This is a genomic window from Candidatus Chloroploca sp. Khr17 (assembly GCF_004138165.1).
GTDB lineage: Bacteria > Chloroflexota > Chloroflexia > Chloroflexales > Chloroflexaceae > Chloroploca.
This window is the reverse complement of record NZ_RYFF01000014.1, coordinates 1-112,002: the sequence shown is the minus strand read 5'-3', so window position 1 is coordinate 112,002 and position 112,002 is coordinate 1. Positions and strand designations below refer to the sequence as shown.

Annotated in this window: 122 protein-coding genes and 1 pseudogene (1 of these 123 only partly in view); 37 read left to right on the top strand and 86 right to left on the bottom strand. The window is 56.5% G+C overall.

The window, feature by feature from the left end; translation table 11 throughout:
- On the top strand, positions 1-287 hold the 3' portion of the coding sequence (locus EKD05_RS10915) for a type II toxin-antitoxin system RelE/ParE family toxin (RefSeq protein ID WP_129672551.1). 7 nt of this gene lie to the left of the window's left edge; only the last 287 of its 294 coding nucleotides appear in the window; its start codon lies off the left edge, out of view; its stop codon occupies positions 285-287.
- On the top strand, positions 284-604 hold the full coding sequence (locus tag EKD05_RS10910) for a hypothetical protein (RefSeq protein WP_129672549.1): 321 nt from the start codon (positions 284-286) through the stop codon (positions 602-604). The genes EKD05_RS10915 and EKD05_RS10910 overlap by 4 nt, the downstream gene beginning before the upstream one ends.
- A gap of 448 nt (positions 605-1,052) precedes the next feature.
- Here the strand turns inward: EKD05_RS10910 and EKD05_RS10905 are convergent, their stop codons facing one another.
- Together EKD05_RS10905 and EKD05_RS10900 are read right to left on the bottom strand one after the other, a co-directional pair.
- Positions 1,053-1,274: a type II toxin-antitoxin system Phd/YefM family antitoxin gene (locus tag EKD05_RS10905; protein ID WP_129672547.1), complete on the bottom strand. Its 222-nt coding sequence runs from the start codon at positions 1,272-1,274 to the stop codon at positions 1,053-1,055.
- A complete protein-coding gene (locus tag EKD05_RS10900) occupies positions 1,271-1,600 on the bottom strand; it encodes a type II toxin-antitoxin system VapC family toxin (RefSeq protein WP_129672545.1) in 330 nt (109 codons plus the stop codon). The genes EKD05_RS10905 and EKD05_RS10900 overlap by 4 nt, the downstream gene beginning before the upstream one ends.
- A 255-nt stretch (positions 1,601-1,855) precedes the next feature.
- Between EKD05_RS10900 and EKD05_RS10895 the strand changes: the two genes are divergently transcribed.
- Complete coding sequence (locus EKD05_RS10895; protein ID WP_165360686.1) at positions 1,856-3,700, top strand: beta-L-arabinofuranosidase domain-containing protein; 1,845 nt, start codon at positions 1,856-1,858, stop codon at positions 3,698-3,700.
- A gap of 594 nt (positions 3,701-4,294) precedes the next feature.
- Here EKD05_RS10895 and EKD05_RS10890 read toward each other — a convergent pair.
- The 8 genes from EKD05_RS10890 to EKD05_RS10855 all read right to left on the bottom strand — a co-directional run bounded on the left by EKD05_RS10890 (position 4,295) and on the right by EKD05_RS10855 (position 14,108).
- Positions 4,295-4,699: a hypothetical protein gene (locus EKD05_RS10890; protein ID WP_129672541.1), complete on the bottom strand. Its 405-nt coding sequence runs from the start codon at positions 4,697-4,699 to the stop codon at positions 4,295-4,297.
- A gap of 352 nt (positions 4,700-5,051) precedes the next feature.
- Entirely contained in the window at positions 5,052-6,017 is a 966-nt protein-coding gene (locus EKD05_RS10885) for an ABC transporter permease (protein WP_129672539.1), read from the bottom strand.
- Between the two features lie 10 nt (positions 6,018-6,027).
- Positions 6,028-6,987, bottom strand: a complete 960-nt coding sequence (locus EKD05_RS10880; RefSeq protein ID WP_129672537.1) for an ABC transporter permease — start codon at positions 6,985-6,987, stop codon at positions 6,028-6,030.
- A gap of 63 nt (positions 6,988-7,050) precedes the next feature.
- Positions 7,051-8,901, bottom strand: coding sequence for an ABC transporter substrate-binding protein (locus EKD05_RS10875; RefSeq protein WP_370374897.1), 1,851 nt, complete (start codon positions 8,899-8,901; stop codon positions 7,051-7,053).
- 581 nt (positions 8,902-9,482) lie between these two features.
- Positions 9,483-10,976, bottom strand: coding sequence for a dihydroorotase (locus tag EKD05_RS10870; protein ID WP_129672535.1), 1,494 nt, complete (start codon positions 10,974-10,976; stop codon positions 9,483-9,485).
- 12 nt (positions 10,977-10,988) lie between these two features.
- Positions 10,989-11,915: an aspartate carbamoyltransferase catalytic subunit gene (locus EKD05_RS10865; protein WP_129672579.1), complete on the bottom strand. Its 927-nt coding sequence runs from the start codon at positions 11,913-11,915 to the stop codon at positions 10,989-10,991.
- A 71-nt stretch (positions 11,916-11,986) separates the two neighbouring features.
- Entirely contained in the window at positions 11,987-12,523 is a 537-nt protein-coding gene (gene pyrR, locus EKD05_RS10860) for a bifunctional pyr operon transcriptional regulator/uracil phosphoribosyltransferase PyrR (RefSeq protein WP_129672577.1), read from the bottom strand.
- Positions 12,524-12,866: 343 nt separating this feature from the next.
- Positions 12,867-14,108 (bottom strand): glycosyltransferase, encoded by a 1,242-nt coding sequence (locus EKD05_RS10855; protein WP_129672533.1) that lies wholly within the window; start codon positions 14,106-14,108, stop codon positions 12,867-12,869.
- 280 nt (positions 14,109-14,388) lie between these two features.
- Between EKD05_RS10855 and EKD05_RS10850 the strand changes: the two genes are divergently transcribed.
- The 5 genes from EKD05_RS10850 (at position 14,389) to EKD05_RS10830 (ending at position 20,719) form a co-directional block, all read left to right on the top strand.
- Positions 14,389-15,528, top strand: a complete 1,140-nt coding sequence (locus EKD05_RS10850; RefSeq protein WP_129672530.1) for a glycosyltransferase — start codon at positions 14,389-14,391, stop codon at positions 15,526-15,528.
- Between the two features lie 12 nt (positions 15,529-15,540).
- On the top strand, positions 15,541-16,770 hold the full coding sequence (locus tag EKD05_RS10845) for a glycosyltransferase (RefSeq protein ID WP_129672528.1): 1,230 nt from the start codon (positions 15,541-15,543) through the stop codon (positions 16,768-16,770).
- Positions 16,771-16,781: 11 nt separating this feature from the next.
- Positions 16,782-17,231 (top strand): RpiB/LacA/LacB family sugar-phosphate isomerase, encoded by a 450-nt coding sequence (locus EKD05_RS10840; protein WP_129672526.1) that lies wholly within the window; start codon positions 16,782-16,784, stop codon positions 17,229-17,231.
- Between the two features lie 65 nt (positions 17,232-17,296).
- Complete coding sequence (locus tag EKD05_RS10835) at positions 17,297-19,534, top strand: 6-phosphofructokinase (protein ID WP_129672524.1); 2,238 nt, start codon at positions 17,297-17,299, stop codon at positions 19,532-19,534.
- A 309-nt stretch (positions 19,535-19,843) separates the two neighbouring features.
- Positions 19,844-20,719: a sulfurtransferase gene (locus EKD05_RS10830; RefSeq protein WP_129672522.1), complete on the top strand. Its 876-nt coding sequence runs from the start codon at positions 19,844-19,846 to the stop codon at positions 20,717-20,719.
- Positions 20,720-20,815: 96 nt separating this feature from the next.
- On the opposite strand, the gene EKD05_RS10825 is transcribed toward EKD05_RS10830, so the two are convergent.
- From EKD05_RS10825 to hrcA, 10 genes are all read right to left on the bottom strand, one after another.
- Positions 20,816-21,502 carry an HAD family hydrolase gene (locus EKD05_RS10825; RefSeq protein WP_129672512.1) on the bottom strand — a complete coding sequence of 229 codons (687 nt, stop codon included), beginning with the start codon at positions 21,500-21,502 and terminating at the stop codon, positions 20,816-20,818.
- 6 nt (positions 21,503-21,508) lie between these two features.
- On the bottom strand, positions 21,509-21,907 hold the full coding sequence (locus tag EKD05_RS10820; protein ID WP_129672510.1) for a response regulator: 399 nt from the start codon (positions 21,905-21,907) through the stop codon (positions 21,509-21,511).
- Between the two features lie 83 nt (positions 21,908-21,990).
- Entirely contained in the window at positions 21,991-23,253 is a 1,263-nt protein-coding gene (locus tag EKD05_RS10815) for a Glu/Leu/Phe/Val dehydrogenase (protein ID WP_129672508.1), read from the bottom strand.
- 33 nt (positions 23,254-23,286) lie between these two features.
- Positions 23,287-23,967, bottom strand: coding sequence for a GNAT family N-acetyltransferase (locus tag EKD05_RS10810; protein WP_240695730.1), 681 nt, complete (start codon positions 23,965-23,967; stop codon positions 23,287-23,289).
- Positions 23,964-24,125: a hypothetical protein gene (locus EKD05_RS25720; RefSeq protein ID WP_165360684.1), complete on the bottom strand. Its 162-nt coding sequence runs from the start codon at positions 24,123-24,125 to the stop codon at positions 23,964-23,966. Before EKD05_RS25720 ends, EKD05_RS10810 begins: the two co-directional genes overlap by 4 nt.
- Positions 24,126-24,309: 184 nt before the next feature.
- A complete protein-coding gene (rlmB, locus tag EKD05_RS10805) occupies positions 24,310-25,056 on the bottom strand; it encodes a 23S rRNA (guanosine(2251)-2'-O)-methyltransferase RlmB (RefSeq protein WP_129672506.1) in 747 nt (248 codons plus the stop codon).
- A gap of 6 nt (positions 25,057-25,062) precedes the next feature.
- Positions 25,063-26,190: a molecular chaperone DnaJ gene (dnaJ, locus tag EKD05_RS10800; protein WP_129672504.1), complete on the bottom strand. Its 1,128-nt coding sequence runs from the start codon at positions 26,188-26,190 to the stop codon at positions 25,063-25,065.
- Positions 26,191-26,221: 31 nt separating this feature from the next.
- Positions 26,222-28,093 (bottom strand): molecular chaperone DnaK, encoded by a 1,872-nt coding sequence (gene dnaK / locus EKD05_RS10795; protein WP_129672502.1) that lies wholly within the window; start codon positions 28,091-28,093, stop codon positions 26,222-26,224.
- Positions 28,094-28,138: 45 nt separating this feature from the next.
- Positions 28,139-28,666 carry a nucleotide exchange factor GrpE gene (grpE, locus tag EKD05_RS10790; RefSeq protein ID WP_240695729.1) on the bottom strand — a complete coding sequence of 176 codons (528 nt, stop codon included), beginning with the start codon at positions 28,664-28,666 and terminating at the stop codon, positions 28,139-28,141.
- An 84-nt stretch (positions 28,667-28,750) separates the two neighbouring features.
- Positions 28,751-29,857, bottom strand: a complete 1,107-nt coding sequence (hrcA, locus tag EKD05_RS10785) for a heat-inducible transcriptional repressor HrcA (RefSeq protein WP_129672498.1) — start codon at positions 29,855-29,857, stop codon at positions 28,751-28,753.
- A 267-nt stretch (positions 29,858-30,124) separates the two neighbouring features.
- On the opposite strand from hrcA, the gene EKD05_RS10780 reads away from it, so the two are divergent.
- The 5 genes from EKD05_RS10780 (at position 30,125) to EKD05_RS10760 (ending at position 36,095) form a co-directional block, all read left to right on the top strand.
- The gene (locus tag EKD05_RS10780; protein ID WP_165360683.1) at positions 30,125-32,287 is read left to right on the top strand and encodes a hypothetical protein; all 2,163 of its coding nucleotides are present in this window, start codon (positions 30,125-30,127) and stop codon (positions 32,285-32,287) included.
- A gap of 328 nt (positions 32,288-32,615) precedes the next feature.
- Complete coding sequence (gene rpsF / locus EKD05_RS10775) at positions 32,616-33,035, top strand: 30S ribosomal protein S6 (RefSeq protein ID WP_129672494.1); 420 nt, start codon at positions 32,616-32,618, stop codon at positions 33,033-33,035.
- 42 nt (positions 33,036-33,077) lie between these two features.
- Complete coding sequence (locus EKD05_RS10770; RefSeq protein ID WP_129672492.1) at positions 33,078-33,539, top strand: single-stranded DNA-binding protein; 462 nt, start codon at positions 33,078-33,080, stop codon at positions 33,537-33,539.
- Between the two features lie 274 nt (positions 33,540-33,813).
- Positions 33,814-35,181 (top strand): peptidylprolyl isomerase, encoded by a 1,368-nt coding sequence (locus tag EKD05_RS10765; protein ID WP_240695728.1) that lies wholly within the window; start codon positions 33,814-33,816, stop codon positions 35,179-35,181.
- Positions 35,181-36,095: a PH domain-containing protein gene (locus EKD05_RS10760; protein ID WP_129672490.1), complete on the top strand. Its 915-nt coding sequence runs from the start codon at positions 35,181-35,183 to the stop codon at positions 36,093-36,095. The genes EKD05_RS10765 and EKD05_RS10760 overlap by 1 nt, the downstream gene beginning before the upstream one ends.
- Before the next feature lie 265 nt (positions 36,096-36,360).
- On the opposite strand, the gene EKD05_RS10755 is transcribed toward EKD05_RS10760, so the two are convergent.
- Positions 36,361-37,110, bottom strand: a complete 750-nt coding sequence (locus EKD05_RS10755) for a hypothetical protein (protein WP_129672488.1) — start codon at positions 37,108-37,110, stop codon at positions 36,361-36,363.
- Between the two features lie 448 nt (positions 37,111-37,558).
- On the opposite strand from EKD05_RS10755, the gene EKD05_RS10750 reads away from it, so the two are divergent.
- Entirely contained in the window at positions 37,559-38,509 is a 951-nt protein-coding gene (locus EKD05_RS10750) for a threonine/serine dehydratase (RefSeq protein ID WP_129672486.1), read from the top strand.
- Here EKD05_RS10750 and EKD05_RS10745 read toward each other — a convergent pair.
- The 7 genes from EKD05_RS10745 to EKD05_RS10715 form a co-directional block, all read right to left on the bottom strand.
- The gene (locus EKD05_RS10745; protein WP_205703915.1) at positions 38,506-39,549 is read right to left on the bottom strand and encodes an ATP-binding protein; all 1,044 of its coding nucleotides are present in this window, start codon (positions 39,547-39,549) and stop codon (positions 38,506-38,508) included. The genes EKD05_RS10750 and EKD05_RS10745 overlap by 4 nt on opposite strands.
- Complete coding sequence (locus tag EKD05_RS10740; protein WP_129672482.1) at positions 39,549-39,833, bottom strand: DUF503 domain-containing protein; 285 nt, start codon at positions 39,831-39,833, stop codon at positions 39,549-39,551. The genes EKD05_RS10745 and EKD05_RS10740 overlap by 1 nt, the downstream gene beginning before the upstream one ends.
- Before the next feature lie 3 nt (positions 39,834-39,836).
- The gene (locus EKD05_RS10735) at positions 39,837-40,499 is read right to left on the bottom strand and encodes an LON peptidase substrate-binding domain-containing protein (protein WP_129672480.1); all 663 of its coding nucleotides are present in this window, start codon (positions 40,497-40,499) and stop codon (positions 39,837-39,839) included.
- A 66-nt stretch (positions 40,500-40,565) separates the two neighbouring features.
- Complete coding sequence (argJ, locus tag EKD05_RS10730) at positions 40,566-41,762, bottom strand: bifunctional ornithine acetyltransferase/N-acetylglutamate synthase (RefSeq protein ID WP_129672478.1); 1,197 nt, start codon at positions 41,760-41,762, stop codon at positions 40,566-40,568.
- A 14-nt stretch (positions 41,763-41,776) separates the two neighbouring features.
- Positions 41,777-42,982 (bottom strand): class I SAM-dependent rRNA methyltransferase, encoded by a 1,206-nt coding sequence (locus EKD05_RS10725; protein ID WP_129672476.1) that lies wholly within the window; start codon positions 42,980-42,982, stop codon positions 41,777-41,779.
- 113 nt (positions 42,983-43,095) lie between these two features.
- Complete coding sequence (locus tag EKD05_RS10720) at positions 43,096-44,040, bottom strand: A/G-specific adenine glycosylase (RefSeq protein ID WP_129672474.1); 945 nt, start codon at positions 44,038-44,040, stop codon at positions 43,096-43,098.
- Positions 44,041-44,049: 9 nt separating this feature from the next.
- Positions 44,050-46,473, bottom strand: coding sequence for a bifunctional (p)ppGpp synthetase/guanosine-3',5'-bis(diphosphate) 3'-pyrophosphohydrolase (locus EKD05_RS10715; protein WP_129672472.1), 2,424 nt, complete (start codon positions 46,471-46,473; stop codon positions 44,050-44,052).
- Positions 46,474-46,838: 365 nt separating this feature from the next.
- Between EKD05_RS10715 and rpsB the strand changes: the two genes are divergently transcribed.
- The 11 genes from rpsB (at position 46,839) to EKD05_RS10660 (ending at position 53,944) form a co-directional block, all read left to right on the top strand.
- Positions 46,839-47,558 (top strand): 30S ribosomal protein S2, encoded by a 720-nt coding sequence (gene rpsB, locus EKD05_RS10710; protein ID WP_097650831.1) that lies wholly within the window; start codon positions 46,839-46,841, stop codon positions 47,556-47,558.
- Positions 47,559-47,640: 82 nt separating this feature from the next.
- Positions 47,641-48,168 carry a translation elongation factor Ts gene (gene tsf / locus EKD05_RS10705; RefSeq protein WP_129672470.1) on the top strand — a complete coding sequence of 176 codons (528 nt, stop codon included), beginning with the start codon at positions 47,641-47,643 and terminating at the stop codon, positions 48,166-48,168.
- Between the two features lie 81 nt (positions 48,169-48,249).
- On the top strand, positions 48,250-48,981 hold the full coding sequence (gene pyrH / locus EKD05_RS10700) for a UMP kinase (protein ID WP_129672468.1): 732 nt from the start codon (positions 48,250-48,252) through the stop codon (positions 48,979-48,981).
- A 51-nt stretch (positions 48,982-49,032) separates the two neighbouring features.
- Positions 49,033-49,590 carry a ribosome recycling factor gene (gene frr, locus EKD05_RS10695; RefSeq protein ID WP_129672466.1) on the top strand — a complete coding sequence of 186 codons (558 nt, stop codon included), beginning with the start codon at positions 49,033-49,035 and terminating at the stop codon, positions 49,588-49,590.
- Between the two features lie 71 nt (positions 49,591-49,661).
- Complete coding sequence (locus EKD05_RS10690; protein ID WP_129672464.1) at positions 49,662-50,372, top strand: isoprenyl transferase; 711 nt, start codon at positions 49,662-49,664, stop codon at positions 50,370-50,372.
- 31 nt (positions 50,373-50,403) lie between these two features.
- Positions 50,404-51,234 carry a phosphatidate cytidylyltransferase gene (locus EKD05_RS10685; protein WP_240695727.1) on the top strand — a complete coding sequence of 277 codons (831 nt, stop codon included), beginning with the start codon at positions 50,404-50,406 and terminating at the stop codon, positions 51,232-51,234.
- A gap of 80 nt (positions 51,235-51,314) precedes the next feature.
- A complete protein-coding gene (locus tag EKD05_RS10680; RefSeq protein ID WP_129672462.1) occupies positions 51,315-52,499 on the top strand; it encodes an RIP metalloprotease in 1,185 nt (394 codons plus the stop codon).
- 19 nt (positions 52,500-52,518) lie between these two features.
- Positions 52,519-52,746, top strand: a complete 228-nt coding sequence (locus tag EKD05_RS10675) for a hypothetical protein (RefSeq protein ID WP_129672460.1) — start codon at positions 52,519-52,521, stop codon at positions 52,744-52,746.
- Entirely contained in the window at positions 52,737-53,255 is a 519-nt protein-coding gene (gene cas4 / locus EKD05_RS10670) for a CRISPR-associated protein Cas4 (protein ID WP_240695726.1), read from the top strand. Before EKD05_RS10675 ends, cas4 begins: the two co-directional genes overlap by 10 nt.
- Positions 53,256-53,366: 111 nt before the next feature.
- Positions 53,367-53,618 (top strand): hypothetical protein, encoded by a 252-nt coding sequence (locus tag EKD05_RS10665; protein ID WP_129672456.1) that lies wholly within the window; start codon positions 53,367-53,369, stop codon positions 53,616-53,618.
- On the top strand, positions 53,615-53,944 hold the full coding sequence (locus EKD05_RS10660; protein WP_129672454.1) for a hypothetical protein: 330 nt from the start codon (positions 53,615-53,617) through the stop codon (positions 53,942-53,944). Before EKD05_RS10665 ends, EKD05_RS10660 begins: the two co-directional genes overlap by 4 nt.
- A 16-nt stretch (positions 53,945-53,960) precedes the next feature.
- On the opposite strand, the gene EKD05_RS10655 is transcribed toward EKD05_RS10660, so the two are convergent.
- From EKD05_RS10655 to EKD05_RS10625, 7 genes are all read right to left on the bottom strand, one after another.
- The gene (locus EKD05_RS10655) at positions 53,961-55,589 is read right to left on the bottom strand and encodes a response regulator (RefSeq protein WP_129672452.1); all 1,629 of its coding nucleotides are present in this window, start codon (positions 55,587-55,589) and stop codon (positions 53,961-53,963) included.
- Positions 55,586-57,664 carry an ATP-binding protein gene (locus EKD05_RS10650; protein WP_129672450.1) on the bottom strand — a complete coding sequence of 693 codons (2,079 nt, stop codon included), beginning with the start codon at positions 57,662-57,664 and terminating at the stop codon, positions 55,586-55,588. The genes EKD05_RS10655 and EKD05_RS10650 overlap by 4 nt, the downstream gene beginning before the upstream one ends.
- A 9-nt stretch (positions 57,665-57,673) precedes the next feature.
- A complete protein-coding gene (locus EKD05_RS10645; RefSeq protein ID WP_129672448.1) occupies positions 57,674-58,045 on the bottom strand; it encodes a response regulator in 372 nt (123 codons plus the stop codon).
- A gap of 45 nt (positions 58,046-58,090) precedes the next feature.
- The gene (locus EKD05_RS10640) at positions 58,091-60,013 is read right to left on the bottom strand and encodes a histidine kinase N-terminal 7TM domain-containing protein (RefSeq protein WP_129672446.1); all 1,923 of its coding nucleotides are present in this window, start codon (positions 60,011-60,013) and stop codon (positions 58,091-58,093) included.
- A 135-nt stretch (positions 60,014-60,148) separates the two neighbouring features.
- Positions 60,149-61,327: a phospholipase D-like domain-containing protein gene (locus tag EKD05_RS10635; RefSeq protein WP_129672444.1), complete on the bottom strand. Its 1,179-nt coding sequence runs from the start codon at positions 61,325-61,327 to the stop codon at positions 60,149-60,151.
- A gap of 55 nt (positions 61,328-61,382) precedes the next feature.
- Positions 61,383-62,747 (bottom strand): alpha-amylase family glycosyl hydrolase, encoded by a 1,365-nt coding sequence (locus tag EKD05_RS10630; protein ID WP_129672442.1) that lies wholly within the window; start codon positions 62,745-62,747, stop codon positions 61,383-61,385.
- Positions 62,748-62,763: 16 nt separating this feature from the next.
- Positions 62,764-63,330, bottom strand: a complete 567-nt coding sequence (locus tag EKD05_RS10625; RefSeq protein WP_129672440.1) for a TetR/AcrR family transcriptional regulator — start codon at positions 63,328-63,330, stop codon at positions 62,764-62,766.
- 184 nt (positions 63,331-63,514) lie between these two features.
- On the opposite strand from EKD05_RS10625, the gene EKD05_RS10620 reads away from it, so the two are divergent.
- Genes EKD05_RS10620 through EKD05_RS10610 form a run of 3 tightly spaced genes read left to right on the top strand, consistent with a single transcriptional unit; the run spans position 63,515 to position 65,343 of the window.
- Positions 63,515-64,096, top strand: coding sequence for a thymidine kinase (locus EKD05_RS10620; RefSeq protein WP_129672438.1), 582 nt, complete (start codon positions 63,515-63,517; stop codon positions 64,094-64,096).
- A 56-nt stretch (positions 64,097-64,152) separates the two neighbouring features.
- On the top strand, positions 64,153-64,878 hold the full coding sequence (locus EKD05_RS10615) for a glycosyltransferase (protein ID WP_129672436.1): 726 nt from the start codon (positions 64,153-64,155) through the stop codon (positions 64,876-64,878).
- Positions 64,879-64,905: 27 nt separating this feature from the next.
- A complete protein-coding gene (locus EKD05_RS10610) occupies positions 64,906-65,343 on the top strand; it encodes a hypothetical protein (protein ID WP_129672434.1) in 438 nt (145 codons plus the stop codon).
- A 73-nt stretch (positions 65,344-65,416) separates the two neighbouring features.
- Here the strand turns inward: EKD05_RS10610 and EKD05_RS10605 are convergent, their stop codons facing one another.
- Positions 65,417-66,457 (bottom strand): hypothetical protein, encoded by a 1,041-nt coding sequence (locus tag EKD05_RS10605; protein ID WP_129672432.1) that lies wholly within the window; start codon positions 66,455-66,457, stop codon positions 65,417-65,419.
- A gap of 559 nt (positions 66,458-67,016) precedes the next feature.
- Here EKD05_RS10605 and EKD05_RS10600 point away from each other — a divergent pair.
- Positions 67,017-67,601 carry an ANTAR domain-containing response regulator gene (locus EKD05_RS10600; protein WP_129672430.1) on the top strand — a complete coding sequence of 195 codons (585 nt, stop codon included), beginning with the start codon at positions 67,017-67,019 and terminating at the stop codon, positions 67,599-67,601.
- 74 nt (positions 67,602-67,675) lie between these two features.
- Here the strand turns inward: EKD05_RS10600 and EKD05_RS10595 are convergent, their stop codons facing one another.
- From EKD05_RS10595 to EKD05_RS10570, 6 genes are all read right to left on the bottom strand, one after another.
- Positions 67,676-68,713: a glycosyltransferase family 4 protein gene (locus EKD05_RS10595; RefSeq protein WP_129672428.1), complete on the bottom strand. Its 1,038-nt coding sequence runs from the start codon at positions 68,711-68,713 to the stop codon at positions 67,676-67,678.
- A 128-nt stretch (positions 68,714-68,841) separates the two neighbouring features.
- The gene (eis, locus tag EKD05_RS10590; protein WP_129672426.1) at positions 68,842-70,023 is read right to left on the bottom strand and encodes an enhanced intracellular survival protein Eis; all 1,182 of its coding nucleotides are present in this window, start codon (positions 70,021-70,023) and stop codon (positions 68,842-68,844) included.
- Positions 70,020-71,132, bottom strand: coding sequence for a class I SAM-dependent methyltransferase (locus EKD05_RS10585; RefSeq protein WP_129672424.1), 1,113 nt, complete (start codon positions 71,130-71,132; stop codon positions 70,020-70,022). The genes eis and EKD05_RS10585 overlap by 4 nt, the downstream gene beginning before the upstream one ends.
- Positions 71,119-71,577 carry a hypothetical protein gene (locus tag EKD05_RS10580; protein ID WP_129672422.1) on the bottom strand — a complete coding sequence of 153 codons (459 nt, stop codon included), beginning with the start codon at positions 71,575-71,577 and terminating at the stop codon, positions 71,119-71,121. Before EKD05_RS10580 ends, EKD05_RS10585 begins: the two co-directional genes overlap by 14 nt.
- 7 nt (positions 71,578-71,584) lie before the next feature.
- Entirely contained in the window at positions 71,585-73,084 is a 1,500-nt protein-coding gene (locus EKD05_RS10575; protein WP_129672420.1) for a tetratricopeptide repeat protein, read from the bottom strand.
- Entirely contained in the window at positions 73,074-74,930 is a 1,857-nt protein-coding gene (locus EKD05_RS10570; RefSeq protein ID WP_129672418.1) for an AarF/ABC1/UbiB kinase family protein, read from the bottom strand. The genes EKD05_RS10575 and EKD05_RS10570 overlap by 11 nt, the downstream gene beginning before the upstream one ends.
- Positions 74,931-75,095: 165 nt before the next feature.
- On the opposite strand from EKD05_RS10570, the gene EKD05_RS10565 reads away from it, so the two are divergent.
- Both EKD05_RS10565 and ffh read left to right on the top strand, forming a co-directional pair.
- Complete coding sequence (locus EKD05_RS10565; RefSeq protein WP_129672416.1) at positions 75,096-75,374, top strand: hypothetical protein; 279 nt, start codon at positions 75,096-75,098, stop codon at positions 75,372-75,374.
- 71 nt (positions 75,375-75,445) lie between these two features.
- Positions 75,446-76,843 (top strand): signal recognition particle protein, encoded by a 1,398-nt coding sequence (ffh, locus tag EKD05_RS10560; RefSeq protein ID WP_129672414.1) that lies wholly within the window; start codon positions 75,446-75,448, stop codon positions 76,841-76,843.
- A gap of 79 nt (positions 76,844-76,922) precedes the next feature.
- Here ffh and EKD05_RS10555 read toward each other — a convergent pair whose 3' ends face one another.
- From EKD05_RS10555 to EKD05_RS10545, 3 genes are all read right to left on the bottom strand, one after another.
- Positions 76,923-78,290: a S41 family peptidase gene (locus tag EKD05_RS10555; protein WP_165360682.1), complete on the bottom strand. Its 1,368-nt coding sequence runs from the start codon at positions 78,288-78,290 to the stop codon at positions 76,923-76,925.
- Positions 78,291-78,439: 149 nt separating this feature from the next.
- The gene (locus EKD05_RS10550) at positions 78,440-80,161 is read right to left on the bottom strand and encodes a penicillin-binding transpeptidase domain-containing protein (RefSeq protein ID WP_240695725.1); all 1,722 of its coding nucleotides are present in this window, start codon (positions 80,159-80,161) and stop codon (positions 78,440-78,442) included.
- A gap of 57 nt (positions 80,162-80,218) precedes the next feature.
- Positions 80,219-81,394, bottom strand: coding sequence for a sensor histidine kinase (locus EKD05_RS10545; RefSeq protein ID WP_129672408.1), 1,176 nt, complete (start codon positions 81,392-81,394; stop codon positions 80,219-80,221).
- Positions 81,395-81,601: 207 nt separating this feature from the next.
- Between EKD05_RS10545 and EKD05_RS10540 the strand changes: the two genes are divergently transcribed.
- The 6 genes from EKD05_RS10540 (at position 81,602) to EKD05_RS10515 (ending at position 89,029) form a co-directional block, all read left to right on the top strand.
- On the top strand, positions 81,602-82,228 hold the full coding sequence (locus EKD05_RS10540) for a hypothetical protein (protein WP_129672406.1): 627 nt from the start codon (positions 81,602-81,604) through the stop codon (positions 82,226-82,228).
- 3 nt (positions 82,229-82,231) lie between these two features.
- Complete coding sequence (gene miaB / locus EKD05_RS10535) at positions 82,232-83,590, top strand: tRNA (N6-isopentenyl adenosine(37)-C2)-methylthiotransferase MiaB (RefSeq protein WP_129672404.1); 1,359 nt, start codon at positions 82,232-82,234, stop codon at positions 83,588-83,590.
- A 48-nt stretch (positions 83,591-83,638) separates the two neighbouring features.
- Positions 83,639-84,481, top strand: coding sequence for a tetratricopeptide repeat protein (locus EKD05_RS10530; RefSeq protein ID WP_240695724.1), 843 nt, complete (start codon positions 83,639-83,641; stop codon positions 84,479-84,481).
- 49 nt (positions 84,482-84,530) lie between these two features.
- Entirely contained in the window at positions 84,531-85,919 is a 1,389-nt protein-coding gene (locus EKD05_RS10525) for an ATP-binding protein (RefSeq protein WP_129672402.1), read from the top strand.
- Between the two features lie 126 nt (positions 85,920-86,045).
- A complete protein-coding gene (locus EKD05_RS10520) occupies positions 86,046-87,530 on the top strand; it encodes a CpaF family protein (protein WP_129672400.1) in 1,485 nt (494 codons plus the stop codon).
- 5 nt (positions 87,531-87,535) lie between these two features.
- Complete coding sequence (locus EKD05_RS10515; protein ID WP_129672398.1) at positions 87,536-89,029, top strand: NAD(P)/FAD-dependent oxidoreductase; 1,494 nt, start codon at positions 87,536-87,538, stop codon at positions 89,027-89,029.
- An 834-nt stretch (positions 89,030-89,863) separates the two neighbouring features.
- Here EKD05_RS10515 and fabD read toward each other — a convergent pair.
- The 41 genes and pseudogenes from fabD to EKD05_RS10310 form a co-directional block, all read right to left on the bottom strand.
- Entirely contained in the window at positions 89,864-90,826 is a 963-nt protein-coding gene (fabD, locus tag EKD05_RS10510) for an ACP S-malonyltransferase (RefSeq protein WP_129672396.1), read from the bottom strand.
- 145 nt (positions 90,827-90,971) lie between these two features.
- Positions 90,972-91,976, bottom strand: a complete 1,005-nt coding sequence (locus tag EKD05_RS10505; protein ID WP_129672394.1) for a beta-ketoacyl-ACP synthase III — start codon at positions 91,974-91,976, stop codon at positions 90,972-90,974.
- A 20-nt stretch (positions 91,977-91,996) separates the two neighbouring features.
- Complete coding sequence (gene rpmF, locus EKD05_RS10500) at positions 91,997-92,185, bottom strand: 50S ribosomal protein L32 (protein ID WP_129672392.1); 189 nt, start codon at positions 92,183-92,185, stop codon at positions 91,997-91,999.
- Between the two features lie 12 nt (positions 92,186-92,197).
- Complete coding sequence (locus tag EKD05_RS10495; protein WP_129672390.1) at positions 92,198-92,755, bottom strand: DUF177 domain-containing protein; 558 nt, start codon at positions 92,753-92,755, stop codon at positions 92,198-92,200.
- Positions 92,756-92,825: 70 nt separating this feature from the next.
- The gene (locus EKD05_RS10490; protein ID WP_129672388.1) at positions 92,826-93,269 is read right to left on the bottom strand and encodes a hypothetical protein; all 444 of its coding nucleotides are present in this window, start codon (positions 93,267-93,269) and stop codon (positions 92,826-92,828) included.
- Positions 93,266-93,751: a pantetheine-phosphate adenylyltransferase gene (coaD, locus tag EKD05_RS10485; protein WP_097650789.1), complete on the bottom strand. Its 486-nt coding sequence runs from the start codon at positions 93,749-93,751 to the stop codon at positions 93,266-93,268. Before coaD ends, EKD05_RS10490 begins: the two co-directional genes overlap by 4 nt.
- A 47-nt stretch (positions 93,752-93,798) precedes the next feature.
- Positions 93,799-94,410 (bottom strand): 16S rRNA (guanine(966)-N(2))-methyltransferase RsmD, encoded by a 612-nt coding sequence (gene rsmD / locus EKD05_RS10480; RefSeq protein ID WP_129672386.1) that lies wholly within the window; start codon positions 94,408-94,410, stop codon positions 93,799-93,801.
- 68 nt (positions 94,411-94,478) lie between these two features.
- The gene (gene rpsI / locus EKD05_RS10475) at positions 94,479-94,877 is read right to left on the bottom strand and encodes a 30S ribosomal protein S9 (RefSeq protein ID WP_097650787.1); all 399 of its coding nucleotides are present in this window, start codon (positions 94,875-94,877) and stop codon (positions 94,479-94,481) included.
- 14 nt (positions 94,878-94,891) lie between these two features.
- The gene (rplM, locus tag EKD05_RS10470; protein ID WP_129672384.1) at positions 94,892-95,329 is read right to left on the bottom strand and encodes a 50S ribosomal protein L13; all 438 of its coding nucleotides are present in this window, start codon (positions 95,327-95,329) and stop codon (positions 94,892-94,894) included.
- Positions 95,330-95,359: 30 nt separating this feature from the next.
- Positions 95,360-96,142 carry a tRNA pseudouridine(38-40) synthase TruA gene (gene truA / locus EKD05_RS10465; protein WP_129672382.1) on the bottom strand — a complete coding sequence of 261 codons (783 nt, stop codon included), beginning with the start codon at positions 96,140-96,142 and terminating at the stop codon, positions 95,360-95,362.
- On the bottom strand, positions 96,142-96,492 hold the full coding sequence (rplQ, locus tag EKD05_RS10460; RefSeq protein ID WP_129672380.1) for a 50S ribosomal protein L17: 351 nt from the start codon (positions 96,490-96,492) through the stop codon (positions 96,142-96,144). Before rplQ ends, truA begins: the two co-directional genes overlap by 1 nt.
- Positions 96,493-96,547: 55 nt before the next feature.
- On the bottom strand, positions 96,548-97,501 hold the full coding sequence (locus tag EKD05_RS10455; protein WP_129672378.1) for a DNA-directed RNA polymerase subunit alpha: 954 nt from the start codon (positions 97,499-97,501) through the stop codon (positions 96,548-96,550).
- Positions 97,502-97,682: 181 nt separating this feature from the next.
- On the bottom strand, positions 97,683-98,303 hold the full coding sequence (rpsD, locus tag EKD05_RS10450) for a 30S ribosomal protein S4 (protein ID WP_129672376.1): 621 nt from the start codon (positions 98,301-98,303) through the stop codon (positions 97,683-97,685).
- Positions 98,304-98,477: 174 nt separating this feature from the next.
- Positions 98,478-98,891 carry a 30S ribosomal protein S11 gene (rpsK, locus tag EKD05_RS10445; RefSeq protein ID WP_097650781.1) on the bottom strand — a complete coding sequence of 138 codons (414 nt, stop codon included), beginning with the start codon at positions 98,889-98,891 and terminating at the stop codon, positions 98,478-98,480.
- A gap of 110 nt (positions 98,892-99,001) precedes the next feature.
- Entirely contained in the window at positions 99,002-99,382 is a 381-nt protein-coding gene (rpsM, locus tag EKD05_RS10440; RefSeq protein ID WP_129672374.1) for a 30S ribosomal protein S13, read from the bottom strand.
- A 132-nt stretch (positions 99,383-99,514) separates the two neighbouring features.
- Entirely contained in the window at positions 99,515-99,631 is a 117-nt protein-coding gene (gene rpmJ, locus EKD05_RS10435; protein ID WP_012258254.1) for a 50S ribosomal protein L36, read from the bottom strand.
- Between the two features lie 98 nt (positions 99,632-99,729).
- Positions 99,730-99,951 carry a translation initiation factor IF-1 gene (gene infA, locus EKD05_RS10430; RefSeq protein WP_044199231.1) on the bottom strand — a complete coding sequence of 74 codons (222 nt, stop codon included), beginning with the start codon at positions 99,949-99,951 and terminating at the stop codon, positions 99,730-99,732.
- Between the two features lies 1 nt (position 99,952).
- Positions 99,953-100,633, bottom strand: coding sequence for an adenylate kinase (locus EKD05_RS10425; RefSeq protein WP_129672373.1), 681 nt, complete (start codon positions 100,631-100,633; stop codon positions 99,953-99,955).
- Between the two features lie 204 nt (positions 100,634-100,837).
- Entirely contained in the window at positions 100,838-102,190 is a 1,353-nt protein-coding gene (secY, locus tag EKD05_RS10420) for a preprotein translocase subunit SecY (RefSeq protein ID WP_129672372.1), read from the bottom strand.
- Positions 102,191-102,217: 27 nt separating this feature from the next.
- A complete protein-coding gene (gene rplO, locus EKD05_RS10415) occupies positions 102,218-102,757 on the bottom strand; it encodes a 50S ribosomal protein L15 (protein WP_129672371.1) in 540 nt (179 codons plus the stop codon).
- Complete coding sequence (gene rpmD / locus EKD05_RS10410; protein ID WP_129672370.1) at positions 102,754-102,951, bottom strand: 50S ribosomal protein L30; 198 nt, start codon at positions 102,949-102,951, stop codon at positions 102,754-102,756. The genes rplO and rpmD overlap by 4 nt, the downstream gene beginning before the upstream one ends.
- Positions 102,948-103,502 carry a 30S ribosomal protein S5 gene (gene rpsE, locus EKD05_RS10405; RefSeq protein ID WP_129672369.1) on the bottom strand — a complete coding sequence of 185 codons (555 nt, stop codon included), beginning with the start codon at positions 103,500-103,502 and terminating at the stop codon, positions 102,948-102,950. The genes rpmD and rpsE overlap by 4 nt, the downstream gene beginning before the upstream one ends.
- A gap of 32 nt (positions 103,503-103,534) precedes the next feature.
- A complete protein-coding gene (gene rplR / locus EKD05_RS10400; RefSeq protein WP_129672368.1) occupies positions 103,535-103,894 on the bottom strand; it encodes a 50S ribosomal protein L18 in 360 nt (119 codons plus the stop codon).
- Positions 103,895-103,912: 18 nt separating this feature from the next.
- Positions 103,913-104,476 carry a 50S ribosomal protein L6 gene (gene rplF, locus EKD05_RS10395; protein WP_129672367.1) on the bottom strand — a complete coding sequence of 188 codons (564 nt, stop codon included), beginning with the start codon at positions 104,474-104,476 and terminating at the stop codon, positions 103,913-103,915.
- Positions 104,477-104,495: 19 nt separating this feature from the next.
- Entirely contained in the window at positions 104,496-104,894 is a 399-nt protein-coding gene (rpsH, locus tag EKD05_RS10390) for a 30S ribosomal protein S8 (RefSeq protein ID WP_129672366.1), read from the bottom strand.
- A 23-nt stretch (positions 104,895-104,917) separates the two neighbouring features.
- Positions 104,918-105,103, bottom strand: a complete 186-nt coding sequence (locus EKD05_RS10385) for a type Z 30S ribosomal protein S14 (protein WP_097650772.1) — start codon at positions 105,101-105,103, stop codon at positions 104,918-104,920.
- 51 nt (positions 105,104-105,154) lie between these two features.
- Positions 105,155-105,697, bottom strand: a complete 543-nt coding sequence (gene rplE / locus EKD05_RS10380; protein ID WP_129672365.1) for a 50S ribosomal protein L5 — start codon at positions 105,695-105,697, stop codon at positions 105,155-105,157.
- 62 nt (positions 105,698-105,759) lie between these two features.
- Complete coding sequence (rplX, locus tag EKD05_RS10375) at positions 105,760-106,089, bottom strand: 50S ribosomal protein L24 (protein ID WP_129672364.1); 330 nt, start codon at positions 106,087-106,089, stop codon at positions 105,760-105,762.
- A 93-nt stretch (positions 106,090-106,182) separates the two neighbouring features.
- Positions 106,183-106,551 (bottom strand): 50S ribosomal protein L14, encoded by a 369-nt coding sequence (rplN, locus tag EKD05_RS10370; RefSeq protein ID WP_129672363.1) that lies wholly within the window; start codon positions 106,549-106,551, stop codon positions 106,183-106,185.
- A 5-nt stretch (positions 106,552-106,556) separates the two neighbouring features.
- Positions 106,557-106,829 (bottom strand): 30S ribosomal protein S17, encoded by a 273-nt coding sequence (gene rpsQ, locus EKD05_RS10365; protein ID WP_129672362.1) that lies wholly within the window; start codon positions 106,827-106,829, stop codon positions 106,557-106,559.
- Between the two features lie 3 nt (positions 106,830-106,832).
- Positions 106,833-107,033: a 50S ribosomal protein L29 gene (rpmC, locus tag EKD05_RS10360; protein ID WP_129672361.1), complete on the bottom strand. Its 201-nt coding sequence runs from the start codon at positions 107,031-107,033 to the stop codon at positions 106,833-106,835.
- A complete protein-coding gene (rplP, locus tag EKD05_RS10355) occupies positions 107,017-107,460 on the bottom strand; it encodes a 50S ribosomal protein L16 (RefSeq protein WP_129672360.1) in 444 nt (147 codons plus the stop codon). Before rplP ends, rpmC begins: the two co-directional genes overlap by 17 nt.
- A complete protein-coding gene (rpsC, locus tag EKD05_RS10350; RefSeq protein ID WP_129672359.1) occupies positions 107,447-108,193 on the bottom strand; it encodes a 30S ribosomal protein S3 in 747 nt (248 codons plus the stop codon). Before rpsC ends, rplP begins: the two co-directional genes overlap by 14 nt.
- A gap of 96 nt (positions 108,194-108,289) precedes the next feature.
- Entirely contained in the window at positions 108,290-108,631 is a 342-nt protein-coding gene (gene rplV / locus EKD05_RS10345) for a 50S ribosomal protein L22 (protein ID WP_129672568.1), read from the bottom strand.
- A 93-nt stretch (positions 108,632-108,724) separates the two neighbouring features.
- Positions 108,725-109,012: a 30S ribosomal protein S19 gene (gene rpsS / locus EKD05_RS10340; protein ID WP_097650763.1), complete on the bottom strand. Its 288-nt coding sequence runs from the start codon at positions 109,010-109,012 to the stop codon at positions 108,725-108,727.
- Between the two features lie 20 nt (positions 109,013-109,032).
- Positions 109,033-109,869 (bottom strand): 50S ribosomal protein L2, encoded by an 837-nt coding sequence (gene rplB, locus EKD05_RS10335; protein ID WP_129672358.1) that lies wholly within the window; start codon positions 109,867-109,869, stop codon positions 109,033-109,035.
- Positions 109,870-109,881: 12 nt separating this feature from the next.
- On the bottom strand, positions 109,882-110,166 hold the full coding sequence (gene rplW / locus EKD05_RS10330) for a 50S ribosomal protein L23 (protein WP_129672357.1): 285 nt from the start codon (positions 110,164-110,166) through the stop codon (positions 109,882-109,884).
- Between the two features lie 2 nt (positions 110,167-110,168).
- A complete protein-coding gene (rplD, locus tag EKD05_RS10325) occupies positions 110,169-110,837 on the bottom strand; it encodes a 50S ribosomal protein L4 (protein WP_129672356.1) in 669 nt (222 codons plus the stop codon).
- A gap of 11 nt (positions 110,838-110,848) precedes the next feature.
- Positions 110,849-111,478, bottom strand: coding sequence for a 50S ribosomal protein L3 (gene rplC / locus EKD05_RS10320; protein ID WP_097650759.1), 630 nt, complete (start codon positions 111,476-111,478; stop codon positions 110,849-110,851).
- A gap of 58 nt (positions 111,479-111,536) precedes the next feature.
- On the bottom strand, positions 111,537-111,845 hold the full coding sequence (gene rpsJ / locus EKD05_RS10315; protein WP_097650758.1) for a 30S ribosomal protein S10: 309 nt from the start codon (positions 111,843-111,845) through the stop codon (positions 111,537-111,539).
- Positions 111,846-111,903: 58 nt separating this feature from the next.
- Positions 111,904-112,002, bottom strand: a pseudogene (locus EKD05_RS10310) (elongation factor Tu); the annotation flags it as partial.

Here is a 112,002-nt window from a genome sequence, read left to right as displayed (position 1 = left end):
ATATTGAGCTTACACCGCAAGCTATTGATGACTTGCGTTGGTTCCGTAAGCATGAGCAACAAGAAATCGCTGAGACAATTAATCAGCAATTACGCTACGAACCGGTGACACAAGCACGGAACCGTAAGCCAATGCGCCCAAACGACATCGCTGAGTGGGAGTTACGCGTTCGGCACTTTCGTATTCTGTATTCTGTTGATACGGTTGTGCGCATTGTGGAAATTCAACGGATTGGTGAGAAGCGTGGTAACCGCTTCTTCTTTCGTGGCCGAGAGGAGGATGTATGATCACCTGGAATTATCGCGTCTTTCGCGAAGATGATGGCGACTATATCGTCCGTGAAGTCTTTTATGATGAGAAGGGCGCAATTATTGGCTGTACGGCGCATGCGGTTGAGCCAATTGGGCGCTCCATCGAAGATCTCGCAGAGGATATTCGCTCCTTTCAGGATGCTCTCAATCTTCCTATTCTCGCGCTTGCGGATATGCCACCCACACCGAAAGAACGTGCTCCGCGCGACCGGAGCCAAAATCGCTCGCTTGAAGCAGTGCTTCAAGAACTCCAGCAAGGTGTCATACCGCCCAAAAAGCGGAATAGTGCGTAGACATCGAGAGGCATAAACATATACAGATATGTATGGAGCCCTTTCTTCATGCAAGTATCTGCTTATAAATTTGTTGTGTCGTACCTCTGCGCCGATAACTTCGGTATCGGTCATCAAGGCCCGTTGTCCTCCCTGCAAACGCGTCCGTCGGCCCGTCGCTTCGTCAATCCCCGGCCCAACCGCGCCCTGCAGGTGACGCCGCTGGCGCGTCCCGGAACCTGGCGTTTTTACACCGTCGTCGCGTGCCGACGCTTGCCTCGCTTCACACGCCTGCCAGCGGCGCAACTGACGCTGTGCGTTGGGCCGTCCTCAGTCCGTATCGCCCATGCCGGACATACCAGACATTCCGCACAGCCGGACATTCCGCACAGCCGGACATTCCGCACCGTTGGACAGTCGAATATATCGAGTAGAAAAGCAGTCGTCAATCCTCAACCCGTAAAGCCGTCTATGTGAATCGCCGTCCTTCACGAATGACATCAATAATCTCATCACGCGTCATCCGTAAATCAACCGCTGGTACATCTAATGGTGAGGCCGTCGTCACAACCTGCGAGATCAGAAATACACTTCCATCACGGCGACGGATGCGTACTCCACCGTCTCGTTGCGCAAGATCCAAAAGATCTGCAAGCCGTTGGCGGGCCTCAGAGTAGGTATATTCTTTCATGCGGTGACCTCCACGATCTTCACGCCTGCTTGGATTGCTGCCTGGCGTAATCCACCATCGAGTGTGAGGAGCGCACTCTTTTGCTGGAGCGCACAGACGATAAAATAGGCATCATAGGCATATATATCGTACTGAGAAGCGATACGGAGCACCTGTTCCGTCTCTACCTCTACCAGACGAAGCGGTATTTGCTCATAGGCATTCCATGCCTGGCGCACCTGCGCAAGCGTGGCACGTTTTCGTTTCAGCATCGCCGAAAAGGCATTGACCATTTCCCAAGGAACTGACCCAGGCGCATAAGCGCATAAAGTTGCTTTACCGCTCACCTATGCCATAAACCCAGTACCCAAACATCAAAGCTCGTCCTGCTGCCGCTGACACACCCGCGCCCGTCGCTGCGGCAATCCCCGGCCCAACATCGGCTCGCAGCGGACGCCGCTGGCGCGGCTCCAAACCTGGCGTTTTTTAGGATGCCGTCGCGTGCCTCCAGCCGTGCCATCAATGGAACCTGCCAGCGGCACACCTGACGCCAGGCGTTGGGCGGCATGCGCCGATAAAGAAACAGCAAGTAGGAACTCATCGTGACCACCTTTAGTTTTCTTCCCCTCAAAGTTATCCGCCCTGCTGGTTGGCTCCGTGTCCAACTGCACCATGACCTTGCTGAAGGCTTCGCCAGTTGCCTTGATTCCCTCACTGAACGTGCTGCCACCAATCTCTTTCAGAACCGCATTGAGTCTTCATCCCAACAATTTGCGTGGTGGGATAGCGAAACGCGCGGCAACTGGCTCTGGGGCTACACGCTCATGGCGTTCCTCGCGGATGTGCCTGAACACAAAACTCGCGTGACCACTCTGTTAGAAGCCCTGAAAAATACGCAAGATTCAGATGGGTATATCGGTATTTACTCGTCCGCTTCGCGTTATCAGCACGGCGACGACGAAAATGGCGAACTATGGGGTCAGAGTCGCGCATTGTTGCCGCTGTTGACGTATTACGAATTTACGGGCAATGAAAGCTATCTTGCCGCTGTGCGCCGTGCAGTGGATTTGACTCTGAAACACTATGGCCCGCAACGTCCGCATTTTCGCCGTCCTGCCACACCCAACGACTTGACCGGTATGACACATGGCCTGTGCTATGTGGATGTGGTGGAATGGCTCTATGCGCTCACCGGCGATACGCGTTACGCTGATTTTGGCGTGTGGTTGTTTGACGATTTCAGCCGCTTCCCCACACCTTACCCGAACGACGACTTCGCGCCCGTCAATTTGTCCAACCCGCAGCTGCCGCTGCGCGGTCACGCTGTTCACACCGTCGAGCATTGGCGCGCTTTACTCTTTGCTGCGTCTGCGGACCGTCCGCTGATGGAGGCCGCCCTCCGCAAATTGCGCCTCTACGCCACGCCTAGCGGCGCGGTGATTGGTGATGAAAGCTTGCACGGTCTCCCCACGCCCGACGTCGGCTACGAGTATTGCACACTGACCGAACTGCTTTTCAGCTTGACCAGCGCCGCACAAAAATTACGCAACCCTGCGCTGGGCGATTGGATTGAGACGTTGGCTTTCAACGCCGCCCAAGGCGCTCGGTTGCCCGATGGGCGTGGTGTCAGTTACCTCACGCCCGACACGCGTCTGGCCGCAACCAATGCCCGGCCCGATAGTTATTCGTTGTTATGCGACAAACATGGGCGTTTCAAATTCTCGCCCACGCATGAAGATGTGGCGTGCTGTTGCAACCCCAACGCCACACGCTTACTCCCGCATTACATCAGCCGTATGTGGTTGAAAGCCAATGCGCACGACCTCGCCGCGCTATTGTATGGCGCGTGTGTACTCACGACTGAAATCAAAGGCGTGCGCGTGACCATAACCGAAGACACGCACTATCCATTTGAAGATAGCGTGCGCTTCACGCTAGCGCTAGAGCAACCGGTGAATTTTGCGCTGTATCTGCGCTGCCCCGGGTGGGCGCGGGCTGCAACTATCAACGGTACGCCAGCACGTGCAGAAAATGGTTTCATCGTTATTGAGAAAACCTGGGCGGCGACGGAAACCTTCACGCTTGCCTTCACCGTTCCCGTCCGCGTGCAGCCGTATCCCACTGGCGAATACGCTGTATTGCGCGGTCCGTTGCAGTTTGTCTTGCCGGTTGACCATGTTACACGACCGATCAAAACCTATCCTCGCGCCGACTTTCGGGATGCAGAACTGCTCCCCCGCGACCTCGCGCAAGCCAGCGCGTCGGTGCTGCTAGATGAAGCGCAATCGGCGTATGGCCTGAGACTTGAACGCGATGCGGATATCAGCGATGCGCCCTGGTCACATGCGCCGCTGCGTCTGCACGCCGCCACCCAGACGCTGATTCCGTTTGGGTGCGCGCTGTTGCGGCGGGCGGCGTTTCCACTGAAAACAGGAGAATCTGCATGAACAACTCTATTCGCTGGACGATCGAAAAAAGTCCAACGTTTGGCGCTCATCAAGTTGCTGGTTTATCGCCGCACACACCGCTGATGCCTTAGAGCAGCGTGGTTTGTCTGAGAAAGGCCGTCCAACGCACCCGACTCGCGCTGCGCGCTCTTGGTACGGGCGGGGTTGGTTCGCCGTATTAGAAACGTATACACCAAACACTCCACCCGAGCACCGCGAGAATGATGAAGGCGAATGGACTGAGACAAAGCATTGGTTCCATCACCTACCTCCTTGCATTATGATCTGGACAGGTATTCTTTCGTAGCATAAATAAAGCTATATTACACCGAAGTTCCACCGTCATGCCAGGGGGCGAAGCAGCATACGGGGGCGGATGCCACCCACGGTGGCCCGTGGGTGGCATCCGCCCCTACACCGGACGGGCACGGCTTGCCCGTGTGCCCCCGCCGCGCCCGTGCCCCCGCCACGCCCGTAGGGGCACGGGCAAGCCGTGCCCCTACGCCGTGCCCCTACGCCGTGCCCGTGCCATGCCGCCGCCGTGTAGGGGCACGGCTTGCCCATGCCCCCCGCGCCCGTGCCCCCGCCGTGCCATCATCGCCGCCCCGCGCCCCCCGCCCGGCGCTGCCCCCGTCGTACAGGCACGGCTTGCCCGTGCCCCCTCGGCGCACGAAAACGCGACGGGGTCCCGCGCACCCGTCGCACCCGCCGCGCAGGGCGCAACGCCGCCAACGCCGCCTCGGCTAGCGCAACCAGCCGCACAGGGTCACGTTCATCACCCGCACTCTGTGCCACCTGACGCACCGCCTGGACAATCGCCCGCAACCTGGCCTCCTCTTCCTCCTCCGAAGCCTCGGGTGCCGCCACCTTCACCGCTGCCTCTGTCGCCCATCGGATCAACGGTGCCGCCTGCTCATCAAGCAAATCACCCGTCAATCCCTCATCCTCCATCAACCGCTCAGCCGCCATCTCCTGACGCAAGGTCAATTTCTCGCCCATACAAACTCCCCTCGGCTCAATCCCTTGCCCCTAAGTAGTCTCGGAACTACATTTCCCGGGAGCGCCGCCGACCACACAGAACACGCACGAAGAGACGAAGCCAGGCTTTGTGATGCAATTCTTCGTTTCTTCGTGGCCCCAATTCGTGGACGGCTGAGGACGCCAGAAAACGTAATTCACCGACTACTAAGCTCACGCCAAACCGCCCAGGGTTAGCACACCTACCCCAAAACCTCTGCGCCTCTGCGCGTTTGCGTCAAAAAAACCACCTTATCTACAAGGTATTGAATGAGAAAAACGCCAGCATCGCTGGCGTTTCTCGCGCAAAGTTCCTCGCGGCACAAACCCCCACTCACAACCGCGAACGCGGATCAAGCGCGTCGCGCAAGCCATCCCCCACATAGTTAATGCACAGCACCGCCAGAAAGATCAAAAAGCCGGGAAATAAGACCATCCACGCCGCAAAATCAAGAAAGTTCTGCCCGTCATAGAGCAGCCGCCCCCACGTTGGTACGTCAGGCGGAAACCCGAGCCCCAGGAACGAAAGCACCGACTCGGTGATGATCGCCGCCCCAACGCCAATCGTCGCCGCGACGATGATCGGCCCCAGCGCGTTCGGCAAAATATGCTTGAACATGATCTTGGGCTCGGTGACGCCCAAGGCCCGCGCCGCTTCAACAAATTCCTTCTCTTTCAACGAAAGAAAGGAGCTCCGTACCAGCCGCGCAACTGTCATCCAGTTCAAGATGCCGATCACAAAGACGATCAAAACAAAAATGCCCGTCTCTGGGCCAAGCGCACGCCGCAAGGTGTCACGAAAGAGGAAGATCAAAAGCAAGAGCAAGGGTACCACAGGCAAGGCCAAAAAAAGATCGGTGATACGCATCAAGATGCTATCCATACGTCCACCGAAAAAGCCAGCTATAGCCCCGATCAATGTGCCAACCGTAATCGAGATCAGCATCGCCGCAACGCCAACCGAGAGCGACACCCGCCCTCCAAGCATGACGCGGGCCAGCATATCGCGCCCCAGATCATCGGTGCCCATTGGATGCTCAAGACTCGGCGGCAGCATGCTCTTGCCAAAATCAATTTTGCGTGGGTCACCCCCATAAATGAGCGGCCCAACGGCAACCATGATCACAAGCAAGCAAAAGATCACCGCACCGGCAACGGCCATTCGGTGCCGCCGGAAACGCCGCCACGCATCCCCCCACAGCGTCCGTGGTGCCTTCGTTGGTTGTAGACGTGACAGTTGCTGAAGGGTCAGACTCGACGCTGCTGGCGTTGTTTCGAGTGGTGGATTGGCTTCTGACATGCCGCTTCCTTTACTCATACCGGATTCTCGGATCGAGAACCCCATATAACACATCAACAATCAAGTTAAAACTGACGACCAGCACCGCAAAAATAAAGGTGATCGCCATCACCACCGGGGTGTCTGAGTTCTGGATCGAGCGGATCAGCAACTCCCCAATGCCGTTGATCCGAAAGATCTGTTCGGTGACAATCGCCCCCGTAAAGATCGTCGGTACGCCAAGCGCGATCAGCGTTGCCACCGGAATCATGCTGTTGCGCAAGACGTGCCACAAAATCACATTTCGTTCGTTCAACCCTTTGGCCCGCGCCGTCCGCGTATAATCCATTGGCAGATTCTCCATCATCGAGGCCCGCACAAACCGGGTCAGCGTGCCTGTCTGATAGAGGGCCAGCACCGTCACTGGCATGATCATCTGCTTCACCTGCTGCCAGAAGCTGTTCCAGTCGGTAACTTCCAGCGTCGAGTTGTAGATAAAGGGCAGCCAGCGGAGGTTGACCGAGAAGATCAGGATAAGCAAAAGCCCGGTAAAAAAGGTGGGTACAGAAAAACCAATAAAGGCAAAGGTTGTTGCAATATTATCAAAGGCTGAATAGGGTTTCACTGCCGAAATAATCCCAATTGGGATCGCCAAACAAATCGAAATGATATACGCTAGACCAATCACTTGCAAGGTCTGCGGCAGCCGCTGCCCAATCAGCTCAATCACCGGCACGCGCGCCGCAAACGAAAAACCCCAGTCGCCGCGCATCAAGGCCCCGAGCCATTTGAAATAGCGGATATACCAGGGATCATTCAACCCGAGCGACACGCGAATCTGCTCGCGTACCTCGGGTGGTACCGATGGATCGGCGGCAAACTGCGCGAGTGGATCACCAGGTGCCAGCGCCAAGACAGCAAAGATCACCAGGCTGATGCCCAGCAGCGTCGGGATGGCAAACAAAATCCGCCGAATGATGTAACGACCCATATGCACCACTTGCTTTGGCCCCAAGCGGTCAGTGATCCTGACCGCTTGGGGCCAACAAAAGCTTTACTCTTTATACCAGTTCGCTACGTCCCACAACTCCGAGTCCCAACCCGATGGGTTGTAACCGCGGAGGGCGTTGCTCGCACCGGCCACACGCGGACGTGCCACCAATGGAATCATAGAAACATCTGAACTGATCAGCGCATCCATCGCGAGTGCAATTTCGACTTGCCGATCAGGGTCGGTCTCGGCCCGCAACTCTGCACAGAGTGCATCATACTCGGCGTTCTGCCAACGCATGTTGTTCTGTCCACGCCACTCGTTTTCGCTCTGCGAGGCTTGCTCCGAGACCCACTGGCAGAGGTGCGATGTGGGATCTGGCTCGCTTGCCCCGGTGGTGTACATCTGGATGTCGGCAAAGAAGTGCCCGATGTTGTCAGGGTTGCCAACATCGCTGCCAAAGAAGACACCGGCGTCAACACTCTTCAGTTCGGTCTCTACGCCAATCGCTTCCCAGTTCGCCTTGATTAGCTCCTGGGTCTTCTGGCGCAGTGAGTTCACACTCGTCTGGAAGATGACGCTCAGGCGAATGCCATCTTTGACGCGAACGCCATCCGCGCCAAGTTCCCAACCAGCTTCGTCGAGTAACGCATTAGCAGCGTCAATATCCTGCTCACAATCACCAAAGAAGTCGTCTGGCCCTGAAGCAAATGGCTCGTACCAGAGCAACGAACAGGTCGGGAAGCCGGTCGGCCCATAGAGCTGTTCCGAGATAGCCCGACGATCAATCGATAACGCGAGGGCTTGGCGCACCGCCAAATCGGTCAGGAAGGGGTGCGGCTGGCTCAGTTGGCCTCGCTCTTCACCAAGCTCCGGATCAACGTTAGTGAAGTTGATCAAGATGCGCTCGACATTGGCGGTGTTGTAAGGTACCAGTACGCCCTGACCACCCTGGTTGATCAGCTGCTGCAAGACCGCAGCCTCAACCTGCAAGTTCCAGGCCCAGTCGGTTTCGCCTGTCTGGAAGACTGCACGCGCTGCCGAAGGTGCATCACCACCACCCTTGATTTCGACCCGCTGGAAGAAGGGCTTGTCAGGGTCGCGGTAGAATTCGTTGATGTCATAGAGCACCGTATCGCCGACACGGAAGTCAACAAGCTTGTACGGGCCAGTGCCAATCGGCGCTAGATTGGCCGCCTGGCAGGCAGCGTCAGTCGAAGCAGCCGCACCAATGCAGCTCTCAAACTGTGCCTTCTGAATGATGCGCCCACTGTTGCTCGTGAAGGTCTTGTATGAGTTCGCGTTGGGGGCCTCCCAGGTGATCTTCACGGTGTAGTCATCCACCGCTTCTACCGAGGCAATGCCGTCAAACGCACTGGCTGTCGTGCAGGCCGTTGTTTCATCAGCACAGTACTCATACGTGAAGACGACGTCCGCCGCTGTGAGGTCACTGCCATCTGACCACTTGATGTCGTCACGCAGCTTCCACGTGATCGAGGTCAGATCCTCAGCGATCCCTCCATTCTCAACCGTGGGAATCTCGGTCACCAGCTCGGCTACGAGCTTTCCGTCAGGGCCAATCGAGGCCAGTGGCTCAAGAATCAGACGCGATGCGTCCCAGTCTTTGGTGCCAACCGCAAGGTGCGTGTTCAGAATCGTGGGTGCCTGCCAGTAAAGAATGCGCAGCACATCACCTGCACCACGCCCAGTCGCAGCGGGCGCTTCGGTCGGCGCTTCGGTCGGAGTCTCCGCCGGTGGGGCCATAGTGGCCTCGGTCGAAGGTGGCGTGGTTGCCTGAGCAGCGGGTGGCTCAGACGTGGGAGCCTGTGCGGGCGGGGCACTGCCACACGCCGCGAGCACCATCGTGAGCACGAGCGTGGCGAGTAGCCAGGTCAAGAGCCGTTTGCGATACACGAGTACCTCCTGTAGACAAGACAGCGATCAGCCATATAGATGTCTACCAGCTATGCTGGAAGAGGTGAAGGAGGCTGTGAAGACCGCCCCCATCCTCATCATCCCAAAGTAGTAGAGTGAGTCTGTCTCACTCCATGCATACAAAGCCCTGGTCTCCACCAGAGTTGTTGCAGCGTTGCCTACACGTTCTTTCTTTTGTTGGCATGCAGGGCCAATCAATTAATCTTAGTTTAAGGGTTGGTTAAAGGTAACACACAAGTCATTCTGCTGTCAAGTCTCTGCCCCGATTATCTTCACCCGTCAGGGCGCTGAATTGTACCTGTTTAGCCCATCAAGAAGCCATGTCACCACCATTCCTTGCGCTCCCTTTCTCCTCGCCCTCTGGCTCGCCCAGGCTCTTTGCCAGCACCCTACGTGTAAGCCATTTATTGGACTTAACAACTAAATACAGCCGACCCAATCCCATCCAAAGAAGCTCACGCCAAGCCGTTAAGTTGCGAAGGGTGAGCGCACCTCCGCTAAAACCTTTGCGCCTTTGCGCCTTTGCGTCAAAAAACCGCCGTATGTGCAAGGTATTCGGCCTAGTCCAGAAACCCGTCCAGACGTGATGTTGCCCGCCGAGGCTCCCCGCTCCGCCCAAAATGATCCCGCCGAAAGACAATCTCGCCCGCCGCCATCGTCAGCATCACCTGGCCCTTCAGGTGCTGTCCATGCAGCGGTGTGTTGCGCCCCCGCGAGGCAAATTGGCTTGCGTCAACCCTCCAGGCTTGATCAGGCTGAAAAATGACGATGTCCGCCCGCGCTCCAGGATGCAGGGTCGCCGGCGAGCGCCCAAGTACCTGCGCCGGGCCTTCCGTCAGTTTCGCGACCAGGTTGACCAGATCCATTTCGCCACGATGGACCAGCGTGAGTACCAGCGCCAGCGCTGTTTCGAGCCCGCTGATCCCCGGCGCGGCAAGCCCATATTCGCACTCTTTATCCACCCGCGCCTGCGGCGCATGCCCAGTGGCAATCGCGTCAATCGTGCCGTCCCGTAACCCCGCGACCAGCGCATCAACGTCAGTCTGCGTACGCAAGGGTGGGCTCACCCGTGTGCTTGTGTCATACGGTTCCAGCAAAGCTGGATCAAGCCACGAGGGGATGAGTTGCTCTGGAGGCGCACTTCGCCGCCCTTTGCGCGATGATGAGGGCGCTGGTGGTGGACCATCAGGCACCGCCACCGTCTCGTGCGGGACAAGTTTGCCCAGAACCCAGCGATCCGTGAGGGTCAGATGATGTGGCGTGACTTCAGCCGTGATCCGTACCCCTCGTGCCCGTGCCGTACGCAGCAGCGCAACCGCACCCGCTGTGCTCACATTGCAGACATGCAAATGCACCCCAGTCAATTCCGCCAGCGCGATGTCACGCGCGAGCATCGCCTCTTCCGCTGCCGCAGGAAAGCCTGCCAAACCCAGCCGGGTGCTGACAATCCCTTCGTGCATCGCCCATCCTCGGGTCAGACCAGGTTCTTCACAATGGGTCATCACCGGAATGCCAAGCGCTGCGGCATAGGTCATTGCCTGGCGCATCAAACCAGCATCAGCCACCGGGTGCCCTCCATCACTAAAGGCAATGCACCCCGCTTCGCTTAGTTCGATCATATCGGCCAGCGCTTTGCCCGCGCATCCCTGGGTCAACGCACCAATCACATCAACCCGTACATGCCCCTCGCGTCGCGCCAGGGCCTGCACATGGCGCACGACCGCTGCCGTATCGGGTGTTGGTCGCGTCGTCGGCATCGCACAGACGGTCGTGAAGCCTCCACGCGCCGCCGCGAGCGTGCCCGTCGCGATCGTCTCTTTCTGCTCTTCGCCAGGCTCCCGCAAATGCGTGTGCAAGTCGGTAAAACCTGGGGCGATGACCGCTCCGCGTGCGTTGATGATTTCGATGTCATCCCCGATGCTTTCGGTCTCTGCATGCAAATCGGCCAACTCGCTCACTTGCTCGACGACACCATCGCAGATAACGATGTCGCCCACCGTGGCGACCCGACGGGCAGGATCAATAATTGATCCGTGTTTGATAATATAGCGCATTGCTTACCTCATCTATCCCGCCAGCCAGTAGAGTAACGCCATCCGTACCGCGACACCGTTGGTTACCTGGGCTTCAATCACCGAGTTGGGGGCCGTCGCCGCCTCAGGCCAGATTTCGACTCCTTCGTTCATCGGCCCTGGATGCATGATCAATGTCTCGGCCCCAAGTCGCTCGAGCCGCTCAGGGGTCAGTGCATAGGCTCGACTATACTCGCGCAATGAAGGCAATAAGCCCGCATGCATCCGCTCTTTTTGCAGACGCAACACCATCACGACGTCGGCCCCTTCAAGCGCTTCGTCAAGTCGATGGCTGATGCTAATCTGCGGCCACGTCGCTGTCCAAAAGTGGGCCGGCCCCAGCAAGGTTGGCGGCGCACAAAGCGTGACATGCGCCCCCAGTCGGGTCAACCCCCACAGATCCGAACGGGCGACACGACTGTGCAGGATGTCGCCAACAATCACGACCTTCAACCCGCGGATGCGATCCAGTCGCTCCCGAATCGTAAAGAGGTCAAGCAAGGCTTGCGTCGGGTGCGCATGCCGTCCGTCGCCTGCATTGATGACCGCCCCCGCAAAATGCTGGGCCACCAGATACGGTGCCCCCGCTTGGCTGTGCCGTATGACCACCATATCAGCCCCAAGCGCCTGCAAGGTGCGCACGGTGTCAATCAGTGACTCACCCTTTTCAACACTGCTTCCCCGCGCACTAAACGAGACGACATTCGCCGACAACGCTTTCGCCGCCAACTCGAAGCTGATCCGCGTCCGCGTACTATCCTCAAAAAACATATTGACGACCGTTCGCCCACGCAAGGTCGGTACTTGCTTGATCTCACGCGCAAGCACTTCTTTCATGCTCTCGGTAAGCTCAAGGATTTCTTCGATCTCCGCCGCCGTCATCTCATCAAGATCAATGACATGCCGCCGCCGCCTACTCACCATCTCCATCTTCGCCCCCTCCGCGCCTCTGCGCCTCCGCGCCTCTGCGTTAGACTCCTCCGCGCCTCCAACTACGCACGCGAAATAACCACTTCATCCTGCCCATCAATCTCACGCACATGCACCGCGACCCGTTCACTCCGCGAAGTTGGCACATTCTTGCCAACAAAATCGGCCCGAATTGGCAGTTCACGATGCCCTCGGTCAATCAGAACAGCCAGTTGAATGCACGCCGGTCGCCCAAGATCCGCAATCGCGTCAAGTGCCGCCCGTACCGTCCGCCCGGTATAGAGCACATCGTCAACCAGTACGACCACTTTGTCGGTCAGATCATGCTGAATCTCGGTCTTGCGTACCAGGGGAGTAGGCCCGCGCATCCGCAAATCATCACGATAGAGGGTAATGTCAAGTTGACCAACCGGGATACGAATACCCTCAAAATCAGCAATGGATGTCGCAATCCGCTCGGCGAGCGGCACCCCGCGTTGCCGAATCCCCACCAGGATGACCTCCTGCAACCCTCCATTGCGCTCATCAATCTCGTGCGCAATGCGTACCAGCGCCCGCCGAATGTCGTCAGGGGTCAGGATCTGCTTGTGCTCGCTCATCATTCGCCTCACTCTCACTCATAGCGCTGGAAACACAAAAAAACCTGACCCCACCCTGGCATCAGGGTACACGGGTCAGGCTCGCTTCGCGCCATACTGACGCGCAATACTTGCTCATAAGCACTCCTTTACAGCCTCACAGGGCTGCGTTAAAGGCTAGCTAAAGGTAGCACACGGGCCGTCGCTTGTCAATCTATGCAGAAAGCTACGCATACCGCTCCATCCAAACCTTTGCGCCTTCGCGCCTTTGCGTCAAAAAACTTGCCCTCTGTGCGCCGCTCCATCCAAACCTTTGCGCCTTCGCGCCTTTGCGTCAAAAAACTTGCCCTCTGTGCGTGGTGCATCACAGCATTGTACGCATAAACTCAATCGCCCTGGCAACCCCGTCTTCAGCCCGGATCTTCGCCCCCAGCGCCTCGGCTCGCTGCCGCATCGCCTGGTCGCTCACCGCGACCTCAATCGCCCGGGCCAGTCGTTCCACCGTCAATTTCTTCTGCGGCACCGGCCACGGCCCCACCCCAAGCGCAAAGACCCGTTGCCCCCAGAAGGGCTGATCGCCAAAAAACGGACAGATCACCGTCGGCTTGCCCGCCCGTAACCCGGCCCCCGTCGTTCCGGCCCCCCCATGATGCACCACCGCCGCGCAGCGCGGAAAAAGCCACGCATGCGGGGCGGCTTCCAACGCAAACGCGGTCGCCGGTAGATCCGCCGTGCTCAACCCACCCCATCCGCTCGCCAGGATCACCCGTTGCCCCGCCTGCGCTGCCGCCGCGAGCACAAGCTTCGTTGTGCGCGCCGCATCCTGTGAGGCCATACTCCCAAACCCAACATAGACCGGCGGTGGCCCCTGCGCCAGAAAGGCCTCCAATGCCGCCGAAGGCTGCCACGAGGCTGAAGTCGGAAGAAACCAGTAGCCCGACACAAAGGTGGAGGCGTCCCAATCAGGTGGCTTTGGCACCACATGCTGGCTATAGGCATACATTTTGGGCACGGGTTTGCCCCGCAAGATCGTATCATCACGAAAAGGCGGCAACCCCAACCGCTCTTTGCGCCAGGCATTAATCAGGCTGCGGTACGGCAAAGTTGCGCCTCGCAAAAAGAGCGTATAGGTAAACCAGTTGACCCAGTCACCATAATTTTGCCCACCCAGCGCAGGATTAGAAAAGATCCGTGTGGGCGAGTATGCCGGAAGCATCATCGTCAAAAATCCGGGCACCTGCAATTTTTCGGCCAGATGGTACCCCGCCAGCGCCTTGGGATGGTAGATAATTGCCTCAGCCGCCTGACTTGCCGCCCATGCATCATCAAGGATGTTGCGCAGCATTGGCTTAATCCGTTGCATCAACCCAAAAGGATTCTTGCCCGCCAGCGCCGCCTTGCCTTCGCTACTCTGCGCCAGATGAATAAATTCGGCCCGCAACGGCGCAAAAGCAAGCCCGTGCTCGCGCACCAGACCCTCAAAACCAGCCTCGGTCGCCAGCGTCACCGCATAGCCCGCCTGCTGCAACCCCACCCCCAGCGCCACATACGGCTCCACATCCCCCCGCGAACCCACCGTAAGTATATTGATCTTGCGTTGTCTCATCTCATGTCCTGCCCATCCCAACCACGTTATTCCCTCAGCGTAGTGTAAAAGAAAAGCGCTGATCCATCCACCCACCCCCATCTTCACATACGTGGCGATGGATTCGGGAAACCTGCCCGGTGTGCGCCGCCGCGATCTGATCTATGGGAGTCCGCAGCAAGCTCCCGGCGCACACCGGGCAGGTTTGATGGCCCCCCAGGAACCTACGTTTGTGGTAGGATACCCCATAACAGGCAGATCTTGCGCCTGCCACATGATCATTTTCATCTCGGGAGCACCCATGCCGCGAGTGTTGCTGCTCTATGCCTCGGTTGGGGCTGGCCATAAACGTGCAGCTGAGGCCCTTGCCACCGCTTTTCTCCAACGCCAACCTGGTGAGGTTCGGATCGAAGATGTTCTCGATCATACGACCCGCCTCTTTCGGGTTGCCTATGCACGCTCCTATCTCGAATTAACCGACCGCGCCCCGATGGTCTGGGGCTATTTCTATACTCAGACAAATGCCGATCCGACCCTCTCTGAGTTTACCAATAATCTCCGCAAGCTTGTCGAAAGCATCGGCACAACCGGGCTCAAGGATCTGCTGCGGGCCTTTCAGCCTGAACTGATTATTTGTACCCATTTCCTCCCCATGGAGTTGCTCGTTCGTTACAAGCGCAATGCGATGCTCAGTCAGCCCGTCTATTGTGTGGTGACTGACTATGTCGCCCATACCTTCTGGACCTATACCGAAATTGATGGTTATTTTGTCGGCGATGAACAGACCCGCGAGCAGTTGATCGCCCGCGGTGTCGCCGCCAAGCAGATTAGTGTCAGCGGCATTCCGGTTGATCCCATAGTGAACGAGCCCAAAGAAGTTGAGGCGATCCGCCTCCGTCATGGCCTCTCAACAACGTACCCGCTCATAACGCTCTTTGGTGGCGGGGTAGACGATGACCATATCCGTGTGATTGCCGAACATTTCTTGTCGAGCACCCTTGATATGACGCTCGTCGTCGTCGCCGGACGCAATCCGACCCTCGTCGAGAGCCTCAGTGATCTCACAGCTTCAGCCCATGTGCAGTTGCGCATCCTCGGGTTCGTTGACTATGTTGACGATCTGATCGCTGCCACTGATCTGGTCATCACCAAAGCCGGCGGCTTGATCGTCAGTGAGGTGCTCGCTCGCGCGGTACCCCTCATTGTGATTGAACCAATTCCTGGTCACGAAGAGTGGAATGCCGATTATGTGGTGAGTTGCGGCGCTGGGGTGCAACTTCGCATTCCCGCTTCAGTCGCTCGCACGGCCGTCCACATGTTGCAGCATCCCGACACCCTCGCCCTTATGCGCTCGGCAGCCACATCAGCCGGACGACCGCGCGCTGCGCTCGATATTGCGGAACGGGTGCTTGCTGATTTTTTGAACCGACGCCATAAATGAAGGGTAGCATCTATGACTTCAGGGCCAGTTGATGTCCTCTTTGCGATCTCTGATACTGGCGGCGGCCATCGCAGTGCGGCCGTCGCCATTAGCGCTGCCCTCGATCAGATCAGCGGTACGTCGCTTACCTGGGCCATCGAAGATATTCTCCGCCTCACCGATTTGCCCGGCGTGCGTGGTGCCCCCGAACACTACGATAAGCTCTCGACCCGCTGGCTGCGCCTCTATGATCTAACGTTTCAATTGACCAATGCAACCCGTACCGTTGATATGCTCTCTCGCCTGGTCTTTCTGAGTGCGCGCCGCAATCTGATCCAGGCCATTGAAGCACGCCAACCCCGCCTCGTCGTCTCGACCCATCCCCTCGTCAATCGCCTCGTGGTCTGGTCACGCCGCGCCCGTCGCATGCCTTTTCGCGTGATTACCTGTGTCACTGACCTCGTCAGTTTGCACGCCTCGTGGACCTATCCAGGGGTTGACCTCGCGGTCGTGCCTACCGACGAAGCCTTCCAGATTATGTATCGCCGGGGGATGTATCCCTCGCAACTCAAACGCACCGGCTTTCCTGTGCATCCCAAGTTTGTGGCCTATACCCTCGCGCAACGCGAGACACGCCAGGCCCTTGGCCTCGATCCCGAGGCCTTTACCCTGCTCGTCACCGCCGGTGGCGTCGGCTCCGGACGCCTCGCTGAACTCGTGCTCGCGCTCGAACAGGCCTTTCCCTCAACCCAACTGCTCGTCATTACCGGCAAAAATCGCGCCGTCTATCAGGAATTGCACGCCCGCCAACGCCCTCCCTTGAGCCATATCTATGGCTTTGTTGATAACATGGAGGCGCTGATGGCCGCGAGCGATCTGGTGGTGACGAAAGCCGGTCCCGGTACGCTCATGGAGGCTCTGGTCATGCGGAAGCCGGTCATCGTCACCGAAGCCGTTGGTATGCAAGAGCAGGGCAATATTGATTTTGTCCTCAACTACGAGCTCGGCCTCTTCTGCCCTACCACCGAACGCATCGTCAACGCCGTCAGCGAGCTCCGCGATCCACCGCGCCACGCGGCAACCGTCGCACGCCTCGCTGGGGCCGTCCCGCGCGATGGCTCAGCCCAGATCGCTCGCATCATGATGGAACAACTTACGCTCGTGAATGCAACCTCGGGGATGCCAATTACCCGCCGCCGCACGGGCTTGCTCGGCTTTCCTCGCGCCGGTCGCTCCCTACTGCGCGGGCGACGTTCCCGCTAAGGAGATCACCAATGAACCTTGTGCTCGGAAGCGATGAACAAACCTACCTCACGGATGTCCTGCGCGAAGAATTGACCCGGCGTGGTCACGACCTGATGCTCGTCGGCCCCCTCGCCGGAATCCAGGCAATCTGGCCTGATGTCGGTCGGGCCGTCGGTGAAACCGTCGCCAACGGCCACGCCGACCAAGGCATCGTCTGCTGTTACACCGGAACCGGCGTCAGCATTGCGGCCAATAAAGTCCCTGGTATTCGTGCGGCCCTCTGCCACGATGCCCAGACCGCCGCCGGCGCCCGCACATGGAATGATGCCAATGTGCTCGCCTTGAGCCTGCGTACGACGACCCCCGAACTCGCCCGCGAAATCTTAGATGCCTGGTTTGCGACCGCCTGCCCTCCCTCTGAACACGATGCCATTGCCGCTCTCCACGCCATCGATAGAGACTATCGCACCTCAACCTAAGGCAGCCATCCCAACGTAGCGTGCTATACTATACTCACAGAGGGCTGCACTAAAAGGAGAACACCATGTCTGCCGCCAAAAAGATCAAGATTGGCGTCTTGACAAGCGGCGGTGATGCCCAGGGCATGAATGCTGCTGTGCGCGCCGTCGTTCGTACCGGGATCACGGAAGGCTGTGAAGTCTACGCCATCTATGAAGGCTATGAGGGGCTGATCAGGGGTGGCGATTTCATTCGTAAGATGGATTGGGATAGCGTCGGAGGCATTCTTCATCGCGGTGGCACGGCCATCGGCACTGCCCGTAGCCCCGGCTTTCGTACCCGCGAGGGTCTCCGCCAGGGCGTCGCTAATTTGGTCGCCCAAGGCATTGATCGCCTCGTCGTGATTGGTGGCGATGGCAGCCTCCGTGGCGCGCAAGAGTTTCGTGAGGAGTGGCCCGGACTCCTAAAGGAGCTCGTTGAGGCTGGTCAGTTGAGCAAGGCCGTCGCTGCACGCCATCCCCACCTCGGCATCGTGGGCCTCGTCGGTTCGATTGATAATGACTTCTCGGGCACCGATATGACCATTGGGGCCGACTCGGCGCTTCATCGCATTACCGAGGCGCTGGATGCGATTACCTCAACCGCTGCCAGCCATCAGCGAACCTTTGTCATCGAGGTCATGGGCCGTCATTGTGGCTACCTCGCGTTGATGGGGGCCATTGCCGGGAGTGCCGACTGGGTCTTTATTCCCGAGAATCCGCCCGAGGACGATGATTGGCCCACCCGTATGTGTGAGGCCATGCGCGCTGGGCGCGCCAGTGGCCGCCGCGATAGCCTTATCATTCTCGCCGAAGGCTCCCGTGACCGCGCTGGCAATGCGATTACGGCTGATTTTATCAAGCAGTTGATCGAAGAACGCCTCGGCGAAGATACGCGTGTAACCATCCTTGGTCATGTGCAACGTGGCGGTGCCCCCAGTGCTTTCGATCGCTGGATGAGTACGTTGATGGGCTATACCGCAGCACGCGAGCTGATCCAGGCCAAGCCTGAACGCGAGTCGCAGGTGATCGGGATTCGTGAGAACCGCGTGACCATTACCCCGCTCATGCAGGGTGTCGCTGAAACCCGCACCGTTGCCGAGGCAATTAAGGCCCAAGAGTATGAGCGTGCCATGGCTCTCCGTGGCGGGAGTTTCACCGAGGCCTTCCGTACCCTCCGTACCCTCGTCCAGTCGCGCCCACCCCAGGCCGGCAGTGCCCCTCGCCCCCTGCGCCTTGCGATCCTTCACGCCGGTGGCCCCGCCCCCGGGATGAATACCGCTGTTCGGGTGGCCGTCCGCCTCGGGATTGACCACGGCCATACAATGCTCGGTGTGCGCCACGGGTTCCAAGGGCTCATCGATGGCGATGTCCACGAAATGGATTGGATGAGCGTCAGTGGCTGGGCCACCACCGGTGGCGCTGAACTCGGTACCAATCGCAAGATCCCCCGTGGCCCCGAGATCTATCAACTCGCCCGCCGCCTCGAAGAGTTTAAGATCGATGGTCTCTTGATGATCGGTGGCTGGACGGGCTACGATATTTGCTATAAACTCCATAGCGAACGCTATAATTATCCGGCTTTTAATATTCCGATGATCTGCTTGCCCGCGACGATTAATAATAATCTCCCTGGCTCAGAGTTGAGCATTGGTTCTGATACGGCGCTCAATAATATTGTTGACGCCATCGATCGCATCAAGCAGTCAGCCGTCGCCTCGCGCCGCTGTTTTGTCGTCGAGGTTATGGGCCGGGGCTGTGGCTACCTCGCCTTGATGAGTGGCCTCGCCTCTGGTGCGGAACGAGTCTATTTGCCCGAAGAAGGCATTACCCTCAGCGATATGCAAAAAGATATCGATGAGATGATCTACTGGTTCCAACACGGCAAGCGCCTGAGCCTCGTTATTCGCAATGAGAAGTCTAATCCGATCTATACCACGAGCTTTATGTGCTCGCTCTTTGAAGAAGAAGGCGGCGATATTTTTGAGGTGCGTCAGTCCATCCTTGGACACCTGCAACAGGGTGGTTCACCTTCACCCTTTGACCGCATTCAGGCCACGCGCTTGGCCGTTAGATGTGTCGATTTCCTGATCGACCGTGCCCTGCAAGGCTCCGCTGATAGTGCCTTTATTGGCTATCAGGATGGCCGTGTCCAGATCATCGACCTCGAAGAGTTTCCCCGTCGTGTTGATGCTGAGCACGCCCGCCCCAAACAACAGTGGTGGATGGAACTCCGCGATCTGACGCGGGTGTTAAATCAACCCCCCCGTGAACTCTCCGATTGATGCGTGTGTCAACAAAGCTTGCTGCTCTGGTGCCGAAGGGAGTGCCGGCTTCAGCCGGCTGAAGCCGGCACTCCCTTCGGCACCATGTCAGAAAACTTCGTGAGCCTGGGTGCGCGGGCGTCCCGCCCGCTTCGGGAGCAAAAGCAAGCGATCCACCCGCGCTCCCAGGCATGCCAGAACATATAGACGAAGACAGGCTTTGTGACGCAAGTATTCGTTTCTTCGTGGCCCCAATTCGTGGACGGCTAAGGACGCCAGAAAACTTCATTCACACACTACTGATTCTGTTAGCAAGAAGTGAGTAATCCCATGCTTGAGTTGCCCACTGGTCCGCTTGTTACGACTGCCTGGCTCGCCGATCATCTGGGCGAGCCGAACCTGCGCATTGTTGATGCGCGAGGCAAGGTGTTGCCCCCCACCGAGCCTAAACCACACTATTTTGCCCGCCACGACGATTATGCCGCCGGACATATCCCCGGCGCACTCTATCTCAACTGGCTCGAAGATATTGTCGATCTCGATGATCCGGTGCCTACCCAGATTGCCCCGCCCGATAAGCTTGCTCGTGTGCTCGGCGAACGCGGTATCGGCGACGATAGCATCGTCGTTATCTACGATGATTGGTTTTCGATGTTTGCCGGGCGCGTGCTCTGGGTGCTGCGCTACTATGGCTTTGAACAGGCGCGCATTCTCAACGGCGGGTTGCTCAAGTGGCAGGCTGAAGGCCGCCCGCTGACCACGGTCGTACCGCACTATCCACCCGCAACCTTTACCCCGCAGCCCCAGCCATCCCTGCGTAAAACCGCTGACCAGATCCTCGCAAGCCTTGACTCCGCTGCGACGTTGCTCATTGATGCCCGTAACCTCGCTGAGTATCAGGGCCACGAGTCACGCGCTGTGCGCGGTGGGCATATCCCCAATGCCGCGCATGTCTTTTATCAGAGCCTGCTCAGTGCCGAGGATCATACCTTCAGCCCCCCTGAAGTGCTCCGCGAGCGTTTTACCGCCGCTGGGATCGACCTCGATACACTCGAGGATCGCGAGGTTGTTGCCTATTGCAACGGCGGTGTCTCCGCGACACCTACCGCCCTCGCCTATGAACTGATCACCGGACGCCGCGCCGCGATCTACGATGGCTCCTGGAACGAATGGGGCAACGATCTGACCAAACCCCTCGCCCAGTAAGCTGTCGCCCTCAAAATCCATGCTCGTATGAAAACGACCAGCTTTGCTGGTCGTTTTCATACGAGCGCCATTTTTGAAGGCCACAGGCCGCCCCTATCACCCAAACACCGCCCTTATGACAGCTTCAGTATCACGCAGGTCGGTGAGCACTACATCCGGGTTGCACCGCACAAGTTCATCAAAGGGGTACGGGCCAGTGGCAACCCCGACCGTGCGCGTGCCATTGGCCTTGCCACAGGCAATGTCATGCGGCGTATCACCAACAATAACAATCTCATGACCGGCAAAGGGTCGTCCGTACCGTGCCGCCGCCCGCGCCGCCGCAATCGGGACAAGCTCAGGCCGATGATGATGATCATCACCATACGCCCCCGCTGCCAGATCAAGGTGCGCCACCAGGCCAACCGCAGCCAGCTTGATGCGTGCCACCGCAGCAATATTGCCCGTCAACGGTGCCTGACGCACCCTGCCCGCCAACGCTTCCAGGGCCGCCTGCACCCCCGGAAAGAGCTGCGAACGTCGCGCCAATTCGTCACGCTGCGCTTCGAGCCGACGCGCATAGCTCACGGTAAAGGCATGCAACTGCGCGGCAATCGCCTCGGGCGCAAGCGTTGGGAAACTCTCCCGTATGATCTGCCAGTCGGTTTTGCCTGCATAAGCGGTGCGCGCCATTGGTGCCGTTGGCCCGACGACCTCACGCATGGTGGCCCGCATCGCCTCGGCCGCAAGGCCATCGGTGCTCAACAAGGTTCCGTCAACATCCCACAAAACCAGACGATCCATTGCCTCTTACCGTATGCAATCCTGCGTCCCATTCGTATGGCTCGCCTGCTGGTCTACATAGCGTTGCACCGTCGCAAGCAGTTCATCAAGATCAATGGGTTTGGCCAGAAACATATCAAACCCTGCAGCCACCGTCCGTTCGCGATCCTCTTCGCCCAGGCCACTCACCGCAATCGCTGGACACTCAGCCATGCCTGGCAACTGGCGCAAGATGACCAGCAGATCTGGCCCATCCTGGTCAGGCAGACGCATGTCGATCATCAAGAGACGACACACTTCATCACTGACCACAGCAAGCGCATCCTGACCGGTCGCGGCAACCGCCACACTGTATCCGTGACTGACGAGAAAACTGTTGATCACCTGCTGCATCAGCGGGTTATCATCTACCAGCAAGATCTGCATCCGGGACCCTTTCTCGCTGTCTCAACGCAACAGGCCCTCTTTAACTTGGATTATACCTTATGCTGGCATCTTTGCCTACTCACCTATGGATACACGCCACGGGTCGCGTTTGCTTCGGCAACCCGCTGGACGGCGAGCAGATAGGCCGCTGTGCGTAACGGTAAGGCGCGGCTCGCCGCCAGTTGCCATACCTCTTCAAAAGCGTTCACTAGGATGCGCTCGAGTTTGCTGTTGATATCGTGCTCATCCCAGAAAAATTCCTGCAGACCCTGCACCCACTCGAAATAGCTGACAATCACCCCGCCCGCATTGGCGAGAATATCAGGCACCACTGGAATGCCCCGTGCCGTCAGGATCGCATCGGCAGCGGGCGTTGTCGGGCCATTCGCCCCTTCGACCACCATGCCCGCCCGTACCCGTGCGGCATTCGCGCCCGTCAACTGATTTTCCAGTGCCGCCGGGATCAAGACGTCACACTCCAGTTCAAGCAACTCGGTTCCGGTGATCGGCACCATATGCGGCGCCTCATACCCTTGCAGCAACCGAAACGTATGCCGGTCGCTGTAGGTACGCATCGCGGGAATATCAAGCCCGCTGGCACAGTAATAGGCCCCGGCAGCATCAGCCACACCAATCACCTGACAGCCCATTTCGTGCAACAGCAGCGCCGCTGTGCTCCCCACATTGCCAAAACCCTGCACGACCACTCTCAGCCCTTCCAGCGCTCGCCCCTGTTTATGCACCGCCTCACGAACCATCAGGCTCACCCCGCGCCCGGTTGCCTCGATCCGCCCCAGTGACCCCCCAACCTGGATCGGTTTGCCCGTAATAACCGCCGGTACCGTATACCCGCGGTGCATCGAAATCGTATCCATAATCCACGCCATGATCTGCGCGTTCGTGTTCACATCCGGGGCCGGAATATCCTTCTCGGGGCCAAGTAAAATGCTCACATCCGAGGCAAACCGACGCGTCAGACGTTCCAGTTCAGCCAGCGAAAGTTGACGCGGATCAACAATCACCCCACCTTTAGCCCCACCGTACGGAATATTGACCAGGGCACACTTCCACGTCATCCACATCGCCAGCGCCCGGACTTCATCCAGATCAACGCTGGGATGATAACGAATGCCACCTTTGACTGGCCCACGGCCCAGGTTGTGTTGCACACGGTAGCCCGTAAACATCTGCACGCTACCATCATCAAGCCGCACTGGAAAATTGACCGTCAGTTCACGTTGGGGTACGCGCAAGACAGCCCGAATATCGGGATGGAGGTTGAGCAATTCGGCGGCAGTGTCGAATTGCTGCTGGGCGATCCGAAAGGGATTAGCCTGATCAGACATCGTTGTCTTTTACCTTCTCAATTTCAAAGGGGCTTACACAAGATTTTTGCGTAAATAGAGCCAGTGCCCCTGCCCAAAGAAGAACCAGGTGAGCAGTGAGCGCCGCGAACGGTACTGATAAAAACCGAGCCGCTCGTAGAGGGCTCGGGCGGCTTCGTTGCGCTGGCTGACATAGAGACCAAGGTGATGCTTGCCCCGCAGCAAGGCCTCTTGCTCGGCACGTGCGAGCAGCATCTGCGCAATCCCGCTCCGCCGATATCCGGGCAAGACGGCCACATCGGTAATAAAGCCTTCACGACGGCCAATTTGATGATCGAGCAGCGATAAAACAAACAGCGACCGAATGGTTCGCCAGAAGCCAAGTTCCTCGTGGAACACAACTTCAACCGAAGCACTCTGATCGCTGATCATCTCCCAGGTACGGATCGTGGTGGTTCCCACAATCTGGCCCTGGTACTCCGCAACAAACATCCCCCGCATTGCCACTGCGCCCTGGTGCTCCCAGGTGGCCGCCAGCGCGGCTGCACCCCGTTCCGTTGCATCAACCCCGAAGGCACCGCCAAACTTGTCCGCGAAAGCCTCACGATGCAGCCCAAGAATGGCACCAACATCAGGCATCCGGGCAGGCCGCACAGTGACACCATCAAGCGCAGGCATAACCCGTGTCGGGGCCTGCAGACGTGATGAACTAAGTGCGTGCGAAGAAGCCGTCATGCTTTCGTTGTCAACTCCGCAACGCGACGATCAAGCCGTGCCGAAATATCACGGTACATGTCGCCACGCATCTGCGCAGCTTGCAGTTGACGCCGCAAGGTGAAAATATATGCTGCCGCACCCGCAATAGCGATCAAAAGAATGGCGTTCAGTTTCATGCGTACCTCTTTGAGCCTATACTACGAACCGATTTGCTCGTCCTACCCTATTTTAGCGCAGCAAGGCATACTCTTCAAGTGTCGGCTCCCAGGGCGAAAGCTCCTGGGCTTTCCAAGCTATTTCCGTAAGAGGCAGAGGGCTTTGCCCTCTGCCTCTTACTTGCATGGTACGATCTGGTGCCTTTCAGCGTTCAACCCGTTGACGCCAGGCACTATACAAGGCGATGCTCCCCGCGACCGCTGCATTCAGCGAGGCGATCTGGCCGCGCATGGGCAGCCGTACCAGAAAGTCACACCGCTCACGAGTCAGCCGTGCGAGCCCTGCACCTTCGGCCCCGACAACTAGGCCGAGCGGCATGTTCAGATCAGCACGGTCGAGATCCTGTGCGTTCGCGTCATCTTCCAACCCAACAATCCACACCCCACCCTTCTGCAGTTCAACGATCGTCTGAGCCAGATTGCCAATCATGGCAATGTTCAGATGCTCGGTGGCCCCGCTTGACGCATTCACGACCGCCGGTGTGATCTCGACCGCTCTTCGCCCGGGCAAGCAGACCCCATGCACCCCGACAACCTCGGCTGTCCGCAGCAATGTACCCACGTTTTGCGGATCTTGCAGATGATCGAGCAGCAACAGCATCACCGGCTCCTGACGTTGCCCAGCAAGCTCCAGACATGCCTCAAGTTCAACATACGGGTAGGCTTCAGCCTGGAGCATAACGCCCTGGTGGTTGACCTCACGCAGTTGACGATCCAACACCTGGCGTTCGACCCGTTCGACGTTGACCTTCGCCTCGCTGGCCAGCCGAATGATCTCGGCCATCACACCGGTCTCTTGCACACCACTCGAAACATAGAGCCGGTGCAATGTTCGTCGGCGAGCACGCAAGGCTTCTCGTACCGCATTCCGCCCATAAAGCTGTTCTGTCATACTGTTTTAGCGACGAAACGCATCTTTAATGCGCCCGAAGAAGCCCTCATCATGATCACTCTGGTCTTCCGGATCAAAAGTCCGGGCCAGTTCCTGAAAGAGACGCCGTTGCTGGTCATTCAGTTTCTGGGGGACGACCACACGAGTCACGACGATCTGATCTCCGCGTCCCTGCTGACGCAAGAAGGGAACACCTTTGCCCCGCATCCGAAAGGTCTGACCAGTCTGCGTCCCCGCCGGAATGCGCAGGCGTTCGGTGCCGTCAATCGTTGGCACGTTGAGTTCTTCACCCAGGGCGGCCTGCGCAACATTGAGCTTCAATTCCAGGATGATATCGTTGCCTTCGCGCAAGAAGAGGGGGTGCGGCTGCACATCCAGGGCTACATAGAGATTGCCAAACGAACCGCCCCGCGGCCCGGCTTCACCTTCGCCACTGATGCGAATTTGTTGGTTCCCATCAACCCCAGCAGGCACTTTGACGGTGAGGCGCCGCGTCTGACGCATCCGGCCTTCGCCACGACACTCCCGACAGGGAATTGGAATCACCGTGCCCGTGCCATTGCAGTTGTCACATGTACTCACCGTGACCATGTTGATGAACGGGGCACGCTGACGCATCTCACCTGTGCCATTGCATTTCGGACAACGCACAGGATCAGTTCCCGGTTCGGCTCCATTGCCTTTGCAACTCGGACACGTCTCGAGACGGCGATATTCAATCTCTTTCTCCACCCCAAAGATGGCTTCTTCAAACGTCAACCGCAAGCTGTACCGCAGATCGGCCCCACGTTGTGGCCCGCGCTGCGTGCGTTGCCCTGCGGCTGCACCACCAAAAAAGGCGTCAAAAATAGTACTGAATGGATCGCCATTCGCAAAAGGGTCACCATACCCACCACCAGGCCCGCCCGGAGAATTATGCCCAAAGCGATCATACATGGCCCGTTTCTGCTCATCCGAGAGCACCTCATAGGCTTCGTTGATCTCTTTGAATTTCGCCTCGGCATCTGGTTCTTTGCTAACATCAGGGTGATACTGGCGTGCCAGACGGCGAAAGGCTTTTTTTATTTCGTCTGGTTCAGCGGTGCGGCTAATCCCGAGGACTTCGTAGTAGTCACGCTTTGCACCCGTCGTCATACGCTTCCTCTCGACTCTTTACACGGACTACTCAATCAACTTTATATTCGCCATCAACAACGTCGTCACGTGCAGGTTTGCCCTCTGCCCCTGTCGCATCACCAGCATACATCGCCTGACCAACGCGCTGAATGATGACGCTAAGTTCAGCAGTTCGGTTGCGAATAGCCTGTTCGTCTTCCGCCGCCAGCGTCTCACGCAACACGCGGATCTTGTCCTCGACCTCAGTACGCGTCGGGCCATCGACCTTGTCACCCGCCTCGCGGAGCGTACGCTCAGCAGTGTAGATCATGCTGTCACCCGCATTGCGTGCCTCAATTAACAGCAGGCGCAGACGATCTTCTTCAGCGTGCAATTCCGCTTCTTGCACCATCTGATCAATCTCGCTGTCGCTCAACCCCGACGACGCCGTAATGGTGATGCGTTGTTCGGTGCCTGTCATTTTATCACGGGCGGTCACATTGACAATGCCGTTGGCATCAATGTCAAACGTGACTTCGATCTGCGGTACCCCACGCGGTGCCGGTGGGATGCCAGCCAGTTCAAATTTGCCGAGACTCTTGTTGTACCGCGCCTCGGCTCGCTCACCCTGCAACACATGAATTTCGACGCTATTTTGATGATCACTGGCCGTCGAGAAGATCTGACTCTTGCGCGTCGGGATGGTGGTATTGCGTGCGATCAGCGGCGTCATGACCTTCCCTACGGTCTCGATCCCCAGCGTCAATGGCGTGACGTCAAGCAGCAATACATCTTTGACTTCACCACCAAGCACACCCGCCTGAATGGCCGCACCGATGGCAACGACTTCATCAGGATTGACCGTCTTGTTCGGTTCTTTGCCAAAAAATTTGCGCACTGCTTCTTGAATCGCCGGCATCCGCGTCTGCCCACCAACCAGAATGACCTCGTCAATCTGCGCCGGCTTCAACCCGGCATCATTCAGCGACTGCCGTACCGGCGCCATGCTGCGGTCAATGAGATCGCTCGTCAATTGCTCGAGGCGCGCCCGTGTCATTGTCTGACTCAGATGCTTGGGCCCATTCGCATCAGCCGTAATGAACGGCAGATTGATCTCGGACTGTCCTACGCTCGATAGTTCCATCTTGGCCTTCTCGGCCGCCTCTTTGAGCCGTTGCAACGCCATCCGATCCTGACGCAGATCAACACCCTGGTCTTTCTGGAACTCGCTGGCAAGCCAGTCAATAATGCGCTGGTCAAAGTCATCGCCCCCCAGGTGCGTATCACCACTGGTCGCTTTGACCTCAACCACCCCATCACTCAATTCAAGGATCGAAACGTCGAAGGTTCCACCACCCATATCATAAACCACCACGACCTCGTCCTGGCCCTTTTTATCAAGGCCATAGGCCAACGCCGAGGCCGTCGGCTCATTGACGATACGCAGCACTTCCAGCCCGGCAATCTTGCCCGCATCTTTCGTCGCCTGGCGTTGACTGTCGTTGAAGTAGGCTGGCACAGTAATGACCGCCTGGGTCACCGACTCGCCAAGGTAGGCTTCCGCATCAGCCTTCAGTTTCTGTAAAACCATGGCCGAAACTTCGGGGGGCGCATACTCTTTGCCATTCATCGTCACCCGTACATCACCATTGGATGCACCACTCAATTTATAAGGCACGAGCACCGTGTCCTTCTGGACGACGGGTTCGCTGAATTTACGCCCGATGAACCGCTTGACCGAGAAGATCGTATTCTCAGGATTCGTGACAGCCTGACGTCGCGCAACCTGGCCGACGAGACGCTCGCCAACTTTATTCATCGAAACTACTGAAGGGGTCAGACGAGCACCTTCAGCGTTAGGGATCACGACTGCTTCGCCTGCTTCCACGACGGCGATCACCGAGTTGGTTGTTCCAAGATCAATGCCGATGACTTTGGGCATATGCTTGTCTGTTGCTCCTTACAAAGATCGTAGCTCGTGCCTCGCCTAGCCACGGCCTACTTTGACCATACTAGCACGAAGGACACGGTCACCTAATTTATATCCTTTTTGCAACTCGCCCGTCACTTTGCCATCTTGCCCTTCGGCATCTTCATAAATGACGGCTTCATGCAGGTTCGGGTCAAAATCCTCACCAACGGCTTCGATCACTTTGACCCCTTCACTCTCAAGCACCGTACGCAGTTTGTGGGCAATCAACTGCGTCCCACCCCACCACGACGTCTCGGCAATCTCAGGCGGAATATTCTCAATCGCTCGCTCAAAATCATCCATTATCGGCAACAATTTGAGCAACAACGCCGAACTGGCGCTCCGAATCAATTCGGAACGCTCAATTTCAGTTCGTCGCTTGAAATTTTTATAATCAGCTGCCGCTCGCAACCACTGATCACGAAATTCGGTAGCCTGCTCTTGCATATCAGCCAGACGGGCTTCCAGATCCTCTTGCGGTTTCTGCGTCTGCTCTTCGCTCGCTTCAGCCGCTGGTTCCACAATGTGCTGATTCTCGCTCATGATCCTCCTCAATTCTTGCATCTCCACTACTTGTATGCAAGCATATAAACATGTAGCTACTACCTGATTCATCCCGAAAAACTATTAGCTTTCAGGTGAACGTTGATCGGCATGATATAACTCGGCCAGGAGATCACTCATCAGTGATGAAATATACCGCACGCTCGAAATTGAACGTGGATAGGCCATGCGGGTAGGCCCAATGACCCCCAGCACGCCTGTCACGGCTCGTTCAACTCCATAACGTGCTAAAATAACACTGTATTCTCGCATCTCGTCGGCACTGTTTTCACCACCAATAATCACTTGTACTCCATCCGAGGCCAGTGCCTGCGGTATCAATAACCCGAGGCCTCGACCGCTCTTCAAAATGTCAAGCGCTCGACGCATCCGCTCAACCGCTCGTTCGGCATCCTCACGCGCCAGCGCAGGGATGAATTCGGGTTGGCTGAGCATCTCGATCAAGCCATCGCTATAGATCTGCTCCTGAGCCTGCGCTTCAAATGCATCCATCGCCCTGGCAACGAGATCAAGCACCTGACGCTCAAACTCACCAAATTCTGAACCTTCTTGCTGCTGATCTCGTGTCAACAGATCTTCAACATCACTCAATTCAAGATCGGCAAGCACACTGCTGATCCGCGCCGCACAACGACGCAGATCGTCGGGTGAACGCACCACATCAAGCGCCATGGTCTGCTGCTTCACAACCCCGCCATGAAAGACGAGCACCGCAAGGGCCATCGTATCATGAATCGCTACCAGTTCAACCTGGCGAAAGCGCAGCCGATCCGCTGAACGCGGCGGCGTCACCACCGAGGCGTTCTGGGCCGTGCGCGCTAGCACTGAACCAGCAAGCTGAATCCATTGATCTAGCTCACCGCGTACCTGGTAAAACTGATGCCGAATCATCCGCTGCTCAGGCAACGAAAGGGTCGTCCGATCCATGAGATTCTCGACAAAAAAGCGGTATCCTATATCGGTCGGGACTCGCCCCGCCGATGTGTGCAGATGCATCAGATACCCTAGCTCCTCAAGCGCAGCGAGTTCGTTCCGTACGGTCGCAGGTGAGACGTTTAAGCGGTATTTGCGTACCAATGTCTCTGAGGCAACTGGCTGCGCCGTCTCAACAAATTCCTGGATGACGAGCTTTAAGATTGTCTGTCTACGTTCAGTAAGCCCCGACGACATAGCCATCTACCCTATCAGGGTCGCGTGGAGATCCGCCGCGCCTGCTGCCCCTCTGTTTAAGCCCAGGTTTGGCACTCTCGAAAAGAGAGTGCTAAAGTCAAAAGTTAAAGGATTGGCGTGCATTCGATGCACGCCATGACGTATTCTACCACGATCTTCCCCGCTCTGGCAAAAAAGTCGCCGAACCCTCAAAATGGTATACTTTGGCTATGATGAACCCGTTCGAAGGAGCCGCGAGCAGCGATAAAATAGTAGCGGTGAAGCAGCATGACTTTGCGTAAACATATCCTCGTAATTCTTGCCTATGCGCTCTTTGGCTTGATCCTCATGGCACCTGTGTTGCCCTCTGTTGATCAGGCTATCCCAGGTGGTGCAGTGGCCGCGATTGATGGGTGGCAGCATGTCTGGCACGTCTGGTGGGTTCACTATGCCTTCGCTCAGGGCATGCATCCTCTCTTTACACCCCTCCTCTATTATCCCGAGGGGGTTGACCTTGCCCTGCATCCGTTGAACCTGAGCAATGGCTTGCTCGTCTTCCCTGTGACGGCGCTTGCAGGTCCACTGGCGGGCTTCAATGCGGCCGTTCTGTTGGCGCTCACGCTTGCTGGCCTCGCTGCGTTCTGGTTTGCCCGTCAACTCGGGGCCCAACCAGGGGTGGCGTTTGTGGCAGGCCTGATCTTTACTTGGTCACCCTACCATATGACCAAGGTTTGGGACGGGCAGCTAGAATTGATCGCGGTTCAATGGCTCCCTCTCTATGCCCTCTTTCTCTTGCGCACTGTGACCCGCCCTGGGTATCGCGATCCGCTGCTCGCGGCGCTTTTTCTTGCGCTCATTGGCTATACGAGTCTCTATTATCTGCTCTTTATCGCGATCTATAGCCTTGCTTTTGCCCTGCTCGCACTTGTTGCGCCGCACAGTTTGCTGCTTGACGGGACGCAACTCGCGTCAGCACGGGCTAGCCTTGTACCAACTGCGCCCCAGCCACAACCGCTCGCCTTCCATCGGGCGATCCTGACCGGTCGTATGGCGCTCGTTGGTAGCCTCGCCCTCGCCTTGCTCTTCCCGCTGCTCTGGCCAGTCCTTGCGCCAATGCTCGATGGCCCCCGCGAGAGCGTCGGGCAAATTCAGCGTGATGCGTTTCTCGTGAGCCGTTCGGCAAACTTGCTTGATCCGTTCCTGCCCAGCAATCTCCATCCTCTCTGGGGGCCAACCATCCACGCGCTGGGGCAACGCTGGCATCCTGATATAGCCGCCTGGAATGTTGCCCTTGGGTATACGACCCTTGCCCTGGCAAGCCTTGGTACGTTCGTTGCCTGGCGCACAGCCTGGCGCTGGTTCTGCCTTGGCTTGCTTGGCCTCCTCTTTGCTTTTGGCCCTGTCTTGACCGTGGGCGAGTTCGAGACTGGCATCCCGCTGCCCTATCTGCTCTTGCTTAATCTCCCTGGGCTTGGCATTGCCCAGCGCCCCGGCCATTTTGTGATCATCACTAGTCTGGCCCTGATTCCTTTGACCGCCTATGGGCTTACCTGGCTCACAACGTTGCTGACGCTGCGCCATGGTTCCCGCGCTGCCTATGCGTCGCTCTTCCTGGTGACCGCCCTGATCGCCTTTGAATATGTCACGCCACCGCTGCCCCTACAACGCTCTGATGTGCCGCGAGTCTATCAGGATCTCGCCTCTCAACCAGGAGCCTTGCTGGTGCTGCCTGTTCGCCAGGATAGTTTTTCCCTCCGCGCCCAACTCGTCCATCAACGTCCCATCCTCGGTGGGTATCTCGCCCGCAATCCTCCGAACCGCTGGGCCGAACACCGCCCCGCGATCCGTCAACTCTGGCGGATGGAACCAGAACCAGATCGCTTGCTTGCGCCCGGCGCTCAAGGCCCTATGATCCTGGATGTTTATGGCATTCGTCAGGTGCTCGTCCACTGGGATCAGTTGCCCCCACAAATGCACATAAACGTTGCAGCCGCCCTGAACCAAGCCCTGCCAGGCCTAGAGCCAACTCCAACCATAACCACAACCACGTATAGCCTCTACCATATTCCTGCGACCCAACAGCAACCCTTTGGTTATTTCGCCGAAGGATGGTACCCCGAAGAACAGGTCGGCGAGCAAAGTTGGCGCTGGATGAGCCAAGAAGGGGTGCTTGCGCTCCTGAATCCCTCCAACGAACCCACCATGATCCAGGTGCAGATGCAGGCCGAAAGTTACCAGGTCGCACGCCAGGTCCAACTCGTGCTCAATGCCCAAGCTCTTGGCACATGGCAGGTTCCCGCGCAACCAGCGCATGCAGCGACCATCCTGAGGCTTGTCGTGCCCCCAGGTGAACATACCCTTTACCTGCGTGCCCCGGCTGACGATAATCCCCATTACAATGGCCCCCTCAGCATCGTGCTCACCAGGATTGAAGTAGGACTGTCGCCCTGAAACACCCCAGGCGGACGTTGCCATCACCCTGCCGCCACGATAGGGCGATTGCATCTTCCGTGTATGCAGCACCCCGCCAGGGTACCCCTGGCGGGTGCCCTGATAGAGCGTATTTTTGTATCCGGTTTCGTATGATGCCATCACCCGGCTACCACGACAACGCACATTGCGTTGTCGTGGTAGCCATGCTATAATCCACCGTTGGTATGAGCAGTCTTCTGGAATGTATGGTGCATTACTACTGCTCACTATCTTTCGGTTCCACCGCACCTCTGGGTCGCGCAACCCCAGAGGATAGACGAGTGGGACATCACCAGAGGAGGAAGGTGTGCGCGAACGTCGTCGTGAATATGAACTTATGATTGTGATTAGTCCGCTGAATGCAAACGAAGAAGGGGTCACTGCAACCCTCGATCGCTTGCGCGACACCATTCAAACCGCCGGTGGTGAAATCACGGGCATTAATCAGTCGCCCCCCTGGGGCCGCCGCAAGCTCGCCTATACGATTCGTGAATATGTCAGCGGTGAAGCGAGCCGACGCAATTTTAGTGAGGGCTACTACGTCTTGATCAATCTGACGCTCAGTGCTTCCAAAGTGATTGAGCTCGAACGTACGATTAAGCTCACCGATGCGATCCTGCGCCACCTCATGACCGTCATTGAGCCGAAGGGTGTGCAACCCGTGCCTGATAGTCCTGATGCGAGCGATGAGGAGAACGATGAGGTTGTTGAAGAGACCGAGGCCTGAGTCCTGGATAAACCTTGATGGCGTGCGAGCGGAGTAGCAGTAATGGCACGTGACCTCAATAAAGTGATGATTATTGGTCGACTGGGCGGCGATCCAGAAATGCGTTTTACTCCGTCAGGTAGCCCTGTGACAACCTTTCGGGTTGCCGTCGGGCGTCAGTGGCGCGATAGCAATGGCGAGACCCACGAAGAGACTGAGTGGTTTAGCGTTGTTGCCTGGAATAAACTGGCTGAGACCTGTAACCAGTACCTCAATAAGGGTGCCCGTGTCTATCTGGAAGGACGCCTTCAGACACGCTCATGGGAAGATCAGCAGAGCGGTCAGACTCGTTATAAGACCGAGTTGATTGCCAGTGATATGATCATGCTCGATAGCCGTGAGGGTCGCGCCCATCGCGAAAGTGATGAGTATCACCCTCCCCGTGATCTCCCGCGAAGCGGTCGCTCGGGTCCGCCGCCGCCGCCGCCATCGCCTGATATCGGTGACGAGGATATTCCCTTCTAAGCACTGGTCAGATCCGGTTGCTACGTACGGCAGATGCACGTAGAAGGTGGCTCGCTCAGGCGAGTTCCTTGCGCTTGCAGTCTTGCGTAGCAACCACATGAGCCAGATGCCCCCCACCTCTACCATGGCAGAGACACCAAAAAAATCGCAAGCACAGGGCAAACCGGGATCCAGGCAGCAAGCGCCTGACCAACAAACAGCCCAACCACCTCCAGAACGCCCACCTTCACGCCGCGTTGCCGCACATAAGTTGCGTGAGCAACGCCAGCAACGTATGGTGATTCTTGTGACCAGCCTTGCCCTTGGCCTCGCCCTTGTGGCGGTACTCGGTGGCCTGCTCTATGATCGACTCTGGTTGCCGAGTCGCCCCGTCGCCCGCGTCGGTGATGTGACCCTCTCGCAAAGTGACTACTGGCAAGAGCTCAGGCTCGGTTATACGCAGCAGATTATCCAGAATTTTCAGTTGCTCGCCCTCTTTGCCGGTAATCCTCAGTTTACCCAGCAGTTTGAAGGCCAGAGCCCGCAGATTGACCAGCAGATTGCCGCAATCTCGAATGCGCCGGTTGATGATACCGTCGTGGCAGGATGGCAGGATCGCCAGGTCAAACTCCAGGGTTCCGCACCCCTCGGCATCGTCGTTGAGCCTGATGAGGTGACGCAAACAATGGTGCAAGAACTGGGCGTTGCCTTCTTGCCTCCCCCTTCATCCCCTCTGGATCAGGCTGAAGAGGAACCTGCTGATGAGTCTGCGCCTGCCCCTCAACCAACCGATGATCCGGCGCTGAGTCCTACTCCGTTGCCCCCAGCAGTCGCCGCTGAACAGCAAGACCAGATTGTCGCCGAGATTTTTCGTCGCTATGAGCTCGAGTTGTCAGCCGTAGGACGTTCGCCCGAGTTGTCGCCCGCTGATTTCCGCGCCGCCCTTGATCAACAGTACACCGAGCGGGTGCTCAATCAACAATTGCAGGCCTATCTCGTCCCCGAAGCTACGTTTGTTTTTCAGGAAGAACCTGACCGCGTCGAGGCTCGCCAGATTTTGATCGGCGTTACCGTCCCCGAGGGGGCATCGCCAACTGAGGTTGAAGCAGCTTTTGCTGAGAAACGCCCCGAAGCTGAGGCTGTGCTTGCTGAGTTGCAGTCCGGGGCCGCTTTTGCCTCCCTCGTCGCTGCTTCCTCCACTGATCCTGGTTCACGTGAGCGTGAAGGAAGCCTCGGCCGCTTCGATCGCAATGGCCTGGCTGATACTGGCGTCACCTATCCCCCAGAATTGGTCGCCCAGGCTTTTGCCCTTGATGTTGGGGTGATCAGCGATCCGATTCGAACGGAGTTCGGCTGGCATATTCTTGAGGTGACGTTCCTCGAGATCCCTGATCCCGAAACTCAGTTGCGTGAGGCTCGCACTGCGGCACTTGATCTCTGGGTGATTGAGCAACGTGAGGCCCTTGGCTCAACCCGCGTGCCTCCGCAAACGCCAACGCCGACCGCTGAACCAGCACCCCCGGTTCCAACTGTGGTGCCCGCTTTCCAGCCTGGCCCGCCGACGGCGCTCCCCACTGAGGTGCCATTGGAACCCGAAGAGCCAACTGAGGATGCGAGCGAGACACCTGGGGCACTCCCCTCGCTCACTCCTGTAGTACCCTAATGCGACGCTGGAAACCACAGCCTTCATGGCGTCTCTGGGCGGCAAGTGTGCTCTTTCTGCTTATCGCCGCAGCAGCAATCTATACGCTCATTCCGGTTGGCAGAGCCCTCGCTCTGCCACCGGAAGCGTGGCCGATCAATGCTGAACTCTTTGCACAGGGGTTGCTTGGCTTGGCTCTGCTGAGCCTAGCCGGGTCATTTGGCTATCAGATCGTTGCCACTGCCACGCTCTGGTATGGCCTCGATCGTGATGGCCTCTATATTTACTGGCTCGGCCATCGTATGGTCGTGCCGATGCAAATGATCGAACGTGTTGATAGTGGCATAACCGAGCGCGGAGCAAACGGCCATCTGTTGCAACAAATTGGCTATTTCTATGGCCGTGGAAGGCTTGCCAATGGTCAGGCTGTACAACGTTTCAGCACAGTGAATCCACGGCGCGCCCTTGGCATTCAAACATCTGCCGAGATCTATCTTATCTCACCCCGCGAGAGTGCTGCCTTTATCCAGGAGTTGGAACAGCGGCGGCGCATTGGCCCGATCCAGCAACTGACGCCTGGCCTTGAGGCTGGTCCGATCTTTTTCTATGCCTTCTGGACTGATAAGGTGGTGCAACGCGCCCTCGTGCTTGCCGTGGTGCTTCATCTCGCCCTGGTCGGGGCGATGATGGCGCTCTATCCATCCTTGCCCGCTCTGATCGACATGCAAGCCGATCCCAGTGGTCAGGCCCTCGGCAGTGCCCCTCGTTACCAGATCCTCTTTTTGCCGCTCGCCAGCGCTTTACTTGGCTTGCTCAACCTTGGCCTCGGGCTTGCCCTCTACCGACGCACATCCGTCGGCGCGAGGTTGCTCCAACTGACAACGGTAGGCTTGCAGATTCTTTTTCTGATCGCGGCTGTAACCATTCTTCTGTAGAGCTGTGGAAGACCTCACAGGTCTTCAAGATATGTGGGTCTCGGGCGGGTTTTGCTGCTTAAGCGCAGAGCGAAGGTTCCCCCGTGCATATCGCTGAACCTGCACTGTCTCGCTGCGCCCAGCCTCTTTCCTGGTTGCTCTCGCCTGCGTCCTTCGCTTAGGCATGTTTCAGCATTGGGTATGCTTGCTTGACCGTTTGGAGTGCCGACTTCAGTCGGCTTTTTACTGAGCCGACTGAAGTCGGCACTCCAAACGGTCAAGCTCGTTACTTGTCAAGCTTGGCCCAGAAGGCGCGTTGATGATCCGTTACAGCCTTCTCGATCACTTTTGGTGGTAAAATACGCAGGCGAATAAGGATTTGACCAAGACTCAGACGCTGGCCCTTTTGATCCAGCCGGATCTGCTCGATCAGGGCTTTTTCGAGTTGTTCAGGGGTAATCAGTTGTTGTTCCACTAAATATTCGCCGAGCACCTGAGGCGCAATCCGCAGACTACTGCGCTCTTGCTGCTGAATGATCAGCGCACGGGCTAGTTTGCTCGGCGTGATGAGTTTCTGCCGCAGCAAGATCTGGCCCAGACGACGATCCGTGATAATAGCCATGCCATCACTCTGCATCTTCAGCACTTCTTGCAGTTCTGAAGGCGTGATTGCTTGCATGCCAACCAGAATGTCGCCAAGGAGTCGGGCTCGGGGTTGTTCGTGAAAGTAGTTCGTTTTTACATCAGAAAGCAAGCGGAGCGTTTCGATCTCACGCAGCAGCGCCTGGGCATTGACATTCTCTGGTTCGACCACCAGCACTGCTTTCAGCCATTCCTCACGGATTGTCTGATCTTCCGGCGCAAGAACTGCCGCTCGTTCCAGGCAGTCACGTCGCTGGCGTGGATCACCCACCAGGCGACTCAACGACAACCAGGTATCCAGGCATTGATGGCCTTCAAGCAAATGTTGCCGTAATGCAGCAATGTCATTGCGATCACGCGCAATGATGGGGCAGGGATATGGGCACACTTTCATTCCTCAGCCTCGCTCACTCGTAAAGATCTGTGATTTTTCATTATACACTGATGTATAGCAATCGTACATAACGAAAACCTGAAGATTATGATGAGACGATTGTCACCCATGCCGAGCCTGCACACGTTGCAAGCCAGCCACATGCGCCAATATAACCATCCTAGACGATTTGTGTCTGAGGAGTGCCGGCTAATGGTCTTCCCGAAATGAATCCGGTCGCGCCCGCGCAGGCGGGCTTCGCTTCCCCTAGCCGAGGGCTTCAGCCCCACGGCATCGGGCTCATAGCGGATCATTTCCTGTAAAACCATACGCCGACTCTCCTGCTTACAATCCAGATAAGACTGCTATCGCAACACTGCTGACTGTATCCAGCACCGTGTATTATAGAAGTGGATACAGGGTGTCATCATCTTATTCGCTTTGATACCCTTCCAGAAAGACTAAACCTATGCTTACGCCTGCTGATATCCTCACGGCACACCGCCGGATGGCTGGCATCGTCTATCCGACCCCCCTCGAATATAGCCGACCGTTGACGCGTCTGGCCGGGGCCGAGGTCTTTCTTAAACTCGAGTGTGCGCAGGTCACCGGTAGCTTCAAAATCCGGGGGGCCGCCAGCGCCCTCCTTTCAGGCGAAGGGCGCTGGCCGGTCGTCGCCTGCTCTGCCGGCAATCACGCCCTCGGGATCGCCTATGCTGCCGCCCACGCCGGGATTGATGCAACCCTCGTCTTACCTGAAAATGCGTCGCCCGCCAAAATTCAGGCCTTGCAACGCTACCCAGTCAACCTGCTCTTCCTTGGCAAAGATTATGATGAAGCCGAGGCCGCAGCGATGCGCCTCGCCCATGAAGAAGGCCAGCGCTTTATTTCACCCTATAATCACCCCGATGTGATTGCAGGGCAGGGAACCCTTGGCCGTGAGATCCTGGACCAGTTGCCCAATGCCGAGGTGCTGGTCGTCAGTGTTGGCGGCGGTGGCTTGATCAGTGGCATCGGCATCTGGGCCAAGGCTATCAATCCCAAGCTGCGCCTTATCGGGGTGCAGGCTGAACATTCCGCAGCGATGCATGCGTCGTTGCAAGCGGGACACCTTGTGCAGATTCAGCATCGCCCCACGCTTGCCGATAGCCTCGCGGGCAATGTCGAAGCTGGCGCGATGACGTTTCCCCTCGTCCAACAACTGGTCGAACGCATTGTGCTGGTGAGCGAGCCGCAAATCGCTGCCGCTATGCGCTGGCTGCTCGATGAACACCATCTGCTCGTCGAAGGAAGTGCCGCCGTGACCATCGCAGCCCTGCTCGAAGGCTTGATCCCCGGGCTAGCCCGTCAGCGCGTGGTCGCGCTGCTCTGCGGGCGCAATGTTGCGACCGAAACTGTGTGTGCCGTGATGCATAGTTAGACACGCTCTTGTTCAAACTGGCTTAGCGTGGTCTGGTTTTCTGCCTCACCTGCCATCGTTTCATCAGAAGGTATGATCACGTCGAGCGCTTGTTCGATCAGGGTGCGCTCGGCATGCTGCCAATGCGCGTGCGCTTCGAGTTGCACACTCTGGCGTTGCTGCAGGGCAAGTGGGGCAACCCGACGCAGGTCTTCAGTTGTGACAAGGCTACGAAAATCAGCGGCCGCCCGTGCCCGTGCACCTTCAAGCAGGGCGATCTCGGCTCGATGCGATGGAACCTTCAACGCCTGCACCAGCGCAAGCGCCTGCTCTTCGAGTTGAGGTGGCACCACCACATGCGGCAGAATTGCCCTCGCTGCCTCGATCTCCGCAGCAAGCGCCGTCGTCTGCGTGGCATAGGCAGCCCGAAAAGCTTCGGGATCAAGCCGAAACGCTTGAGCCCGCCGGTAAACCTCTAGGCGCTGCTGCCGATCATCGAGTGGCCCCACCCAGACCCGCAAGCCAAACCGATCCAGAATCTGTGGGCGCAGGTTCCCCTCTTCCGGATTCATCGAACCAATCATGACAAAGCGCGTTGGAAAGAGGCGTGTCATTGGCCCCCGCCGCACCAGCGTGCGCCCCTGCGCTGCCGCATCAAGGATGGCATCAACCACATGGGCATCCAGCAGGTTGATTTCATCAACATAGAGCAGGTTGCCATGCGCTCGCGCAAGCACGCCTGGCTCAAGCAGAACCTGGCCCTGTTCCAACGCCACCCGCTCGTTGATGCCCCCGACGACATCTTCTATCCGCGCATTCAGCGGTAATTCAACCAGCCGCATCCGCCCGGGGCCAGCTTGCTCTTCGCCCGCTGCTGAGGTGTCTGCAACGATTGGCATTACATCAAGCAGGCCGCGCACCGCCGTGGTTTTGCCCACACCATACGGGCCGCTGAGCAAAACACCCCCAATGCCAGGGTTGATCAGGCCAAGCACCAACGCCGTCTTTAATTCAACCTGACCGACCAGCGCAATGAAGGGGAAGGGCAGGATTGCTTCCATCAAAGCATCTCAATCTCGTAGGCCCCGATCGGACAATCGGGGCGCTGGCGATCAAGAAAACGGATCACCGCTTCGAGTTGACCATGCGCATACGCCTGTGACGTCGCCACACACGCAATGCCAAAGACCGTACTCTGCCAGATGTCCTGATCATCAACCTCGGCAATCGAGACATTGAACTCGTTGCGTACACGCGTCAACAGCGATTTGACCACCTGGCGCTTCTCTTTGAGCGACAAGGCCATCGGAATTGACATTTGGAGGGTACAGACACCAATAATCATAGCTTAATTTAGGCTGCCAAGACCAGCAAACCCTTGCCCTGCGTCATCCTGGCTACCCGGCATCAGCGCGAGTTCAGCCCGAAGATCAGACGCCATTTCATACAGCCGCGCCAACAGCGGCGCTTCAAGCCAGTGCTGTTTGCGCGCGAGTGAAACCTGCAAACGATCCGCAAGCTGATACGCCATCGTTGCCGGATCGCTCGGCAATTCGTCAGGTTCGACCGGGACACCCGTCGCAACCTCGACAGCCTTCCAGTACCGCAGATATATCGCCCGTAGCTCTTCGGCAGCCTTCGCCACCCCGGGGGCAACCTCCTCTTCAAGCACTTGCACCGACGCAACAAGATAAGGATGCCGCTGCGTAATCTGACGGATGATGAAACGCTCGCGCCCGACCGCCGTCAACAGAAAGCGCCCATCCTCAAGCCGCACGTTCGCACTGATCTCCGCCGTTGTCCCGACCAGATGTGGTTCCGCCGGAGCACCACCCAGACGCCCTTCTTCGACTTCATCACCCGCACGAATGAGCACAATCCCAAAGGGTGTTCGTTGTTCGATACACTTACTGATCATCGAACGATAGCGTTCTTCAAAAATATGAAGGTTGATTGTCATCCCCGGAAAGAGGATTGTTCCAAGAGGAAAGAGCGGTAACTGACGACTCATAAGTTCCTTGCCATGCTGGTGCGTCTCTGGCGACGGCTACCCGCCCTCAGGTGCAGAGCGCGAGTTCTAATCTTCATGCCACGTACACGACGTCATGGTTACGTCAACTGGCCCCATATGGAGATCAATAATCAACTCAAGTTCAGGGCTAGAGAAAGCCTGGATCAACGCAACTGGATCATGCCTTGCCACCATGCCAGCATGCAGAACAAGCACGCTGCCAATGCGCAAATCAAGCAACTCGGGCCGCAGTCGGCTCGGACTGGAGCCGACGGCGGCAAGCACTGGCCCCCAGTTGGGCAAGCCACGCCTCAGTGCGTCACGGAGCGAACGAGAAGCCGCGATACGCTCGGCAACTGACCGAGCGGTCTCTTCACTCGACGCCCCGCGCACACGTATATGCATGATCTTACCACTACCTGCGGCATCACGCACGATCTGCTGGGCCAGATCCCCACAAAGTGCATCGAGGGCCGTCTGGAACGTGGCAAATTCTCGCGAGTTGCTATTGGTCATTGGCGGTCCCTCGGCAGCACCATTGGCCATCATGATCACCGCATCGTTGGGACTCATCTCGCCATCAAGATTCAGCCGATGGAAGCTGTGCCGTACGCTCTGTTGCAGCGCCTGTTGCATCAGGCGCTGCTCAATCGGCAAATCGGTCGTAATGACAACAAGCATTGTAGCCAAGCGTGGATTGATCTGCCGCGTACCTTTGGCCATCCCGGCCAGAATGCCGCGTTGCCCTTCACGAATCTGCAACCGATAGACCCGTTCTTTGGGCCGCGTATCAGTCGTCAACATCGCCACCGCTGCCCGCCGCCCACCGCCGCTATCCAGTTCGCTCACCGCCCGCTTGATCCCCTCACGCATGCGCGGCATCGGCAACGGTATCCCGATCAGCCCGGTCGAGAGCAGCAAAACCGCATCCCGCGAAACTTCCAGTTCATCCGCCAGGATTTTGGCACACTCGACAGCATCATTCAAGCCAGGTTGCCCTGTGCCTGCATTCGCCTGACCCGAATTGATCAAGATTGCCTGAATCGCTTCGCGATTCCGCGCAAAGATCGCCTGACTCAAAAAGATCGGGGCCGCTTTGGTCAGGCTCGTGGTGAACATCGCTGCTACCCGCGCCGGTCGGTTCGAAGCAATAAGCGCCAGATCCCGCGCTTTGCTCCCCTCTTTTAGGCCACACGAGACGCCCGTTGCACGAAAACCGAGTGGACTGGCAATATGTCCATCTTCAAAAATGGTGTAACTCATAAGCAGACCGCAGGTTACCAGACACGACAGAGCAACCCTTTGAGGTATTCGCTCTCGGGAAAAGTAAGCAACACCGGATGATCAGGACTCTGCGTGAGACGCTCGATCAGTTGCACCTCGCGCCGGGCATCACGCGCTGCTCCAGCGACAATTTTCTGGAAGAGATCCGGCGCAACCAACCCCGAGCAACTGAAGGTTGCCAGGATGCCGCCTGGCCGCAGCAACTGCATCGCCAGCAAGTTAATATCCTTGTAGCCACGAGCGGCCCGTTCAAGGTGACGCTGACTATGGGCGAATTTTGGTGGATCAAGGATCACGACATCAAAGCGACGCGCTTGCTCACGATACTGGCGCAAAACCTGAAACATATCACCGTCGACCAGTTCTGCGTCAACGCCGGGGGCATTGGCCCCGACATTCGCCCGCGCCAGTTCCAGCGCTGCCGCTGAGCTGTCAATCAAGGTCATCCGGCTGGCCCCCGCTCGCGCCGCAGCAACACTGAACCCCCCACTGTAACAGAAACCGTCAAGCACCTCAGCTTGTTGGCAATACACGGCAACCCGTTCATGGTTATACGCCTGATCGAGATAGTGCCCGGTCTTCTGCCCACCCGCCAGATCAACTCGCAGCACCGTGGGGAAACCCTGCTCTCGAACTCGCGTCAGTGGCTCGACCAGCACATGTCCCTCGGGAGGTCGCCCCCAGAGCAAACCCTCGTGCGGTGTCAGTCCCTCTCTGGCGCATATCTCCGCATCACTATGCTCATAGATGCCCTCGGGTGCCAGCATTTCTACCAGCAACGCGATGAGCGTATCACGGCGCTCGACCATCGCCGGGATCAAGCACTGGATGCTCAGGTATTGACCATAACGATCAACAATCAGCCCTGGCAAGCCGTCGGCTTCGCTAAACACGAGACGACACGCATGGTGGGGCGGTGAGGCAAGGTGGGCACGACCGGCAAGCGCCCTGGTTAGCCGTGACCGCAGCCAAGCTTCATCAAGGGGTTGCTCGGCCTCCCAGGTGGCAAGCCGTACCTGAATCTGTGAGTTGGCACTGTAGAACCCGCGGGCCAGCCATTCACCGTTGGCGGCATACACATCAATGGGTTGTCCATTGTTCGCGTTGCCACGCACAGCCGCAATTGCCCCTGAGAAGACCCAAGGGTGCCGCTGTTGTAACGAGCGCTCGCGCCCTGAACGTAAAAGTATGCTTGGCATCAGCGTCCTGATCGTATCTCTGTGGATGCATAGTGTAGCAGAGCGATAGAGAGAGGTCAAGCCTTCTGCATACGGACGAAGTTTTAGGCTCGAGGATGGAGCCGTTCGGCTGCTCACGGCAGCCGAACGGCTCCATCCTCCATCACCACCAATCCATCACGAACGAGCCCTTGCACCAGTTCATCAAGCCATGCCATCTCATCAGGCGTGAAATCTGCTTTGAGTTGCGCACCAAGGTCAGCAAGCGGAAGCGAGCACTCTGGGGGCAAGGTGCGCAGCAGGTCAACAATCCGTCCACGATACCAGCGCCGTGAACCAACAAAGGGTGTTTCAGACCGGTAAGCGGCTCGCTGCTCGGCGGCCCGTTGTTGGGGTCGGGCCGACTGCGTAGGCGGAAGGCCCCCCATCGCCAGCAGGGTCACAGCATCAGCCACCTGCCACTCAGCGTAGGCCCGACACATAGGCCGCACAGGGCAACGCTGACACGCCGGGGTCGTAGCCGTACAAATAAGCGCTCCAAGCTCCATCAAGGCCTGGTTCCAGGCCCATCCCTGACCCGCAGGCACCAGGCGCTGGGCCACCGCGAGCAACGCACGCTCGCCGGGCGCATCGAGTTGCGCGTCCCCATAGTGTGTCCGCAGCAACACCCGGCGGATGTTCGTATCCATAAAGGCAACATCCTGCTCAAAGGCAAAGCAAGCGACGGCCCCCGCCGTATACGGACCAACCCCGGGCAACTGGCGCAGCAACGCCACATCACGGGGAAAGACCCCGCCATGCTCTTGCCAAACCATCTGGACTGCACGCTGCAGATTCACCGCACGGCGATTGTAACCAAGGCCCGCCCAGCGACGAATCACCTCGGCAGTGGGGGCTGCAGCCAGCGTGGCAAGATCGGGAAAGGCCGCCAGAAACGCCTCGTACTTTGGCAACACCCGTGCCACCTGGGTTTGCTGGAGCATCAACTCGGCAACGAGAATGCGATACGGATCGCGGGTACGCCGCCAGGGCAAATCACGAGCATGCTGGGCAAACCAATCAAGCAGCGCCGTCTGCATTGCTGGTGGTCACCCTTTACCTGTGCCGCTTTCACGGCGGGCCTCGATCACATCGGCGATACGGTTCAACTTATCAAGCAAGCTGGAAAGCTGGGTAATTGTCTGCACCGTCACGAGCAAATGCAGCACGGCACGCCCAGCATGCCGGGTATGCCCTTGTTCAACCTTCTCGATATTGATCCCCGCGTCGGCCACCACAATCGAAATATCACGCCAGAGACCGACCCGATCCCACGACTCGATCCGGATCGGCACCGAATAGCCCTTGGGAGATTGGCCGCCCCAACTTAGATCGATCAAGCGCGCACGGTCGGGTTCATTCAGAATCGTACGACAATCAGCCCGATGCACCGTTACCCCACGGCCACGGGTCACAAAGCCAACGACTGGTTCACCGACCACCGGATTGCAACAACGGGCCAGGCGATTATGGATGGCACCGACACCAATGACCTGTACGCCAACCGACTGATTCAGATTAGCTGGTGTGCCTTTGGGTAGCACCATGGGCAGGGCTTCCGACGGTTGCTGTTGCTCGACCTGTTGAGCCAGCGCCTTTTGGGCCACGGTGCGGGCCGTCAATTCACCCGAACCAACCTGATTGAAGAGATCATCATTTGACCGCGCACCAACCAGATCGACCAGATAATCGAAACTGATGGTCAAACCCAACCGCTTGAGTTCCTTCTCCAGGAGATCACGGCCTGCTGAAATATTTTCTTCGCGTTCAGCACGGCGGAAGTACCGTCGAATATGGTTGCGGGCGCTCGGCGTCTTCACAAAATTAAGCCAATCGCGGCTCGGGCCACGATTCGCTTTAGCCGTCATAATATCAACAATCTCGCCATTCTGCAGATGATAGTCAAGCGGCACCATCCGCCCATTCACCCGCGCACCAATGCACCGATTGCCAACCTCTGAGTGAATATGATAGGCGAAATCAACCGGCGTACTACCTTCGGGGAGATCGATGATCTTGCCACGCGGGGTAAAGACATAGACCATCTCTTCCAGTTCGGGCTTGAGACTCTCGACAAACTCACGGGCATCAGTCAACTCGATCCGCCACGAAATCAATTCGCGCAGCCACTTGATCTTAGCCTCGTAATTCTGATCGCTGCGATTAGCAAAGCCCTCTTTATAGCGCCAGTGTGCGGCAATACCGTGCTCAGCCACCGTATGCATACCCTCAGTGCGAATCTGGATCTCGCAAGGATGCCCACCGCCGATAATCACCGTTGTATGGAGTGACTGATAGCTACTCTCTTTGGGAACCGCGATATAATCATCAAACTCGCTGAGCACCGGTGTCCACATACTATGCACAAGCCCAAGCACCCGATAACAAAGGCCCTTGGACTGATTCATGTCACTCTCTTGGACAATAATCCGGATCGCGAGCTGGTCGTAGATCTGCTCAAGCGGGACACCCTTGCGATCCATCTTGCGCCAGATCGAATAGATATGTTTCGGGCGTCCATTCACCTGGGCACGAATGCCCTCTTTATCAAGGGCTTCGCGCATCTTTTTAATCACGCGCTGAATAATGCGCTGACGAGCATCTTCGCGGAGACTCAAGCCATTTTCAATCTCGTGATAATGTTCAGGATGGATCGCCTTAAACGCCAGATCTTCGAGTTCAGACTTGACCTGCCACATCCCGAGGCGATGCGCGAGGGGGGCATAGATATCGAGGGTTTCACGCGCAACACGACGTTGTTTTTCAGGCGAGGTTGAGCCAAGGGTGCGCATATTGTGCAGGCGGTCAGCGAGCTTGATCAAGATCACGCGTGGATCATCAGCCGTCGCAATGAACATCTTGCGATACGAGCCAGCCTGCATCTCTTCTTTCGTCTTATGTTCAAGGCCTGAAAGTTTGGTCACCCCATCAACAAGATGCGCAAGGGTCGCGCTAAAATAGGTTTTAATGACCTCGAGATCAACCCCGGTATCTTCGACCACATCGTGCAAAAGCGCAGCAGCAACCGACTCGGCATCAAGCCGCAATTCGAGCAAGATCGAGGCCACCGCAACAGGATGATCAATATAGGGCTCACCGCTCTGGCGATACTGACCAGCGTGAGCAATCAAGGCCAGCGCATAAGCCCGTCGGAGCAATTCGGTGTCAGCATCGGGCAGATACTCCCCCAGGCGGGCAATCAGCGCCTCAACCGTAGGGCTACGGTAGGCATCGAGGTAACGAGCCCGTATCATCTCCGCTGTAATCTCGGCCTGCTCTTTTTTCGTGAGTTGTTCAGCGATGGATTGAATCATAGGCAACTGAAGGATAGGATGGGGCGAGAAGTGATCTGGTTGGAGGTACAGCGCAGGTGGTTGCTGGCTACGACTCAAAGCCACAGCCTTGCCCGGCAGCGAGGGTTTCACACGAGCCTCACTAGCCGTATGATCACCAACAGCAACAGGAGTATCCATTGGTCACCGTATCCTCTCACGGCTGCGCGGCACATAGGCACCTGCCAGGTGATCGCAGGCCAGATGTTGTAGAACACAAACGCGGTCGGCGACTTTCGCCTGACCGCGCCTCTATATCCTTCGATCGTCTGCGATCAAAACTATGCTTTTGTAATGGTATCCATTAGGATAACACCGGCTTATAGCGTTGTCAAGAAAAATTTGCCCCACTGTAATGCTTATGCTATACTGATCGGCGGCGTGTGCAAGCGCCAATACACACATCTCAGCGTTGCGATCATCTCCTGCCAGCTCGGGCTGGTTCAGATCGCAAGAGGCCTGGGATGGCGGCTGGAAATTCCAGGATGTTCAAGGAGGATGGAGAAATGACCCAGACAACCCCACGTGTTGTCTCGATCAAGGCCTTGCTAGAGGCTGGCGCACACTTTGGTCACCAGACCAACCGTTGGAACCCGAAGATGCGTCCGTATATTTTTACGGCGCGCAATGGCATTCATATCATTGACCTGCAAAAGACGGTACATAGCCTGACGACGGCGTATCGTTTTGTGGCTGATATGACCGCCAGGGGCGAAAAGATCCTGTTTGTTGGCACCAAAAAGCAGGCCCAGGAAGCAATTGCCGAAGAGGCAACCCGCGCCGGTCAGTACTATATTACGCAGCGCTGGCTCGGTGGTACGTTGACAAACTTTGCAACGATCAAAGGCCGGCTCAAACGGCTCGCCGATCTTGAAGCCCAACGCGATCGCGGTGATTTCAATAAGTTGACCAAAGCTGAAGGGCTGAAACTCGAAGAAGAGATTGGCAAACTCAATCGCGTCTTTGGTGGCATCAAGACAATGGAACGTCTGCCAGCAGCGATCTTTGTGGTCGATCCCCATAAGGAGGATCTGGCGATCAAAGAGGCTGCCGTTGTCGGTGTACCAGTCGTGGCAATGGTTGATACGAACTGCAATCCCGATCCGATTGAGTATGTGATTCCGTGCAACGACGATGCTATTCGGAGCATTCGTCTGTTGACGAGCAAAATCGCTGATGCAGCCCTCGAGGGCCTCCATCGGCGTGAGTCCGCTCACCAGGGCTAGCTTGGGGTGGTTGCGATTGATCAGCAAGTAGCCTGCGCGGGGGCGTGCTCGGCGCAGGCGTAGCGATACAAGGAGCGAATCTGTGGCTGTTTCGATTGAACTGGTGAAAGAGCTCCGTGAACGCACCGGTGCCGGTATCAAAGAGTGCAAAGATATTCTGGAGCAGGTCAACGGCGATATAAACAAGGCCATCGAGATTCTGCGCGAGCGTGGGATCGAAGCCGCCGCCAAGAAGACGAGCCGCGAGGCCCTCGAAGGCCTCGTGGGGGTCTATGTACACTATGGGTCGCGAGTCGCCGCTATGGTTGAATTGAATTGTGAGACCGATTTTGTTGCTCGTACCGAGGCGTTTGTGACGCTCGCCAATGGCCTTGCCCAGCACGTTGTCGCGCTCAATCCGCTCTACCTGAGTGAAGCCGACATCACCGAGGCGATTGTACATGAGAGCGGTTTGCCCCGCGAGCAACTGATTAAAGAGCAGGTGCTGCTGGCTCAGCCTTTTGTCAAAGATGCGTCACGCACGATCCAAGAGATGCTGACCGAAGCGATCGCCAAGCTCGGTGAAAATATTGTCGTGCGCCGGTTTGTCCGTTATGAGATTGGTGCCTAGTCAGGGCCATGAAACCCAGGTGGGCGACAGGTACCACCAGTCCACCACCTGGGTTTCATATCCCGTTGGGATAGAGGCTCTATGCAACAGCCAAAGTATCGCCGGGTCTTGATCAAGCTCAGTGGTGAGCAGATCAAAGGGACAGATGAGGTGGTAAGCTATGATATGCTTGACTACCTGGCCCGTGAAATCGGCGTGCTGCATCAGTACAAAGTAGATGTAGCCGTTGTGATTGGTGGGGGCAATATCTGGCGCGGCAATCAGTCAATTGCCCGTGGGATGGACGCTGCCCAGTCACATTATATGGGCATGCTCGGTACGATCATCAATTCCCTGGCCCTCCAGGATGCCCTTGAACGGCATGGGCTCGATACACGGGCGATGACGGCCATCCAGATGAATGAGGTCGCTGAGCCGTATATCAGGCGCCGGGCAACCCGCCATATGGCCAAAGGCCGGGTGGTCATCCTCGCCGGTGGAACCGGTAATCCTTACTTTACCACTGACTCGGCCGCAGCTCTGCGTGCCGCTGAACTCCACGCTGATGTCATCTTGATGGCGAAAAATGGTGTGGACGGGATCTATACGGCTGATCCGCGACGCCATCGCGATGCAGTTAAACTTGATCACGTGACCTATATGGATGCCCTGAACCGTGGTCTCGCTGTGATGGACTCGACGGCCCTGACGTTCTGTATGGATAATAATATTCCGATCATTGTGTTCAATGCCCTGGAAGCAGGGATGATTGAGCGCATTGTGCTTGGTGAACGGGTAGGCACCCTGGTCAGCAGTCAGGCAACTGAACGCTGACGATCTGAGAAATTTGTGCGTAGCGAGTTCTGGTAATGTGAGGAGGGTGTGATGGTCAATGACGTCACCAGTGAGTATGAAAGCCAACTGAAGAAAGCGCTTGAAGCCTTGCGCCATCAACTGGCAACCGTCAGAACCGGTCGGGCTTCGTCGGCGCTGGTCGAGCATATGCCCGTCGAGGCCTATGGCGCACCGATGCCGCTGAATCAGATTGCCACGATTGTTGTCCCCGAAGCCCGTTTGATCGTGATTCAACCGTTTGATAATGGTATGATTAAAACGATCGAGAAGGCCATTCAAAATTCTGATCTTGGCATTAATCCCAGTAATGATGGGCGCGTTATTCGACTCGCCGTGCCCCAGTTGACCGAAGAACGTCGCCGCGAACTGGTCAAAGGTGTGCGCCATCGCGTCGAAGAGGTGAAGGTCTCGGTACGCAATCAACGTCGTGATGCGATTGATCAACTCAAAGAGTTTGAACACGAGAAGATGATTAGCGAGGACGAGTTGCACCGCGGCCAGGAACGTATCCAGCAGTTGACCGATAAGTGCATCGCTGAACTGGAACACATTGGCAAAGAGAAAGAGGCTGAGGTTCTGGCGGTCTGAAGATGACCCAGGTTCTCAGGAGCGCCGGGGCTGGATCTCCGGTTCCCCTCGCTAACAAAGAGGCGTCCTGTATGACCACCCCAGACGGCGGACGCATCCCGAACCATATCGCGGTGATTATGGACGGCAATGGGCGATGGGCACGCCAGCGTGGTTTGCCGCGCCTTGCCGGTCATCGCGCCGGAACTGAGAATATTCGTGCGATTGTAAACGAAGCCCACCAGATCGGGGTGCGCTTTCTGACTCTGTATGCGTTTTCAACCGAAAATTGGAATCGGCCCTCACTTGAAGTGCAGGGGTTGATGCAGATCTTGAGCGATTTCATTGATCGCGAAACGCAAAATTTGCACCGGCAGAATGTGTGCTTGCGCCACCTTGGACGACTCCAGGGCTTGACTCCGTTGCTTGCACGCAAGGTGCAACAGGCCGTTGACCTGACCCGTGAGAATACGGGGTTGACCCTGGCGATCGCCTTCAATTATGGCGGGCGCCTTGATATTGTTGATGCTGTGCGTGACCTTGTGGCGCAGGGCGTCGGGGCTGACCAGATTACCGAAGAGGCCATCAGTGCGCGGCTCTCGACCACCGGTATGCCTGATCCCGATCTGGTTATTCGAACCAGCGGTGAACGCCGGATTTCGAATTTTTTGATCTGGCAGGCCGCTTATAGTGAGTACTGGGTAACGCCGGTGTTCTGGCCCGATTTTCGCCCAGAACATCTTCATCAGGCAGTTAGTGAATATGGACGGCGCGAACGCCGCTTCGGCGGACTCTCCGAGTAAGGCTGGCTCGCTGACACGGCGGTTGGTCAGTGTGGCAATTCTCATCCCCCTGATTGTGGCAGCAGGCTGGTGGCCCCTCGCTACGATGCTGGTCGTTGGCGTGTGTGTCGTGCTCGCCATCCGTGAATTGTTTGCGATCTTTCGCCAGGGCGGCTTCGCGCCCCGCTCTGGCCCAGGCATCGCTGTCGGCCTCGCCTTCTGCTTCGCCGCCGCTGTCCGCCCTTTGACCTCTTTTGATGTGACCGGCTTGCTGCTCGCCCTCGCCGTGAGCCTCACCCTGATCTATGAGTTGTTGCCCGGTGATCGTACTAATAGTATTCAGAATTGGGCGCTCACCCTCGCAGGGGCTATCTATATTGGCTGGTTGCTCAGCGCGTTTATTCTTCTGACCCAACTCTCAACCCCTTTGCGCCCCGCTCCACTCGCTGGCCTCGGGCTTCCCCCTGGGACAGCCTGGCTCTTTCTTGTGCTGGCGATTACCTGGATTCAAGATAGTGCCGCTTTTTTTGTCGGGCGATCAATGGGTCGGCATAAAATGGCCCCTGTGCTCAGCCCGAAAAAGTCCTGGGAAGGCTTTGCCGGGGGGATGGTCGCTTCTATCCTTACCGCGCTCGTTGCGGTTTTTTTGATGGGTTTGCCGATTTCATATGCTGGGGCCGTCTTGATTGGGCTTGCCACTGGAATCGCCGGCCCCCTTGGCGACCTCTGTGAGTCTTTGATCAAACGCCAGCTTGGCGTCAAAGACTCTGGTACCTTGATCCCTGGTCATGGGGGCATCCTTGACCGGATGGATAGCCTGCTCTTTACCGGGCCAGTGGTCTATTATGGTGTGGTGTTGGCGCTGACTTTCACTTCGTCTTGACGCTGCCCCTCAGACTCGCTACACTACTTTGAGTACATCGATCTTATGTGGAGTGGTAGGCACCCCGAGGGAGCAAGAAGATGGAGTTTCTTACTGCGGCGGCGGCCCCGGTTCAACAAGCAGTTGAGCAAGCAGGCAGCAATCCAATTGTGGCGATTGTTGCTTTTTTGCTGATGCTTGGTTTGCTGGTGGTTGTCCACGAGCTTGGTCATTTTCTGACGGCTATCTGGATGGGCATTAAAGTCGAAGAATTTGGCGTCGGCTTTCCCCCCAGGGCCATGGTGCTCTTTGAACGCAATGACGTGAAGTATACGCTGAACTGGCTGCCTATTGGTGGCTTTGTGCGCTTTGCTAGCCACGAAGGCGCCGAAGATAATATCTATAGTGGTGGGTCGGGCACCCTTGCAGCTGCACCACCACTGCGCAAAATCGCGGTGATGGTTGCTGGTCCGTTGATGAATCTCCTGCTGGCTATGCTCATCTTTGCGGCGCTCTTTTTCTTTATGGGGGTGCCAACCCCTACCGGGCGCCAGTTGATTGGTGAGGTCTTTGATGCGACCCCCGCCGCCCTCGCTGGGTTTCAGGCCGGTGATGAACTGGTAAGCCTCGATGGTCGCCCAGCCGTCGACGCGACCGTCATCGGTGAGGTCGGACGCAATAATCTTGGTCAGCCGGTCGAGGCCGTTGTGCTCCGTGATGACCGCGAGGTGACGCTGGTCGTGACCCCTGGCCCCTGGACATCACCGAGTGGGGCCCAGATTGAGTCGGGCTTTGGTTTTAGTTATGGGCAGGATATCGAGATGGTTGAGGCAGGCCCCATCCAGGCGGCATGGACGGGGGTTACCCATAGCTTCGATCTGCTCGGACGGATGCTCAATGCCCTGGCAGGCTTGCCTGGCGCGATCTTTGGCATTATTTCGTCAACCCCATCACCCGATGGTGAACCAATTGGACCGGTTGGCATTGCACGTGCGACGGGTGAGGTGATCCAGCAACCCGGTGGCTTCATTGCGTTCTGGAATCTGACCGCCGTGTTGAGCCTGAATCTCTTCTTGCTCAACCTGTTGCCCATCCCCGCGCTCGATGGCAGCCATATTGTCTTCTCGGTAATCGAGTTGCTCCGTGGCGGCAAGAAAGTTCCCCCCGAAAAGGAAGCCCTTGTCCATGCCATTGGGTTTGCCGCGCTGATGGGCTTGATGTTGCTGATTACGGTCAACGATGTTATGAATGCGATCCGAGGCAATCCGGTTCTCGGTGGTTCGTAGCCGTGGGATAGGGTGACGTATGCCGGTTATTCGTGCGAGTGAAGTAGGCGAGTTTGTTTTTTGCGCTCGTGCCTGGTGGCTCCGACGGGTCGCCGGCCAGGAACCTGCTGGGCACGAGCGCCGGGCTGTCGGCATTGTGCGGCACGCTCGCCACGGACGGGCGGTTGCCCTCAGTCAGGGCGCATGGTGGCTTGGGATCGCTCTGCTGATCGGCGGGGTGCTGCTGCTGGTGGTAGCGTGGCAATAGAGGCCCTCGCTGCTGGTTTGCTCGGGTTGGCCTTGCTCGTCTTGGCAAGCGCTGTGCTTCTGCGTCGGCGCACCGGGTTGCCCTGGGGTCGGGTGGTGGCCGATGATGTCGGCGAAGGCCGCCGCCTGCAACGCCCCCTCTTTGCGGCAGCCTATGGTCTGACGGGCAAACCCGATTACCTGCTTGAACGTGGTGGACATACGATTCCGGTTGAGGTCAAACCAGGCCGCCAGGCCAGCACACCCTATGACTCTGATCTGATGCAACTGGCCGCCTATTGTTTGCTCGTGGAAGCAACCACCGGACAGGCCCCACCCTATGGCCTGCTCCGTTATGCACAAACGACGTTTCGCCTTGCGTATACGCCTGCAGTGCGCGACGAACTACTTGCCACACTTGCCGTGATGCGTGATCTGCTCGATCAAGCCGAGGTTGGGCGGAGCCACGACGAAGTTCGACGGTGTGCGGGCTGTGGGTTTCGTGAGTTGTGTGAAGATGCGCTTGCCTAGCGCCTTTGGGGCAAGTACCACACCCTGTTCGTCTGCTCTGTTGCGGTGGCTTCGTCGTCCAAACAGAAGCAAAAAGTTTTTCGGGGAATGCAAAAACAAGAATCTTATGCTATGATACTAACGCGTCGTGACATACGTACTCAGCTTCAAGCACGCCTTGCACATCGTAGCAGTGCTGAGCAACTGGCCCATTGGGCGGTTGAACGCTTTTACGCTCTTGAACAAGGTACATTGACGGTTGACGAACGTGATCTGCCTCTGTTTCGTACCATCCTTGATGATCTAATGTTCGCTGACTCTCCAGGTTTCGCGCTGGACGACACTGATCTCCAACGGCTTGTCGCCCAGCTTGACGAGCTATGAAAATTCGGTCACATCCCCGGATGACAGGGATCCTCATTGGTGATGAGGTCTACTCGCATCCACATAAGATCTTCGCCCGGGTTGCCGATATCTTCCCTGCTGCCGTGTGTGTCAAGATTGGTATTCTCTCAATTGATGAGCCAATGGAGATAACGATGGCCCCTCAGCTCTGGCGTGCCGAAGATATCGAGAATCTCTCGGTATGCCGCTATTGCGGTAGCCGCGAGCATATTCGTACGGTAACAGGGACAGGCATACCCTTCCGAGTCTGCGACGTCTGTAGTCCGCCTTCAGAAGAGCCAGCCCCGGCACGCTCGGTGGCGTAAGCAACCTCGTACGGCGTTATTCGTGCAACAGGTAGACGCTACCTGGGATCTGTTTGCCGCGTTTTTTGCCTTCAGCAGACCGCTGAGCGACTTCGCCGGGATGACGAAACGTATGTCGTGCGCTGCTGATGATCGTGATCGTGATGCTGGCCAGGGGAAAACTGGTAGGCTGACCCTGACGATCAACCCCACTAATAAAACCTCGTTGCCGCGTCGCTGGATCGTAGAAAAAGGGCGCAGTTGCATCAAAACGAGCGACTGCCGTGCTGCAGATGGCCTCGATGCGGTCGGGCGTACTGATGACCACGAAATCATCCCCACCAATGTGGCCAACAAAATCATCAGGATTGCCCATCGTACGAATCGCATCAAGCAAAATCTGTGCTGTGCGCAGAATGACGGCGTCACCTTTGAGAAAGCCGTAACGGTCGTTGTAGGCTTTGAAGTTGTCAAGATCGCAATAGCCCACGGCAAAGGGTAGACCCTGGTCGATGCGCTGGCTGATCGCCCGCTCAATGGCAATATTGCCTGGGAGACGGGTCGAAGGATTGGCACCGCCTTCGCGTTCACTCCGCCGCATCGCAGCCTGCACCCGCGCACTCAGCTCAGCAGCACTGAAGGGCTTGGTGATATAATCATCAGCCCCTAACTCTAGCCCCCGAACTTTTTCCATTGGTGAATTGATCGCCGAAAGCAGGATAATCGGGGTCAATTGCGTTTCGGCCTGGGCACGCAATCCTCCAAGGGCAGTGAAGCCATCAATGTCAGGCAACATAACGTCAAGCAAAATAAGATCAAAGCGTTGCTCGCGGACAATCTGCAAGACCTCGGTGCCACTATGAACCTGCGTCGTCTGGAAGCCGTCACGTTCAAACTGGGCAGCGATCATCATGGCAATGTCAGGTTCGTCATCAACAATCAGAATACGCTGGCGCGAGTGAAGCGGGTTCTCGCTGGGGCTCAGATGCTGAGTGAGCAAGGGAACGGCTTGCTCGGGCGCGAGCATTGGGTCAATGATGAAAGGGTGGCGTGTTCCTGTCCAATGGAATTCCTTGCTCAGCACGGCAAGCACAATCCCTTTGGTTTCGGGGTCTTCACTCAGGATCTGGAGCGCTATTTCAGCCTCGTGATCAACATGCGGATCGACGAGAACAAGGGCCGGGCGAACTTCACGGGCACGGTCAATACCTCTGGTCGTCGTTTCGATCAGTTCGACGGTAAAGCCACGCTCGCGAAGCAACGGAAGAAGCAAGGCAGCACCGCTCGTCGCGGCTGCAATCACAAGCACGCATTGATGCCCCCTAGACGTGACGGTTTCGCCGAGTGGTTGTCCAGCTTGCGCAGGGGCAACAGGCTGATCCTGGTGGGTTGTTGTCGTGCTGGCAGCGCTATGATGGGCCAGATCCTCCGGGAGAACACAAATCTGGAGGTGCGTGCCATCAAAGAAGGCGCTTTGCAAAAGGAGATCGCATACGGTGCGCAGGCGCTGCACATTGCGCCCAAGCGCGGCAAGCAGCAACGCTTGCTGCTCATCAGGCGTATTGCTGAGCCGCCGCTGCAGCAACTGCACTGTCCCTTGCAGGGTCGTGAGAGGAGACATCAGCGCATGCGTCAGACGGTCAAGTTCCGGTGGCGTAGCCTTCATCCCTGTTCCTCTGCTGCGAGTACCCGATTGATCGTGTTGATCAGTCGTTCCGAGCCAATGGGTTTCTCGAGATACGCACGAGCACCAAGTGCCATACCGCGAGCGCGGGTATGCTCGTTGAGATCATCGGCTGTCAAAATAATAACGGGAATGTGCGCCATTTCGGGATGCTGATGCATACGATAGAGCACTTCAAGCCCATCAATGCCTGGCATCTTGATATCAAGCAGCACAAGATCGGGTTGCAACGAATTGATCGCTGCTAGGGCCTCAAACCCGTCGTTGGCATGCGTGACTTGCAAGCCGTAGCGTTGCAGCAGACGGATCAAGACCGGACGGACATACGGATCGTCTTCCACGACCAGGATGTGAGAATGCCGCGCCTGGATCGATTCACCGCTAGAAAAAGCGAGCCCCTCACTGCCGGGGACAATCGGTACGGTAAAGTGAAACGTCGCGCCCTGCCCCGCCGCACTTTCAAGCCAGATGCTGCCACCCTGCTCTTCCACCAGGGTTTTGCTGATCGCCAGGCCCAGACCGGTGCCGCTGAATTCACGCGTACTTGAGCTGTCGAGCTGTTGAAAACGCTGAAAGACACGCTCGTGGTGTTCGGGTGGAATGCCCCGCCCCCAATCCTGCACAGCAAAACACACCACGTTCTCATAACGCTGCACCCGCAAAAGCACCCGGCCTCCAGCGGGTGAAAATTTGATCGCATTCGAGAGCAGGTTGATCAAGACCTGTATCGAGCGATCACGGTCAGCCATAACCGCCGGTAGCCCTGGCGTGGCCACAACTTCAAGCCTGATCTGCTTGGTTGCCGCCAGCGCATGCATATCACGCACCGCACTCTGGCAGAGTTCTTCAGGCCTGATTGGTTCGCGCCTGAGTTGAATCCGGCCCTGTTCAATTTTGGCAAGATCGAGGATATCATTGATTAGGCGGATCAGGCGTTCGGTATTCGCCAAGGAAATCGTGAGCAACTCGAGGTTCCTTGGCGAGAGTTCGCTAGCCGAAGCTGACCGTGTGTTGCCTGGTTTGCCAAGGACAAGCTGAAGCGATCCCTGAATGCTCGTCAGCGGGGTGCGCAACTCGTGGCTTACTGTCGAAACAAAATCGTTCTTCATGCGCTCAACTTCACGCTCACGCGTGATGTCGCGGAAGATCAAAATGCGTCCACGATAATGATCATGCACATCGGTGACCGGGGCTGAAAAACACTGGAGCAGGCGTCGTTCGGGGCTGTGGAGCGCAAACTCGCGCACATCGCGGGCTGTCTGTGAGCCAAGTAATTGCAGCAACCAGTCATTGAAAGTCGTACTCTGTTCAAAGATCTGGGCGAGAAAACGACTCAACTGTTCAAAACTCTTGCCAATCAATTCACGTTCCTTGACCCCAAAAAAGAAGCGTGCCCGTCGGTTGATCAAGATTGGGCGCCGATGTTCGTCAATCATCAGAATCGCATCGTTCGTTGCATCAATCACGGCGCGCGTCCGCTCTTGCTCGGCCCGGATCGTCGTAAAATGATCCATTTGATCCAGGATAAATGTGGCAAGGCCAAGCTTCGCGCTAAGGCGATCCAACCCATAGCCACACTCTTCGGCCAAACTCACCAATGCCTGTTGCCAACCAGTGGGGCGCTGTATGTGCGTTGACCAGAGCACGACGACAAGTGCATAGACCTTTTTTTCGCCGGTGATGAGCGCCCCACACCCTTCAAATGCGGCGAGGTGATCGTGATGGCGGTTGAGCAAGGTCGCTACTGGTATCACCCGCGCATCTTCCACCAGCGGCACACGCCAACGCACGATCTGATCGTGCATCATGTGCTGATCGCGCATCAAGACGTCAGGTGCCCCGACGCTATCACCATAGGCGAGATACCCGCCCTCCTCGGTCTCCACCAGCGTATACCAGACAACCCCGGTACAATGCACCACCTCACCCAGACCCGTGACCAGCGTGCGCTCGATCTGCGTCACGCTCTGACTCCGGGCAAGCTGGCGACTCACCTGATAGAGCGCGTGCAGCATCTGAGGGGTCAAATCCAACAGGCTAGTCGCAGGTGCATCCATAAGCTCTATCTACTGCTGTTGCTGCTCAAGAATATGGGTCATCAACTCAACCAGGCTAAAGACATCAAATGGTTTGACGATATAGCCAGCGGCACCCAAAGCCAACCCGTGTTGCACTTCAGGCTCTTGCGAACGCGCCGTGAGAAAAATGATTGGCAGCGCACGAGTCTCTGCATGGCTGCGGAGTGCCGTACAGGTTGCAAAGCCGTCCATACGGGGCATCATCACATCAAGCAACGCAACATCAAACCCCTCGCGTATGGCAGCCTCTACGGCAGCCTGTCCATCAGCAACCGCGACCACGGTACAGCCAGCATCTTCGAGGGCAAGGCGCGTGATCAAGCGAATATCTGGTTCATCTTCGGCGAGCAACACCTTCATGGTGCTTCCTCTTCGATCAAGGTCATACCGCCGTTGGTACCCACCTTATGAACGGGCATCTTCTTCCATCAAGGCCAGTTGGCGGGCAACCTCTTCGATGGCAATCCGTTGCTTGCGATAAAAATCCGACTCGCTCATCGCCAGGCGATTGGCAACATCACGCACCGTTTTACGCTGAAGAAAACGCCCTTCAAGCAAATTATAGAGCAGCCACTCTTGACCGGAAGGGGCAAGCTGTTCATCAGGGCGCAGATTGCTGATCGCCTGGCGGAGCACAACCTGCAAGGCGCGTGTCGGGCTGCCCCCCTGATCCTGAACCACCCGTTTGACCGTACGCAGCCCCATCAGAGGGCTATCGGCAAGCTTGGGGCCACCCCAGAACTGGGTCAACGCATCTTTCACCAATTGAGGGAAATCGGGGCTGAGCACCATCTCGCCATCGGTCGCAGCCAGATCGGGCGCTGTACCCTGTTCGAGTTGACTCACCACATGTTGCAACGACTCCATCTCGGGCGCAAGGCCGCGCAGGGCATCAAAAATGCGCTGCTGCATCTGCACGGTCGAAAGAGCCAATTCCATCTGATGGGTCAGCACACTGATCAACTGGCGCGTCTCGGTCGTCAAACTGTTCTCGCTTTGCAACGTTTCGGGCTGATACGCGACCGCGACGGCACCAAGAAAGAGCCCATCGGGGCTATGGAGGGGCAGCAAGCAAAACCCGCCACACGCCACAAAGGCATCGGTCGGCGGCAACAGCCCGCGGCCACGCGGTGGCAACTGTTGCAACTGGGGCAAAAGATCGGGCAACGGGCAGTCACCAAGAAACCGCTTGACCTCACGACGCGAACCGCAGACGGCCCGGATACTATACTCATTTGCGTCGGGCACCAGCACAAACCCTGTTTCGACCCGTAACGCCCCACAGATCGCCACCAGCGAATTCTCGAGCAAGGCGCGTAGATCAGCGCGGGTAAAAGTACTGCGCGGCAATTTACGCAGATAATCAATCTCGTCCTGGTCTTGCATATAGACTAGCGTATCCAGGTAGGGCTTGACGCGACTCACAAAGAGCGGCATCAACACCGTCATCAACATCACGCCAAAGGTCAGCAGCGTATTCTGCGGAAAGCCAAGCATGCGTTCAAAGAGGGGCACAACTTGAATAAACAGGACAATCGAAATGCCAATAAAGGGCCCATAGAGCCACCAGCGCAGAAAATCTTGCTTGATCAGGCGATCAGGCAAGAGCACCCCTTGAAAAGCGATGCTATAGGTCATAATCGTGATCATCACCGTCACGATGACACTGGCAATCGCTTGCAGAAAGAGCACAACACTGATCGGAACTGCGGCCGGCATCCCAACGACGAGAAACGGAAAGACCCCGATCCCGGGGGCCGCAAAGCTTGCCCCGAGATACATCAGGCGGCGGCGTTGATTGGCGGTCAAGGCACTCCGCTGCGACTGCACAATCGCAACAAATGCAACGACAGCCCCGATCACAAAAAAGAGCGCATATGACCAGAAGAGCGGCCCTGGGCGAAACTGAGCAATCGGGCCACTTGGCAACCCGCCCTGCACCACCAGATCGGTTCCGAGGGCAACCAGCAAAAAGAAGATCAGACTCCCAAGATAGGCCAAATAAACGAGGCGGCGGCTGCGCAAGGCCAGCGCCTGAGACTCACTGATCGCAAAGAGCCCGTTGGCAAGATGAATATAGGCGGCAGGAACCATCGCAATGCCAAGCCACTGGGCTCGGCCAAGGAAATCCATTGTGGCGGCGCGGGTTGCCCGCGCCAGCAGCAGATCGCCGCCATAGACAATGACCACCCCAGCCAGCAGAATCACGAGCGCACGGGCAATATCATTGCGCCAGTTCTGCATGGCGATATAGGCCAGAAGTGAGAAGGTAACAATAAGAACCACTGCCGAAAGGAGCAGATTGAGTTGCTCAAGAATTGCGATCATGGCACGCTCACCAGATCAGAAGCGCTGTCAATATCAGCATGATACTCTGCTCGATTATACCAGTTTTAAGCGCAAGTCCTGTCGGGGCACGGCGCTGCCGTGCCCCCCCCCACGCCAGAGGCGTATCGTCACAACCTAATTGCAACGCAGCGGATTGCGCGCCTGAGCATAGACCCGCGCAAATTCTTCTTGATACCCTGCCGCAAGCGCCGCATCATTGATGATCAAAAGATTCTCGTCATTCGCATCTTCAGCACGAGCAGTAAAGTTGTACGAGCCGGTAATGACAATCCGCCGATCAATAATGATCACCTTGTGGTGCATGGTATAACAATTGCCGTCTTTGAGCACATCAATACCAGAATCAGATAAGCGATCAAATTCCGATCCAGTTCCAGCAGCATTGCGATTCTCAAAAACAACTCGTACGGGTACACCTGCCTGATGGCGTTCCACCATCGCCTCACCGATCTCATCAGCCGTGAACGAAAAGGCCATCACATCAATACTACGCTCAGCTTCAGCCAGATACGCCACAATGCGGTCACGCACCGGTTCAGTTGGCGAAAAGTAATTCTCGATCAACACATCGCCCATCTGGATCGTTGGATAAGGCGTAGCGCCACTTTTGCGTTTCCCAAAATCTCCGTCGGCCATCCGCTCGAATTCGGCACGATAGTTGGCCACGAGCACGGGGATGGTGCTACGTAGAATATTATTGTTGTTCCGGTAGGTATCATTGATCGTCGGATTCCACGAACCAGTCCAGACAATGCGCTCATCAATCACCACAAATTTGCTGTGCAGAAAATTGCTACTCTCTTCCCAACTGATCGGAATCCCTGCATCCTCAACAATGCCGGCCCATTTCGCCATCACTGGATTTTCGAGGTTGGCACGGTCAAGCGCCAAGCGCACCTTCACCCCCCGTTGCCGGGCCGCTACCAGTGCATCGGCAAGACTCGTCAGGTTGTATTCAAAGCTGGCAACATCAATGCTGCGGGTCGCCGACCGAAGATCAGCGAGCAACGCCCGTTCATGCGCCGGGGCAAGCCGATTGCGTGGGACATCAGGATAGACGAGTTCGGGCGTGGTAAAAAAGACTTCGAGCGAGCCAGCATCAGTCGCAATGCTGGCCGCTGGCTGCGCAGCATGCTCCAGGCCAAACCAGGCCGGATCAAGCCCCACCCGACGCAACAGCGGATTGAAAACACCCTGGCTAAACAAGTAGCCGAAGGTAACCAGTCCCACCACAACCAACAGAGCCCAGAATGACGAAGATGGCGAGCGCCGACGGGGTTTTGAAGCAGACATACCCAATCCTTCAGCGATGTGTGTGCGGTTGTCTGCTCCATTATATGCCAGATAGTCAGGTCGCCGAGGCCCTTGTGACGAGACTCGCCCACCGAGCCGGCACGTGAAGAGTGACCCGACCTTGGTTGACGATCAGTTCGCTACCCTGGTTGAACCAGTCAAGCAGCGGTGTTCCGTTGGGCAGATCAATCGGCAGCACGAGTTCCACTGGCGACGCAGCTGCATTCACCGCAACCAGGGCAATCTGCTCGTGATAGCAGCGGACAAAAGCAAGTTGCTCGGCAGCAACATGCACTTGCGTGTAGTCACCATAACGAAGGGCAGGCAACCGCTGGCGGCGATCGGCGAGAAGCGCCAGGGTATCGGCCAGTTGAGGGTACGGGGCCTGCCCACGCGCTTCCGGCAGACGTAACTGCGGGCGGAGGCTCCAGTCATCGGCATTCTTCACGCCACCATACCCCCACTCACTCCCATAGTAGATCGCTGGTACCCCCGGTATCGTAAAGAGCAAAGCATAGATTGGGGCGAGATGGGCACGCTCGTGCAAGATCGAGGCCACACGCGCTACATCATGATTGTCAACAAAATTGTAGAGGGGCAGACCACGATAGACACCCTCTGATCCATATTGCCTCGTGAGTGAGTGGGCAATTTCAAAATAGTTGCGATCATTGTGACTTGAGTAGAGACCCTTGTAGACTTCGTAGTTTGTCGTTGCATCAAGCATTTCGGGGTTAGCGATGCGCCGATAATCGCCATGGATCTGCTCACCCATCAACCAGAAATCAGGTTTGCGTGCTTTGCAAACCTGGCGCAACTCACGCAGAAACTCCAGGTCAAGCCGTTCGGCCACATCAAGCCGCAAACCATCAAGGTCAAATTGCTCGATCCAGCTCTGCACCGCCCCAAATAGATGCGCCCGCACCTCTGCATTGCGCAGGTTAAGTTTCACCAGATTAAAGTGTCCATCCCAACTCGCATAACTGAAAGGATCACCGTAAGGGCTACGCTGGCTAAAATCAATCCCCTCAAACCAATCACGGTACGCCGAAGCCTGCTGGTTGACCAGGAGATCGCGAAACGCCCAGAAATCACGTCCAACATGGTGAAACACACCGTCAAGGATCAGCCTGATCCCATTGCGATGCAGTTCATCGGCAACCTCTGTCAACGTAGCGTTGGTGCCAAGACGGCGATCGAGGGTATAGTAGTCAGCGGTGTCATACCCGTGACTGGTTGACTCAAACAAAGGTCCTAGATAGAGTGCGTTCACGCCAAGCGTGCGCATCGGTTCAATCCAGGCATGGAGCTCGCGCAACCGTGGCGCAACACTCCCATCAAAAGGGTTCGTATGCGGCGCACCACACAGGCCAAGCGGGTAGATATGGTAAAAGATCGCGTCGTATGACCAGTGAGTCATTATATAGATCCTTAAATTATGAATAGATACCATGCGAAAACTGATGAACTGTCTGGGAGACAACGGTGTCATCGAGTTCACCAAACCCGTTGAGCGCCATCGTTACGCGGGTATTGATTGTGCCAAGCAAAGTGGCAGCATAAATATGCTGCCGTCCACGCATGTTGCCATGATCAGCGGTAGCACATGCAAAAAGCTCCTCAACCAGACGATGTTGCTCCTGAATACATGCCACAACGATCTGGAACGCCCCGCCCGTCGTAGGCCCAAACCAGAGGCTCAACATCAGCCGATAGACGACAGGTTCGGTGCGAGCAAAGCCAAAATAGATATGGACAAGCTGCGTCAATGTGTGCGGAAGATCGCCCCTATAGGTCGTCACTTCAGCGAGTTGCGCCAATAAAGGTGCCATGCGCTCTTCAACGAGCGCCGCAAGCACGCCCTGCTTACTCCCAAAATAATGGTAGAGGGTTGGTTTCGTGATCCCCGCAGCCGTGCAGATCGCTTGTATCCCAACCGCATCATAACCACAAGACGCAAAAAGGTCGAGTGCGTGCGCTAAAATTGCTTGACGGTTATCCATATCAATCAGTATACCGTTCGGTATACTGATTGTCAACCCCCCAAAGAAGAAGTGTCGACCACCAGCTCTGCACGTGCAGTGCCAGGGGCATCCGGCCCCTGGCACCGCCCAACAACTTGACACATTGTACAGATGTACGTATATTGACCAGAATGAAATCTGCCTATCTTCAAGGATTATTTTTATGACTCGACCTGGTTCCGGTGGAAGAATCGAAGTCATTTGTGGATGTATGTATAGTGGCAAGACCGAGGAGTTAATTCGGCGCATGCGACAGGTGATGATCGCCCGTCAGCCTTGCCGTATCTTTACCCCTCGGATGGATACGCGCTATAGTGCCGCCCATATCGCCAGCCACACAGGCTCACAACTGGAGGCTGTGCCGATCACCTCGATCAAACAGGTTCTTGCCGCCACTGAGGATGTTCAGGTTGTCGCCCTCGATGAGATCCATTTCCTCGAAGACTCACCACAGGCGCTTCTCGATGCCTGTCAGTTTCTGGCCGACCAGGGGCTCAGGGTGATTGTGGCCGGGCTCGATCAAAACTATCGGGCCGAGCCCTTTCCGGGGATGATGCAACTCATGGCGGTTGCCGAACAGGTTGACAAGCTCTATGCTATCTGCGTGCGCTGTGGGGCCTATGCCACGCGCTCGCAACGGCTTATCAATGGGCAGCCGGCCCCCCGCGAAGCTGAAACGCTCGTTGTCGGCGGGCTCGATCTCTACGAGGCCCGCTGCCGCCAGTGCTACCAGCAAGCACCTTAAGGCATGCTATACTAGTTACGCAAGGTTTGTACCACAAGCGGAGTAGTTGCTGTCGTATGGAACAGTTCCCTCTTTCCATCGTCTTGGTAGTCAATCGTCGTTCAACGGGGCTTGCCGCAGCCGTGGCCGAGTGCCTCGCATTCGCGGCGGGACGGCTAGCCGCGACCGAGATTATCCTGGTTGATGATGGCTGTTCCCGCGATCTGGCCCAGCAGATCGATCGTTTTGCTGCCCTCCACGCCCCGATTGTTCTGATGCGCTATCCGCAACGCCGTGGTTACCGGTCTGCGCTCTATGATGCCTGGGGTGCCGCCCGAGGATCGTATTTGATCACACTGGATCTCAGCAGGCCAGCGCTGCCTTGCTCGCTTCCGCGGCTCCTTGCAAGTGCCCCGGGATACGCCGCAGTCCTGCCCTATCGCGAACCACCATCACACGCGCTGCGCGATCGCCTGCTGGCCCTGCTTGGCCGTCGCCACGATGCAACCTTGCGTGACCCGGCCCGTGGGCTCGCTCTTCTGCGCAGCGATCTGCGTCAATATTGTCGCCCAACCGGCTCTAATCTGTTCGTCCACGCCGAAATCTATGCGACAGCCCGTCAGCATGGGCAGCTTGTCACACAGGTAGCGAAGCCTGGCCTCGCCGTGCAAGCCCAGGCTTCGCTTCGCCCATCCTTCCCCAATCCTCCCGGCCAGGCCCACCAGCATGCAGCCCTCCGTGCCGGAATCTTTGCTTTTGCCAGTGGATGGTGGTTGCTCCGCCGCTGGCGCCGCCGTTTCTAAGTGCCAATCATCAGAAGGAGAAGTCAGATGAGTCAGCCCGATGATCAGCCGAAACAGTCCGATCCATCAGATCAGCCTCAGGGCGATCTCGCCAGCGAATTGCGTGAATTGGGCCAGCAACTCGAAAATGCCGTTCGCAATGCCATGGAAAACGAGAAGGCCAAACAGATCCAGAAAGATCTCTCCGCAGGCCTGCGCGAGATTGGCACCCAGCTTCAGTCTGCCGTCGAGTCGCTCAAAGAGAACCCTCACATCCAGGAACTAGTCGAAAAGAGTGAGCAGGCCGTGAACCAGGCCCAGCAAAGCAAGGTGACCCAGGATTTCCAGGAAACCCTCGCTCGTGGCATTGCCCAACTCAATGATCAGCTTGCCGCTTTTGTGACTCGAATTCGTAGCGAGCAAGACCCACCTGAGAGCGGGCCAGTCACCGGTGAGACCACTCGCCTCGATCCCGAAGATAAGTAAGCTCTTCCCATGCAGACAACGCCAGCGTAGCTGGCGTTGTCTGCATGGGAAGAAGTGCGCCGAGGCCAAGCCCTCAGCCTTTATTCCTACGCCTGAATAGGCTCAACCCTCGTTTGTTGCCCTGGGCACGCATCGTAGCAATCAACACCGCACCCTGCTCACGCCCGATCCGCAACGCATCATCAGCAATTGCCTTCATCCGTTCACGCGAGACGAGCTCGCCTTCAGCAAACCAGCGCCACGCTGCCATCCCTGTTGCATATGTGCCCGCATATGATACCGCGACCCGCGGCAAGATTCCCCAGAAGGGAATCAGGCCAATCAGGGTTCGCGCAAGCTGACGCCACGCAAACGCCCCGCCAACCACCGGCAAAATCTCGCCCATCCGGGCCTGGAAATCAGGCGCAGCGCCATGCGCCAGCGCCAGCCGATAGACCATCAAGGCCTGGTTTTTCGTCAGCACCAGCATGTCTGCCGTAGCGATTGGTACCGATAAGATCGGAATTTGCATGGGAATCGATGAGAGCAAAACATAGGTGGCGTTGGTGTTCGAAATTGAGTTGATCAGGGTACGGGCATACACCGGACGCAGCCCGGTGACCGCCCGCGCCGCCGCAAGCTGCCGGTCTTTCGGCAACCGATCAAGGATGGCCGTCACGATCTGCTCGGGTGCCGCAGAAGCGCCAAGATCAGGAAGCACAAGAATGCGCGCATGGGCAAACTCGGGCCGCACCGGCTCTGTCTCATCCGGGGCCGCAACGCCACCTATGATGATCACCGTTGGCAAGGCAAGCAGCGCCAGACGCCCGATGGCCTCGGCCTCACGAGCTGTGAGTGGCGCACGCCCGTCAACCGTCACCAGCAAGAGGTCGGCCTCGCGCAAACCAGGCTCGGGCTCGCCATACGGCAGGGGTTGATACGAAAATGGATCTGATCCATGTGGTCCAAAATGATGACTGCCACTCGTGCGCAGGATCTCGACCACCCGCTGAAAGAGTGGCCGCGAGCCAAGACCAGCAATCCGTACAACAACTTCGCTCTCTTCACGGATCGCCGTGACATCCAGCTCACGTAGTGTATTGAACGCCGATCCGAAATTATTCCATTTCAACACGCCATCCCTCCCTTGCCACAAGCACTCTCTCGATTATAGCATAGACCTTTTCGCCCTTGCTGGCTCGAGTGTGGTATCATAAGCAGAGATGCAAGCTACCCAGGCTCTCAAAATCGTGCGTAGAAGTAGGCTGTAATGTACATTTTCTGATATTCTGGAGGGTCGGCCTTAGCCGGCTGAAGTCGGCACTCCCTTCGGCAGCATGGCAGAAAAGTTACGTTACACTCTCATCAGCAGTCTGTAACCTACGTGTCCTGATATATTGTCACCCTGAGTACCACCTAGCCCACAGGCCAGTGGGGCCGCGAGCGACCTCACCGGTCTTGAAGACCGGTGAGGTCTCAGGCGAGGTTTGTTGCTTAGGAGCGCAGCAAAGGATCTCAGGCGTCCCCGCGGTAGCGATGCTTCGCTCCGCTCAGCATGACACGGTTGCGAACCCTGGGAGCGCGGGCGGCCCGCCCGCTTCGGGAGCACCACCGGGCGGGCCGCCCGCGCTCCCAGCAAAGTCAGAAAATGGCGTTGACAGCCACATAAAGCACGTTGTGCAAAAGGAAGAACCGTGAGCGCTATCCGCATTCTGATTGCCGAAGACAATGACCTTGTCTCACTAACACTCGAAGAACAACTCAAAGGGCTGGGCTACGATGTCATCGGGATCGCACGCTCAGGCGTTGAGGCGGTGAACCTGGCCGGTCGCCTCAAGCCCGATCTGATTATGATGGATATCAGAATGCCCGAAATGGAGGGTACCGAGGCTGCGGCACGGATCCGTGACCAGTTTCCCGTGCCCATCATTATGCTCACCGCCTACGCTGATAAAGATACGGTGCGCAAAGCCGAAGCAGCCGGTGCGCTTGCCTATCTCGTCAAGCCGATCAATGAGATCGAACTGCCCCCCGCCATCAATATCGCGCTCGCTCGCTTCAAAGAGATGCAAGCACTGCGTAACCAGGTTGATGAACTCGAAGAGTCGCTTGAGGCACGCAAGTTGATCGAGCGCGCCAAGGGGATTTTGATGCAACGCCTCGGGCTCAATGAACGCGATGCCTACGAGCGCCTTCGCCAACGCGCCCGCGATAAGCGTGCCAAGATGAAGGATATCGCCCAGGCTATCATCGAGGCCGAAGAGTTGCTCGGGTCATAGGCCACCTCCCCCCGCGTGGGGAACGGGCGTCGCCAGCCAAAACGCTCTCCCTGAGGTGTCTGCCTACAGATCCTTCAACGCCCCAGGAGCCGTTCGTACAACTTCCGAAAGCCGTTGCCAAGCTGGTCGTAGCCAAAGTTGCCAGCAACTTTGGCTCGCCCATGGTCGCCAAAGCGCCGACGCATCGCGGCGTCTTCACCGAGGATGCGGACTTTTTCGGCATAACCGGCAATATCATCCCGCGCAACCAGAAAACCGTTGAGCCCCTCATCCACAACTTCAGGCAAAGCGCCCGCCCGTGTGGTGACCACCGGACGCCCACACGCCAGCGCTTCCGCCGGCGCAATGCCAAAGCCCTCTAAACGCGATGGGAAGAGCAGGATGTCACAGCTCTGGTAGGCGGCAACAAGCCCGGCTCGATCAGGTGAACCAAGCGGCGTCATCTGAGGGTGCGGCGGTGCCGTTTCGTTCCCCTGAAAACCACCCGTATAGTAGAGCCGGTAGTCAGACGGCAGTTGATCCATGATCTTTGGCAAGAGATCAAACCCTTTGCGCCGCGTCCGGTTGCCCACAAAGATCAGCCTGATGCGCCCGTCCGCCCGTGGCAGGCTATCGTCTCGACGTACGAAATTGGGTGTTGGCACAAAGACATCTGTATCAATGCCGTCGTAAATAATGATGCTATCGGCACGCCCATAGGTCTGCTCGACCTGACGCTGCGTGAAACGGCTGACGCACACGACCGCATCAGCATACGCTACCGAGAGTCCGTCGTAACGCGACTCGACCAGGCGATAAAAGAGACGTTGGGCAAATGAGCTGTAGGGCTGCAAATCAGGGTCTGTCGTCAGGTGATGCACCGTCGTCACCACCGGCAAACCAGTTGCTTTGAAGCTAAAGGCTACCCGCGACCGCCCCTGCAGCAGATCAAATCCGCGCCACCACCCTTCAGGCAAGGCACGGCGAATCAGAAAAGGCAGAAAATTGTAGATCTCGGGCAACCGCAGCAACTCTGGCTGTAACCCTGCCGCACGCACCGAGCGCACAATATTCTGAATGCCAAAATCCACCCCCCCGCGCCCAAATGGTGAAATATAGAGCGGTCGCACCATCAACCTCCACCCTGACCACTCGTGCCTTCATTGGGTCACCATACGCATGAACTTTAGAGCGGCAGAATGCTAAACCTGTTCTTCCACATGCTCACCAGGTTGGCAAAGCCAACCTGGTGAGCATGCACTTAAAACATATCTACGCTAAACGGCACCAGCCCCATAAACGCCCGATCAAAGAGGGCGAGAGCTTCCCGATTGTAGACCTCGAGCGTGCCAAAGGTCGCCGCTGTACGTGGTCGCAGATAGCGACTATAGATCTGCGCCAAAATGCGGCTGTCACACTTGATATCAGGCAATGTTCCAAGTGGCATCTGGCGTACCTGACAAGTGCCTGCCGCAAATTCCAGCGCAAAGATCTGTTGGTTCGCGACAAGCCAGTCGTCGGTCACGGCGATCGTTACCTGGCCCTGCAAATCTTTTGGATAACGATGCGCCTCAAACGCAGCGGCAATATCCAGGAGGCGCAGCATAAAATAGGGCTGGACGCGGCATTCCAATGGATCAGGAAAGAGCAAATTGACCGGTGCATCCGCAGGTGCCCGAAATTCAACCCTGGCAACCTGACCTTCATGCCCCGCAAGAAAGACAAAGAGTTGAGCGCGGGCAATCGGATCAACCGCGACCATTTCACGGCAATGCATTACATCGCCCCGGGCTTCACGCTCAAAACGAAAGATCGTATACGAACGCCCCTTGCCATGCTCATCGCGCCAGATGTAGCCGTGGTACCGGCGCTGCTGCCAGTCGCACATGATCCGATTGCGCCACCACGCTCGCGTACGAACAACCGGGCCAAAACGCCCACGCAGCGCCTCACGGTAGATCGCATCAAGCTCGTCAAGTTCGTCTTCACCGACGGCAATCCAATGTCCTGGTGCCCGCCGAAACGAGCGAAAGAGGGCCGGCTCGCCACTGTAGATCTTCTGCTCCATGCAGGTCGCCCAGCCGTAGCGTCCGTAAAATGAGACCTTGAAGGGGTAGAGCATTGCCAGGCCAACTCCCGAGGCCCGCAATTCGTCAACCGCGTGCCGCAGCAAGGCCCCGATATAGCCGCGTCGCCGCAACTCGGGCGTACTGGCGACCGCACCAATGCCCCCAACAGCGGCTTGCACCCCTGCCCCGAGCTGAACCTGCAGAGTATGCAGTTGCAACTGCGCGACGAGTTGCCCGTCAACAAATAGTCCCCGGAACTGAGCCAATTCCTCGCCATCAAGCGCTACCAGTTCCGGGTTTAGCTGAAAGGCATAGCTCTCGAGCGCCAGGCAGCGCTCACGATCGTCAGGGGTTAATTGCCGATACTCGATCATCGCGGTTTCTCCACAACAATAAAGTAACTGCCGCACCGCATCCAGCCAAACAACCAGAGATCGAGTTCCATCACCAGGGTGATCGCCATTAAAGCGCGATAGACCGAACTGCCAGGTTGCAGGTGTGAACGCACTCGCTGGCGTGCCCGAATTTCGCGCGCCGTTCCTTCAGGCGTCGTCTGCGTTGCCAGTGAGGCGAGATAAGGGTCAGCACTTGGATCTTTAGCTGCTTGAGATGGTGGCTGCGGCGGTTTCTTCGCCGTACGGCCCAACACAGCCTCGCCGAGCTTCATCACTACATGCTCAACAAAGGTGGTAAAGAGGCTATTCCAGAAGACGACTTTGACCGGGCGAAGACCGGCCCGCTCAAAAGAGGCAACCACATCGTCCCAGGTCTCGAGTGCTTTGATATGGTCGGATTTCCGCCGCGCCTCTCGCGAAAAATCATACAACCCTGCCCGCACAAAGAGCCGCCCAAGGCGCCGACTGAGATTGATGATCGGCTGGATCGGCGACATCTCGCGGGTGTTCGAGAAGGCGAGCATCCGCCCACCAGGGCGCAAGACCCGCGCCGTTTCCGCCAGATAGGCATCAATCACCTCAAGCGGGAAGTGTTCGAGAATATCAATCGCAAAGGCTTTATCAAAAGTCCCCTCGGCAAAAGGTAGGCTCCGCGAGTCGGCCTGAGCCAGGGCAATCTCAGCGACCGCTCGGTCAGCAAAAAGCGTGGCTGGATCACTGCCAACCATCAGGTGTACCTGATCGGCATTCCAGACTGCATGCTTGGCTGTGCCACATCCGTTGTCGAGCACCACATCAGTCGGGCGAAACCGCAGCAACCGCCGCAACGCTCGGTCACGCACCCCGGCAGCGAGCAACGGCGGGGCCAACTCACGATAGTCCAACTCTTCTGCCAGTTCGGTCTCATCGGTGACATACTTCGACACATAGTCGTAGTGTGTCCCCCGTGGCATCAGATCAAGATAGCCTTCGCGCAACGGATAAACCGTGGCACACGAAGCACAATGCACTCCGTCGTCAAGCACATACAATGCCCGTGAGTGGCACGTCGGGCACTGCAATAGCCCATAGAGTTCATTCGTGATCATCGGCATCCATACGCTGGCCTACCTGACGTGCCAGCAGTGCATCAAAGACCAGCAAAAAGGCCCCCTGCGTCGCAATGCCATACCCAAGACCCTGACGATCAGGGCGCTCGGCATAGCGCAGGGCCACCGCTAGCCCGACGAGAATGTACCCAACATCAAGGCCCGCATTGACGGTGAGTATCTTGCGGAATTGCTCGGCTTCACGCAGCGCATCACGCTCTTCCAGCTCACCCGTAGCCATCCGCTCAGCCTTGAGCAAGGCACTCCGCCGCCCAATGATCGCCAGCAACACATCAATGACCCCCCAGGCCACCGCCTGAAGGCCAAAATGTCGCCAGAAACCGGCAAAAGGTAACATCAGTGCGCCGAGCACACTGCTCCCAATGCCCCATACCAGAAGTGGCCGTAACGCACGCCGTTGGTAGACAAAGAAATTTTCTTGCATAGCGCGTCTATCTTACCCGATCTGCTGTTGGCGTCAAGTTATGCCGCTGTGGCATCGTTGCCAGTAATAACTCTGCTCGTTCACGCCAGCGCGACGCAGGAGCCAAATCACTTGCCCGGATCAGCGCCGCTCGCGCCGCTTCATCCTCGCCAGTTGCCGCCAGAGCTGCCCCCAGGTAAAAAGCTGCATCCGCCCGCGCTTCCCGCGCCTCAGCAGCCTGTGCCGCTTCAATCGCTCCACGCCCGTCGCCGCACTGATACCGCACTCCTGCCACTAGCACGAGGGCGTCAACCTCCTCTGGAAGCCGCTCTAACGCGCGTTCGGCGAGTGGCAGCCCAACCGAACAAAGTTCGTAGGTTGTTGCCAGGTGAAACCGGGCGGCCAGCAGCGCATATCGCCCCTGTTCCTCAAACGGTGCCGCTCCCAGCGCCTGCTCGTATGCCAGGCTAGCCTGGGCGTATTCGCCCTTCGCTGCGTACCAACTCGCCCGCGCTAGATGACGATCGGCTGCCTGCGGATGCCCCTGCGCAAGTGCGTCAAGTTCCAGCCAAGCGTCGTCGTCTGCTCCTTCCGCCACCGCAATCAGCGCCAGCAAGGCTCGTACCTGTGGGGCATCAGGATGCAACCCCGCCATTGCTTCCAAGGCTTCATGCCCTTCGCCCGTGTGACCAGCAAGCCAGTGCGCATACGCAAGGTATGCCGCTGCACTCAAGCCTTCAGGGCTGTCAGGGTCAACCAAGGTAAACTGGGTAATCGCTCGATCATACAGGCCCGCTTCAAGATAGGTCTGCCCAAGGAGTTGTGGTCGCAATCGCTCCTCAACCTGAAGCACCGCCCTCAAGTGCGCCCGATCGCCCTCCAGCATAAACAACAGAGGATCAGCCAGTACGCCTGAGGTCTCAACGTCGTCGGTTGCCATCAGGGTCGCCAGCGCCTCGTCAGGATCTTCACCGGCGAGCAAGAGGGCCAGTCGGTAATGCACTCGTTCAGACCAGCCAGATGGCATCGGCACCATCAGCGCTGCACGGTACGCCTCGATAGCAGCATCGTACGCCCCTTGCTCCAGGTAGGCCTCGGCAGTCAACACCCGTCCTGGCCCGTGGTACACACATGCCTCGACAACCCGACAATCCTCGAGCAAGGCCCAGGTACGCTCAGCCTGCGCCAGACGCCCATCGTCAACCAGCGCTTGCCCCAGATACAGCAAGGCCAGGTGATAGTCACCTGGTGCAAGCCCCTGCACCATCGCCGACCTGAGTGTCCGCTCAGCCAGCACTGCTTCGCCACGAATGACCCGGAGCATCCCGACACGCAACAAGGCCGCCGGATTAGCTCTAGCCAGCCCCTGATACGCCTCAAGTGCCTCGTAATAACGTCCAGCAGCGAACAACGCATCAGCCTGAGTAAGTGCATCTGGAGAAGAGCGGGGCCACCACACCACCAACGCCAGCGCGATCACCAGCAAGATGATCCCGCCGCGCCACATCAGCCGATGTTCACCGCTCACCACGAGGCCAAAGTGTCCAGATCGTCGCGAGAACCGACGCCCACCAGGCGCGATCAGCTTCTTTCTCAAACCCACGCGTGCGCAGTTGCACCCCACCCAGGAACAACCCGGTCGCAAGCATCCCGCCAGCAAGCCGGTCGTTTGAGCGTTCCACCCGGCGCAGACCGCGTTCCAGCCGACTCATATCCGAGCGCGTCTGCAACTCGCCACGATTGCCAGCCCGATAGTAGGCATCCATCTGACGCGGCAAGGTCAGCAAAATCTGCCCAAGCTCGCGCAATTCCTTCTGAACCTGCTCAGACCAGTTACCATTCCGCCGCTCTTGATCAAGCAACATTCGTGCAAAGGGCCGTAACTCCTGAAACAGATTGATATCAGGGCAAATCTCGGTCGAAAGCCCCGCCACCATGCTCATCGCACGGCCAAAATAGAGCAAATTCTGCGGAATCTGGAAAGGCAGATCATAGATAATGCCTTTGGTCTCGGCAAAGATGGCGTCAACATCAATATTCGTCATCTCGCGCATCGTGCGATTAAACGAATGCCGCAGCATAATCTCGACACCCTGAATGAGCAGTCGTCGATCGGCCCCAGGCAACAGCATGTTCAAGCGCTCAAACGAATCAACAATCCGCTCAGCATCATTGGTTGCGAGGCCGACGACCCCTCCACGGATTACCTCCATCGTCTGTGGCGGCAGGGAACCAACCATCCCAAAATCAATAAAGATCAGGGTGAACGGACGCCCGGGCGCAACCGTATGGGCTTCGGCATCACCAAGCAGATGCCCATCAGCCAGAACCCCGTTCCTGAAATCGTCACTGAGCTTCTTCGGTTCGCTTTGCCCATTCGTATAGGCAACCGCAGGCAACTCGGGATCGATCCGCACAAAGAGGTTGCCTGGATGCGGATCGGCATGAAAGAAGCCATCAACAAAAAATTGTTTCAGATAACAATTGTTGAGCCGCGCCGCCAACTCAATCCGACTCACTCCTAGCGCCTCAAGCGTAGGCAGATCATTGATCTTCACCCCGCTGATCCGCTCCATCACCAGGACACGGCGCGTCGAATATTCAGGAATTGGCTCAGGTACATGAATGCCATAGACTCCCGCAAAATTCTTGCGGAAGCGAGCCGCACTCTGCACTTCCTGAACATAATCCAGTTCCTGGACAAGCACTCGGGCAAACTCGGCGAGCAGCGCATCAAGATCGGCCCGCCGTCGAATCGGCGGGTAATTCTTGATCAGCCGGATGACCCAGGCAACGGCGCTAAGGTCAACTTCAATAATGCGCTCAATATAAGGCCGCTGGACCTTGACGGCGACTTCACGGCCATTGTGCAGCGTGGCAAAGTGAACCTGCCCAAGCGAGGCAGCCGCCACGGCTTCCTGGTCAAAACGCTGAAAGATCTCGCTCGGTGGTGCGCCCAGCTCGTCAATAATCACTTCGAGCACATGCCCGGCTGGAGCAGGCGGAACTTCGTCTTGCAGACCGGCAAGCTCGCGCCGCACCATCTCAGGCACAATGTCGGCCCGCGATGAGAGAAACTGCCCAAGCTTGATTTGCATCCCGCCAAGCTCAAGTGCAAGAAACCGAAAACGACGCGCAAGACGCGACCACCGCACTGCCGCCGAACGTCGCACATACCAGCGCAATAGCGTAAAGCGCGCTAGAAAGATATCCCAGATATAGATATGGATCACGACGCTCAGAAAAAAGAGCGAGACCCGCAAAAAACGCTGGCGCGGGCGAAACACCGGCGCTGCGCTCGGTCGAGGCACCGCGGTCTGATCTGGGGTGAAAGGAGTATCGGCTTCAGGCCGGATTGTATTTTGTTGCGTCATACCTGCATATTCTTCTTCTTCCCATTGGATTATACCAGAAACAAGCCCCCTGCGTCAGCCCACAGGCGGAGAGATTCACCCCCAGAAATAAAACTTGCGACTGATCTCACAAACGTTTCGGTAGGCTACCATACCTTCTATAGGAATGAGCCTCATGATACACTTATGGCAATTGATACCATTCGTCTCTTAACTGATAGCGCGGCCCAACTCTACGCAAGCCTCGATCGCCTGCGACCACTTGGTGATCCCGATGAGTCGTTTGATGCCTGGCGTGCTGGTCTGGGTATGCTCGATGATGCCGATGAGCAGCAATTACGCCGCAATTATCGCCGCCTCTTAACCATGATCGCCGAAATCGAAGGCCTCGTCTGTTCGCGTGCTACCGCTGTTGACCTCGTCCGTGCCCACGTGCTTGCAATTGCCTCAGAATCTGCTAATTGACGCAACCCCATCATAGCGGCTACAATAAATGATAGTTTCGTATACGCGCAGCAGAGAAACGAGCGCATGCTATGTTTGAAAGTCTTTCTGATCGTCTCCAGACGGTCTTTCAAAAACTCGGGAGCAAAGGCCGCCTCGATGAGGATGATGTCCGTGAGGCTATGAAGCAAGTTCGCCTCGCGCTCCTTGAGGCTGATGTTAATTTCAAGGTCGTCAAAGACTTTGTCGCCAAGGTGACTGAGCAGGCGATCGGCGAAGAGGTAACCAAGAGCTTGACGCCCCATCAGCAGGTCGTCAAAATTGTTCATCAAGAACTGATTAACCTCCTTGGCAATGATCCGGCCCCCCTCCAGGAGTCACGCCCTGGTCCGACTGTGATCATGCTTGTTGGTCTCCAGGGTACGGGTAAAACGACCCTCGCCGCCAAGCTCGCCCTCCATTTACGCAAAAAGGGCCGCCGTGTGATGATGGCCGCCTGTGATATCTATCGCCCCGCCGCCATTACACAACTCCAAACCCTCGGCAAGCAATTGAATGTGCCAGTCTATAGTGAGCCCGCTGGCAACCAACCACCTGATATCGCCGCCAATGCCCTCGAGCAAGCGAAACGCGATCAGGTCAATGTGCTGATCGTTGATACCGCTGGACGCCTCCAGATTGATGAGCCCCTGATGGTCGAGCTTGACCAGATTATTGCCCGGGTCGATCCGATCGAACGCCTGCTCGTCGTTGATGCGATGACCGGTCAGGAAGCGGTGCGCGTGGCTGATACGTTCAATCAGCGCGTCCAGATTACCGGCCTCGTGATGTCCAAGATGGACGGTGACGCTCGTGGTGGTGCCGCCCTCTCGGTGCGTGCCGTGACCGGGGTACCGATCAAGTTCCTCTCGACCGGCGAGAAAATTGATACCAATACCCTCGAACCCTTCTTCCCCGATCGCCTCGCTTCACGCATCCTCGGCATGGGTGATATGCTCTCCCTTATCGAAAAGGCCGAGCAGATGTACGATGCCGACCAGGCTAAAGCGATGGAAAAGAAGCTCCGCAAAGGTAAGTTCGACTTCGAGGATTTCCTCAATGCGATGCAACAGATGCGTAAGCTCGGTCCACTGCAGCAGATCCTGGCCATGATCCCCGGTATGAACCAGATCGCTCGCAATGAGGAGTTGCTCGATGAGAGCCAACTCAAGCGCGTCGAGGCGATGATCTTCTCGATGACCCCCCTCGAACGACGCAATCCAGAGATTATCAAGCAGAGCCGCCGCGCCCGCATTGCGCGTGGCAGCGGTACATCTGAACAGGATGTCTCGGCCCTTATCAAGCAGTTTCAGCAGATGCAACGTATGATGAAGCAACTCACTGGTGGCGGTAGCGGCAAAGGCGGTCGCCGCGGCGGTCGCGGTGGTCGTGGCGGCTCCGGTGGGCCAGGGGGGATTGACCCTCGCGAATTGATGCGGATGCTCAAGTAGATGCGCCATCCTGAACGTGGGGGGCGTGCCAGCACCACCGCTCCCCACGTCCCCCTCCTCGCTACTCTGTGTCTAGTCCCTATGGGTTCAACAACCGTAACGCGGTCAGAATACCCGGATCATCCTCCTCTCGAAAACGGGTCCAATCCTCGTTGACGATCACATCCGGTTGTACGCCAACACCCTCTAGATCAGTGCCATCGAGCAATTCAAACCCCTCCTGCGCAATCCAAAGGCGCGAACCGTCACTCAGTTCGTAGGAATAGATGGTTTCTGTGTTGCCTGACGTCGGTACGCCAACAATAACCGCACCAGCATGACTCTGCAAGATGGCGGCCATCAGTTCAGCATACGAGGCTGTACTACGATCAACAAGGACGATCAGCGGCATCCCTCGCAGGGCGTCAAGACTACCCGGTTCAATCACCAGGGGAACGTCGCCCTGGCGATTCGTAAAGTAGCCAACTTCGCCACTCACAAAATTGCTCAGGATCCCCGCTAGAACCGTGCGCCATCCACCGGGATTGCTCCGTAGATCAAGAATAACCCCGCGCAACTCCTGCGCAGCAACCATCTCGGTGAGCAGCGCGGTCACCTGCTGATCCATGTTGCTCACCCAGAGCGTGGTGATACCCAGATAGGCAATGCCACCAGGCAAGAGCCGTGCCGTCGGCGTGATGGCCCCCTCTACCCGTCGCCGGGTAATAAGAATATCGCGACTCTCTTCTCCAGGCCGCACCACCGCCAGACGTACCTGGCTTCCGTCAGGCCCTTCGAGATCGCCATGCGAAAAAAAAGCTCCGTCAATGGCAACAATTCGGTCGCGTGGACGCAACCCAGACTGCAGGGCAGGGCTGTCGGGAAAGATGTGCTGGATCATCAACCCATCACTCAACGGCAAAACGATAACCCCGATCCCAACCTGCTCTTCACGCCCACTGGTGATCGCGTCTTCACGCCGTGCCGCCTGTGGAGGCACAAAACGTGAGTGATTATCACCAAGACGCGCAACCATATCGGTGATAGCCTCATAAAACGCTGCATCAGTCGGTGCCGCAAGAATTATGGGCTCAAATTCACCTCGGATGGTGTTCCACTCAACGCCACCAAAATCATTATAGAGATAGTATTCATGTATAAGTCGCCACACTTCGGTAAAAATCTCGAGCCGTGTGACCTGGGATAGCGCCGTTGGTGCGAGCTCAGCAACGGCAGTTCCAGCCACTGCAGCCGATTGCTCGGGTAACCGTGAAGGCACAAGCTCAACCGTTGGTGGGGGCAAAACGATCGTAGGTGGGTCGGGTTCACGCGTCCTGATCGCTGTTGCCGTCGCAGTCAATCCCTGCATAAATGGAGCCATCGGTGGCGCAGTACCAGAACATCCGCCCAAGAGGATGCCGAGTCCGAGCACCAACCATAGCATTCCACCCAGCCTGCCCTGTTTCATGATGCAATCCATCCTATGGGCAGATCTTCAGTCTCACGTATGCAACCCATTGATCCTGCCAATTTCCCTTGAGCATATCGCACGTCCAGATTGCTCTGTCACACGTTGATGCCCAACCACAGACCGCCATCAACCACAATCGTAGCAGCCTATTCAGTGGCAAATGCAGCGGTCAGGACACGCCCCGCCAGTTCCGCCCCCACGCTACTCCCCTCGCCTCCACGCTCCACCATCACGGCAACGGCATACCGTGGCGCATCAAGAGGGGCTACGGCAATAAACCATGCATGTGGCGAAGCACCAGCCACATGCTCCGCCGTCCCCGATTTGCCCCCCACCGCGATCCCAGGTACAAAGCTACTGATGCTCTGCCCAAACCCATAGCGGGCAACTGCACTCATATTGTTCAACATTGTCTGCGCCGTGGCCGAACTCATCGTGCGCCGGATCCTCTGTGGGGTGTGGGTGAGGATACGCCCCCCATCAGGCCGGGTCACTGTCTGCACCAGGTATGGCTGCATCATGATCCCGTCATTGGCAATGGCAGCCGCAACCAAGGCCATCTGCAAAGGCGTCACCAGCAACTGGCCCTGTCCATAGCCCGTGTCAGCCAGAGCACGTGGCTGATTCAGAAACCCTGCGTCACGATAGAGCAGGCTCTGATTGGCGAGCAGATCGCTCAGGCCACGGTACGTCGTTGTCATACGCTGCGGGGTGCCAATATCAAAGCGGCCTGCCGTTTCAACCATCCGCTCGGCCCCCAAACGTGTGGCATACTGCGCAAAGGCCGTATTGCATGAAAAAGCATAGACCCGCTCGAGATCCGATGGATCGCCCGTAAGTGAATGCAACCCAGATACCGCATTGACAATCGGTGGTGCATCTGGTTGGGGCAGATACGTCTCGGGGCACGTAATCGTCCCTGGTTGCCCTACCCCACTGTGCTCGAGCACGCCAATTGCGGTGATCGTCTTGAAGACCGAGCCTGGTGGATAGAGCCCTTGCGTCGTACGATTCAGCAACGGCTGGCCCGCGCTTTCCATTTGGATCTCTTGCCAGTACTGTGTGATGCGATCATTCTCTGCTTCTCGATCAGCCGCACCGGGGTTGAAACTCAAGCCGCGTGGATCAAAACCAGGATTGCTCACCAGGGCACGGATCGCACCAGTACGCGGATCAAGCACAACCACTGAACCCGTCCGGCCGCCCAACGCCGCCGCCGCCTCGGCTTGGAGATCCGCATTCAGCGTCAGGGTCAGATGATTGCCACGCGGGGTTTCACTCAACAGGCTATCACGCAGGCGCTGCCATTCGTTGCCACGCTCACCACTCAGATAGGCATTGTAGGTCGCTTCCAGACCGCTCTGCCCATACCGCGTGCTAAAAAAGCCCACAATATTGCTAAAGGCACGGGGATCATACCGATCAGCCAGCGGATAGACACGCCGCGCAGCATTGCCTACTGGCTCGCTCTGTACGAGCACGATCTCTCGCATATCACGGATCTCGCCACGCAACACTCTCTGTGAGGCAAGGACAGGCCGGATATTGCTTATCGCCTGACCTTCTTCATCCTGTACGACATGCATTGCAATCGCCGATGCACGCACAAATTGCTGCCGCAAGAGTTGCAGGCTGATCAAGCCAAAACCAACCAGAAAGACAAGGCCCAGATTCGTCAGATTACGTGATAGGCTCCTCGTCTCACCTGTTCTCGTCGCTAAATATGCGGCTAACCCGAACAGAGGGGCAGATGCCCAGAGACAGAGCAGCCAGCGCACTTCGCCTTCAACTGGCTGGAGAATACCATAGATGATCAGCCCAATGGCCCCGATCACACTGATGACCGCAAGCCCGGAACGCATGTTCATGACACCTTGTCTGCAAGCTGTCTCAAGGGCTCAAGCAGTGAGCCGGTGGCGACATGCTTATATGTGAGTCGTGGGCATCCTGGCTTCAACTGTCAAGCCACCGCTCTCACGCTCAACGACGTGAAGTTCACCCTCGAATTCGGCGAGACGGTAGCGCACAACCCGTAACGCATGCACGCCCGGGCGCTCATACGTACCGTCAAGCAGGCCAACCCCGTCGTCCTGGATCATCAGGATGACATGATTGGGTGCAAACCGCACTACCATCAACGCTATGTGTGCATGGGCGTGATGCTGCACATTGAGCAACGCCTCATGCGCAATTCGTAACAAGAGCATCTCAATCGCCCGATGCAGAGGCCGCGGCTCACCAATGACGTTGACCCGCACCTCGATCCCGGCCTGATCGGCAATGGCCGCGCCTAATTGATCAAGCATCGCCATCAAATCACGATCACGGCCCTGGATAGCCATCAGTTCATAAAAAACCTTCCGCGCAGGATCGGCTCGCTGCTCGGTTGAGCGCGTCGCCACAAGCGATGAAGTTATCCCCGGATGAGCAGGCCGCCGCACTGCTTCCTCGCTGGGTGGACGCTCCAACGCCCGGGGGCGTACGCCCGTCCGCTGCGCCGTCTCGGGATCAGCGCTGCCAACCAATGGACTCGCGAGCAGACCGTGAGCACCTTCCGCCCCTCTCGCCGGTTGCGGCTGGCTCTTCATCACAATCGCGGCGACCCACCACCAGAATAAACTGAAGAGCAGTGGCAGCACGACCCGTAGCACAATGGTTGCTTCGGCAAGCGTCACCTCGCTTCCACGGTTGATGACCGCAAGCCCAAAGAGATCTAGGATAATGAAGACCGAACCGCCAACAATGCTCCCTCGTGAGCCATACAACAGTGCCGGCAAGACGAGCGCCCCGAGCGCAAAGGGGAGGAACGGCAACATGGTGCTCCCACTTAGCCAGAGGATCGCAATGCCAACAACGAGATCAACCACAAGCAAGGTGGGACGCTGGCGCGCAAACTGGACATACCCTTGCGCAAGAGCGGTTGCAACAACATTGAGCACGCCAATCAGCAATAAGAGACCCGCGTCGCGTGGTAAGGTCTCGGTTGGACGCCCCGGCAGGGTGAGTGTCAGGGCAGCAAAAATCCACGCTAGCCAGCGATAGCTAAAGAAAACGATATGGTCGCTCAGGTGGCTCTGCCATTGACCGGCTAATCGCTTCACTCTGCTTCCCTTCACAGATGTGGCACCCGTTCATTCGCTCATAGAGCAGTCCTGCGTTGCACAACACCTGTTTCACCGATGGTTCTTAGAGTCTACAGTGTAGCAGAAAGGTGTAGCAGCGGCAACCTCAAATCCGCAAAGCTCCATTCTTAGAGATGTCTATGGTATACTATACGCTGCATATCATGCACACATCGAGGAGAAACTATGGTTCCGAACGACCAGCCTGCTGAACTCGACCTTGCCGTTGGTTCAATGATTACGGTGCGACCCGATGAGGATCGCGAAGCATATAACGAAGAATATGAAACCGTCTCTGTTGTTCAGGATCAACTCCGTGAACAGGGGATCGATGTTGACCTGCTCGCTATGCCTGGGGTTCAAGTCTGGGAGGGCGGGCTACATCACATGGGGGCGCTCTATCAGCTTTCACGGATGGCTGTCCATCTAGAACACGATGAAGACCTCGCTGACGTCATCGAAGATGGCCCGGTGATCTATGACGATGATCTCGACCGGATGGTGACGGATATCTGGGACGAGTTAACCCAGACCCGGTTTGCCCATCTTGTCAATCTCCAGGGGATCAATAGCTATTTCTTGCCCGTTGAGTTTGCGCAACCTGTCTGGCTCTCTTTTGAGGATGAAGATGGGCACGAAGATAGTGCCTATTTCGCATCATCCTATCGTTTGCAACAGGAACTTGCCGAACTGAGTCCTCTGCTTATCAAAGCCGGTGTCTCACCCCAATCCGAGGCGTATCGCTGCCTTGAATTGTTCCAGGCAGCAGCCTCAGCTAGCGTGAATGCCAGTTTGCCTATTATTGTCTGGTAACCGATGCAAGATCTTCTCTTTATCGATAAACTCTCCCTGCGCCAGCAGCCTGATCGCGACCCAACCCCTCGCGAACGGCGTTATTATGTCTGGACAGTTGGGTGTCAGATGAATGTGTCTGACTCTGAGCGCCTTGAAGCCGCCCTCCAAGGGGTTGGCTATAGCCCGGCACGCTATCCCGATGAAGCCTCGTTTATTGTGCTCAATTCGTGTAGTGTGCGCGCCAGTGCCGAAGAGCGGATCTTTGGCAAACTTGGTGAACTCATGCGGGTCAAACGAGCCCATCCCGAGACCCGTGTCGTGCTCTGGGGATGTATGGTCGGCCCCGAAAATCGCTCGATCTTTGAGCAGCAGTTGCCCATGGTTGACCATTTCGTTTCGCCCTCAGCCGTTGATGAGGTCGTGGCGCTCGCACCGAATCCTATCTATACCCTCGATGAGCCGGCCCTCCCTGTTGCCAACACGGCGCATCCACCTGTCTCGGTGCATGTGCCCATTCAGTATGGCTGCAATATGACGTGTTCGTATTGCGTCATTCCCCTGCGCCGTGGGCGTGAGCGCTCACGCCCCCTCGCTGAATTGGTCGAAGAGTGCCGTCGCATTGTTGACCGTGGTGCCCGCGAAATTACGCTGCTCGGTCAGATCGTTGACTCCTGGGGCCACGATCTCCCCGGCCGCCCCGAACTCGCCGATCTGCTCGAGGCCGTCCACGCGCTTCCCGGACTCCAACGCCTGCGCTTCCTCACGTCCCATCCCGCCTGGATGACCGATCGCTTGATCGAAACAATGGCTCGCTTGCCCCGCTGTATGCCTGATCTTAATCTGCCCGTCCAGGCTGGCTCTGATGCGCTGCTCAAGCGTATGCGCCGCGGCTATACTACTGCACGCTATCAGGCCTTGATTGCTAAAATTCGCGCCACTATCCCTCAGATCGCCCTGACAACCGACATTATTGTTGGCCATCCCGGTGAAACGGCAGAGGATTTTGCGCAAACGCTCGCCCTCTGCGCGACGATCCGCTTTGATAAGATCCATATCGCGGCCTTCTCGGCACGCCCAGGAACCCTCGCCGCTGAACAAGAGCAAGATCCTACGCTCGCCGTCACCGAAACAGAAAAAGAGGTCCGCCGCCGCGCCCTCGAACAACTCCACGAACGGGTTGCCACCGAACTCAATACACAGTATCTTAACCAGACGGTGGACGTGCTTGTTGAGGGTGAAAATCGGGGCAAGTGGCGTGGGCGTAACCCACAGAATAAACTAGTCTTTTTTACCCATGCCGATGACCTTACTGGTCAAGTGGTGCAGGTGCAGATTACCCATACTGGCCCCTGGAGCCTGCAGGGGCGACGGGTTGGCTGAATGTGTCGTCTTTCGTGCAAACATCAATAGAGAGTAGAGGAGTCCGCTTTGGCCAGACAGGATGAAAAACAGCGCATTCGTCGCAAATTGCAAGAGAAGGCCGTCGAACTCGCAGCTATGAATCGCTGGGAAGAGGCCCTGGAAACAAATCAACAGATCCTTGGCCTCGGCGAAGATGTTGACACCTTCAATCGCCTTGGCAAGGCCTTGATGGAGCTCGGTCGCTACAGTGCGGCCCACGATGCCTACCAACAGGCCTTGCGTATTACGCCGACGAATAGCATTGCTCGCAAAAATGTCGCTCGCCTTGATGCTCTCCTTGCCCGTGGCTTCGAGAGTGGCCAGGTACATCTGAAACCACGCCAGCAAGTTGATATGCGCATGTTTATTACCGAAACAGGGCGAACCGCCATCACAACCCTCGTTGATGTGCCCCGTTCACCTGCTGTCGATGCGCTCGTGACTGGCGAAAAGATGACTTTTCGCGTCGAAGGACGCAATGTCTATGTGATCGATGCCGATGGCACTGTCGTTGGTCGCCTTGAACCAAAGCTTGGCCAACGCCTCGCCGAGTTGATCAATGGCGGTAATCGCTATCTCGCCGCGATCGCCCAAAGTGACCCGCGCAGCGTTCGTTTGCTGATTCGTGAGACGTATCAGGATCCCGCCCAACGCAACCGTATCTCGTTTCCTGGTAAGCTCGGCGAGGCAGCTGCCTATGTCTCTAGTCTTCGTTATGAGGAGTATGAAGATCTCCTGGATGATGAAGAACATACCGACGAGATTGACGTTGTTGATGAAGAATATCTCGCTACCGATGAAGAAGAAGAAATCGGCCTCGAAGAGATTGAACAGGATATGGGTGATGATGACGATGGCATTGAAGAATGATCGCGTCGGCTGAATGCCGGCTCACTTCGATGTCATGCAAGGAGGCCTCATGCCAATTAGGCTGCACGAAATTCCTAGCTCCCAGTCTCCTATCCAGACATCGCGTGAGTCTGGTGCGGCAACGCTCCCTGCAATGCCGCGCCAACCTTCGTCCATTGCCGAAACTGGTCTCACAATGGCGTTCCTGACCGATCACGTCCTCAAGGTGATCTATTTTACCGGTGCGATTACTGGGCAGCGCCTTGAGGAGATGACCAAATTGCCGTTTCTTGGGGTGCTCGATAAGGTGCTTGAGTTTCTCAAGCTCGAAGAGTTTACCGATATCATCGGGGCTGAAGGCGGCTTTAGCGAACGTTCCTTCCAGTATATTATCACCCCCAAAGGCCGTAATCGTGCCCACGAGGCGATTGAACGTAGTCAGTATGCTGGTCCGGCCCCCGTTCCGCTCGATGAGTACCTCGAAATGTGCCACCGTCAGCAGATCGGTGATATGGTCATTGATCAGCAGACGATCCGCCAGGCCTTTAGCCACCTGGTGGTCAATGAGAAGATGCTCGATCGTATCGGGCCTGCCGCAAATTCGGCGCGTTCGCTCTTTCTCTATGGCCCCCCCGGAAATGGCAAAACGACGATCGCTGAAGGTATTTCAAACATGCTTGCCGGCTATGTCTTGATTCCATATGCGATCGAAATTGATGGTCAAATTGTCAAGCTCTTTGACCCACTCAATCACCAGGTTGTGCAACAGCATGAAGTCGGTCATGTCGAAGTTGTTGCTACACCCTTTGGCAACAAGGCCGCCGGTAGCAATGCCAGTTTCCCCGATGCACGCTGGCTCGTCTGCCGCCGCCCCCGCGTGGTCGTCGGTGGCGAATTGATCCTCGAACAACTTGAATTGATCTATGACCCGATCTCCAAGGTCTATGAGGCTCCGTTCCAACTCAAAGCCAACGGGGGCCTCTTTCTTATCGATGACTTCGGACGCCAGAAGTGCCGACCCCAGGATCTGCTCAATCGCTGGATCGTGCCCCTCGAGAAGAAGGTCGATTACCTCGCCCTCCAGACCGGCAAGAAACTCCAGGTGCCTTTCGATGTCTTGATTATCTTCTCGACCAACCTCGATCCAAAAGAACTCGTCGATGATGCCTTCCTCCGTCGCATCCGGCATAAAATCGAGGTTCCTAATCCCTCGCCAACTGAGTTTCGTGCGATCTTTCAACTCGTTTGCAAGTCCAAGAAGATTCCGTATAGCGATGAGGGGTTGCGCCATCTGTTGCAAGAACATTATATGAAGGTCGGACGCGATCTGCGCGCCTGCCATCCCCGCGATCTCTGCGACCAGATCCTTGATGAAGCCAAGTATCGCGCTATTCCTCCCAATATGAGCCGTGAATTGATCGATCGCGCCTGCGAAGCCTATTTTGTGCAGCTTGGGTAATGGTGTTATGCTATGCTCTAAGTAGATCTTATGTCCAAGACGTTGACGCTGCACGTCTCTTCCTTTCCGCAAACTGATGTGTCCTTGACCCTCGCTCGCATGGCCCCTAGCAAACGGAGGTGGTGTATGTCTCTGCTAAAACGGCTCGGTGGCAATAGTGGCACTCCACAAACAAGTGAGCCCGTCACAACTCGATCAACTCCGTTGAGTACCGTGGCTCCACCACCACCAGTGCAAACCCCTATGCCACCACCCGCTGCACCAGTTGAGTCGCCCCGTGGCCTTGGTATGTCCAGTCCGGTAGTACAGGATGCGGTTCAACCTGATGACCAGCAGCGGATGCTCGAACTCTCGCTTTGGTGTGTTGACCGCATTCAGGCTTCACTCGGCAATCAGACCGAGTTGAAGAATTCACCTGAAACCGAAAAATTGCTGCAAGAACGCTTCGCCCGTGTCTATCAACAGTCAGGGGTGAGCCTCCCACCCGATCAGGTCAAACATCTCTTTACCATGGTTTGTGATGAGTTGATGGGCTTCGGGCCAATCCAACAATTGCTGAATGATGATAGCATTAGTGAGGTTATGGTCAATGGGCCCCATCGCGTCTACGTTGAACAGAAGGGCAAGGTGAAGCTTACAAGTGTGCACTTTGCGAGCGAAGAGCATGTCTTGAAAGTCATTGACCGTATTATCCGCCCCCTTGGACGCCGCGTGGATCGCAAGTGGCCGATGGTTGATGCCCGTCTGCCTGATGGCTCGCGGGTCAATGCGATTATTCCTCCCTGCTCAATTGATGGATCAACCGTCACGATCCGTAAGTTCGCCAAGAATAAACTCAAAATTGATGACTTGATCCGCTATGGGTCGCTCACGGTCGAGATGGCCGAGTTTTTGCGTGCCTGTGTCGTCTCGCGCCTCAATATTGTGGTCTCTGGCGGCACTGGCTCTGGTAAAACGACCCTGCTAAATGTGCTCTCGAATTTCATTCCCGAGGAAGAGCGCATTGTGACCATCGAAGATAGCGCCGAGTTGCAACTTGCCCAGGATCACGTCGTGCGCCTCGAGGCCAAACCCGCTGAAGTGGACGGCAGCGGTCGTGTGCAGATCCGCGACCTGGTCATTAACTCGCTGCGTATGCGCCCTGAACGCGTTGTCATCGGTGAGTGCCGTGGCGGCGAAACGCTCGATATGCTCCAGGCAATGAATACTGGCCACGATGGCTCGCTGACGACGCTCCACGCCAATGCACCCCGCGACGCCCTCGCCCGTATGGAGACAATGTCGATGATGGCCGGCATGGATCTGCCCCTCAGGGTCATCCGTGAGCAGATTGCCTCGGCAATTGATATTATTGTCCAGCAGACCCGCCTCGATGATGGGCAACGCAAGATTTCCTACATTACCGAAGTTCAGGGCATGGAAGGCGATACCGTGGTCCTCCAGGATATCTTTAAGCTCGAAATGCTCGGCAAGTCGCCCGAAGGCAAAATTGAGACCGAAATGCGTCCGACCGGGGTGCGTCCACGCTTTACTCCGCGACTCGAAGCCCACGGCTTTAAGTTGCCCCCCAGTATTTTTGGAGCCCAAATCCCGGGCCAGAAACGACGCTAAGCTTGATGGTGCGCACATCCCAGGCAACGAAACCAACCATCATTGTAGGCGCAGGACTCGGTGGCCTCGCTACAGCGATTCACCTCGCTACACAAGGCCACCGCGTCTTGATCCTCGAGAAGAATGCTCGCGTCGGCGGCAAGCTCAACCTCGTCACTGACCAGGGCTATACCTTTGATACGGGACCTTCATTGCTCACCATGCCCTGGGTCATCAGGGAACTTTTCGCTGCGGCTGGGCGCCAAGCGGATGCGTATCTGCACCTTGAACAGATCGAACCAACCTGTCGCTATCAGTGGCCCGATGGCACGTCATTCAATGCCTGGCAACGCTTGCCTCAGTTGATCCAGGAGATCCAGCACCTCGCCCCCGCTGATGTGACCGGTTTCTTTCGCTTTCTGGCCCATACGTCACAGATCTATGATGCGGTAGCCGATAATTTTTTGCTCAAACCCTTCGATGGTCTGCGTGAACTGATTACCCCTCGCCTGCTGCGGGATGGCCCGCGCATTGATGCGCTGCGGAGTGTCGATGCCGCTGTGCGTTCGTTCTTCCGCAGCCCCTATCTCCGCCAGGTCTTCAATCGCTATGCGACCTACAATGGCTCTTCGCCCTATCTCTCACCAGCAACTTTCAATGTCATTGCTTATATCGAAATGGCCGAGGGCGGCTGGTATGTGCGCGGTGGCATGTATGCCCTCGCGGTTGCCCTCCAACGCCTCGCCGAAGAACTGGGCGTCGAGATACGCTGTAATAGTCCAGTCACCGAGATTCTCGAGCACAACGGTGTCGCAATGGGGGTCCGCCTTGCCGATGGCGCGGTGCTCTGGGCGCAGCGAGTCATTGTCAATGCCGATCCACGCTATGCGTATCAGGCGCTCTTGCCTGGGCAAACCCGCATAGCGCGTCAACTGGCTCGCCTCGAACCATCGTGTAGTGGTTTCGTGCTTTTTCTTGGTGTCAAACGAGTCTACAAACAGTTGGCGCATCATAATATTTTCTTTAGCACTGATTATTCTGGTGAATTTGCAGCCATCTTTGAGAAAGGTGTCCCTCCTGTTGATCCGACGATCTACGTGGCGGCTACATGCCTCACCGATCCTGACCACGCCCCTCCCGGCCACATGAATCTCTTTGTCCTTGTCAATGCACCTGTCGTCAACGACCGGGTTTGCTGGCAGCACGAGGCTGAACCATATCGCGATCTAGTGGTGCGCAAGCTGGAACGGATGGGCCTGACGAACTTGCAGGACGAGATTGTGTACGAGCAGATCTGGACACCGGCAACGATCGCGTCTATCTACAATGCCGCTGGCGGCGCTATCTATGGCCTCGCCTCGAATAACCGTTTCTCTGCCTTCCTTCGCCCTCCCCTGCGCGCACGTGGCCTCCGTCACCTCTATTTTGTTGGTGGTGGCACCCACCCAGGTGGCGGTATTCCCCTTGTGCTACTCTCTGGCCGTGCTGTGGCCGAACGTGTGCTGGCCGATCACGCATAAACGCTTTACAGTTACAAGAAAAACTCATGTGCATTCTTTGTGTCTTTTGGCGCATAACAGACGTATAACGCCCCAAAAAAGGTTTATTATCGTTAAGAGGCGATGAAAGTCTTGCATATTTGGCGTAAGAATGCTATGATCTGGCTGAAGCCTCAGGGGAACAGTTCGAAACCAGAGTACATAAACAATCGAAAACGTGCAACAAACGCACAAGCGCTATCTTCTCGTTGTAAAGAAAAAGGTTTTTTGAGGGGGTTGCGTACGTCAGGGGAAATATGATAAGCACCGGGTGTTATCATAGGGAGATTGACAGACAAGCGCTGGATCGCTGACTGAGTGATCAGATGCTCTGCGCGTGCAATGGTTGCCTCTCGTGGCAAAGCTCAAGCCGTGTGGTACAGTAAAGTAAACCCACGCACAGATATGAGCCATACCCGCAAGCAAAAGCTAGCCAGCAGGAGTACTTCTAGTTCCTGCAAATGGTGGAGCAGCCTAGGGTCTGCTAGAGATAAGTAGATGAGTTTAAGCTGCTCAACGGGTCGATCACATACCCTTGAGGCATCAAATAAGGTTGGATTTGCACGTCGGCAATCAGAAGGGAACTGAACGAAGGGTGTATTTCTAGGGAAACTTGTACGTATGACGGAAGCTCACTAAACTGAACGTACATGGGAGTCTCTCGGATCTTGCACGCACGTTGGAACTTTTGGTATCGGTCGTTACGTGAAATACAAAGCTTGTTCATTCAGTGCAAAGCCGGAGGAAGTCCCTCCGGCTTTTGCCTTGTCACAACCACTCTGCGTCAAACAACCGGTCTTCTTTGCGCCAGACGATTTAGTCCGCCTCGCGGTCAAGGGCAAAGGCACGGACATCATCACTCGTGCTGAGGTTGATCAAACGGGTGTTGGGGGCGATCCGCCGGACAAGCCCGGTAAGCGCTTTGCCCGGGCCCAACTCAAGAAAGGCTGAGACGCCATCCTGCACCATGCGCTGTACCGACGCAATCCAGCGTACCGGGGCCACCACCTGAGCAACGGCTTCGTAACGCACCTCGTCCGCCTTGAGCAACGGCTCAGCCGTAACATTCGCAATCAACGGGATGTGCAGATCACGTACACCCACCGAACGAATTGCCCATGCCATGCCATCAGCGGCATGCCGCATCAAGGGCGAATGAAAGGCGGCACTTACCCGCAACGGCAATACGCGCTTGGCCCCACGAATCTTGGCCAGGATCGAGGCCTGCTCAACAGCCAGGGTGCTGCCACTGATCACCAACTGGTCAGGTGCGTTATAGTTGGCAACTACAATCGTCCGTACCGGTTCAGGATGATCGGCAAGCGATGCACTCACTTCCCGGCAAACCTGGTCGAGATCGTCTTCGGGTAACCCGATCACAGCAGCCATACTGCCATCACGGGCCTGGGCCATCAGTTCACCACGCTGCCGCACCAGGCGAACGGCATCGGCAAAATCGAGCGCCCCACCTGCAACCAGCGCGGAATATTCCCCAAGACTATGCCCGGCCACAGCAGCTGGTGGCGGTAGCGACATCCCCCGAGCTTCTTCGAGCGAACGCAATACGGCCGTGCTCATCGTAAGCAGGGCTGGCTGGGCATTCTCGGTCGCCATTAAGACATCCTCAGGCCCCTCGAAACAGAGACGGCTCAGTGCGAACCCAAGCACATCATCAGCCTCATCAAAGACTGCCCGTGCCGCAGGCGATTGATCATAGAGATCCCGCCCCATTCCCACCATTTGCGAGCCCTGCCCCGGAAAAATCCATGCCTGTGTCATAGAGATGCCACTGCACCTTTCATAGGTTTTGGTGACCCACACACAAAAACGCAAAGGTTCAGAACGTGGGCGTACGCGCACTGGACTGACAACTTTGCGTCATTGCGTTTCGGATCGTCAAACAATGCCTGCGAGTAAGCTCGCCTCAACCACGGGCTGCCGGGCTACCCCAGCGTACCACCGCCGACCCCCATGTTAACCCGCCGCCAAAAGCAGTCAGCAACACGAGATCGCCTGGAACGATGCGTCCCTGCTGGGCCGCCTCGCTGAGTGCAATCGGGACAGAAGCAGCTGATGTATTGCCATAACGATCCAGATTGACAAAACAGCGTTCCATTGGCAAGCCCAGCCGTTTTGCCACCGCTTCAATAATACGTACATTGGCCTGATGTGGCACCACCAGGGTGATCTCATCGAGCGTGATACCAGCATCGGCAAGGGCACGCTCTGACGATTCACACATACCACGGACAGCGTGCTTGAAGATTTCACGCCCGTTCATATAGACATACTGGCGTCCCTGTGCCAGCAGTTCGGGGGTCGCGGGCAGCAGCGTCCCACCAGCATCCACGGCCATCATAGTTTCGCCATCACCCCACGACCCTACGTTTGAGGCAAGCAACCCCAGGGGTTGCTCACTCGCCTGTAGCACTACAGCCCCGGCCCCATCACCAAACAGGACACTCGTATTACGATCCTGCCAGTTGATCAGGTGGGTAAAAATATCGGCCCCGACAAGCAAAAGCGTCCGGCTCATCCCGCTCTGCACGAGGCTAGAACCGACACTCAAGCCATACACAAACCCGCTACACGCGGCGGCAAGATCAAACGCCCCGGCCCGAGGAATCTCAAGCAAGCGTTGAACACTGCACGCAGTAGCGGGAAAAGGACGATCAGGCGTACACGTCGCGACAATAATCGTATCAACGTCCGCAGGCAACACACCGGCTTGCGCCAGAGCATGACGACCAGCTGCCGCAGCTAACATTGAGGTCGGCTCATCAGCACTGGCAACATAACGCTGAGCAATCCCCGTCCTGCTCTGAATCCACTCATCAGAAGTGTCCATCTGCCGAGCAAGCTCAGCATTGGTTACAACACGACGCGGGACAGCCAGGCCCCAGCCAGTAATTGCCGCATAACGTGGCATAGAGAGTGTCACCAGTCAGCCTATTCTGGCTGGGGCATCACTACAACCTGACGGCCTTTGTAGGTACCACAGGCTTTGCAGGTGTAATGAGCGCGCATTGGTTTACCACAAGCCGGACACGTCACGATCACTGGTGGCGTCAAGGCCAGATGCTGGCGACGATTGCCACGGCGATGTCGCGACACTTTTCGTTTTGGAACTGCACCCATCTCTCTGCTCTCCTACTTATTCTTACGATTATGGCGTTCAGCCCAGGCCTTCAAAGCCTCAAGCGAAACTTCAGTCTCTTCACCCTCACCCACGTCACCTTCGGTCTCAGCTTCAAGCCCATCAGACTGCACCGTATACTGGATAGGTTGATCACGATAGGCTGGACTGACCGGATTGAGCGGTAACTCAAGCAACGTATACTCACGGAGTGCTTTGCCGATATCGGCCATATGCAACTCATTGAGAAAGAACGGATCTTCTTCAATCGGGGGTGCCAAGCCCCCCCCAGAGAAGATATCGATCACCGAATGGAATTGATCGGCAAATTCAACCGTGACCGGGTATTCAAACTCTTCCAGTGAACGAACGCACAGAAGCTGAACAACCCCCTCGGCCTGCACTCTCGCCCACACACCTGTCGCCGTGCGGGTAAAACGAACGCTGCCGCTGATGTCACGCAAGATCAACTGCTCATCAAGAACCAAGGCCGCTTCGGTAAAGGTATAATCCCGGCGCGCCCCCATCTCTTCACGGAGCAGTTGCGCAACATTAAATTTCAGATCAGTCATGGCAATACAAGCGCAGCAATGCAACAGAGCGCTACAAACACTGCATTATAGGCGAGAGAAGGCTTGCCTGTCAAGCTTCGTGATCCGCCTCGGTGTGCCGCGTGCCAAGGGTCGAGAGGCCATTGCGCACACTTGTCGCCAGACGAGTCAGGCGCTCATCAAGTTCTTCGAGCACCTGGCGGGCATAGTCATCAGCCCCGGCACGCACCAGAGTGGCTTCATACTCGGCTGCCTCAAGCAACCGGCTCCGCTCACTCTCCACTGCCTCGATCAGACCACGCTCTTCAAGCACTTGTTGCACGCGCATCTGCGCCTCGGCAATCAAGCGTTCCTGTTCTTGCACAATCCGGCGCGCACGCTTCTGTTCCTCAGGAATCGCCACGCGCATGCGATCAATGATATCGAGCATACGCTCTTCATCAACCAGGAGCCGTGTGCTAAACGGTACCCGGCGACCTTCGGCGAGGGCATCCTCTAGCTCGTCGATTAAATCATCAAGCTCGATGGCTGTCACCCCCTTTGTGCAAACTTCTGCCGCAACACGGGAATAATATGTGGCGGGACAAACTCGACCGGGTCTCGCCCGAGTCCAGCGATTTCACGAACCGCACTCGAGCTAATATGGGCAAACTGACGACTAGCCATCAAAACCACCACTTCGATCTCTGCATCAAGGGTCTGGTTCAATTGCGCCATATTATATTCAACCTCGAAGTCACTGACTGTCCGCAGCCCCCGCACCAGCGCAATCGCCCCGATCGAACGAGCAAAATCAACGGTCAATCCGGTGTAAGAGGTCGCCTCAACCTGCGGTAGATCGGTCAGCGATGCACGCAAGAGAGCTAAGCGCTCTTCAGTTGAAAAGAGCAAGTTCTTCTTTGGCTGATCAAAGACCGCCATCACAACGCGGTCAAAGATGCGGCACGTACGCTCGGCAATCTCAAGATGGGCATACGTGACAGGATCAAAACTACCGGGATAGACTGCAATACGCATGACAGGCCTGGCTCTCCTTCGCGACGAGACCCCACTACTGATGCGAACTATGGTACCGTGGGGAACGCTGCCTCTTCGGTTGTCAACCCTTCAGCCTGTGCTTCCTCTTCGCCATACACATAGATGGAAAAGCAAGAATCACCGAGGCGACGAAATTTGATCCGTGTCACGTCGGCATATTGTTCGGCCAGTTCCACCCGTGGCGAATGCCCAACAATCAGCAGCATATCAGAATGTCCAAAAGCCCCTGTCGCAATTGTCGCGATTGTTTGCTCGATCATCGGGTCAGCATAGGGTGGATCCATCACAATATAGTCATAGGCGGAACTGCCACGATGGGCCTGAAGAAACCGTTCAACTGGCATATGATGCACTCGGGCACAAGCATCAAGCCTGGTATGAGCAAGATTGCCCCGAATAATCGAACAGACATGAGGATTCTGTTCAACGAAGTCAGCGAAGCTTGCCCCACGCGAGAGTAACTCGATCCCGAGTGATCCGGTACCAGCATACAGGTCAAGCACCCGTCCACGAATCGGACGATACCCTTCAAGCACCGAAAAAAGCGACTCTTTGACCCGGTCAAGCATCGGGCGCGTGCCCATACCTTTCGGGGCTTTGAGTTTATGGCCTTTGGCGCGACCTGTAATTACTCGCATCAGGTTCCCCATCTGGTACTGGCAAACAAGAGCACTCTGCGCTCTTATTTGCCAGCACAGGAACATTGCTACCGCTTGGTATACTGCGGAGCCTTACGAGCCCGCTTAAGACCAGGTTTCTTGCGCTCTTTCACACGCGGATCGCGCGTCAAGAAGCCTGCCTTTTTCAACACCGGGCGCAATTCAGGATCATGATCAAGCAAGGCCCGTGCAATCCCGTGGCGCATTGCGCCAGCCTGGCTGTGGACACCACCACCATGAACCTTCACCAGGACATTGAAACTCGACAGCATCTCAGTCAATTGCAGTGGCGAACGAATCTCGTGCTGCAACAGATCGCGAGGGCCAAAATAGTCTTCGGGGGTCTTATTATTGACTACGATCTCCCCATTGCCAGGGAAGAGGCGCACACGCGCCACCGACGTCTTACGTCGTCCGGTTCCTTGATAGTAGCGTTTAGCCTCCATAGGGCGAGCTCTCCTTAGCTATAACGGGGCGTCCAAATCTTGGGTTGCTGAGCGGCGTGCGGATGGTTCGGGCCAGCATAGATACGCAACTTGCCAAGCAGGCGACGGCCCATACGATTTTTCGGCAGCATACCCTTCACAGCGGTACGCAAAATACGATCCGGATGTTTGGCGAGCATCATCCGGTAGGGGGTGGCTTTCAGCCCCCCAGGATAGCCGGTATGACGATAATAGATCTTCTGATCGGCCTTACGGCCCATGATTTTGATCTTCTCGCAATTGACAACCACGACAAAATCTCCACCATCATTGGAGGGTGTATAGGTTGGCTTATGCTTGCCGCGCAACAACGTCGCAATCTGCGTTGCGAAACGCCCCAGCACCTGGTCGGTCGCATCAACGACATACCAATCACGCTGGATTTCAGAGGCTTTCTGATGATATGTTTTCACTGTTTCCAATCCTTATTGCTCGTGAGAGGCTCACGCCTGTCTACTCTCCCAGCGCACCAGGCCGGGCGGATAGTGTACCGCCATCAAGGTGAGCCCGTGGGCCGCAGCGGTTGGCCCTGCCGCTTTACGTTCGCCGCGTTCGAGCACCTGCTGAAACGCACTCACCGTCATTCGTCCCCGCCCCACCAACAGCACGGTACCAACGATCACCCGCACCATATGCTGTAAAAACGCATTTGCAGCTACTTCAAGCGCAATCAAACGGCGGCCCAGCAATTCGATCTCGGTCAACTTGGCACAATGCATCGTACGAACCGTACGTTTCTGGTCAGGTGACTGCACCGTAAAGGCTGCAAAATCATGCGTCCCTTCCAGAAGCTGCAGTGCCTCAGCCATCTGCGCCAGATCCAGACGTCCTTCCACATGCAATACCATATGACGCAAGGCAGGCAGAGGCACCATACTCGCATCAAGCAGATAACGATAGTCGCGCCTGATTGCGCTATGACGAGCATGAAAATCGGGCGTAACCTCACAAGCATCCTGTACGCGCAGATCCTCGGGCAACCTAGCATTCAAACCACGGACAATCGTCAAGGGAGGATGACGGGTCGTGCTACGGATACTTGCCACCTGAGCATAGGCATGCACACCGGCATCAGTGCGTCCCGAAAGGGTTATCCGTTTCTGTTCCTGCGTCAGGGCCTCCCAGGCTTCTTCCAGGGCACCCTGTACGGAGCGGCCCTGATTTTGCCACTGCGAGCCAATAAAGTCAGTGCCATCATAGGCGAGCAGCAGCGCAATATTTCGCATCAGATCAACTCGATAACGGCCATTGGTGCCCCATCACCAAGGCGGGGGCCGAGCTTGGTAATGCGGGTATAGCCCCCATTACGATCCGCATAGTCGAGAGGCGCAAAGGTAAAGAGCTTACGCATGGCATCTTTGCTTGACAGCTTCGACAAGGCCATCCGCCGCGTATGAGGGGTATCCTCACGGGCCAGCGTAATCAATTTTTCCATCTCGGGCTGAACGGCCTTCGCCTTCGCGAGGGTGGTTGTAATCTTGCGATGCTCGATCAGGGCAATCATCAAATTGCGATAGAGCGCCTTGCGGTGCTCATACGAACGGCCGAGCAACTTACCAGCGTGTCGGTGTCGCATACTTATATCCTCACCAGCGCAATCAGCAACCTTGCGGCCACTCATTGCCCTACACTTACACTCCATCCAGGGCTGTCGTCAGCCGTGGAATATACCCACGCTCGATCAAGCGATCGCGAATCTCTTCCATTGATTTCTGGCCGAGATTTCGTACCGAAAGCAGCGCTTTTTCATCCATTTGCAGAACCTGGCCAACCCGTGTAATTTCGGCACGTTTCAGACAATTATAGGTGCGGGTCGAAAGATCCAGTTCCTCAATGGTTTTATCATACACATCCGCCGGAATAGTGAGCCCACTCGGGGCCAACTGAGGCTCGGGTTCAGCCCCCAGCCGATTAAAATCAGCTACGGTCTGGCTATACTGCACTAGGACGCGGGCCGCATAGCTCAAGGCATCACCAGGTTTGATCGTCCCATCGGTCCAAACTTCAAGCAGCAGACGATCAAAGTCGGTTGCCTGCCCGATACGCGTATTCTGTACCGTATAGATGACTCGTGGCACAGGCGTAAAGATCGCATCAACAGGCATTTCACCGAGCGGTACAATCTCACGCTGATCAGCAGCAAGATAGCCACGCCCCTGTTCCACCGTCATCTCAACCTCAAAGCGAGCATCATCTGTTTCAAGCGTGCAGAGGTAGTGATCAGGGTTGATCACCTCCACATTATCAGGAACAATCAAATCGCCAGCGGCCACATAGCCCGCACCGTGGCGACTCAACTGAAGCTTGACCGGCTGATGGCCATGGACACGGAGACGCACCCCTTTGACATTCAAGACAAACTCGGTCACATCTTCTCTGACACCCTCAAGCAGTGCAAACTCTTGAAATATGCCTGCAAGCTTAATTCTGGTGATCGCATATCCTGGGATAGACGAGAGCAAGACTCGTCGCAATGCATTGCCGAGCGTATGACCATAGCCTGGGTCAAGGGGCTCGATTCGAAACTGCCCGTAGTTCTCGGCCGTCTGCACAACCTCGATCTTGGGCATGGCGATGTCAAGCACGTCACGCCTCCTTTATAGCAGTCGCAGACAGAAGCCGGGGTTGACACGGCTTACCAGCATCAGGCACAACCAGAAGATCACCGTAACAGCAAGCGACCGTTCGCCCTCTGAACACGAATAACCATCCTGGCATACGGCACCCACAGCTACCGTCGCGCCAGCCGACATCCATCGCGCTGGTCTAGCGGCTGTAGAACTCAACGATCAACTGCTCATTAATGCCAGCCTCTGCATCTTCACGGCGGGGCAACGAAAGAATCGTCCCCGTCATTTCAGCAGGATCAAGGCGCAGCCATTCAGGAGCCCGATACTTATTCAGTTCACCACTATCAACCAGATTCTTAAAATAGGTTCGACGGCGACTCTCGGGGCGAATCGAAATCGTCTGCCCAATCTTGACCGTATACGAGGGAATATTCGTCTTCCGGCCATCAACCATAATATGTCCATGGGCCACAAGCTGGCGGGCCTGAGCACGAGTCGTGGCCAAGCCAAGCCGATAGACTACATTATCAAGACGACGCTCGAGCAAGCTGAGCAGGTACTCACCTGTCACACCACTGCGCCGTGAAGCCTGTTCAAACGTGCGGCGAAACTGTCGTTCTAGCACGCCATAAATATATTTTGCCTTTTGCTTTTCAAGCAACTGCAATCCATAGTCAGAGACCTGACGGCGACGAGCCGACGGGCCGTGTTGTCCAGGGGGAAAGGGGCGCTTATTCAGAATGCGCTGACCCTTTTCGGTAATGCCAATGCCAAGCCGTCGGCTAACCTTGCCGACCGGTCCATGATAACGCGCCATACCTGCTTACAACCTCCATAGCCGAGACAGCCAAACGCTGCCCCAAAAACAGCAACTATTCCTACTACTGCGACGAGAAGGGCGCTTTCTGTCAGCGCGGGGGGCGCCAGGGCCAACAACCCTGCGGTACCGTCCGCACAACATCTCGCCGGATCACACCAATATCCACGATCACTACACACGCCGCCGCTTGGGTGGACGACACCCATTGTGCGGAATTGGCGTCACATCAGTAATCGATGAGACCTGCAAACCAGCCGATTGGAGCGACCGGATTGCTGCTTCACGCCCAGAGCCAGGACCTTTGACGAAGACCTCAAGTGAACGCATCCCGTTTTCCATCGCCTTGCGGGCTGCGGTATCAGCGGTCACCTGGGCCGCATAGGGGGTACTCTTGCGTGAACCCTTGAAGCCTGACTGCCCGGCGCTAGCCCAGCAAATCACTGCACCCTGTGGATCAGTGATCGTGACAATCGTATTATTAAAAGTGCTCAGCACGTGTGCCTGGCCACGGGGCACATTTTTGCGTTCACGACGCTTGCCGCGCTGCCGACTCGCTGCTCCACTCTTCTGTCCCTTTGGGGGCATGTTCGCTCTCCTTACCTAACTGACTGACTACCCTGAGCTTTTTCAACACACACGAACACAGGCCAGGTGCATTGCACCAACCTGTGCCCACAAAAGTTGTCGGATCGCGCTTACTTCTTGGCCTTCTTCTTGATCCCAATGGCCTGTCCCTTACGGCCACGGCGCGTACGGGCATTGGTACGGGTACGCTGACCACGTAAAGGCATCCCACGGCGATGACGGAGGCCGCGATAGCAACCGATATCCATCAAACGCTTGATATTGAGTTGCACCTCACGACGCAGGTCACCCTCGACGCGATACTCACGATCAACCACTTCACGGATACGACCGACTTCTTCTTCGGTCAGATCGCGTACCCGCGCATCAGGATTGACATTTGCTTTACGCAAAACATCGGTGCCATTCGAGCGCCCGATCCCATAGATATAGGTAATCGAGATGCCAACCTTCTTGTTGCGGGGGATATCAACCCCGGCGATTCGTGCCATGAACTTTTCGTCCTCCTGGAACCTTACCCGGCTTCTAGTCAAGCACGGATACGAGAACCCATGTGTTATCCTCGTGTACGAAGCCGTGGCTGGTCTGGATCAACCAACCCGATCCTTCCCAATGTGTATACCTTAGCCCTGACGCTGTTTATGCTTGGGCGTACGTGAGCAGATCACACGGATCACACCCTTACGCTTGATTACCTTGCAATATTCACAGCGAGGCTTTACTGAAGCGCGTACTTTCACAACAGCCTCCTTCTTCGTATCTCACCCAAGCGATTTTTCCCATATCGATATGGCTTCCGGCAGTCGATGCTCCCGAAAACCACACCATCGCTCACGCCTTATTTGTAACGATATGTAATACGCCCACGGGTTAGATCATATGGTGAAAGCTCAACAAGCACCCGATCACCCTTCAAAATACGTATATAGTTCATGCGCATTTTGCCCGAAATATGGGCAAGCACCTCATGGCCATTCTCAAGCTCTACACGGAACATCGCATTGGGCAGCGGCTCCGTAATAGTGCCCTCCATCTCGATCACATCCTTCTTTTTCGACATATCACTCCTCTGGCTGAGGCGATGTAACCAGATACTGGCTCAAAGCTTTCAGCATTTCTTCATTTACCCAGGTAATTTCACGTTGTCCATCAATTTCGTGCAAAATACCCTGGCGCTGATAATACTCAATCAAAGGCATCGTCTGTTCAAAATAGACATCAAGACGATGCTGCGCCGTCTCCATCGAATCATCGCTCCGCTGATAGAGTTTGCCGCCACAGGCATCACAAATTCCCGGCCGATGGGACGGGAAGTAATAGATATTATACGTAGCTCCACAGGTTTTGCAAGTCTGACGGCCAGCGATCCGCCGGAGGAGCACCTCATTCGGCACACTAAGGTAGAGCACAGCATCGATCTTGCTATCGTGGGCGGCGAGCGACTCACCGAGGGCCACGGCTTGTTCACGCGTACGAGGAAAGCCATCAAAGATGACCCCGGCCAGACAATCAGGAGCCTGAATACGCTCAAGGATCATATTAATGACCACTTCATCAGGCACCAGTTCGCCGCGATCCATGTATGATTTGGCAAGCATGCCGAGCTCGGTGCCTTCACGCAGGGCAGCCCGGAAGAGATCACCACTGGCAACATGAGACAATGAGGTACGTTCCGCGAGCGTTTTTGCCTGTGTCCCTTTCCCAGCTCCTGGAGGCCCTAGCAAGATTACGTTGGTCGTCATAACAACTCTCTTTTCGCTCAGTAGATTGCAACACCCCTCGGCGCAACCCATACGGTTGATGCTCAGCCTGAGAAGACTACTTTGAAGGTCGATCTCAGGGCATCATTGCCAGACATCAGCCCTGATACTACCATATTGTAAGCTGCTCCGATACAATGAGGTGCAGAAGGTGGAGGCGAGCAGCGCCCGCGCCACCTTCCACATCTACCGGCTCAAGAAACCCTCATAGTCACGCATGATCAACTGCGATTCGAGCTGGCGCATTGTATCCACAGCCACACCCACGACAATGAGAAGTGCTGTACTGCCCAGACCGAGTTGTAGCCCGGTAATCGACTGCGTAATAAAGGGCAAGACAGCAATCAAACCAAGGAAGAGCGCACCGGCAAGCGTGATCCGGTTCAACACCCGCTTGAGATAGATCTCGGTATTTTTCCCTGGACGAATACCGGGAATGAAACCCCCATTGCGCTGCAGATTATCTGGAATATCCTGCTGTTGAAAAAGCACCATCGTATAAAAGTAGGTAAAGCCCACGGTCAGCAGGAAAAGCAACGAAATATAGACAAAGCCACCACCCACCCCTGTCGGGTTAAAGGTATTATAAAAGAAGCCCGCAATGGCGTTGCCAATGCCAGGTTCACCTTCACGGTAGAACCAGGAAGCAACGATCCCAGGGAAGATAATAATGCTCTGGGCAAAGATAAGTGGGATCATCCCAGCCATATTGACCTTCAGCGGGATATGGCTACTCTGCCCACCGTAGACTTTATTGCCACGGACACGTTTCGCATACTGGACAGGCAGGCGGCGTTGACCCTCCTGGATCAAGATAATGCCCACGATCGTCAGCAACGCGATCACCAGGAACCCAATCAGCCCCAGGATCGTCCCCACATCACCAGTGGAGCTAATCTGCCAACCCTGCACCAAGAGTCCTGGCAAACCAGAAACAATGCCGCCGAAGATAATTACCGAAATGCCCTGCCCGATGCCACGCTCATTAATCTGCTCACCGAGCCAGACCAGCAACATTGTCCCTGCGACCATCGAAACGAGGATCGTAAAGGTAGGAAAAAAGTTACTAACCAGATCAAAAGGCGAGCGAAAGAGCGACTGGAAAGGATCACCAGTCGGATTAATCGTTCGTTCGAGGGTCAGGGTCTGACCATAGGCCTGCAAAAACGCGAGTGGAATGGTCAAAATAACCTGATACCGGGTCAAACGCTGGCGACCCTGCTCACCCTCTTTTTGCAACTCCTGAAGCGCAGGAATGAGTGGTTGGAGCAACTGCATGATAATCGTAGCGGTAATATAGGGATAGACCCCCATAGCCGCGACCGAGAAATTCTGCAGTGCCCCACCCGCAAAGATATTGAGCAACTGCGCCAACTGGTTCGAAGCCAGCGCATCACGCAACTGCTGGAGGGAGTCAGGATTAATATTCGGCACCGGGATATGCGCGATAAAGCGAAAGACAATCAACATTCCCAGGGTAAAGAGAACACGTCTTCGCAGATCGGGCAACTGAATGGCGCGAACAAGAGCCTGGAGCATTGGTTATGTATCCCTTATATGAAAAAATCAAACCTGCTCGCGCGTGCGTTTGGACTCACGCGGCTGGGCATTGCGCATCGCGGGGTTTGGCCCTCGTGAGCGCGAGTGACGTTCAACGACCCATGGCAACTCAACCACGGTGCCGCCAGCAGCTTCGATCTTTGCTTTGGCACTGGCCGAAAATTTATGTGCCTTGACCGTCAAGGGCAACGCAAGCTCACCCTGACCAAGCACCTTGACAGGAAGATTCTTCTTACGGACGACGCGCCGTTCAAGCAGCGCTTCAGGCGTCACCTCAACGTCCTGGGGCCATGCCGCCAGGCGATCGAGATTAACAATTTCGTACTCGATCCCAAAAATATTCGTAAAACCGCGACGGAAAGGCATTCGCTTCACGAGGCGATTTTGCCCACCTTCAAAGGTACGATAGGGGCCGGGGCCACGGCGGGCTTTCTGGCCCATCATACCTTTGCCGCTCGTCTTGCCTTTGCCCGAGCCATGACCGCGACCGACGCGTTTGCTTTTGCGGTGCGAGCCCTCGGCGGGGCGCAGATCGTGCAGCTTCATGCTGTCACCTCATCAGGTAATTCCTCAACGACCACAAGGTGCCTAACCTTAAAGATCATGCCCCGGATCGACGGATTATCGGGTTTAATCGTTGACTGGCCAAGGCGCCGTAGACCAAGCGAATGAATCGTCTCTTTCTGGTCTTTCGCATAACCAATCATACTTTTACGGTACGTGATACGCAGCTTGCTCATACCGACGTCTCCTCCTTGGCAGGTGCAGGCTCCCGGCGACTACGGCGTGCGAGCAACTCTTGCGGCGTCATATCGCGGCGTCGGGCCATATCACTGAGCGAACTGAGTTCACTGAGGGCCTGGAACGCAGCCTTGACCACATTCACCGGATTATTGCTGCCATAGACCTTGGAGAGCACATCCTTGATCCCGGCGGCCTCAACGACCGGGCGAACCCCACGTCCGGCGATCACCCCGGTACCGGGGGCAGCGGGGCGGATCATCACCTTCGTGGCAGCGTACTTCGTCTGCACATCGTGGGGCACCGTACTGCCCACAAGAGGCACACGGATCAAATTCTTCTTGGCGGCCTCAGTCCCCTTGCGGATAGCTTCAGGAACCTCAGACGCCTTCCCCATACCGACACCCACGTGGCCCTTGCCATCGCCCACCACCACCACGGTGCTAAAGCTAAAGCGGCGACCGCCCTTGACCACTTTGGAAACACGATTGATCTGGACAACTCGCTCTTCGAGCTCAAGGGCATCGGCGTTAATACGTTCTCGTCTCACATTGCCTCCGCACGTGTGGCCCTTGGGGGCCATTAGAAGTTCAGGCCAGCTTCACGCGCCGCCTCAGCGAGCGCCTTCACACGACCGTGATATTTATAGCCACCGCGGTCAAAGACCACCTTCGAGACCCCGGCTGCGATGGCGCGCTCGGCGACAAGCCGGCCCACCACAGCGGCCTCAGCGGTCTTGGTTCCTACTTCGCCCGCCCAACCCTTTTCATTCGATGATGCAGCAGCCAGGGTCTGACCAACAACATCATCAATCACCTGGGCATAGATATGGGCATTGCTGCGAAAAACATTGAGCCGTGGGCGTTCCGGAGTACCACTGACCCGCTTTCGCAGGCGAAAGTGGCGCCGGACACGCAACTCACGGGGAGATCGCCTTGCCATACGTCTATCTTCCTTGCACTACCGTGCTTTACCAGCCTTACCAGCCTTACGACGTACCTTCTCTTCGGCATACTTCACACCCTTCCCCTTATAGGGTTCAGGTGGACGAAGCGCTCGAATGCGGGACGCCTCTTCCCCAACAACCTGCTTATCGATTCCTCGGACGATCAACCCGAGCGGCTCATTCGCGCTCTTGCGCTCACCGACGACATACTGCACATTTGGTGGCGGCTCACGACGCACCTGATGTGAAAAGCCCAGGCTAAGCACCAGCGTCTGACCTTCGAGCACCGCCCGATAGCCAACGCCATTAATCTCGAGGGCACGCTGCCAGCCATCAGTCACACCGACCACCATATTCGCGATCAGCGTACGCGTCAGACCGTGGAGCGACTTGTGCAACTTGGTATCAGAGGGCCGTTGCACGGTCAACTCACCATTTTGCTGCACAATAATCATATCGGGATGCAATTGCTGGGTGAGGGTTCCTTTAGCGCCCTTCACCGTCACCAGATTTCCCTCAGCAATCTGCACGTCCACACCCTTGGGGAGGGTGATTGGTTTTTTTCCAATTCGCGACATTGTAGCCTCCCTGTAGGCTCTACCAGATATAGCAGAGCACCTCACCGCCCACGCGCTCGCGCCAGGCGTCGTGACCAGCGAGCACCCCCTTGGGTGTCGAGAGAATACTGAGACCCAGGCCACCACGGACACGCGGAATTTCATCACGACCGGTATAGATCCGCAAACCCGGCTTACTCACCCGGCGCAGGCCAGTAATAGCCGGGCGCCGATCCGGCATATACTTCAGCGTAATCGAGATCGTATGATACGGCGTCCCCTCGATCACGGTGTAATCTTTGATAAAACCCTCATGCTTGAGAATATCCGCAATCGCAATTTTCATCTTTGATGCTGGAACATCAACGACCATCTTGCGGGCCATACAGGCATTACGGATACGAGTCAGCATATCACCAATGGGATCGTTCACGCTCACAGCGAGCCTCCTCACAGATGCTATTACCAGCTCGACTTGACCACACCCGGAATCATGCCCTTGAGCGCATGTTCACGGAAGCAGATGCGACACATGCCGAACTTACGCATATAGCCGCGCGAACGACCACATACCTTACAGCGGTTATACTCACGCACCTTATATTTTTGTGGGCGTTCTGAACGAACGATCCAGGACGTCTTCGCCAAGGTATTTCCTCCTAAACCGTTGGACTGGTAAGCCTTCGCTCCTGGTCCAGACTAATCACGAAATGGCATTCCGAGGCGCTTGAGCAAGGCATAGGCCTGAGCATCATCGGGGGCAGTCGTCACAATGACCACCTCCATGCCACGGAGCTTATCAATCTTATCGTAGTCGATATCAGGGAACACAATTTGCTCACGGAGGCCGAGGCTATAGTTACCACGGCCATCAAAGGAACGGCGGCTCACCCCACGAAAATCACGAATGCGGGGCAGGGCCAAATTAACCAGACGATCATAGAAGTCATACATGCGATTCCCGCGAATCGTCACCATCACCCCAATAGGCATCCCTTCACGGAGCTTAAACGAAGCAACGGACTTACGCGCCCGGGTAATCACGGGTTTCTGAGCGGTAATGATCGTCAGATCATTCACGGCGGCATCAAGCGCCTTAGAATTTTGCACTGCCTCACCGACACCAATATTGACCACCATCTTGGTGAGCCGGGGGGCCTGCATCACTGACGTGAACTTAAATTCTTGCATCAGCGCGGGGATAACCTCTTGCTGATACTTCTCGCGCAAACGAACGGTCATGCTACATCTCCAGGGGCTTGGAGGCATCGAACCACGAGACGACTCCGGCCCTGATAAACGTCCTAATCAATAGTCGCGTCACAAGCCTTACAGAAACGAACCTTACGGGGCCGACCTTTATGGTCAGTCTCTTCGAGAAAGCGGTGCCCAGTGCGTGAAGCGCGCTTGCAGCTAGGGCAAATGAGCATCACATTGGACACATCAAGGGACGCCTCAAGATCAATAATGCCAGCGGGCTTACCGGGGCCACGAGCTTTGGTATGCCGTTTCACGATATTGAGACCCTCAACCACCACACGGCCCTCAGACGGAAGCATCCGTTTAATCTTACCGCTGCGGCCCTTATCTTTGCCCGTGATGATCAGGACTTCATCTCCGGTCTTGACATGCATAAGACATTCTCCTGGTTAGGTGGCCAGTTACCGTAGAAACTGTGCACCACCTTGCCGCTTAAGCGGCGGTACAAGACGCGAGTCACACGTCTTTCAGAGCACCTCAGGGGCCAGGGAAATAATGCGCATAAACTGTTTTTCGCGCAGTTCACGCGCCACCGGGCCAAAAATACGGGTACCGCGAGGATTATTCTCTTTCCCAATAATGACGGCCGCATTATCATCAAAGCGGATATGCGAACCATCAGAGCGGCCAAACTCTTTCGCGGTACGGATAATCACGGCCCGTACAACTTCGCCTTTTTTAACCGATCCACCGGGTGCAGCTTGCTTCACGCTAGCGACAATGACATCGCCAACGCGACCATACTTCACCCATGAGCCACCGAGCACACGGATGCACATAATCTGCTTGGCCCCGGTATTATCGGCCACCTTCAGGCGTGACTGAGGCTGGATCATAGCAGTTACTCCTCGCCACGTTGCATAATCTCGATGACCCTCCACCGTTTCGTGCGACTGAGGGGTCGAGTCTCTTCAATTCGCACCAGATCGCCCACTTTACACGCATTCTCTTCATCGTGGGCGTGAAACTTACTAGTTTTCCGAATAATCTTGCGATAGAGGGGATGGGGCTTGAGATAATCGACGGCCACCACCACTGTTTTTTCCATCTTATCGCTTACGACCCGGCCAATCTTCTGGACTTTGCGTGGGCCTTGCTGTACCAACTCGCTCATCGCCTACTCCTGCTCCAACTCTCGCTCACGCAAGATGGTCTTGATCCGTGCGATCTCTTTTTTGACCTGGCGCGGGCGAGCGGTATTGGTCATTCGCCCCATGACCTTCTGAAAGCGCAGATTGAACAACTCTTCAAGATTTGCCTTGAGTTGATCACGCAATTCAGGGTCTTCGAGGCTACGCAGTTCACTCGCTTTCTTCACTGCTCACCTCCGTTTCAACTTCATCGCGTGTAATGACTTTGCACTTAATCGGCAATTTCTGGGCAGCGCGGCGCATCGCCTCAAGAGCAATATCTTCGCGGACACCCGCCAGTTCAAACATCACACGTCCTGGTTTGACCACAGCCACCCAGTGATCAACACTCCCCTTGCCACCACCCATACGGGTCTCGGCAGGTTTTTGGGTAACAGGCTTATCGGGAAAGATTCGAATCCAGACCTTACCGCCACGCTTCACATAACCGGTAATTGCACGGCGGGCCGCCTCGATCTGGCGACTAGTCATCCAGACTGGCTCGAGCGCCATAAGCCCATAATCACCAAACGCAACGCTATTGCCACGATAGGAGAGGCCTTCGCTGCGACCTTTTTGCATCTTGCGATATTTCGTACGCTTAGGCAGAAGCATTATCACCCCTCCTCGGACGGCGCTCACCGCGCTCACCGCGCTCACTGCGCTCGGGTTGGCTCGAAGCTGCAAGTTGTTGTTCAGCCTGGAGCTTCGCGAGTTGATCAGGAAAGACCTCGCCCTTATAGATCCAGACCTTGACGCCGATGCGTCCATACGTCGTATGGGCATGAACCTGAGCGTAATCAATATCAGCGCGCAGGGTATGGCGGGGCACCCGACCTTCACTCTCACTCTGGATGCGCGACATCTCGGCACCGCCGAGGCGACCCGAGCACTTGATGCGCACGCCCTGAGCACCGAGGCGCATCGCCCGTTGCACAGCCTGCTTCATCGCACGCTTATAACTAACACGCTTGCTAATCTGCTCAGCGATACTTTCGGCAACAAGCTGGGCATCCAGTTCAGGCTGATGGATTTCTTGAATATTCAGCTTAATCTTTTTGCCTGTACGCTGTTCAAGCGTACTCTTGAGCAGATCAACATTTGCACCACGTTTGCCAATCACAATCCCTGGTTTCGCGGTATAGACGGTCACCTCGACCTTATTAGCCGAGCGCTCGATCTCAATCCGCGAAACCCCGGCATTCGCCAACTCCTTCGCGATCAACTTGCGGAGGGCAAGGTCATCGTGAAGTTGCGCCGTATACATGTCGCCCTCGGCAAACCACTTGGACTGCCAATCTTTGATATAACCGAGGCGAAAGCCTATCGGATGCACTTTACGTCCCAACGAGGACCTCCTCACTTCTGGTACTTCGCATCAATCCGGGCCACCTACTTATCGTGAGCCACCAGGCTAGCCGAGACGATGGTCCCGGAAAGGCTCTTAGTACTCAGATCCATCATCAACGATCACCGTAATATGGGTAGTCGGCTTACGAATCTGATTTGCCATACCGCGGGCACGAGGCATAAAGCGCTTGAGCACCGGCCCCTGATCGGCATAAATCTGTTTGATCGTGAGGGCATCGCGATCAAGATCGAAATTATGCTCAGCGTTGGCGGCAGCCGACTTAATCGTACGGGCGACCTCACGTGCCGCCTTTTGGGGCATATAATTGAGCGTTGCCAGGGCTTTATCCACAGGCATCCCACGCACGACATCCATCACCAGACGGACTTTGAGCGGCGAGATGCGCACATAACGGGTAACAGCTTTGACTTCCATCATTGTACTCGTTTGTACTCCAGGCACGGGCAGCACGAGGCACAAACCCGTCCATTGTACCACAGGAAGCCGAACGGCTTGCTGTGGCCTAGCCTACTTCATCTTACCGCGCTTATCAGCCTTCTTGCCACCGTGACCACGAAAGAGGCGGGTGGGGGCAAACTCACCAAGCTTATGGCCAACCATATTTTCGGTGACATAGACCGGCACATGGCGGCGGCCATCATGCACTGCGATCGTGTGTCCAATCATCTGCGGAAAGACAGTCGAGTCACGCGACCAGGTGCGCAACACCCGCTTTTCATTCGCGCGGTTCATGCCCTCGATCCGCTCAAGCAGTTTAATATCTACGTACGGCCCCTTCTTGGACGAACGGGACATAACACTCCTCCATCACTACCTTAGCCACGGTTTGGCTTGCGCCGACGCACAATGAAGGGATCACTGCGCTTGTTATTGCGAGTTTTGACCCCACGGGCTGGCTTGCCCCATTTGGTCTTTGGCGTACTCATTCCAATTGGTGCGCGGCCTTCACCACCACCGTGGGGATGGTCACGGGGGTTCATCACCGTACCGCGGACAGTTGGGCGGCGACCGAGCCAACGCGAACGCCCTGCTTTACCAATGCGGACATTCTGATGATCGGGGTTGCCAACCTGGCCAATCGTCGCCATACAACGGACGTGGATCATCCGCATTTCACCCGAAGGCATCCGCAGCGTGGCATAATCGCCCTCTTTTGCCATCAACTGAGCCGACGTACCGGCGCTCCGCACCAGCACCCCACCGCGGCCGATTTCGAGTTCGACATTATGGATCTGCGTACCAAGGGGAATAGCACTCAGTGGCAGCGCATTGCCCACTCGGATATCAGCATTAGGCCCACTCATCACCTGATCGCCGACCTTCAGGCCAACTGGAGCGATGATATAGCGTTTTTCGCCATCGGCATAGGCAATCAGGGCAATGCGAGCCGAGCGATTAGGATCGTACTCGAGTGCCTGAACCTTGCCAGGAATACCGATCTTATTGCGCTTGAAATCAATAATGCGATAAAAGCGCTTGTGGCCACCGCCACGATGGCGCACGGTAATGCGCCCCCGATTATTACGCCCGGCGCGTTTACGCAGGGGTTCGATCAAACCCGGTTCAGGGCGCTTCTTCGTCAGTTCATCAAAGGTTGAGACTGACATATTCCGGCGACCTGCCGAAGTTGGTTTATATTTGCGCACACCCATAGATCTCCTCCGTTAGCTCTCGAAGATCTCGATACGATCACCCGGAGCGAGCGTGACAATCGCTTTTTTCCAATCGCGGGTATAGCCAGACTCACGACCACGGCGCTTCATCTTACCATGCACCGCCATGGTATGAACTTTCAACACGGTGACATTGAAGATTGTCTCGACCGCGTTCTTAATCTCCGGTTTCGAAGAACCACGGAGCACCTCAAACGAATACTTGCCATACTCCATAAGGCTCGTATTCTTCTCAGTGATGAGAGGGCGCACAATAATTTCGTGCGGCGTTGGCATCGCTACTCCTCCTCGCTCACCGCCGCCGCCGCGCCGGTGCCATTACCCAGGATGCTTTCCACCACGGTCAACGCGGCTTGCGGCATCACAATATTATCGTAGTGCAGAAGATCGCGCACATTGAGATAACTGGCAAGCAGGGTTCCAACTTTGGGAAGATTGCTCGCCGAGCGGCGGACAATCATATTTTGCTCACTCTTGCTATCGAGCACGATCAGGGTTTTACCCTCCAGTCCATGTGCGTTGAGAAACGCAAGCGCATCTTTGGTACGTGGGCGCTCGAAACTCAGGTCGTCAACAAAGCGGATCTGAGCCGCCGCGTATTTGACCGAAAGAGCAGAGCGCACGGCAAGCCGACGCATCTTGCGGGGCATATTGAGCCGATAGGAGCGCGGGTGCGGACCGTGAGCAACGCCACCACCGGTGCGATGGGGGGCACGTGCCGAACCCTGGCGCGCACGACCGGTACCCTTCTGACGATAGAGCTTGCGGGTACTACCTCTGACTTCACTACGTCCACGCGTACTATGTGTCCCAAGGCGAGCATTGGCGTGCTGCATCACCACGTACTGATGCATCAACGTCACATTTGGCTCAACCCCAAAGATATACGCATTGAGCTCGATCGTCCCGATCTGCTCACCTGACTGGTTATACAACTCTGCCTGCATTTTGTTCCCCCTTAGCCCTTCACTGCCTTGCGGATCTGCAACAGGCCGTTGCGGGCACCAGGGACAGAGCCCTTGACCAGGATGAGGTTTTTCTCGGGCAGCACATCAACCACTTCGAGATTCTGAACCATCACCCGTTTGCCACCCATACGACCGGCCATCTTCTGCCCCTTCCAGACCCGACCGGGGGTCGTGCCGGCACCAATCGAACCCGGGGCACGATGGCGATCACTCTGTCCGTGGGTCTTGGGGCCACCGCGGAAGCCGTGGCGTTTGACAACGCCGGCAAAACCGCGACCCTTGGAATTACCCGCAATATCAACCTTCTGACCGGGCTGGAAGAGATCAGCTTTGATAACATCGCCAGGCTTATGGTCTTGTGGGTGATCGGCACTGAATTCACGCAAAATGCGGAGTAGGACGCCAGCTGGCTTCAAGTGACCCTGCTGAGGCCTAGTCAACTTACGAGCTGGAACTTCTTCAAAGCCGATCTGCACTGCATCGTAGCCATCGCGTTCAGCTACGCGTACCTGTGTCACAACGCAGGGCCCAGCGTTAATCACCGTAACAGGGACAACCTCCCCTTTTTCGGTGAAGACCTGCATCATCCCCACCTTGCGACCCAACATTCCATGAACCATACTGCTACCTCCGCAGCTTACGTCGTTGCGCAGCGGCTGCCTTTTCTTTCAGTTACGACTACAGTTTGATCTCGATATCAACACCAGCGGGCAAGTTGAGTTTCATCAACGCATTAATCGTCTGCTGACTCGGATCCAGCACGTCGATTAAGCGTTTATGCGTACGAATTTCAAACTGTTCCTGCGAGTCTTTATCGATAAACGGTGAACGCATCACACTATACTTCTCGATGCGGGTTGGCAACGGCACAGGGCCGGCGACCAACGCACCAGTCCGTTCGGCAGCGTCAACAATCTGGCGTGCCGACTGATCCAGGATTTTGTGGTCGTATGCCTTGAGGCGAATACGCACCTTCTGTTTGGCCATGGTGTTCCTCTATAAAACACTACGCTAGCGAGTGTAACCTACCCAGGGTACGTACCCTTTACGCTATGATCTTGGTGACGACACCAGAGCCGACCGTGCGGCCACCCTCACGGATGGCAAAGCGCAAGCCTTCTTCGATCGCGACGGGCACGATCAA

What these genes read in the sequence shown, in the direction of transcription:
- EKD05_RS10755 (WP_129672488.1), bottom strand. Translation starts at nt 37,110, where the DNA reads ATGAAAGTGTGCCCATATCCCTGCCCCATCATTGCGCGTGATCGCAAT.
- EKD05_RS10825 (WP_129672512.1), bottom strand. Translation starts at nt 21,502, where the DNA reads ATGGATCGTCTGGTTTTGTGGGATGTTGACGGAACCTTGTTGAGCACC.
- EKD05_RS10520 (WP_129672400.1), top strand. Translation starts at nt 86,046, where the DNA reads ATGTCTCTGCTAAAACGGCTCGGTGGCAATAGTGGCACTCCACAAACA.
- EKD05_RS10540 (WP_129672406.1), top strand. Translation starts at nt 81,602, where the DNA reads ATGGTTCCGAACGACCAGCCTGCTGAACTCGACCTTGCCGTTGGTTCA.
- EKD05_RS10570 (WP_129672418.1), bottom strand. Translation starts at nt 74,930, where the DNA reads ATGACGCAACAAAATACAATCCGGCCTGAAGCCGATACTCCTTTCACC.
- rplR (WP_129672368.1), bottom strand. Translation starts at nt 103,894, where the DNA reads ATGGCAAGGCGATCTCCCCGTGAGTTGCGTGTCCGGCGCCACTTTCGC.
- rpsM (WP_129672374.1), bottom strand. Translation starts at nt 99,382, where the DNA reads ATGGCACGAATCGCCGGGGTTGATATCCCCCGCAACAAGAAGGTTGGC.
- rplN (WP_129672363.1), bottom strand. Translation starts at nt 106,551, where the DNA reads ATGATCCAGCCTCAGTCACGCCTGAAGGTGGCCGATAATACCGGGGCC.
- EKD05_RS10515 (WP_129672398.1), top strand. Translation starts at nt 87,536, where the DNA reads ATGGTGCGCACATCCCAGGCAACGAAACCAACCATCATTGTAGGCGCA.
- EKD05_RS10680 (WP_129672462.1), top strand. Translation starts at nt 51,315, where the DNA reads ATGGAGTTTCTTACTGCGGCGGCGGCCCCGGTTCAACAAGCAGTTGAG.
- grpE (WP_240695729.1), bottom strand. Translation starts at nt 28,666, where the DNA reads ATGAGCGAGAATCAGCACATTGTGGAACCAGCGGCTGAAGCGAGCGAA.
- EKD05_RS10690 (WP_129672464.1), top strand. Translation starts at nt 49,662, where the DNA reads ATGACCACCCCAGACGGCGGACGCATCCCGAACCATATCGCGGTGATT.
- rplF (WP_129672367.1), bottom strand. Translation starts at nt 104,476, where the DNA reads ATGTCGCGAATTGGAAAAAAACCAATCACCCTCCCCAAGGGTGTGGAC.
- EKD05_RS10645 (WP_129672448.1), bottom strand. Translation starts at nt 58,045, where the DNA reads ATGAAGGTGTTGCTCGCCGAAGATGAACCAGATATTCGCTTGATCACG.
- EKD05_RS10585 (WP_129672424.1), bottom strand. Translation starts at nt 71,132, where the DNA reads ATGATCACGAATGAACTCTATGGGCTATTGCAGTGCCCGACGTGCCAC.
- ffh (WP_129672414.1), top strand. Translation starts at nt 75,446, where the DNA reads ATGTTTGAAAGTCTTTCTGATCGTCTCCAGACGGTCTTTCAAAAACTC.
- EKD05_RS10820 (WP_129672510.1), bottom strand. Translation starts at nt 21,907, where the DNA reads ATGCAGATCTTGCTGGTAGATGATAACCCGCTGATGCAGCAGGTGATC.
- EKD05_RS10555 (WP_165360682.1), bottom strand. Translation starts at nt 78,290, where the DNA reads ATGAAACAGGGCAGGCTGGGTGGAATGCTATGGTTGGTGCTCGGACTC.
- EKD05_RS10845 (WP_129672528.1), top strand. Translation starts at nt 15,541, where the DNA reads ATGACTTCAGGGCCAGTTGATGTCCTCTTTGCGATCTCTGATACTGGC.
- EKD05_RS10565 (WP_129672416.1), top strand. Translation starts at nt 75,096, where the DNA reads ATGGCAATTGATACCATTCGTCTCTTAACTGATAGCGCGGCCCAACTC.
- dnaJ (WP_129672504.1), bottom strand. Translation starts at nt 26,190, where the DNA reads ATGACGACGGGTGCAAAGCGTGACTACTACGAAGTCCTCGGGATTAGC.
- rlmB (WP_129672506.1), bottom strand. Translation starts at nt 25,056, where the DNA reads ATGACAGAACAGCTTTATGGGCGGAATGCGGTACGAGAAGCCTTGCGT.
- EKD05_RS10495 (WP_129672390.1), bottom strand. Translation starts at nt 92,755, where the DNA reads ATGACTGATCTGAAATTTAATGTTGCGCAACTGCTCCGTGAAGAGATG.
- pyrR (WP_129672577.1), bottom strand. Translation starts at nt 12,523, where the DNA reads ATGAGCGAGCACAAGCAGATCCTGACCCCTGACGACATTCGGCGGGCG.
- frr (WP_129672466.1), top strand. Translation starts at nt 49,033, where the DNA reads ATGGTCAATGACGTCACCAGTGAGTATGAAAGCCAACTGAAGAAAGCG.
- rplP (WP_129672360.1), bottom strand. Translation starts at nt 107,460, where the DNA reads ATGCTTCTGCCTAAGCGTACGAAATATCGCAAGATGCAAAAAGGTCGC.
- truA (WP_129672382.1), bottom strand. Translation starts at nt 96,142, where the DNA reads ATGCGAAATATTGCGCTGCTGCTCGCCTATGATGGCACTGACTTTATT.
- infA (WP_044199231.1), bottom strand. Translation starts at nt 99,951, where the DNA reads ATGTCGAAAAAGAAGGATGTGATCGAGATGGAGGGCACTATTACGGAG.
- rplC (WP_097650759.1), bottom strand. Translation starts at nt 111,478, where the DNA reads ATGGTTCATGGAATGTTGGGTCGCAAGGTGGGGATGATGCAGGTCTTC.
- EKD05_RS10750 (WP_129672486.1), top strand. Translation starts at nt 37,559, where the DNA reads ATGCTTACGCCTGCTGATATCCTCACGGCACACCGCCGGATGGCTGGC.
- dnaK (WP_129672502.1), bottom strand. Translation starts at nt 28,093, where the DNA reads ATGCCCAAAGTCATCGGCATTGATCTTGGAACAACCAACTCGGTGATC.
- EKD05_RS10740 (WP_129672482.1), bottom strand. Translation starts at nt 39,833, where the DNA reads ATGATTATTGGTGTCTGTACCCTCCAAATGTCAATTCCGATGGCCTTG.
- pyrH (WP_129672468.1), top strand. Translation starts at nt 48,250, where the DNA reads ATGCAACAGCCAAAGTATCGCCGGGTCTTGATCAAGCTCAGTGGTGAG.
- EKD05_RS10615 (WP_129672436.1), top strand. Translation starts at nt 64,153, where the DNA reads ATGGAACAGTTCCCTCTTTCCATCGTCTTGGTAGTCAATCGTCGTTCA.
- rplV (WP_129672568.1), bottom strand. Translation starts at nt 108,631, where the DNA reads ATGGAAGTCAAAGCTGTTACCCGTTATGTGCGCATCTCGCCGCTCAAA.
- EKD05_RS10505 (WP_129672394.1), bottom strand. Translation starts at nt 91,976, where the DNA reads ATGCCACGTTATGCGGCAATTACTGGCTGGGGCCTGGCTGTCCCGCGT.
- EKD05_RS10815 (WP_129672508.1), bottom strand. Translation starts at nt 23,253, where the DNA reads ATGTCTGATCAGGCTAATCCCTTTCGGATCGCCCAGCAGCAATTCGAC.
- EKD05_RS10840 (WP_129672526.1), top strand. Translation starts at nt 16,782, where the DNA reads ATGAACCTTGTGCTCGGAAGCGATGAACAAACCTACCTCACGGATGTC.
- EKD05_RS10830 (WP_129672522.1), top strand. Translation starts at nt 19,844, where the DNA reads ATGCTTGAGTTGCCCACTGGTCCGCTTGTTACGACTGCCTGGCTCGCC.
- EKD05_RS10855 (WP_129672533.1), bottom strand. Translation starts at nt 14,108, where the DNA reads ATGAGACAACGCAAGATCAATATACTTACGGTGGGTTCGCGGGGGGAT.
- secY (WP_129672372.1), bottom strand. Translation starts at nt 102,190, where the DNA reads ATGCTCCAGGCTCTTGTTCGCGCCATTCAGTTGCCCGATCTGCGAAGA.
- EKD05_RS10765 (WP_240695728.1), top strand. Translation starts at nt 33,814, where the DNA reads ATGGTGATTCTTGTGACCAGCCTTGCCCTTGGCCTCGCCCTTGTGGCG.
- EKD05_RS10525 (WP_129672402.1), top strand. Translation starts at nt 84,531, where the DNA reads ATGCCAATTAGGCTGCACGAAATTCCTAGCTCCCAGTCTCCTATCCAG.
- EKD05_RS10550 (WP_240695725.1), bottom strand. Translation starts at nt 80,161, where the DNA reads ATGAACATGCGTTCCGGGCTTGCGGTCATCAGTGTGATCGGGGCCATT.
- rpsI (WP_097650787.1), bottom strand. Translation starts at nt 94,877, where the DNA reads ATGGAGGCTAAACGCTACTATCAAGGAACCGGACGACGTAAGACGTCG.
- EKD05_RS10835 (WP_129672524.1), top strand. Translation starts at nt 17,297, where the DNA reads ATGTCTGCCGCCAAAAAGATCAAGATTGGCGTCTTGACAAGCGGCGGT.
- EKD05_RS10650 (WP_129672450.1), bottom strand. Translation starts at nt 57,664, where the DNA reads ATGGATGCACCTGCGACTAGCCTGTTGGATTTGACCCCTCAGATGCTG.
- EKD05_RS10655 (WP_129672452.1), bottom strand. Translation starts at nt 55,589, where the DNA reads ATGAAGGCTACGCCACCGGAACTTGACCGTCTGACGCATGCGCTGATG.
- rpsJ (WP_097650758.1), bottom strand. Translation starts at nt 111,845, where the DNA reads ATGGCCAAACAGAAGGTGCGTATTCGCCTCAAGGCATACGACCACAAA.
- rplW (WP_129672357.1), bottom strand. Translation starts at nt 110,166, where the DNA reads ATGCCAACGCCGCACGAAATTATTGTGCGCCCTCTCATCACTGAGAAG.
- rpsK (WP_097650781.1), bottom strand. Translation starts at nt 98,891, where the DNA reads ATGCCCCCAAAGGGACAGAAGAGTGGAGCAGCGAGTCGGCAGCGCGGC.
- EKD05_RS10910 (WP_129672549.1), top strand. Translation starts at nt 284, where the DNA reads ATGATCACCTGGAATTATCGCGTCTTTCGCGAAGATGATGGCGACTAT.
- EKD05_RS10715 (WP_129672472.1), bottom strand. Translation starts at nt 46,473, where the DNA reads ATGGATACTCCTGTTGCTGTTGGTGATCATACGGCTAGTGAGGCTCGT.
- rplE (WP_129672365.1), bottom strand. Translation starts at nt 105,697, where the DNA reads ATGACCGTTCGTTTGCGCGAGAAGTATCAGCAAGAGGTTATCCCCGCG.
- EKD05_RS10610 (WP_129672434.1), top strand. Translation starts at nt 64,906, where the DNA reads ATGAGTCAGCCCGATGATCAGCCGAAACAGTCCGATCCATCAGATCAG.
- EKD05_RS10780 (WP_165360683.1), top strand. Translation starts at nt 30,125, where the DNA reads ATGACTTTGCGTAAACATATCCTCGTAATTCTTGCCTATGCGCTCTTT.
- rplD (WP_129672356.1), bottom strand. Translation starts at nt 110,837, where the DNA reads ATGCAGGCAGAGTTGTATAACCAGTCAGGTGAGCAGATCGGGACGATC.
- rpmD (WP_129672370.1), bottom strand. Translation starts at nt 102,951, where the DNA reads ATGAGCAAGCTGCGTATCACGTACCGTAAAAGTATGATTGGTTATGCG.
- EKD05_RS10665 (WP_129672456.1), top strand. Translation starts at nt 53,367, where the DNA reads ATGATACTAACGCGTCGTGACATACGTACTCAGCTTCAAGCACGCCTT.
- rplX (WP_129672364.1), bottom strand. Translation starts at nt 106,089, where the DNA reads ATGCATGTCAAGACCGGAGATGAAGTCCTGATCATCACGGGCAAAGAT.
- EKD05_RS10595 (WP_129672428.1), bottom strand. Translation starts at nt 68,713, where the DNA reads ATGGTGCGACCGCTCTATATTTCACCATTTGGGCGCGGGGGGGTGGAT.
- EKD05_RS10635 (WP_129672444.1), bottom strand. Translation starts at nt 61,327, where the DNA reads ATGTCTGCTTCAAAACCCCGTCGGCGCTCGCCATCTTCGTCATTCTGG.
- EKD05_RS10880 (WP_129672537.1), bottom strand. Translation starts at nt 6,987, where the DNA reads ATGGGTCGTTACATCATTCGGCGGATTTTGTTTGCCATCCCGACGCTG.
- argJ (WP_129672478.1), bottom strand. Translation starts at nt 41,762, where the DNA reads ATGAGTTACACCATTTTTGAAGATGGACATATTGCCAGTCCACTCGGT.
- miaB (WP_129672404.1), top strand. Translation starts at nt 82,232, where the DNA reads ATGCAAGATCTTCTCTTTATCGATAAACTCTCCCTGCGCCAGCAGCCT.
- fabD (WP_129672396.1), bottom strand. Translation starts at nt 90,826, where the DNA reads ATGACACAGGCATGGATTTTTCCGGGGCAGGGCTCGCAAATGGTGGGA.
- EKD05_RS10870 (WP_129672535.1), bottom strand. Translation starts at nt 10,976, where the DNA reads ATGCGCTATATTATCAAACACGGATCAATTATTGATCCTGCCCGTCGG.
- EKD05_RS10905 (WP_129672547.1), bottom strand. Translation starts at nt 1,274, where the DNA reads ATGAAAGAATATACCTACTCTGAGGCCCGCCAACGGCTTGCAGATCTT.
- EKD05_RS10745 (WP_205703915.1), bottom strand. Translation starts at nt 39,549, where the DNA reads ATGGAAGCAATCCTGCCCTTCCCCTTCATTGCGCTGGTCGGTCAGGTT.
- EKD05_RS10725 (WP_129672476.1), bottom strand. Translation starts at nt 42,982, where the DNA reads ATGCCAAGCATACTTTTACGTTCAGGGCGCGAGCGCTCGTTACAACAG.
- EKD05_RS25720 (WP_165360684.1), bottom strand. Translation starts at nt 24,125, where the DNA reads ATGAAACTGAACGCCATTCTTTTGATCGCTATTGCGGGTGCGGCAGCA.
- EKD05_RS10675 (WP_129672460.1), top strand. Translation starts at nt 52,519, where the DNA reads ATGCCGGTTATTCGTGCGAGTGAAGTAGGCGAGTTTGTTTTTTGCGCT.
- EKD05_RS10630 (WP_129672442.1), bottom strand. Translation starts at nt 62,747, where the DNA reads ATGACTCACTGGTCATACGACGCGATCTTTTACCATATCTACCCGCTT.
- EKD05_RS10770 (WP_129672492.1), top strand. Translation starts at nt 33,078, where the DNA reads ATGGCACGTGACCTCAATAAAGTGATGATTATTGGTCGACTGGGCGGC.
- EKD05_RS10720 (WP_129672474.1), bottom strand. Translation starts at nt 44,040, where the DNA reads ATGCAGACGGCGCTGCTTGATTGGTTTGCCCAGCATGCTCGTGATTTG.
- EKD05_RS10760 (WP_129672490.1), top strand. Translation starts at nt 35,181, where the DNA reads ATGCGACGCTGGAAACCACAGCCTTCATGGCGTCTCTGGGCGGCAAGT.
- rpsS (WP_097650763.1), bottom strand. Translation starts at nt 109,012, where the DNA reads ATGTCCCGTTCGTCCAAGAAGGGGCCGTACGTAGATATTAAACTGCTT.
- EKD05_RS10660 (WP_129672454.1), top strand. Translation starts at nt 53,615, where the DNA reads ATGAAAATTCGGTCACATCCCCGGATGACAGGGATCCTCATTGGTGAT.
- rpsB (WP_097650831.1), top strand. Translation starts at nt 46,839, where the DNA reads ATGACCCAGACAACCCCACGTGTTGTCTCGATCAAGGCCTTGCTAGAG.
- EKD05_RS10890 (WP_129672541.1), bottom strand. Translation starts at nt 4,699, where the DNA reads ATGGGCGAGAAATTGACCTTGCGTCAGGAGATGGCGGCTGAGCGGTTG.
- rplO (WP_129672371.1), bottom strand. Translation starts at nt 102,757, where the DNA reads ATGAAGCTGCACGATCTGCGCCCCGCCGAGGGCTCGCACCGCAAAAGC.
- EKD05_RS10810 (WP_240695730.1), bottom strand. Translation starts at nt 23,967, where the DNA reads ATGACGGCTTCTTCGCACGCACTTAGTTCATCACGTCTGCAGGCCCCG.
- rpmF (WP_129672392.1), bottom strand. Translation starts at nt 92,185, where the DNA reads ATGGGTGCAGTTCCAAAACGAAAAGTGTCGCGACATCGCCGTGGCAAT.
- eis (WP_129672426.1), bottom strand. Translation starts at nt 70,023, where the DNA reads ATGATCGAGTATCGGCAATTAACCCCTGACGATCGTGAGCGCTGCCTG.
- rsmD (WP_129672386.1), bottom strand. Translation starts at nt 94,410, where the DNA reads ATGCGAGTAATTACAGGTCGCGCCAAAGGCCATAAACTCAAAGCCCCG.
- EKD05_RS10620 (WP_129672438.1), top strand. Translation starts at nt 63,515, where the DNA reads ATGACTCGACCTGGTTCCGGTGGAAGAATCGAAGTCATTTGTGGATGT.
- coaD (WP_097650789.1), bottom strand. Translation starts at nt 93,751, where the DNA reads ATGCGTATTGCAGTCTATCCCGGTAGTTTTGATCCTGTCACGTATGCC.
- EKD05_RS10735 (WP_129672480.1), bottom strand. Translation starts at nt 40,499, where the DNA reads ATGAGTCGTCAGTTACCGCTCTTTCCTCTTGGAACAATCCTCTTTCCG.
- EKD05_RS10580 (WP_129672422.1), bottom strand. Translation starts at nt 71,577, where the DNA reads ATGCAAGAAAATTTCTTTGTCTACCAACGGCGTGCGTTACGGCCACTT.
- EKD05_RS10850 (WP_129672530.1), top strand. Translation starts at nt 14,389, where the DNA reads ATGCCGCGAGTGTTGCTGCTCTATGCCTCGGTTGGGGCTGGCCATAAA.
- rpsQ (WP_129672362.1), bottom strand. Translation starts at nt 106,829, where the DNA reads ATGAGCGAGTTGGTACAGCAAGGCCCACGCAAAGTCCAGAAGATTGGC.
- rplQ (WP_129672380.1), bottom strand. Translation starts at nt 96,492, where the DNA reads ATGCGACACCGACACGCTGGTAAGTTGCTCGGCCGTTCGTATGAGCAC.
- rpsD (WP_129672376.1), bottom strand. Translation starts at nt 98,303, where the DNA reads ATGGCGCGTTATCATGGACCGGTCGGCAAGGTTAGCCGACGGCTTGGC.
- EKD05_RS10640 (WP_129672446.1), bottom strand. Translation starts at nt 60,013, where the DNA reads ATGATCGCAATTCTTGAGCAACTCAATCTGCTCCTTTCGGCAGTGGTT.
- rplB (WP_129672358.1), bottom strand. Translation starts at nt 109,869, where the DNA reads ATGGGTGTGCGCAAATATAAACCAACTTCGGCAGGTCGCCGGAATATG.
- EKD05_RS10885 (WP_129672539.1), bottom strand. Translation starts at nt 6,017, where the DNA reads ATGTCAGAAGCCAATCCACCACTCGAAACAACGCCAGCAGCGTCGAGT.
- EKD05_RS10625 (WP_129672440.1), bottom strand. Translation starts at nt 63,330, where the DNA reads ATGGATAACCGTCAAGCAATTTTAGCGCACGCACTCGACCTTTTTGCG.
- EKD05_RS10425 (WP_129672373.1), bottom strand. Translation starts at nt 100,633, where the DNA reads ATGACGACCAACGTAATCTTGCTAGGGCCTCCAGGAGCTGGGAAAGGG.
- hrcA (WP_129672498.1), bottom strand. Translation starts at nt 29,857, where the DNA reads ATGTCGTCGGGGCTTACTGAACGTAGACAGACAATCTTAAAGCTCGTC.